This is a genomic window from Halosolutus gelatinilyticus (genome assembly GCF_023028105.1).
GTDB classification, from domain to species: Archaea; Halobacteriota; Halobacteria; order Halobacteriales; family Natrialbaceae; genus Halosolutus; species Halosolutus gelatinilyticus.
The window spans coordinates 57,672-173,014 of sequence record NZ_CP095492.1 but is presented as its reverse complement, the minus strand read 5'-3'; the positions used below and the strand labels follow the sequence as shown (position 1 = coordinate 173,014).

Genomic DNA, 115,343 nt, shown 5'->3' with positions numbered 1-115,343 from the left:
CAGATCGGCGAACACGGCTGTTCGCAGCGAGAACCCGTCGTCGTCTGTTTCGTCGAGATCTGTCGACGCGACGGTGGTCACGAACTCCTGATCGAAGCTCATCTCGGACAGAACCTCCCCTACGTCGAACGTGAGGTTGCCCTCCTCGTCGGTATCGAGCCACGCGACTTGTCGCTGCTAGTCGTCGTATTAGAGGGTGTAGGTCTCGCCACCGACCAGTTCGAAGATGTCGTCCATCGTGCCGATTTCGATCCAGCCGTCGTCGCTCTCGACGTAGAGGACGACGTCCCGAACGTCCGTCTCGTACCGTTTCACATTCCGATATCCAACCACGAGGACTTAATCCCATCGGCGAGAGACCCGCGAGGACGCCGCCGCGTTCGTCGGCCGTCTCGCCGGACGCTCCGCCGCCGGTCGGTGCCGACGGGCGATAGTACAGTACAGGCTTACTCGCCGAGGTAGTCGGTCGCCGAATTGTGGTGTGGGACGAAGCCCTCGGCGAACTCGACGCCGGTGCGTTTGCCGAACACGCGCGTCTCCGAGCGGACGCCCTTGATCAGGTTGTCGAACTCGGCGTCGATGCCGCCATGGTCCTCCAGAAACTCGAGTTGGGACTCGTGGTGGTTGATCGCCCGCTCCTTCCGATCCTGATAGCCGGAGATGTCGACGAAGACGCTGGGGTTGAACGACGACGTCGGCTTCCCGAAGAAGTAGACGTTCTCCGGGTCGTGGGCCTCGTGGTCCGTCTCGACCAGCGGGAGCGAGGCCATGTAGTATGCGTTCGAGACGAGCCGCGACGTCGCGCGGTGGTCGGGATGCATGTCGTCTTCGCAGTGCGTGAGGATGGCGTCGGGTCGGTGTTCCCTGATGACGTCGACGATCGTCAGCCGATCTTCGAGGGACTGCTCGATCCGGCCGTCCTCGAAGTCGAGGAACTCGCACTCGCACCCCAGTTCCGCGGCGGACCGCCGGGCTTCCTCGCGGCGGATCGCCGCGATTTCTTCCTCGGTCGTGTCGACGCCGCCGTACTCGCCGCTCGTCATGTGAATAATCCGGACGTCGTCGCCCCGGTCCGCGTGCTTCGCGAGCGTTCCGCCGCAGAAGATATCTGCGTCGTCGGGATGGGCGACGATTGCAAGTACTCTCATACCGTTAGCCGTATCGTCAGTCTGCGAAATAAGTGTCGTGGTTCCGCCGATCCGCTCACGACTGCACGACAGCTATACGCGGTACCGAAACGGTTTTTATCCGTGGTCGAGAGTTGTCGGACGTACTATGGAAGAGGTTTCGACGGACGAGGCGCCAGCGAGCATCGGCCCGTACTCCCAGGCGATCGATGACGGTCGGAAGGTCTACGTCTCCGGACAGGGTCCGGTCGACCCCGAGAGCGGCGAGATCATCGGTGGGGACATTGAAGACGAGACCCGTCAGACGCTGGAGAATATCGGCGCAATCCTGGAGGCGGCCGGCACGTCACTCGACAACGTCGTCAAGAGCACGGTGTTCGTCCAGGACATGGACAACTACGACGCCATCAACGGCGTGTATCAGGAGTACATGAGTGAGCCCTATCCAGCCCGCAGCGCGGTCCAGGTCGAGGACCTCCCGGTCGACATCGGCGTCGAGATCGAGGTCGTCGCGCTGAAGGACTGAGAGCCGCCTCCGGCGTGGGCACCCGTTTCTCCGCGGGCGTGTGATCGAGCGTCGATACAAGAGCGCTCGGCGTGGCGGTGGCGCCCGCAGTCGCCCGGTTCGGCCGCTAGTCCTCCGCGAATACTACCTCGCGGCCGGTCTCGGCGCTCTCGTACATCGCCTCGACGACGCGCTGGACCACGAGCCCCTCTTCGAGCGTGTTTCGGACGTGTTCGCGCTCACCGCGGACGATGTCGGTGACGTACCGCCACTGCGCCTCGAACATTTCGGACTCCCGGACCGTGAGTTCGGTTTCCGTTAGGGCCTCTCGATCCGTCGAGTACATCGTCGGGACGAAGGCCCCACTCTCGTGTGCGGCCGTCACTCCCGCCTCGTTGCCCTGCACCCGGATCTGCTGTCTCGGGTCGGTGTTGCTCGCCCACGCGCTGTGGACGTGGATCGTGGCTCCGTCCGTCGTTCTGATCAGCCCGCGCGCGTAGTCTTCGGTGTCGAACGTCGCGCCGTCGATCGGATCGCCGCCCCACATGGAGATGTACGTGTAGTCGTCCTTGTTTCCGAAGTGCGCGCCGGTCGATGCGCTTACCGACTCGACGTCGGGGAAGCCCAGCAACGACAGCGCCAGGTGGATGAAGTGGACCCCCGCGTCGATCAGGACGCCGCCGCCGGACTGGTCCTTCCGGGTGAACCAGCTTCCTAGCTGAGGAATCCCCCGTCGCCGGACGTACTCGACGTCGACGTCGTAAATCTCGCCGAACTCGCCGTCGGTCGCCCGGGCGTCGAGATCCCGGAACCACTCCGAGAACCCCCTGACGAATCCGACGACGACCCGTCCGTCGCTGTCGGCCGCCGCGTCGGCGATCCGGCGTGCCGCATCGAGGTCGTCCGCGAGCGGCTTCTCGACGAACACGTCCGTGTCGTCCTCGAGTGCCGCGATCGCGCAGCCGGCGTGCAGGAAGTTCGGTACCGCGACGACGACGAGGTCGAGCGACAGGTCCGCGATCATCGTCTCGTAGCGCTCGTACGTCTCCGGGACGTCGTACGCGGCCGCGAAGTCGCTCCGGGCATCCGGGTTGATATCGGCGACGCCGGCGATGTCTTCTCCGAGTTCGGTCAGCCGATCCGCGTGACGCCTGGCGATCGTTCCGCACCCGATGATACCGACATTGAGCGGTCGCATACCTCGGCACTCGGAGAGAACGATGATAAATGATACGGTCGGTCAGAAACGCCCGCGCCGTCGGCACGTTCTCGGAACCGAAGCGGCGCTACTCGACGCAGGACCGCAAGTACGCGAGGTCGCGCTCGATCGCGCGCTCATAGGCGTACTCTTCCGTCACGAATTCGACGTTCACGTACCCCTCGAAGCCGTTCGCCGCGAACGTCGAGAGCAGTTCATCGACATCGAAGAACGCCTCTTCGAGGAGACAGCGTTCCTCGCCGTTCCGCACGGGCACCGCCTGCACGTGCACGTTATTCGAGAGCGGCGCGAGTTCTTCGGCCTCCTCGGCGATCTCGTCAGCGGCGAGCGAGAACATCGGCTGGTAGTTCAATCCGAGGTTCTCCCGATCGACGGCCTCGACGAGTCGCCTGGCCCCCTCCGCGCAGTTCGTGAGCGTTCCGCCGTGTTTCTCGACGGTGACGCCGAGGCCCCGGCCGCTCGCCTCGTCGACCAGCGTCGTGAGATCCGCGACCGTGTCGTCCCAGTGGTCGTCCTCGTGCTCGCCGTACTCTTGCTCGCCGGCCCACACGCGGACGAGGTCCGCGCCGAGCGCCTCGGCGGCGGCCAGTTCCGTTCCGAGCGCCGCCTCGAAGTCGTCCGCGCCCGGCCGGACGTACGATCCGTACGCTGCGACCTCGAGCGACGCCTCGCGCGCCGCGTTGGCGATGCCCTCGCACTCTACTCGCGTCTTGTCGCCGACGTGCGGTTCCGTTCCCCAGATTTCGACGCCATCGTAGCCGGTCGCCGCAGCGGCGTCGAGGACGGTCGCGGCCTGCGCCTCACCGTTCGAGATCGTACATAGCCCGAAGTTCATCGGTTACGGGAGAGACTTCGACCGGCGGGAAAAACGTTGCGACGCGGCGGCCGTTCAGGCGGTTAGTTCGCCCGGGGACACCGGGACGCCGCGCTTCACGGACTCCCGCGCGGCCAGCGAAATCCGCATCGCCTCGATCGCATCGTCGACCGTTATCATCGGCTCGGAGCCGTCGCGGATGCAAGACAGGAAGTGCTCCAGTTCGAGCCGGTACGGATCCTTGTCCAAGACCATGTCAACGGGATCCCGTGACGGCGGTTCGTCGACGCTGGTGTGGATCTCGATCGGGTTCTCATCCTCGCTGCGGTACTCGATCAGCCCCTCGTCGCCCGCCAGCTCGAACTCGGTCACGAACGGGATCGAGTCGTCGGTCGGCCACCGGGCGTCGACCTTGCCGACGGCCCCGTTCTCGAACTTGAGCGTCGCGGTCGCGTACCGGTCGTCGCCCGCCTCAACGCGACGCGCGAAGACGGACTCGACGTCGCCGATCGCCCACCGCAGGAAGTCGAAGTCGTGGATCGCGAGGTCGTGGAGGACGCCGCCGCTCATCTTCCCGTCGTGGAACCAGGTGTCCGTGTCCGGCAACGGCGACTGCCGCAGGCAGGTGACCGTCCCAGGCGTGCCGATCTCGCCCGCGTCGACCCGCTCTTTCGCGGACCTGTACTGGGGGAAAAAGCGGAGCACGTGACCGGTCATGAGCGTGACTCCGGCGTCGGACACCGCATCGGCGATCGCCGCGCCCTCCTCCAGCGTTCGCTCGAGCGGCTTCTCGCAGAGCACGTCCAGTCCTCGGTCCGCTGCCGCTTCGACCAGTTTGCGGTGCGTCGGCGTCGGCGTACAGACGTCGACGGCGTCCACGTCAGTCTCGTCGAACAGCTCCGTCGCGTCGTCGAAGACGGTGGCGTCGGGCGCAAACTCTCGCGCGAACTCTTCCGGGTAGCTCGGCGAGGCCACCGCGGTAACCTCCGCGCCGTCTATGTTGTCGAATCGCGATGCGTGCACTCGCGACATGAACCCGCTGCCGATGAGACCAACCTCGATCATGTGTTGTCGACTGTTTTTCGCTAGCTATCATAAGGATTGCGCCAGATCGATTCCGTAGCCGATTAGCCCCTCTGCGGGAGCGCCGACGACACAGCGCCGACACTCCTCGTCAGGTGCGCCGAGCCAGAGTGAACGCGAGCGCAACATTGCGTTTTCTCAGGGAAAACGGTTTACGCGGATTTCGCTACGATCGTGTTCGGGCCGGCGGCGATCTTCTTGCGACAGATGCCCACATACCGCGTCGCAACTCCCATACGTTACAACTGTACTGGTGTAAATCAATTGGCCGGCTGACCCGGTGTAACTATCGAAGGCTCCCGGGTAGAGCGTTCCCACAGAGCAAATGCCTCGAGAACACCCGGTATCAGCGGGTTTAGACGGCAGTAATCGGGGTTACCGGCTCGAAATCTTCTCCGCATTCCTCGAATAGACGGAGCGCGCGGCCGCACCATCGTCAAAGGCGTTTTCCGTAAGAAAACAGAAGCGGCAAAGGCACCATCGCCTCCTCGCTCGAACGCCTCGTCGTCGGTGACGATCTGGTCGCCGGTCCACTCGCCGATCCGTGCCTCTCCGTCCGAATCGCGAAATCGTACCGTTCGCATCTCTTCCGCGTTCTCGTACCGGGAGAATAAACCAGCGGCTGGCACCCGCTGTCGAGGATCGATCTTCAGGCAGTGTCTGACGCCGTCGGCTCGACTGCTATCAGCGATCCGCCCCTCACAAAACTATAAGTGCGTGACCCCGAGTAGTTTCTACCGATGGACAGCGATAGTGTCACACACTCTCGACAAGCGACGAGTGGACCGAACGATGGGCGGCCGTGGCCGGAGGTGTCTCGAACGTGACCGTCGAGACGGACCACGCCGAGTGGCGACGGAACCTCGACGTGATCGACATGCACACCCACGTCGATGCCAAACGCGTCGACGAGGCCGTCGAGATCATGGACCGGATCGGCTTGGAGAAGGTGGTCGACATAACGCCCAGCACCGGCGAGCGCTTCGACCGGAAGATGGAGGCCTACGAGAAGTATCCCGATCGCTTCGACATGTTCGGCGGGATCGACTTCGACGGGTTCGGCGAGGACGGCTGGCTCGACCGCGAACTCGATCGTCTGGAACGCACCGCGGGGCGAGGTGCCGTCGGGATCAAGATCTACAAGGCGCTGGGGTTGCAGTACGAGGATCCCTCCGGAAACCAGGTTCCCGTCGACGACGAACGGATCGCACCGCTACTCGAGAAGGCCGCGGATCTCGACCTCGTGGTCGCGTTCCACATCGCTGACCCGAAGGCGTTCTTCGAACCGCTGGAGCCCGAGAACGAGCGGTGGGAGGAGCTCTCCGAGAACCCCGACTGGTGGTGGGGCGACCGCAAGGAACACTCCTACGACTGGTGGCAGCTCATCCGACAGTTAGAGAACGTGATCGAGCGCCACTCCGAGACGACGATCCTGGGCGTCCACTGGGGCTGTGCGGCCGAGGAAGTCGGCTACGTCGCCGACGTCATGCGCGACAACCCGAACTACATCGTCGACATCTCGGCGCGGGTGCCCGAGATCGGACGCCACAGGCCCGATCTGGTCCACGACGTCTTCGTCGAGTTCCAGGACCGCATCATGTTTGGAACGGACCTCGGCGTGCGCGATCCGCTGATGCTGGGCTCCCCGCAGGATTTCGACCCCGACCTCGACGACACCGAGGAGTTCTACGACGCCCACTGGCGCTACTTCGAGACCGACGAGGAGGGGATCGACCACCCGACGCCGATCCAGGGCGACTGGACCGTTGACGCGATCGACCTCCCCCGCGAAGTTCTCCGGAAGTTCTACGTCGAGAACGCTCGACGCCACCTGGGCGTGTAAGTCTCGGCGCCGCGGACCCCGATCGCATCGGGGGATAAGGTTAATTATCTGGGTGCGAAACGGTAACGCGGTCAGTAACTATGACAACAGGCGTTGCTGTCTATGACGAGGATCACAGTTACGGCGGCTACACACTGTTCGCTGAGACGTACGAGGATCCGAGTAAGGCGCCCGACGGGAAAGGGAAGATCTACCTGGTCGACATGGAGGGGGAGCCGGTCCACCGGTGGGAGGTTGAGACCGCGGTCCAGTCTCACTGCCGACTCCTCCCAGACGGGAACCTCATCTACCCGACGCGAGATCGCTCGAAGATCGAGGCGGCGGGCGTCAGGGAGCTCGACGCCGAGAGCGACGTCGTCTGGTCGTACCACTGCCGGATCGATCACGACTTCCAGGTGACCGACGACGGCCGGCTGTTCCTTCACGCGATCGAGGACACGATGGTCCCCGAGATCGGGCCCGAACTCAAGCGTAACCCCTACATCGTCGAGATCGACCGCGACAAGAACGTTCGCTGGGAGTGGCGCGGTGAAGAGCACTTGGACGAACTTGAAGAGCACCTCTCGAACGACGAATGGGAGTACGTCCGTCAGCGCATCGATTCGGAGTACTCCTTCGACTGGGCACACAACAACACCCTGCAGCGCATCCAGCCGAACGAGACCTACGAGCGCGAACGCGAGGGGGACGGGCCGGTACGATTCGAGCCCGGCAACATCGTCTTCTCGTACCGGAGCATCGACGTCATCGGCGTGATCGACTACCCGAGCGGGGAGATCGTCTGGGCGTGGGGACCGGACGAACTCGACGGGCAGCACCTGCCGTACGTGCTCGAGAACGGGAACGTGCTCATCTTCGACAACGGCACCGAACGCGGCTGGTCTCGGGTGATCGAACTCGATCCGTTGACCGAAGAGATCGTCTGGGAGTACACCGGGACGCCGAAGTCCGACTTCTACGCGCCGTTCATCTCGGGGGCACGCCGACTGCCGAACGGCAACACGCTGATCTGTGAGGGGACCGAGGCGCACCTGTTCGAGGTGACGTCCGATGGCGAAGTCGTCTGGGACTTCGTCAGTCCGTTCGGCGAGGAGGGATCCCTCGGGAACGTCTACCGGTGCCAGCGGTACACCGAAGAGTACGTCGCACCGCTGCTCGAGGATCGCTGACAGGCGGGCGATTCGAGATCCGCGGTAGGCGCCCGGTGCGTCTGACGCAGGTATTTACAGGCAGAGAGACAGTCAGCTGACACTAGATGAGCGACGACAGGGAGAACTCCGAGTTGAGTCCGCTGCAGTCGATCTCTCGCGGCGCCTCGCTGTTCATCGGCGGGCGGGTGCTTCGGGACGCGCTAGAATTCGGGTTCAACGCGATTCTTACAAGGGGGTGGGATCGAATCTGTACGGCGTCTACGCCTGCGCGAATACGCTCGTGGCCATCGCCGCCTCATTCTACGGCGTCATGGCGGCACTGGTCGTCGCTGGAGGGGGTGTTTGCGGTCACCGTCGCGCTGTTCCTTGCGCACGTCTCGCTCCGCCCGTCGCTGCGGCTCTCGGGGCCTCCTCGCGGCACTTCTCGATGACGAGCGGGCAGCGAGGGTTGTACGAACGCCCTACGGGGTATTGACCGGGTCGGGGCTCTTGCCTTCGATCGCCCGCACCGAATCGACGTCGATCGACAGGTTGGGTGTCGAGGATCGAGATAGCGGGCCGAGCAGCGCGGTACGAGCCGGAGATACGGAGGCCACGCCCGCCGTTTTCCAGCATCGAACGGTCGTGGGACCGAATGGCACGGGCAATCGACGGTTAGACGAAGGCACACCAGTTATCGGAAGGGGCCAACGCGAGTGAACGTTTCACAAGGCACTACAGACACCAGTTACGCAAATGTTCCCAGTCGGCCGCCGCTTGCTATCGTTTTTCGCGTGTGAACAAGAGTCATTTATCAACGAACGTTATGAATTCGACCGAACGATCCGGTAGACTCAGCAGTCGAGTCCTGTGCCCCTCGAAAGGAGTAGAGCAACGTTCTGCGTTACACCAGTACGAGAGTAAAGCAACGCCGCCCTGCGTTTTGCACGACAAAACGAACTGAAGGGTATCGAGCCGCCACCTTCGGACAGCGTACGGATGCAGTGATGTCTCTCGCTGGTGAGATCGGGAGAATCAGCAGGCTCGTCCGACGACGGCCGGATGCCGCGAGCGCCTGAACGCTCAGTAGTATGGACTGTACGCCGCGAGAAACTCCGAACCGTGGACCTCGAAATCTGAGAGGGTCTGACACCAGGGCGTGATGGTTTCATCCGTTTCGAGGGCGGCCTGCGCGCCCAGCAGTAGCGTCGCGGCGTCGATGAGCCGGTCGGCGTCAGAGCGCCCCTCCTCGACGCACTCCAGGAACGCGTCGATGAACGACCGGTACATGCAGTACAGCTCGTCCTGATCGCTCTTTACGGCCACTGTGTCCGTCCGCCGGTCGTCCGTGACCAGGAACCCGAACGTGTGGGCGTCGTCGGCCCCGTCGAACTGGAACGACGCGTAGGAACCGTCGTCGAACGTCACGTTAACGCTCGCGCCCGGAGCGCCGTTGGCGTCGATCTTCGTCCACCGGCCGTCGATCATCGTCTCGACGGCGTCGACGACGTGGGCCCCGTAGTAGAACGGGTGGTCGTAGCCGACGCCGAACACCGTCCGAGGCGAGTCGGTGGCGTCCAGTTCGGCGATTCGGGGGTGGAACGCCACCGCCGAACCGCCGAACAGCGGCGCATCGTTCGAGCGCGCGACGTTCTCAATGGCTTCGATCTCCGCTAGACTTCCCGCAACCGGCTTGTCGATCAGCGTCGGAATCCCCTCGTGGAGGAACGGAACGGCGAGGTCGGTGTGCGTCCCCCAGTCGACCGTAGAGACGATCACGCCGTCGACCTCGTCGATCATGTCCTCGGATCGGTCGCAGACGGTCGCGCCGTACTCCTCGGAGAACTGTTCGAGGTGCGACTCATCGTGGACGTCGCCGCCGTCCCAGACGGCGGTTACGCTCGCCCGGTCGCTGTCGTCGAGAATCCCAGCGAACTCGCCGGGGTGACTAGTGTCTAGTCCCAGGATACCGATATCGATCATCTAGTGAGTTCCGGTATTGGCGCCGATCGACATAAATGTAGGACATCTTCGGTGTGGTCGTCCCCCGCGGTGTCCCACTGCTGTACGCCGGTCGAGTGTCGCTCGTCGATCACTGCCGCGATACCACCGGGTAGGGGCCGATCAACGCCCAACCACCGGCAGCTATTTGTGGTTGCTGACGCTACAGCTGATCGAATGGAGGAGCTTGCAATCAACGGTGGCCCCAGAGCCGCCGAACCGCTCGAAGTACCGGAGTGGCCGCAGTTGAACGACGCGAGCAAGCGCTACGTCGAGGAGTCGCTCGAGAGCGGCGACTGGTGTCGCAACAGCGGCGGCGAGTTCTGCGACCGGCTGGAAGAGGAGTTCGCAGTGTACCACGACGCTGCCCACGCGATCGCCGTCGCCAACGGGACGGTCGCGATCGAACTCGCACTGCGGGCTTGTGGCGTCCAGCCGGGTGACGAAGTCATCGTCCCCTCGTACTCGTTCATAGCGAGCGCGAGCGCGGTTCCCGCTGTCGGCGGGGTTCCGCGGTTCGTCGACATCGACGTCGAGACGTATAACATCGACCTCGATCATCTGGAAGAGGTGATCACAGACCGGACGGTCGGCATCGTCGGCGTCCATTTCGGCGGCTACCCGATGGACATGGACCGGCTGACCGATATCGTAGAGGACAACGATCTCTTCCTGATAGAAGACGCCGCCCACGCGCAAGGGTCCGAATGGCGCGGCGAGAAAGTGGGGACGTTCGGCGACTTCGGGACGTTCTCGTTCCAGGAATCGAAGTCACTGCCCAGCGGCGAGGGCGGCATCGTCGTCACGGACGACGACGTGCTCGCCGACCGAGCGCGCCTCATGCACAACATCGGTCGCAGGCAGGGCGCGACGGGGTACTACCACTACCACCTTGCGTCGAACCGGCGCCTCTCGGAGCTGCAAGCCGCGCTCGCGCTCGGCCAACTGGAAAAGCTCGACGCGGAGAACGAGGCCCGCGAGCGCAACGAGCGCGTGCTCCTCGACGAACTCGAGTCGATCGACGGCATACACACCAAGCCGCGCGACAACCGAGTGACGGCCCGGGGCTACTGCGTGGAAAACTTCAGGTACGACGCTGAGGCGTTCGACGGGTTGTCCCGCGAGCAGTTCATCCAGGCGCTCAACGCCGAAGGCGTCCCCGTCGGTGAGGGCTACGAGATGCCGCTGTACCGCCAGCCGGCGTTCTACCGCAACGAAGTCGCACGGTTCCTGCCCGCAGACGCCGAGATCCCGGATTACCCGAACCTGCATCTACCGGGCGTCGAGGAGATCTGCCGGACGAACGTTGCCTACAGCCACCGGATGCTCCTCGCCGACGAAGCGGGCATCCGGTCCGTCGCTGACGCCATCCGCAAGGTTCAGGCGAAAGCAAGCGAACTGCTGTCCGACTGATCCGCGCTCTTGACGCCGACGGCACCGGTAGCTACTCGTTGCACCGATCGCATATCTCGGCCATGGTTGACACCGACGGGGAGTACTGTCTCAGCACGGATTCGGCAGGCCGCGGCGCCATCTCCGAGCGACACGGACCGTAGGCGATCTACAGCGAGCGGGCGCACGCGACGTTCGTCGCCTACCGCGGGCCCGAAGCGGACCCCTACGCGACGCGGTTCGACGACGCCTGGGCGTTCTCGGAACCGACGCTCATCGGGACCAACTCGCTCCCCGTCGAGGACAACCACGGGCTGCCGTCGATCTGCGACAACAACGCCGGGCGCGTGCCGCGTTCTACGGATCGCACGGTCGCCACCACCGAGTGGCACGCACCGCGGAGCCGTACGACGTCTCCTCGTGGGACGACCTCGGCGCGATGGACGGCGTTCCGAAGGGCACCTACCCGCACCCGTTCGCCCACGGCGTCGTCTACGTCTTCTACCGCGCGGCGCCTGGTTAGGACGACGAGACCTACCCGTCGGCACAGTACGGGACCGCCTAGATGTCGAAGCTCGAGTGAACGTCGCCGCCGGCTACCCGGTGTCGGCCCTCGCGTTCGTCGCCCTCGGCATCGCGATGACCGGGCTCGGGACGACCGAAGTCGTATAGTCGGCGGCCGCGCTCGCGCTGGTCAGCGGCTACTACGTGCTCCAGTCGCTGCTGGTCGACACGGTGGGAGAAGCAGCATCGGCAACCTGAGGGCGAGCGCGGAACGATCTGTTCTCGAACGGGAGAGACGGCCGCCGCCTCAGTCGTCGCCGGTGCGCTCTCGGAGCGAGGCGCCGACGAGTTCTCCTTCGAGGTACGACTCGACGTCGCCCGACTCGATCGCGTCGTCGAGGACGCCGAGGCACTCGCGGTACGTGTGCAGGATCTCGTCGACGTCGTCCTCAGTGTGGCTGTAGGTCGGGATGTGAGGGCCGGTGAACAGGACGCCGCGCTTGTGGGCCTCCTGCATGAAGAGCGTCTCGAGAACCCTGCCGACGTGGACCTCGTCTTCGGACGGTCCCGCGACGCGATCGCCCGAAAAGCCGATCGAGAACCGCGGCGGATACCCGTTCGCCTCGGTCACGTCGTCGAGGCCGAGCTCGGCCGCGAGGTCGTTGTACCCGTCGCGCAACTGCTCGCCGATCTCGAAGATGTGTTCGTGGACGTTTTCCTCGCGCTGGACGGTGAGTGTCGCCTTCGCCGCAGCCAGCGTCGCCGCGTCTCCTGCGTAGGTCATCGAGTAGAAGAAGTCGTCGCGGGCAATCACGTCCATGACGTCGCGCTTGCCCGCGAGCGCCGAGATCGAGTACCCGTTCGCCATCGCCTTCGCGAAGCACGCGAGGTCGGGCGTCACGCCGAAGTATTCCTGGGCGCCGCCGGGGGCGAACCGGAAGCCGGTCAGCACTTCGTCGAACACCAGTACGGCGCCCTCGCGGTCCGCTATCTCGCGAAGTCGCTGGAGGAACTCGTCCTCCGGAGGGTCGAGGTTGACGGGCGTCGTCACGATGGCGGCGACGTCGTCCGGGTGCTCCTCGAAGATGCGCTCGATGCTCTCGATGTCGTTGTACTCGAAGGACTCGGTGTACTCGCCGATCACATCCGGGATGCCAGCGTCGAGGTTCTCATTGTCGCTGAACCAGACGTCCGGCCACCCGTGGTAGCCTTGCGTGGCGATGACGTCGCGGTCGGTGTACGCGCGTGCGACCTTGGCCGCGAGCGTGGTGACATCGTTACCGCTCTTCGCGAACGTCACCTTCTCCGCGCAAGGGACCATGTCGGAGATCAGCTCCGCGACCTCGACGTGAAGCGGATGCTCCATCGTGTACATCGTCCCGTCCTGGATCTGGTCGGCGACGACCTCGGTGACGTCCGGATAGCTGTGGCCCAGCAGGACCGGGCCAAGCGCCGCGTTGCAGTCGACGTACTCGTTGTCGTCGACGTCCCAGAGTCGACTTCCCTCGGCGCGCTGGATGTGCGTCGGCGAGACGCCCTGGACGAACTGTTTCGGGCTCTTGCTCCCGGTGTGGGACGCGCCCGGAACGAGTTTGCGCGCTCGCTCGGCGAGTTCGAGAGACCGTTGAACGGACCGACCGCTCGACTTCGATTGCTGACCGTCGGACATTGTCGGAGGATTTCGTTCGTACTGTGATAAGAGCTTCGCCGACGCCGTTCTCGTCAGGGACGTCGGGAGTTTTCGAATCGTTCACCGGCCAAGGAAACCGCGGTCACGCCGCCTTCGCACTCGTCCAAACGCCGTTATACGGCCGGGCAATTCGCGGTTGCTCTCGCGGGTCCGTGCTCCGAAGCGCTCTTCGTGACCCATTATTGTTCGCGCATCGGTACTCGGAAACAGCCGCCCTCGAGTGAATCGCCATCAGCAGTAGGAATGTAATCGGGCGGCTTCAGTGCAATACAGACGAATATCCCGTATGTAGGACAATGTTTATTATAGGAGGGGTTGGTGAGTGTTATGCAATGGCAAGAGATGCAAGATCACAGGATACAGGGGAGAGTACGACCGACGGGAGCCGAGACAAAGGCGTTTCGCGCCGGCGCTACCTGAAGACGAGCGCGGGCGTAGCCGCCGTCCCCACGATGGCGGCGCTGTCCAGCGTGGGTGCGGCGAATCCCGTGAACGAGGAGAACCAGCGATCGGGTGACGACGACTGGCTCCCGACGGCACCGGGCGGATACCGGCCCACGGGCACGCACTTCGACGACGTGAACCACCACGTGGAGGGGTATCCCTCGCAGCCGAGCGTCGTCCCGGGCGAGAGCCTGGACTTCCACGTGAGCACCGATCCAGCGGCGACCTACCGGATAGACGTCTACCGGCTCGGCTGGTACGACGGGGCGGGCGGACGCCACGTCACCTCGCTTCCCGAGAAGCAGGGGGAGAACCGCCCGATCCCGGACTGGGACTCGGAAACGGGGCTCATCGAGTGCGACTGGCCGGTCACCGATACCCTAGACGTGCCCAAGCAGTGGACGTCAGGCGCGTACCTCGCTCAATTCGTGGCGACGAGCGGCGAGTACGAGGGTGAGTCGACGGGGTACCTCTTCGCGGTCCGCGAACGCGACGATCGCGGGCGCAGTTCGAAGGTGCTGGCTCAGCTCCCGCTGGCCACCGAGCAGGCGTACAATGGCTGGGGCGGCAAGAGCCTCTACTCGCACACGAGCGCGAAGAGTCCCGAGAAGGAGGAAACAGGCGGGACAGCCGCAAACAAGGTCTCCTACAATCGGCCGATCGGAGGGGCCCCCGGCCCCCACATGCGGTACGCGCTCCACGCCGTGCGGTTCCTCGAACGAGAGGGGTACGACGTCTCGTACGCGACCGACGTCGACGTCCACCGGAACCCCGAGATGCTGCAGGACCGCGAGCTGGCCCTCAGCCTCGGACACGACGAGTACTGGAGCGGAACCCAGCGCGACGCCTTCGATGACGCGCGAGACTCGGGGACGAACATCGCGTTCCTCGCGGCGAACACGGCCCTCTGGCAGGTTCGCTTCGAGGACGACGAGCGTACCCTGGTCTGCTACAAGGAGACCGTCGAGGACGACCCACAGTACGGCGAGCAGAGCGAGACGGATAGCTTCCGTAACCTCCCGGATCCCCGTCCCGAGTGCGAACTGCTCGGCGTGATGGGGACGGGTGCCGGTCTCAACAAGGGCCCCAACCTGACCGTAGTCGAGGACGCGCTCGATCACCCGTGGTTCGATGATACTGGGTTCGCCCCCGGCGACGAGGTCGTCGGCGTCCTCGCCCACGAGTGGGACTACACGCGCGAGGACTGCGATGTCCCCGGCGAGTTGACGAAGTTCTTCCACTACGAGGGCGGCACCAGCGACTACGACTGGATCATCTCAGACACCGACGCGGACTCGGTCGCGTACCAGGCGCCGTCGGGAGCGCGGGTGTTCAGCTGCGGATCGCTCGGCTTTACGTGGGCGCTCGACCCGGACCCGTCGTGGGACCAGGGCTGGCCGATCCGACCGATCGCGGAGGGCGCCGCCGGGCCGGCCAAACCGGAGGTTATGGAACCGGACCGCCGTCTCCAACAGTTCACTCGCAACGTGCTCGACGACCTGCAGAAGCCGATCCCGCCCGCTGACGGCGACGATGCGTCCGATAACGAATCGTAGGCGAATCCGTCGGTAGCCACGGATAGTGACGACGTGCGTGCAGCACCGTTCGAGAAACCGACTGTGCACGCCGGGAACGGCTGTACGGTCGACTCATTCCCCGCAGAGCGATCAGAAGCGTTTTCTCTCGTCATCGGCGTTGCGTACGGTCATCTGTGACGGCTTTCGATCGTAGCCGGATCTGAACGCGAGCGATGTGGTGGATGTCCGGAGGAAACTAACTACCCCGGTGCGACGAGTGCGCCGGCGCCACTCACTCGTCGGGAACGATTTTGTGGAGTGGCTTTATGCTAGTAGTTGTCTGTGATTCAGGAGATAGTACGAACGAGTTTGAATGTAGAATGAGCGTCCCGTAGGCGATCGACACGCCCGTTGAGCAGCCGTCGCCTACCGGTAGATTAATGCGACGGAGAACCGACTCCGAAGTGAGAGGCGATTTAGATGCGACAGATCGTTACGAACGGCGACGGAGAGATTTGGGAGGAATCGCGCGACCGTCCGACACCCGACGCCGGCGAGGCGCTTGTGAAGATTCGCGCCGTGGGGATCTGCGGTAGTGACATCGGACTGATCGAGGGTGAGGGCCCACCCTGGGCGAACTTCCCGATCACACCCGGCCACGAAGTCTGCGCGGAGGTCGTGGAACTCGGCGAGGGCGTCGGGTCGGTATCGATCGGTGACCGGGTCGCCCTCCATCAGTTCATCTACTGTGGCACCTGCGCGGCCTGTCGCGAGGGCCGGTACTACCAGTGCGACGACATCAGCGAGATCGGGTTCTCTCAGGCGGGCGGGTACCGCGAGTACGCCGCCTTCCCCGAACACACGCTCACGCCGATCTCGGACGACGTGTCCGACGTCGAGGCGTGTCAGGTCGACTCCGCGGGCTGCACGCTGCACGCGATGAAGCGCCTCGACATAGACTTCTCCGACACCGCCGTAGTGCTCGGCCCGGGGGCGCTCGGCCTGTTCGGCGTCCAGCTCCTGCGGGAGAAGGGCATCGATGACGTGATCCTCACGGGAACCCGCGAGGCGCGGCTCGACGTCGGGGAGGACCTCGGCGCGACCCGGACGGTCAACGTGTACGACGAGGACCCGGTCGAGGCGATCATGGAGCACACGGACGGCCGCGGCGCGGACGTCCTCGTCGAGGCGGCCGGCTCCGGCGACGTGGTGGACACGAGCCTCAAGGCCGCCGCGAAGCGGGGCCAGATCGCGCTGACCGGCGTCTTCGGCGGCCCGAAGGAGCTCGACCCGAACGAGATCGTCCACAAGGAGCTGTCAGTCGTGGGCGGTGTCACGGCGGCGAACGCCACCGACGAAGTGATCGAGCTGTTCGAGCGCGGCGACCTCACTGTCGACGGTATCGTCACCCACGAGTTCCCGCTCGCGGAGTTCGAGGAGGCGATCGACACCGTCCAGGAGCGCCGCGACGGCGTCGTCAAGGCCGTCCTCCGGCCCTGAGCGTCTCGCCAGCGACTTGACCGCGGGGTCGAACTTCGCGCGCGTCGGGCGGCCGATCCCGGCGCCGTCTGAGATACTATTTTAACACTGCAGACGAATCTCGGACGCATGTCGGACCGACCGAACATCCTGTTTGTCATGACCGATCAGCACCGGGGCGACTGCGTCGGTGCGGACCCCGAATCGCCGACCGATCCGGACGGGCACCCCCTGATACACACGCCGAACATCGACAACTTCGTCTCGGACGGCGCGCTGTTCTCGCGGGCGTACACGCCCTCACCGTCGTGTATCCCTGCGCGGCGGAGCCTGCTCACTGGTCAGACGCCGTCGACGAACGGCGCTCCCGGCTGGGTGACGACGCCCTGGGACTTCGAGCACACGCTGCCCGAAGCGCTTCGGGACGCGGGCTACCAGACCAAACTAACCGGGAAGATCCACTCGATCCCGCCGGGGAATCATGTCGGGTTCGAGAGCATGGACCAGCACGAGGCGCTGTACGGCGGCCCCGCCGACGACTACGAGCAGTGGCTCGAGCGAGAGAGCGGCGGCGAGTTCGACGAAACGTCCCACGGCCTGGGCAGGAACTCCTGGGACCCGCGACCGTGGCACCTGGAGGAGTACCAGCACCCCACGAACTGGACGACGCGGAAGGCGCTGGAGTTCCTCGACGAGCGCGACGAGACGCGCCCGTTCTTCCTTAACCTCTCGTACGTCAGACCCCACACGCCGTTCGACCCGCCGCAAGCCTACTGGGATATGTATGTCGACCGCGACATCCCGACGCCGTACGTGGGCGACTGGACCGACGAGACGTACGGCGACAAGATCCCGGAGTATCCCGCCGCGGACGCGTGGGTCGCGGACCTCTCGCCGACGATCGCCCACCGCACGCGGGCTGCCTACTACGGGCTCGTCACGCACATCGACCACCAGATCAAGCGGGTTATCGACAGGCTCAGGGTGATGGGCGAACTCGAGAACACGTTCGTCGTGTTCCTCTCCGATCACGGCGAGATGCTCGGCGACCACTACCTCTGGCGGAAGACCTACGGCTACGAGGGATCCGCCCGCGTGCCGCTGATCCTGCAGTTCCCCGGGGCGATGGAACTGCCACGACAGCAGATCGTCGACCAGCCGGTCGGCCTGGAGGACGTGATGCCGACGCTGCTCTCGGTCGCGGACGCGCCCGTCCCCGACACGGTCGAGGGACGGAATCTGCTGGACCTCGTCCGCGACCCCGACAGGGACGACTGGCGCGACTGGTACCACGGCGAGCACGCGGCCGGGAGCTACGACCCCGAGAACGGGACCCAGTACGTCATCGCCGAACGCATCAAGTACGTCTGGAACCCGGTCACCGGCGAGGAGCTACTGTTCGACCTGGAGCGCGACCCCGGCGAGGAGAACGACCTCTCGGACGACCCCGACCACGCAGACGACCTCGAACGCGCCCGGAACGCCCTGATCGACCGGCTCGAAGATCGGCCCGAAGGTTTCGTCGAGGACGGATCGCTGGTCACGACGGACACCGGACCCGAGAGCCTCGGCGACCCGGACGACGCGAGTTCGGGCAACTAGACGCGACGCCGCTCTCGAACGGGGCCGCTCACTCCCATGACGCCAACAGCGGCGCTTCTGCCGCCTCTTCGAGCACCCGTTCGCGCGTCCGCGCTTCGTAGGCGGGCATCGGCTCGAGGTCGAACGTCGGACTCCCGAAACGAGAGGACCCATGCGCGGGTTTCGCGAATGGGTCCCTATACGGGGTAACCGCTTGATGCGTTCGGCCCGTATTGATCGTCGGGCTCGAGAGGAACTACCCGTTCGCGACGGCGGGCGTCCCGCTGGCCGATTGCAAAAGCTCTTTGTCGCCCGTCGACCCGTATCGGCTATGGTACAGACAGCCGTACAGCTGTTTACGCTGCGAGACGTCGACGAACCGCTGTGGGAACTCGTCGAACGAGTTGGAGAGACGTCGTTCGACGGCGTCGAACTGTACGACGCGCACCTCGACGCGCTGGAGGACGAGGACACGCGGCGGCGAACGCACGAGGCCCTCGGCGAGGCCGGCCTCGAGGTTCCGTCCGTCCACGTCGGCGTCGAGCGACTCGAGTCGTCGCTCGACGAGGTCGTGGATGCGTGCGGCGCGGTCGGCTGCTCGACGCTGGTCATCCCGACCTACGACGCCGGCGCGTTCTCGACGCGCGCCGGCGTCGGGTCGGCCGCCGACCGGATCGCCGGGCTGGCAGCCGACCTCGAAGAGCATGGCTGCGAGGTGCTATACCACAATCATACGTTCGAGTTCGACGAGGTCAACGGCGAGGTCGCGTTCGAGACGTTCGTGGACGCCGCCGACGGCAGGTTCGGCTTCCAGCCCGACGTCGGGCTCGCGACCCATTCCGGCTACGACGCGCTCGACTTGCTGGAGTTCGTCGGCGACCGGGCGCCGATCGTCCACCTCACCGACACGGTGCCGGGCGACGACGATCTGCTCCACGCCGACGTCGGCGAGGGCGCCGTCGACGTCGGCGCCTGCGCAGACACCGCGGCGGAGAACAGCGCCGAGTGGTTCGTCTGCGAGAACGGCCGGACGACGGACGCCCTGGGATCGCTCGAACACGGTAGCGAGGTGTTCGACGACCTGCGAGAGCGTGCCGACGGATAGATCGCTTGTCGGCGGTGAGAGGCGAGGTCTGGTCTCGCGACCGCGTTCGGACCGCGATCCGAGTTTTCGTCGAGGAAACGCTTACGTCCCAGCACCGTCCACATCGATCCAGACGGTTCCAATATCCGACGCAGACGGCCCCACGACCGGTATCCTCGAAGAGATGACGATCGACGAGGTAGAAACGCTCGACCCGAAGTCGTCGCCTTCGGCCTCGGGTCGACCGAACCGCACGGTCCTGACGTGCCCGAGAGCGCCGGCGGGGAGACGCGCACCAGTTCCGCCGAGAGGGGTGAGACGATCGTCGACGGCGCCGCTGACAGGATCGCGGACCTGCTCGTGGCGCTCGACGAGGCAGACCATCACGAACGAATCAGGTCGTCGCGGCCGACGGCGACGTGCTAACTGCTCTTCTCGCGGCCGTCGAGGACGCGACCGGCGGCCAAGACGTCATCCTCGACGCCCTTGGCGGTTCCGAAGCGAAGGCGGTACTGCGAGACGTCGGGCTGGAGCGACAGCGTCGTCTCGCGCGGATGACCTACCGCGAACCGATCGGACGCTGACGGGCGAGAACGTGGCGGCGGCCGCCAGCTTCGAACTCGGATGAGACGGCGATCCGCGGCCGTTCGCCGCCGTGCGGGCGTCGCGGGGCGGACGGCGGTCGGCGCGACGCCGGTTCGCCCCGTCTCCGATCGTTTTCTCGTTCGAAACAGCTGTTGTCCGGCCTCCGGCTGTATTTTACAATTATACATCTGTAAAAGCCCGAGAAGCACGGCAGCTTCCGAACGCCCGTTAGACGGGTGTAGCGGGCGTAATGTAGCAACTATCACCGCACGTCACAGACGAACGAATGGCGATCCGACTCGCGTTTACTCTCTCAAAACGAATTCCGACTTCGGCCGGTCGAGTCGACGACCGCTGCCGGAGACCGTGACCGGGCGTCAGCGACCGTCGATGCGGTGTACGCTGCCCGAAATGGTTTCGAGGAGGCGCTCTTCGGTGTCGCGGTCGGGGCCGTGCTGGGTCCCGTCGGAGTCGGTTTCGAGGGAGGCCTCGACCGCCCCGGCCCACCCTTCTTCGTACGGCGTCGACGTCCACCCGAGGTCGGCGAGTTTCGCCGTCGAAACGAACGAGGGGTACGACCGACAGAGGCTGAAGTCTTCGGGCGAGAGCCCTACCGCCGCGAGATCACGCCGACTCGCGTGTGCGACGGTAACGGACGTGTTCAGAGCGTTCGCGACGTGTTCGATCAGATCGACGAGCCGACACTGGTCGCGGGATGCGACGTTGTACGCCTCCCCGGGTTCGCCTCGCTCGGCGACGATCCGGATCGCTCGCGCGACGTCTTCGACGTAGCCCAGGTGGATCGGCATCCAGTACTCGTCGCCCGGCACGGCGATCCGGTCGAAGCGGTTCACCCGATCGATCCAGTAGTCCTGGCGCTCGGTGTAATCGTGGGGACCGTAGATCGCCGTCGGGCGCACGCTCATCGCGTCGACGCCCCGGTCGGCCGCCTCGAAGAGGGCGCGGTCGCCCTCGGCCTTGCGGCGGCCGTAGGTCTCGTGGGAGTCGTCCCGCGCCTGCTCGGGAGCACAGGACATCAGGGGGGTATCGTCCTCGCGGAGCGGGATCGACGACCACTCGTACGCGCTCGTGCTCGACACGTAGACGTACGCGTCGACGTCGTCAAACACCGTCGTCGCGGTCCGGACGTCCGCCGGCTGGTACGCGGCGAAGTCGACGACGACATCCGGGCCGACCGCAGCCGCGGCCTCGCGCAGGTCGTCTTCGTCCTTCCGGTCGCCGCGGACGCGATCGACGCGGTCGCCGAACGGGTCGTCGGTCTTCCCTCTGGAGAACAGCGTCACCTCGTCCCCGCGGTGGAGGAACTCACGGACCGTGAATCGCCCGATGAACCGCGCGCCGCCGATTGTCAGAACCGTCGCCATAGAAGACCGATAGCGAGCCATCGCATATGGATCTGGCTGTCGACGGTCGCCGCGCTTCGGTCGCCGGACCAGTTTTCCGTAGGCGATAGGTCTTTGCCCGGGGCGGACGACGCTCCGGCGAGGTCGAGAGATCGACGTGATACCGTGAAACAGGTTTCGCCGAGAGAGGCAGTGAGCCGCAAGTTCCCCGAATCGGTCGTGTTCATCGTCGCCCCGGACGCCGACGGCGCGCCGAACGTGATGCCGGCGGGCTGGAGCATGTTCTCGTCCAACGATCCGCTGATGATGGCCGTGAGCGTCGGCCTCGAGCGGTACACCCACGACTGTCTCCGGGACGCCGACGACTACGTGATCGCGTTTCCGAGCGCCGCACAGACGGAAGACATCGTGTACTGCGGTTCCAACTCCGGCGCGGACCTCGACAAGATATCGGAGTCGGGCCTCGAACCCGCCGCTTCCGCGGAGATCGAAACGCCGATCCTCGAAGACGCCGCCGCGTGTTTTGAGTGTCGTCCCGGCGGATCGTTCCGGACGGGCGACCACCGCATCTTCGCCGGCGAAATCGTCGCCGCCCACGTCTCGGAAACCTACGAGGAGACGGTGAACAACCTCGGGCGGGCGTGGGGTGACGGGCCCGAGCGATTCAAGACGCTCTCTGAACTGCTCGGTGCCGAGCACACCCCGCCGTAAGGCGACCGGAACGGAGATCGATACTGAACGCTCAGTTGGCGGCAGACTCGTCGCCGGCTCTACGATCGATAGGCCGGATCGAAGCGTTGAATTCTAGTACGCGGATCCGATTGCTCGAGGTGGTTACCGAGAACCGTATTTACTTATGCTATGATATTAATCGTGAATGTGGGTATGGTTAGAATTTCACATGGACAGTCAGATAGGGCTACGAAGAAGAGCCGGAACAATGACGATTCCGGCGGGGTCGCGGATCGGCGATCGTTTCTGAGTGCAGCAGCTGGAACCGCTGTGGCAGCGGCGGGCTTGAGCGCCGTCGGGACGACCGCAGCGGCCGGGGACTACACGACCGTCGTCAACATCGTTGATGACTGTGGCGCAGATAACACCGGCACGGAACCGATCAATGACGCCCTCAACGAGGCGGTCGCCGACGACACGAAAGTCGTCTTCCCGGACGGCACCTACTGGATCGCCGGCGATGGATTCACCCGCTGGCGATTCGGTGAAGGTGACGAGGGCCGGGAACTTTCGAACGTCGCTCTCGTCGGACGCGGCGACGTGACGCTTCGGCCGACGGCGGACACGAATCCGTACATCATCACTCTCTGGGGCGATGCGATCCGAATCGAAAACTTCCGGGTCGATCAGACCGCCCACCACACATCGACCGGTATTTCTGCGGTCGCCGCCGACGAGTTGGTGCTCCGGGATCTTACGTTCGTGGGCGCTGGCGACGGTCCCGGCGGACCAACCGACGACTACGGCGACGGCGGCGAGCGCACCGGTCCCTTCAACCTGATTCCGGGCATCAGCGATCCGGACGGGTCCGGCCTGATCCGAAACGTGCACTCGCCCGACGGTACCGTCCCCTACTACCGAAAGGGCGGCTGCTGGGTGAATTTTCTGTTACACAGGGGCCACCTCCAGATTGAGCGGTGTTCGTTCGAGAACTTTTCGGACAACGCCATCTACGCGTCAGGGCCCGGGCGGCCGTCCGGCGGCGGCGGGTCGGTCGGCGTGGAGAACTGCTTTTTTCGCAACAACAACGTCTCCTCGATTCGACTTGGGACGGCGGGCAGTTACGCGAAGAACTGCACGGTCGTCTTCGACGGCGAAGGGCCACCGCCGCTCCCGTGGGGCGGGCTCACCGGCCGAACGGCGTGGCTCTGGTACGAGTTCGACGGCTACCTCGAAAACATCGACGTCGTCAGCGACCACGAGGCGGGCCACGGGGTGTACGATCGCAACGGCACGGCATACGAGCAGCCGAACTCGATCGACCTCCAGAACTGCCGGTTCGAGCTGAACGCCGACGGGACGGACGCGGTCCGCGTGCTCTCCGGCGGCGACGCCGTGACGGCGCGGAACGTCAGCGTCACCGGCGATGCGGGCGACGGGGCGGCGCTCACGATACAGGATCGCGAGCTCGACGTCGACAACCTCTGCGTGCACCAGAGCGGCGCCGATCGAGACGGGCTCGACCTCGCCGGCGTCACGGGCTCGATCACCAACGCGGCGATCGACGTCACGGGCGAGCAGATCGTGACCGACGAGGAAAGCGACGTCACGGTTCGGAACCTCCGCGAGAAGGGCGGCTGCCCGCCGGCCCAGCGCCAGCACTCGGCGGAACAGTAAGCGGCGTCGCGGGGTAGAGGAGTTCGCGCTGCGACCGCCCGGAGGTAGCACGACCGCAGGCAGTCGGTCTACCACGCGGCCCTTCGGGACCGCTTTTTCGTCCCGCAGCCGAGACCTCCGATAGGTCGCCGGAACGCAAACTATAATCTCCGGGAGGATGCCGCTAGTACAACGAATGATCGACTGCCACTTCCACATCTGGACGCAGGACGAATCGACTCCCGAAAAGCGAGCCGAACGAGCCGAGCAGTTCCGGCGGGAAGCCGACGCTCTGGGGATCGACCGGACAACCCTCATTGGCGAGATCGGCGATACCGTCGAGGAGTGCCGGGAACACAACCGCATGGTCGCGAAGTACGTCGACGAGCATCCGGATCTGTTCTACGGGTGGGCGCGGGTCCACCCATCGCTGGGCGAGAAAGGCGTCGAAGAGTTCCGGCGAGCGGTCGAGGAGGACGGACTGGTCGGTCTCAAACACCACTTCGTCGGCACGGAAATCAACATCACGGACCCGGAGTTCCGTCCGCTTGCGGAGGCGGCCGTCGACATGGACGTTCCGATCATCTCCCACGTGATGCAAAACGAGGAGCCCTACCCCTCCGAGCGGCCGAGCGAGGCGCGCTCCGAGGACGTCGCCGAGCTGGCTACCCAGTACCCCGATCTCAAGCTGATCTCGGCGCACCTCAGCGCCGGCGGTAACTGGGAGCACCGCATCAGGAACATCGCGTCCCACGATAACGTGTATCTCGATCTCAGCGGGAGCAACTGCGAGGCCGGGCAGATCGAGATGGCCGCCGAGCACCTCGGGGTCGACCGGTTGCTGTTCGGGACCGACACGTGGCTCTCGGTGTGCGCCGGCAAACTGGACGCCGCTGACCTGCCGCCGGCGGACAGGGCACAGGTCGCGTACAACTTCGAGCACCTGCTCCACGACGGCATCGAGAACAGACTCTCCGAAGACGAGCGGGAGGCGCGGATCGAACGAGCGACCGAGCGCTTTGCCGACCTCGACGAGCCCTACGAGGAGGAGATCGTCGACGCGAACGCCTACGTCGGCGACTGGCCGTTCTATCCCTTCGACGCGTCAGCCGAGGACCTGATCGAGCGGATGGACGAGAACGGCGTCGACAGGGCCGTCGTCTCGTCGCTCGCGGCGGCGTTCTACCGCGATCCCCAGCACGGGAATCGCGAACTCCTAGAGGGGATCGAGGGCTACGAGGGCCGCCTGATTCCCTTCGCCACGATCGATCCCACGTTTCCGGGGTGGGAAGACGACCTCCGTCACTGTATCGAGGACCTCGGCATGCGGGGCGTGCGGATGCTGCCCGCCTACCACGACTACGACATCGACGCCCCCGAGACCGAGGAACTGCTCGAGGTCTGCGCGGAACTCGACGTGCCAGCGATGCTCGTACCTGCCCTAGAGGACCAGCGCGGTCGTCACCCGCGGGTCGAACTCCGCCACTTCGAGGGAATGGGCCAGGCCAAGCACTGGCGAAACGACGCGATCGACGACGTGATCGACCTCCTGATGGCCGTCCCGGACGCAGATGTCGTCGTCGCCGGCGCCTGGTCGGCCGGCGCACGCATCGTCAGGGAGACCACGACCGTGGACCGACAGGACGTCCGGCTACACAACGCGGTCCGATCGGGAGAGACGCTGCTCGTGATCGACGACCTGTTCAACTATTGGACGCAGACCCAGGGACGGGACATCGCCGAGCAGATCGGCACCGATCACCTCGTTATGGGGCCGAGGCTCCCGCTGAAGTACTTCGATGCCTTCTACACCTACACGAAGAACCTGCCGGTCAGCGAGGCGGAGAAAGACAGGGTACGGAGCGGCAACATCTTGGACCTGCTCGACGAGTAAGTCGGGTCGGGAATCGAACGGGCCGGACCGATCTCCGGGTTACGACGCCGTCGGAGAAGCACAGCGACGCCCGAAACGGGCTACTCGCCGCCGACGTCGGTTCCCTCGACCGCGCCGTCGGGGTCGACGTCCGAGACGCTCTCTAGGCCGCCGTAAGTCATCGCCGAGAACTTGGCCGTGACGGTCTCGCCGGGCTCGAGTTCTTTCATCGTGCCGTTCTCGCGCTGGGCCCGAGGGACGTTCCCGCCGGGATAGGCCGTAGTCGGTTCGAGGCCGACGTTGTAGTTGCGATTGAACCACGGCGCCTCGTGGTAGCCGCCGAACGGTTGCCAGTACCAGAGGCACTCGAACGGTTCGAGCGGGAACGTGAGCGCGAAGCCCAGATCGAGGTCCGGGTTGGTGAGCGCGTACCAGCCGTCGTCCATGTCGACGGCGAACGACTGGTCGTGGATCGTCGCGTCCTCCGGAGGAATCTCTCGGAGGTCGACCTCGCCGCCGTCCTTACCGGGGGAGTGGGGCCACTCGAACTTCGCGTCGCCCTTCAGCCGGGCGTTCGGGAAGGCGTCACCGTAGTCAGCGTTGATGCCGGTGGCGGGGGGAAGGTCGAGCCGCGCCGAGGGCGACAGCAGCGGCGGGCCGAGCGTGACGTGCTGCTGCCAGACGTACTCCAGCGATCGGTCACCGAGGTTGGTTACCGACTCCTCGATCTCGAGTCTGGACTCCCTGGCGGGAAGCGTCAGTTCGCGCTCGATCTCGAAGGGGTAGCGGACGAGTTCGACGGTCAAGCGGAGCGTCACTGCCTCGTCGTCGTCGCACACGACCTCGGCGTCCCAGGGGAGCAAGGCGCTCTCGCCGTGGATCCCATAGGCGTTGCCATCGATCTCCCAGCCGCCGCCAGCGACGGGCAGATTCACCTGCCAGCCGCCGGGATAGTGGTCGTTCCACGTGGTTTCGGCCGCAGTCGGGACGTACCGGTCCTCCGGCGGCGTCCAGTTGTGCGGCGTCCGCCAGAGGACGTCCACGTCGGTCCGCTTGTCGCGGAACTCGACGATATCCCCGCCCTTCCCGGGGAGCACTAGCACGCGCAGCGCCTTGTTCTCGAGGAACGCGGCGTCGATGCCGCGGTACGAGAAGTCGGTCGCGATCCGGGGACCGGTCGCGCCGCGGACGCCGGACGCGTCGTCACTCACGCGTCCCTCCGTCGGGCGCCGACCCGCTCGGCCAGCGCGGTCGACAGCGACAGGATTCTGTCCTCCGTCGAGGGCGCGTACCGACCGTCCTCGAACGACTGCCAGGCCTCGTAGCCCCCCTCCGCGAGGACACGCTCCGTGGGCAGGTAGCCGGTGTTGTTCGCGTACGCTGCGACCCATAGCGGCGCGTCGAACTCCGCCTTCAGCTGGCGCGAGTACTCCGCGACGACCTCGCCCGAGAGCGAGAGGATCGCGAGGTCGGTCCCGAAGCCGATCGCCTGGATCGGGTACGGCCGATGGTCGACCACCTCCGACCCGATCTCGTTGTGAGCCCCTTCCTCGGGGGCGACGACGTCGAGTCGCACCTCGTCGGCGGCCAGTTTCAGCGGTCCACGGATCGGCGTCGGCTCCGTGACCAGCGCGCGCTCGACGGCGGTCACAGCCGTCCGTGCGTGCTGGTGGACGAGGTCGCGGCTTCCCTGGGGATACGCTTTCTGGTCGCCGGCGCAGCCGATGACGAACGCGGCCGTCGCCTCGGGGTATCGCTCCTCGAGTTCCTCCATCGCGTAGCCGGGCCAGTCGCCGTTGACTTCGTTGCAGTGGGCCATTCCAACCGTCGGGTGACAGGCATACCCGAACAGGATCGCCTTCGTGGCGCCGTCGGCCGTCTCGGCGGTCAGGACGGGGAAGTCGTGATCCACCGGGCCGTCGGGATGGGGGTCGAACCCGATTCCGTCTTCGGTCGGGCGGCGGCGGTTCATCGCGATGCCGCACTTGGCGCGGTAGTACGACAGCGACGCGCCCTCGACGTCCTCAAGCGCGGCGCTGACGACGTCGACGAGCGTCTTGTCGACGAACTCGCGGTACGAGGCGACCAGATCCTCGTCGCGGTCGTAGTCCGGTTCGAGGCCCTCGGCGTGGGCGTCGTAGTCCGGACCGTAGTGCGTGTGGCTCGGGACGACGAACAGCGACTCCGGCTCAAGGTCCCACCGTTCCGCGCACTCTCGTTCGAGGAGTTCGCGCTGGGACTCTAACAGGAACAGGAGTTCGAACGACAAGACGACCAGCCGCCGTCCCGCGCGATCCTCGAGCGCGATCGCGCGCGCCCGGATGTCGTTCTCGACGCTGTCCATCGGTCCCTCGCGGGCGCCGAATCCGATGAGGTGGTGCGGATCGTCGGGATCGGGCGTGAGCGGCGCCGTTGCCGTGCCGACCCGCCACTCCGGTCGGTCGACTGGCCGCTGACTCGCTTCGTGGTTTGGCATTCTCGTAGGAGCGTCGTCGAGCGCCCGTATTAAATGTACGCTCCATCGGACGGCATCGCTCCGCTCTCGTCGGGCGGCATCAACTTTCCGGACCCAAACAACAGAGAGGGATAAGACTTCGTGCAACGGTGACTTGACCGGGTGCCGAGACAGAAATATAGACGAGATAACGATGCTATCACGAAATGGTCGTCATCGTACTGGGTCAGCAACTCCGATCGGCGTCGCACCTGATCTTCAGCGGCGGAAATTCCAACCCGATCGTCTCGATCCCGGAGTGCGAAGCGATGCGGGAGTATGCCACAGACCGCGGCGTTGATCCGACGCGGATCCGCCTCGAAGCCCGTGCGGAGGACACAATCGGCAATGGGTACTTCACGCGCCGCCTGGTCGACGAGATGCGCCAGGATGTGGATACGATCTTCGTCGTGAGTTCGTGTTATCACATGACGTCCGCGGAGTACGTGTTCCGCCAGTGCTTCGGCGATACGTGCGTGATCGACGGGAGCCGCTGCCATGACGTCCCGAACCCCGGCAGTCTTACCTCGCACGACTACGAAAAGCTCGTTCAGTTGCGGGGTTCTTCGCACCGATCACTCCAGGGGACATGACGTCAATTCGACAGAGACTTGCCGCGGAACACGACTACTATTCGGAGCTTGAGGCGCCCACTACGTCGCTGTAGCCGTCCATCAATTTCCTGAACACAGTCGATGTCGAACTACGGAAAGTCATCGTTGATAGTCGACCTCGGCCCGGAGTCTTCGCTGGTTCGCTCGGGGGCGGCAGCCCACGAGTTCGAGAGGCGAACGCCTCTGCTGCGCAGTCGATCACTTCGCACGCTTCCTCGCGGCCGAGGGGCCGCCAATGCGGGTCTTGGTGCCGGTCGCATTGACCAGAGACGGTACGTACAAATCGCCGCGTCTCGTCACACCGTCATCGCGATGTTACGTGGTTCTTGAGTACACCGACCCCTTCGAACTCGACTTCGACGGTGTCGCCCTCAGCCAACTCGTCGGGACCGAACGGCGTTCCGGTCGCAATGACGTCGCCTGGCTCGAGCGTGATCAGTTCCGACACGTCCGCGACGAGTTCCTCGACGGAGAAAATCATGTGCTCCCGAGTCGTTTCCTGTTTGACTTCGCCGTTGTGACGGAGGGTGAGTGTCGCGTCATCCGGTACTTCGTCGGGCGTGGCGACGACTGGTCCCATCGGGAGCGAGCTGTCGAAGGCCTTGCCGCGGACCCAGTTGCGCTCCTTTTCCTGATCGTCACGGTTTGAGATGTCGTTGACGCAAGTATAGCCTGCGACGACATCGATAGCGTCTTCTTCGGGAACTGCTCGGCACTGCTCGCCGATGACGATACCGAACTCGGCTTCGAACTCGACGCTGTCTCTCCCTGGCGGTAATTCGATAGCGTTGCCGTGAGCGACGATGCAGTTGGGCGTCTTCAGGAATAGCTCGGGCCGATCGGGTCGATCCTCGAAGCCGGACTCCTTCCGGTGGTCCATGTATCCACCGGCCTGACAGACGATCTTCGTCGGTTCTGTCGGCGGGAGGATATCCACTTCGTCGAGATCGTACGTCTTCCCGTCCGCGTGGATGACGTCGCCGGTCCACTCGCCGTGTCTTGCGTATCCCGTCGGATCCGTAAATCTAACAGTTCGCATTGCCATCTGGGTATCCTCGTGGAGATACTAACATTCTTTCGGTCACGAGACCCTGCACAGTCGTCGAGTAATCATACCCACTGAATCCAAATCGACGTCCGGATCCAGTACTTTTATGACACTACCGACATTCACATCTATCGAAGTGAGACCGTCTCCGTTTTTGCGTTTCTTGAAACCCGTCATTGCTCAAAGGTCTCTGCTCACCGATCGCGCACGCGTCTCCGGCGGTGCTTCCGACGGACGTCCGCGCTGAACCCCGTACAGTCGAGTGATACTCTGTACATATCGGCCATTCAAACTCTGTCAAAATTCACCTCGACGTAGACCGGCGCATCGGTTCGACCGTCGAGGCGGAAATCAGTTCGGCCGTGGCCGGGGAATTCGACGCGAAGGACGAAGCGATTCGGGCAGTCGACGATTCGCCCGGTAACGAGTTTGTTGTCGAACACGAACAGAATTCTATACTGATGTTGACAACACTATTCGTTTCGGCCGATACGAATGCATTCACGCGTCGTGCGGGACGCTGATGATTGACTGTGACCCGAATCGTACAGTCGCTACTATTGAACGAATCGATGTTCGTGATCGCCGTGGACCGCCACGAGGAATGCTGCTGCCTGGTATCTCTTCTGGCGTAGAAACCCTCACTACGAATATATTACTGTTCGTCGACAGGAATACGAACTTGAACTACGAGAGTTGAAGTCCATGAGCGAGACGACCGAATTTTCCGTCATCTTCAGTCGAGAATAACAGCTGTAATAGCTAGAACATTCTCAATAGATAAAATAGGTGCAATAGGTGCAATATTTATAATAGGGACTCGGGCACAGCAGGAACAAATTCGAGATCGCTGAGGAGCGACGAATTGCGTCGCTTCTGAATTATCGATCGATAGTCCCGGTGCTCGGCGAGAAAACGTTCAGGGTTCGCGTCGCGCTTCGAGCACCAGTTCCGCTACCCGCTCCGGCTCTGCGTTCGCGAGTCGAAGGACCGCGTCGTGAATCTCTCGCGTTTCCTCGTCGACGACGTCCGCCTCGGCGAGCGTGGGCGCGATCGTCGTCCGAAGGTTCTTTTCGAATTCCGTCCACGTCTCGTCGCGGGCGTAGAGCGGTTTCTGGCGGACCTCGCCGTACTCGAACGCCGGTCCCGACTCGGCGGCGTTTACTTCGTCACTCGTCTGCTCCTCTTCGATCGGCCGCTCCCTCGACTCTCGAATGGCCGTCGCAGTCGGTGACGTATCAGCATCGTCCGCCGGTGAGGTATCTGCGTCGCCGTCCGTCGACATCTCTTCGGCGGTGTCGTCCGACTCCATCTCGGCGGCGTCCGATTCGGTTTCGGCGGTTTCGAGGTCGTCGAACGGATTCGTCATCGATCGATCCCTCCGTTCGCGACGATCCCCGCGAGTTCCTCGTAGCACGCGATCTGGTCATTCTCGGGATCGTAGTCCTGCAACGGCTGGTTGTGCTGGAGGGATCGAGAGAGGGCCGATCGGTGGCGAATGCCGGGTTTCGGCGCGGGAATCTCGCCGGCGTCGATCTGCTCGAACTCGTCGGCGGTGATGCGGGCAAACTCCGGCACCGCTTCCTGTAGCGGTTGCCCGGGGTTCACCTCGTAACTCGCGGTGTTCAGGTTCTCGAGGAGTTCGCGATCCTCGGTCTGCTGGTCGATTCGATCGCCGAGTTTGTTCGGGACGACCGCGAGCACGTCGACGTCGATGTACTCGCGCGCGGGTTCGATGAGTCGCTCCATCGTCCGCTTGTAGCCGCCGATCGCGCTCGAGCCGGGTTCGATCGGAATCACGACGTTTCCCGTCGCGACGAGGGCGTTGTTGTTCAGCATCCCGGGATACGCCGGGCAGTCGAACACGACGTAGTCGTATCGCTCGCCCAGTAACGGATCTACGATCTTCGATTTGACTCGCGCCGATCCCTGCATCGCCCCCGCGAGGTCTTTTTCGACGTCTTCGAGCGTGTTCGACGAGGGTAACAGATCGAAGCTATGCTCGGTCGATCGGATGATATCGGCCGGCGTCGCGGCGCCGTCGAGTATCACGTCGCCGAGGTTCACGTCGCTCTGATAGGCGTCTCGGTATCCGAGGCCGTTCGTCGCGTGACCGTTCGGGTCCAAGTCCGCGAACAGCGTCCTCCCTCGCTCGGCGAGCTGCCGCGCGAGGTTCATCGAGGTCGTTGATTTGCCGACACCACCTTTCAGGATGACCACGCTGACGGCGCGTGGATCGGTCGTTGTCTCGCCCATTATTGTCTTGTACCCGGTTTCAACAGAGCGATAGGTATCTATTGTACCGAAATCGCCTGTTTCAGTGGATAGTGAATGTATTCAATTCCTGCGTAATAATTCTACCTACTGTAGATTCAATAGGTGCAGTAGCTGCAATAGGTGACCTAGACCAGATAGAAGAGGTACCTATTGTGGCGATAGGCGGGAGAGCCTAACGAAGAAGGTGCGTCTAGCGCTTCCTTCCGATCCCCGTGCGCCGCAGGTCAAATACTGTAGCAGGTACAATAGGTAGTTGTGGTAAGATAGGTGAGCCACCTACTCCAGACACCTATTGTATCACTAGCTCCGATTTCAGCCGTTAATACACCCCTTCGTTTCGAAGGAAAGCTCCCTGGTAAAGGTGAAGTATATACGATAAGTGCAATAGCTATAATAGGTGAAGTAGGGAAGGTGCCTATTGTAGGGAAGGTAGTTAAAACACCGCCTCAACCTGGCTTCCCTGTTCGGTTGTCGATCGAGCAAGTTCAACCGATCTCTGCGGCCATCGGTTTGCTACGTTTCCTGGTTGCGACGCAGCAACCTCAAGTAGTACCTACTGGACATACCTCACGTGGCCCACCTTCCAAACATACTGTGCGAACCGCACCTATTACATCTATTACACCTATTGGACCTGTCACACTGAACTCGCCCCTTGAACCGACTTCCCCTATCCGAGCGAATATACCGTCAACCAGCCCAATAGATCGGTCTTCACCGATACGGGGATGCAGTCGATACTCGAAAACTCCCGACGATCCCGAGTCGATCGTGCTCGCAGTCGACAGGTGGAGTAGGTACCTACTGAAACTATTCCTCCCACGGATCTCAGTTCTCACACGGGAGAACCAGCCAGATCCTCGCCAAGTGTAAGGAGGCCCGTCATCGGCAGGGAGAACTGATGCGCGCGATCGGGGGAATCTACGAGGCGCTGCGACTAGACGTGATCGCCACATCTGGAATTTGGTCAGTTGATCGTAAATCGGTTGGAGACCCGAATGACGTAGTCGCCCGGAAGTGAGAGCCGAATCGCCTGGCCCGCTCTCGATTCGCGCGTTCGGCCGGTGGAGTGCGACGTGTGAACTATGCCTATCGATACGATCTCGACGTTCCCAGTGAGTGAAGAAACAAATAGGTGTTTATTTTCCCTGTTTTTCCATAGCCGTCAAATATGGTGTTTTCAGAGAGTAGTCCACGTGTAGATATATCTAGTATAGATCGGAGCCGTCCAAGGCTGAATACCAGTGTACCACCGATCGGCACTCAATCACATCGTGCTACTGACACGGATAATTCGACGATAAGAGCCACCTATACTCGCCTTTGTCCGATCTAAATTCGTCACAGAATCGCGTTACGATCGTCACGGTTTTGATTTCGACGTGAGCGATAGAGAGAGATCTGCACCAAATATGTCCTTAGAGGATTCAGTAATAGAATATTAGTATTTGGAGCTTTTTAATAGCACGTGAGAGAATAAACTACTTAGTAGTTTCAGGGGGTCGGCTTCAGCAGAGCTGGATAGTGGAAGACCACTTGTAAAAGGGAAGACTTGTCCGTGTTTCCTGAGGAGACCGTGGTCGTGTGGGACGGTCGGCAACGCCCTGACGGGCGTTTACCTCGGGAGAAGCAGGCGATTTGCGCGGATTGCTTCCACCACTAGCGAGTCTGCGATCAGATGAACGGCGGAGAGTAGCTTACTTGGTTCATACGCGGCGAGCGCAGCAGCCACTCGACGAGCAGACGGCCGCCGAGGGCAAACAAGACCGCGCTATCCTTTCTGCCCGCTACTGGAACCGTTCGGTCAACGCCGGCCGACGCCGGAGAGGTCACCGACGAGCGCGCAGTCGGCGACGTCCATCGCGGGGCCGTCAGCTCGGTGCCGATCGCACGATCGTCTTCGACCCCGTTATGTCGGCAACGCGCTGGGCGGCGCCGGAGATGCCGATCCCGAACTCAAGCCTTCGAAGGCAACTTAGCGGGTTGATCTGAACAGACATCACCTATTGATTCCACAGATGACTTACTGCCATTTTCACTTCGCACACGGGGCCCGGACGCGAACGGGATCCAGTGGCATCCCGTCAAAACCAATCGATGCGAGCGGAAAGCCGAGTTACAGCCGACAGATGGAAACGGCCGGATCGCGCGAGTTATAGCGATTCGACTCGGTTCGACGCTTGTGACCGTCTTCGCATACTGCCGGAATCGGCTGACAGTGACAGAGATGGACAAACGTTTTGACCGTTCCATCACAGAGGACCAGTATGACGGACGACCGACCGAATATCGTCTTCATCAATACTGACCAGCAGCGATACGACACGGTCCGAGCGCTCGGTGCAGAGCATATGGACACGCCGAACCTGGACCGACTCGTCGAGAATGGGGTGTCGTTTACTGACTGCCACATTACGGCGCCGTCGTGTGCACCCTCTCGGGCGAGCCTGTTCACCGGCTACTACCCCCACACGACCGGGATCTACCGGAACGGCGATCGATGGACCCACTCGTGGGTGGAGGACCTCTCGGACAGCGGGTACTACACGGTAAATATCGGGAAAATGCATACGGCTCCCTACGAGACGTCGATGGGATTCGACGAGCGCTACCCCGTTGAGAACAAAGACCGGTACCTCGGGGACGTTCCCGCGGGCGAACCGCCGCTACCTGGCGAGAAGTACTTCCTCGACGAGTGGGATCGAGCGCTGGGGGCGCGGGGCCTCCTGAAACAGCAGCGGGAGTTCTACCGCCAGTGGGACGACTACGAGGAGCGGCTGGGCGCCTTTGAATGGGAGCTCCCGGAGGATACTCACCCGGATGTGTTCGTCGGGGACTTCGTAACGCGGTGGCTCGACCACATGCCAAAGCTCGACCAGCCGCTGTTCATGGAGGTGGGATTCCCCGGCCCGCACCCGCCGTACGATCCGACGCCGGAGTACGCGGAGGAGTACCTCGACCGCGACCTCCCGTCGCCCAAACTCGACGGTGACGACCTCGACGGTCAGCCGGCCCCGATGAAGGCCCTCCGCGAGCACCACCGGGAAATCGACCACGACTCGGTCGTGCACGACGTTGATGCGACAGCGGAGCAACTCCGCCGACAGCGGGCCTACTACTACGCCAACGTGGCGATGATCGACGAACAGGTTGGAAAAATCATGAACGCGCTCGAAGCTAACGGGTACGAGGACACGGTCGTCGTGTTTACGTCGGACCACGGAGAGATGCTGACCGACCACGGCCACATCCAAAAGTGGACGATGTACGACGAGGTCACCCGCGTTCCAACGATGGTGTGGTCGCCAGGGCGCTTCGAGCCCGACACGATCGACGATCTCGTCTCGCTGTTCGATCTCGGACCGACCGTGCTCGATATCGCCGACGCGCCGATTGACGAATCGATGGAGGCCAGATCCCTGCTCGGCGCGCTTGAAAGCGATTCCGAGTGGACGGGACGCGATGTCGTGTTTGCCGAACACGCCAGAAGCGGCATCCTGGAGGAGACGGAGTTCATGACGATGGTCCGGACCGACGACTGGAAACTCGTCCACTTCGTTGACCACGACGAGGGACAGTTGTTCGATCTGAACGCCGACCCCGAGGAGACCGAGAATCTGTGGGGCGACCCGGACGCCCGGGGCGCCAAACGTGCTTTGCTCGACACCCTGCTGGAGTGGCGCATTCGGAGCGACGTCAACACGGCCGACTGGGCGGAGAACTTCCGGTAGGCCCTTCCCCCGGAACCCACGGCCAGCGTTATCGGCCCTCAGATAGATCGACCGATGTTCCCCACCGAACGTCGCTGTCATCGCAGTGGTCGGTTCGACGAACTTCATCGTAAGAATTTACTCGGTGCTCGGGATACGTCGTGACGTGACGGACGACGATCCTGCGTGCTGTGCCGCGTCACGGGACCGACAGCATCCGTCGAGAGACGGGACCGCCGATAACCGATCGACAGACGTGCCGTCAGCAACCGAACCGGTTGCTGAGGACGACGACAGGACGAAGGCAATGGTCCGCCTCGATGGCGGGTCGTTCACCATGGGGACGGACTCCGACGCCGGTTTTCCCCAGGACGGGGAGGGTCCAACGCGCGAGGTTACTGTCGAGCCGTTCTACGTCGACAAGTTTGCGGTCACCAACGCACAGTTCCTCGAGTTCGTCCGCGAGACCGGCTACACGACCGACGCGGAGCGGTTCGGCTGGTCGTTCGTCTTCGAGAATTTCGTGAAGGATGCGGACCGCGACCGGATCGTACAGAACGCGAGCGCGGCCCCCTGGTGGGCCGCCGTCGAAGGCGCCGACTGGCTCCATCCCAACGGGCCCGGCGAGAGCCTCCTCGATGACCGCTCACTCTTGAAACACCCCGTGACCCACGTTTCCTGGCGCGACGCCGCTGCGTACGCCGACTGGGCAGGCAAGCGTCTCCCGACTGAGGCCGAGTGGGAGTACGCCGCCCGCGGTCGCCTCCACCAGCGGAAGTTCCCATGGGGAGACGAGTTGCGACCCGACGGCGAACACCGGTGCAATATCTGGCAGGGGGACTTTCCAGAGCACAACACCGGCGACGACGGCTACGTCCAGACCGCACCCGTCAACGAGTACGAGCCCAACGGCCACGGGCTATACAACGTCTCCGGCAACGTCTGGGAGTGGTGTGCCGACTGGTTTGACGCCGACTACCACACCACCGACGCCTACTCGTACGACAACCCTACCGGGCCGGAAACTGGCAGGGAACGGGTAATGCGCGGAGGATCATACCTCTGTCACCGCTCGTGGTGCAACCGCTACCGCGTCGCCGCCCGCTCCAAGAACACCCCCGACAGCTCCACCGGCAACATCGGCTTCCGCTGTGTCGTCGCCGCCACTTGAGACAGTCGACGCGGCTCTCGTCCGGCGCAGATTACCCGTTTTTGCTCGCGTTTTCCGGGCGATTACTGTACCAGCGCCACCCGAAAGGAAACCGAGCGGCAGCGAGGATTGCCGATCGAGATCGCCTTCCAGGATCGCTCCTCGGCTGAGAGACGCGGTTTGTCCGATGATAATCTCGACGCCGAGCGGTGACGGCGGGTGGGAAAGGGAGATCATCCGCGTTCGGACAGATAGATGGGGCGGGCGTGCCTAGCGACGCTGTCAGACCCCGTTCCGTTCGAGGTAGCCAGCCTCGGCGAGCGCGTCGGCCAGCGACCCACGGGCGATCCGCGACGCACCGTCGATCGGTCGCAGCGTCCCCCACTCGGGGACCGGCTCTCCGCAGTCAGGACATTTCCTGACGACCCTATCGCGTTTCGGCTGGACGTCCCAGTCGGTGATATCCGCATCGAGACCGCTCCAACTGCAGCGACACTGAAGCTGTACGTTCGGGTGATCTAAACTCCTCGCGACGCTCGGTTCCGACATACATCTCCCTCGGCCTCCGACCAACATAAAAGTAATTACGTCAGGCGGGCGAAATCCTCTTGCGCGTACTTCGACTCTGGGTAGCGCTTCGAAGACGCTATCGAAGCGGCGTGTCGGCGATGCGGGTTCGGGGTATTCCGCGGGATAGCGGCGACGCCAACCCGCGACGGTAACACGGCGGCGGGAGGTCGACGGTCGGCGCCCGCCAGGCTCCTCAGGACGGCGACGGACGGCTGCGGGTAGCTGCTCGCGACCGTCCATCGCGTCGCCCTCGCGTTCAGTCGGCACTCGACGCGGCGTCGCCTCGCACGGACTTCGCCGTCGAGAGAACGAGTCCCGCGACGTCCTCGCTAAGCCGCTTGTCGACGATGTCGTCAGGCCCGGAGGCGGCGACGGCACCGATCGGGCGCTCGTCCTCGTCGAGCACGGGCGCGGCGACGGACCGCCACTCGTTGCCCGCCCCTCGATCGAATACGATCCGTCGGTCTCTCACGTGCCGGAATTCGCTCTCGAGGTCCGCGCGCCGATCGTCGTCGAATCCGGAGAGGGCGGCGTCGCGCCGGTCGTCGGGGAGGTGCGCGAGGATGGTTCGGCCTGCCGCCGTCGTCGGGAGGAAGAACCGGTCACCCTGTCGGAATCGGGGCGTGCCGGACGCCGATGACGCGTATAGAACGACGCCGTCGTCGCCGTCGGGAACGGCGAGAAACGCCGTCATCCGCGCGTTCTGGGCGAGCGTATCGATACCGGTTCGCACGTCGCCGAACGCGACGAGCTGTTGTTGCATCGTGTAGGCTCCGAGCGAGAGGAACCGGATCCCCAGACGGTACTCGGTGCCGTCCTTGGCGACGTAGCCGAGCATCAAGAGCGTCTGCAAGTGCTTGTGCACCGCGCTTTTCGACAGGTCGAGTGCCCTGGCGAGTTCGGTCACGCCGGCACCGTCCCGCTCGCGCAACACGTCGACGATGTCGAATGCTGTCTTCGTCGACTGCACCCACGCCGACTCGCCCTGCTGAATACTATCGTTGCTCACGGCGGGGCTTTCGAGCGGAGACATATAGAATTATATGCTCCGGTCGACCGCGGAGGAAAACAGGCGAGCGTAGCTACAGTTTCGACCGGAAGGAGATCGTTCACTGTTGGAGAACAGTGTGCGAAAGACAATGTCGTTCACTGAGAGGAAACATTCGGAGTTCCCGTGGAGTGACCGAGGTTTGTTGGCGCCTGATAACCATTTCAAGGCTGCATATGTTTACAACCGTATTTTTGTAACGGAGGGGGTGTGTTTACAACCGTATTTTTGTAATAAAGTTCGACTCGCACGCCGCGTGTTCACCATTAGATAACAACCGTCGTGTCAGAGCAGCGTTACTCACCGACGAACAGGTGTGCAGGGACGCGTAGAAAATATTCGTTTCCCAAGGTGAAACGCGGAGGACTACTCGCGAAACGCGCCCCGGCCACAACCGCTTTTTATCTCGGGGCACTCCTCCGAAGCATGGACGTCGATCTCGACAGTCGGACGGCACTAGTCACCGGCGCGGGGAGAGGAAACGGGAAGGCGACGGCGAAACTACTCGCCTCGAACGGTGCGAACGTCGTCGCGAACGACCTCGACCAGGCGCCGGCCGAAGCGGTCGTAGCGGACATCCGCGAGGAGGACGGCGACGCCATCGCGGTGGCGGCGGACGTCTCTGACCGCGCGGAGGTCGAGGCGATGTTCGACGTCGCCGAAGAGACGTTCGGGACGGTCGACGTGCTCGTGAACAACGCCGGATTCGGGAAGGGCGATCGGTTCGTCAACGAACCGTCCAACGACCTCTGGCGCGAGACGCTGGAGACGCACCTGTTCGGAACGATCAACTGCACCCGGCGCGCAGTCACCAGAATGCGCGAGCGGGGGTACGGGAAGATCGTCAACGTGACCTCGATTCACACGAAAAACGGCGTCGGAATGTCACCCCAGTACGACGTCGCGAAATTCTCCATCCTCGGGCTCACCAAGTCGCTGGCCCTGGAGCTCGGCCGCGAGGGGATCCGCGTCAACGCCGTCGCACCCGGATGGGTTGACACCCGCCTCACCGACGGATTCGACGACCGGACCCGCGAGAAGATCGTCGATCTGAACCCCCTCGGCCGATTCGCCGAACCCGAGGAGGTCGCCCAGACGATCGCCTTCCTCTGTTCGCCGGCCAGCGACTACGTCAACGGCCACGAACTGCGCGTCGACGGCGGCCAGGTGCCCATCGACAACTGGACGTTCCGGTACGAGGGGTAGCGGGGAGGAAAGAAACGAACCGGGTCGTTACGGACGGTAGTCGGGGAGCGTGTCGTCCTGCATGACGGACGTGCGCCCGCCGTCGACGAGCAACTGGGCGCCGGTGACGAACGCCGCGTCGTCGCTCGCGAGGAACGCGGCGACGCCGGCGACGTCCTCGGGCGTCCCGAGGCGACCGAGCGGGTGGATCGACTCGACGTGCTCGCGCTCGTCCTCGGGCAGCTCCTCGGCGGTGCGTTCGATCAGGATCCAGCCGGGGTTGATCGTGTTCGCGCGGATCTCCGGTCCGAGATCGACCGCCATTGCGCGAGTCATCCCGTTGATCCCCGCCTTGATCGCGTTGTAGGGGAACAGTCCGGGCATCGTCAGGAACGCGTGGTTCGAGGAGACGTTGATGATCGACCCCTCGTCCATGTGCTCGGCGGCGTGCTTCGCACAGAGCCAGTACGATCGGAAGTCCGTCTCGACGACGAACTCCCAGTCCTCGATTGTCGCCTCGGTCACGCTCGTCTCCGTCTGGACGCCGGCGTTGTTGACCAGCACGTCGAGACCGCCGAACGCTTCGACGGTCGCCTCGACGAGCGCGGCGATGTCGTCCGGCTCGCGCATGTCGGCGCGAACGAAGACGGCGTCGCCGCCGTTCTCGCGGATCGACTCGGCGACGGCCTCGCCGTCGTCAGTTGACCGACCGGTCACGACGACGGAAGCGCCCTCCGCAGCAAACCGCCTCGCAATTCCCTCGCCGATGCCTCGGGTTGAGCCAGTCACGATTGCGACATCGCCATCGAGCCGTCCTGAACAGGGTATTTGGGCCATCACCACTCCGCGATGCTGCCGTCGTCGTGTTTCCAGATCGGGTTGTGCCAGTTCACGTCTCGCTTGGCCTGCTCGCGCACGAACTCCTCGTCGATCTCGATGCCCAAGCCGGGGGCCTCAGGCAGTTCGACGTAGCCGTCGTCGTAGGTGAACACCCCGGGGTCTTCGAGGTAGTCGAGCACGTCATTGGTCCGGTTGTAGTGGATGTCCAGGCTTTGTTCCTGGATCAGCGTGTTCGGCGTGCAGGCGTCGACCTGAATGCACGCCGACAGCGCGATGGGACCGAGCGGGCAGTGGGGAGCCAGCGCCACGTCGTAGGATTCGGCCATCGCGGCGATCTTCTTGACCTCGGAGATGCCGCCTGCGTGAGACAGGTCCGGTTGAATCAGGTCCACCGTACCCTGCTCGAAGATCTCCTTGAAGTCCCACCGCGAGTACATCCGCTCGCCGGTCGCGATGGGGATCGTCGTCGACTGAGAGATCCCCGGCAGCGCGTCGTTGTGCTCCGAGAGAACCGGCTCCTCGATGAACATCGGGTCATACGGTTCGAGCGCCTTCGCGAGGCGCTTGGCCATCGACTTCGACGCTCGACCGTGGAAGTCGACGCCGATGTCGACGTCAGGGCCGACGGTGTCCCGCACCTCTGCGATGCGATCGCAGGCCTCCTGTACGGCCGCGGGCGTGTCGATGCTGCGGAGTTCCGACGTGACGTTCATCTTCAGCGCGGTGAACCCCTGGGCGACCTTCTCTCGGGCGGCATCGCCAACGTCGGACGGTCGATCACCGCCGATCCACTGGTAAACGCGGATTCGGTCGCACGTTCGGCCGCCGAGTAGGTCGTAGACCGGCACGTCGAAGCGCTTGCCCTTGATGTCCCACAACGCCTGGTCGATCCCGGCGATCGCGCTCATCAAGATCGGTCCGCCGCGATAGAACCCGCCGCGGTACATCCGCTGCCAGTGGTGTTCGATCCGGAGAGGATCCTTGCCCAGCAGATAGTTGTCCATCAGTTCCTCGACGGCGCTCTGGACGGTTTTCGCGCGCCCCTCGACGATGGGTTCGCCCCAGCCGACCGTTCCGTCGCTCGTCGAGACCTTCAACATCAGCCACCGAGGAGGAACCTCAAACAGCTCGTAGTCAGTGATCTTCATGACGTGAGTCCGCATGAGACGATACCCTTCTAGTAGTTAAATCCTATTGCTACGGTCGCCACGATCGGAAATTCTTGCCGGCATCGAGCGATCGCTGAGTGTCCGTCACTGATCGCATGAAGCGACGCTGACAGCCCCGTCTGCGTCAACCGATACCGTTCGACGGGCGTAAGTGAACGTGACTGACGCCGTCATGGACGGGTCGATCACCGCATCGAGGGCATCCGGCTCGACAGCGCCGTAGAGTGGCGGTGGCGACGCGGCCTCGGTCTCCTCGAGTTCCGCGACTCGCCGGGCGACCCTCGTCGACACTGAGACGTTGGTCGGAACGCTCTTCGTCATCGGTTATCGAATACGGATTCCACAGAGCGTCTGAAATAGCTTTCCGAACGTGGGCCGCCCTATCGCTTGTCCGTAGGCGCCGTCGGGAACTGGGCGAGGCTCCGCTCGATCTGCTTGATCTGCTCGTCCGACCGGTTCAGGTCCTGGTAGAGGTCGACGAGGTCGTCTGGATCGACGTAGAGGTACGGCCCGTACGAGGCCATCTTCGCAAGGGGATCTCTCCCCCGCGCCTCGACGGGCCGTTGTTCGGTCCACCCGTCGGACGTGTTCTCGACGAGCCAGCGGTCGAGCGCGCTCCGGAGTTCCGCGGCGACGTCGGGGCGTTCGCCGATCACGTTCTCGGTCTGGTGGGGATCCTCGCTCAGATCGTGGAGCAGTTCCAGCCCGTCGTTCGGGAGATCAGGGTCGTTGAATAACCCGGGATGGTGGAACACGCCGGGGTGGAGCAGCCGCACGTACAGCCAGTCGTCGCGGTACACGGCGCGGCCGAACGTGTAGATGCCGTGGCCGGAGACGACGAAGTCGCGGCCCTCGAACGCCTCGCCGCGGAGCGCGGGCGTGAACGCCTCGGCGTCCCATTTGGCGGGCTGGGGCACGTCCAGCAGTTCGCAGATCGTCGGCATCAGGTCGAACTGGTAGACGTGCTCGTCGACGGTCGATCCGGCGGCGTCATCCGTGACGCCGGGCCAGGAGACGATCAGCGGGACGCGCTGGCAGGCCGGGTGGGGAAGCGAGTGCTCCGCGTAGATGCCGTGCTCGCCCAACGCCTCGCCGTGATCGCCGGTGACGATCACCGCCGTCTCCTCCCGGATCCTCGCGTCTTCGAGCTCCGCGAGCAGTCGCTTAACCTCGTGGTCGACCTTGCGGATCGCGGCGTCGTACCCGTCCACGATCTGTACGGCGTCCTCGCGCCCCTTGATACGCTCGGGCATCGGGGACTCGCCGTACTTCTCCTCGTACCAGTCCGCGCCGTACTCTTCCGGATTGGGCCAGAGGTCCGCCGTGCGCGTGCCCGTCATCCCGCGTTGGTTCTCGATCGCCTCGTCGTCCGGCCACGGCGCCGGGTCACCCGACTCGCGAACCTCGTCTTTGTACTCGTCGACGCCGACATACGGGTGATGGACGTCCCAGTAGTTGACGTGGAGCAGCCAGTCGTCCTCCCGGGCGTGGGCGTCGAGCCAGGTGATTGCAGCGTCGGTGACGTCCGCGCCGTCCTCGACTGCCAGCAGGCCGGTCTCGGCGGTCGGCTGGATCGATTCCTGGAACGCGCCGCTGAAGTGGTAGGCCATATGTCGCTCGGCGAAGCTGCTCACCGACGTCGTTCGGACCCCCTCGTGGGCGAGCTGGTAGAAACTCATCGCTCGATCGGGGTCGACATCGTGGCCGCTACCGGGATTGTCGTACCATTGCCCCTCGCCGAAGTGCGTGACGACGCCGGTCTTGACGCCGAACCGGCACGTCGCGAGCGCGGTCCGACTCGGGAGGCACGGCGAGTCCGAGACGAAGCAGCGGTCGAACCGCACCCCCTCATCGGCGATCCCGTCGATCGTCGGCGATGTAGCGCGGTCGTAGCCGTACGCGCTCAGGTGATCCGGGCGGAGCGAGTCAATATCGATGAGCAGGATTCGCATGTGGCAGTCGAAATCACGATCGATAATAAAAGAAGCGGAAGGAAGCGCACCGGCGTGGATCGAGTCCCGCCAGTTCTACGTGGTCCAGCCGTCAGTTCGAAGGGATCGTCAGCTTCGTCAGCGCGTACGACGGGAGCTCGAGTTCGACCGTTCCGTTCTCGACGGACGTGGACGAGGGCTCGGGGACGATGCGCTTGGGATCGTCGCGGGTGTTCTCGTCGTACATCGTCTCTCCACTGAGCGTCTCGACGGCCGCCTCGCCGGCCGCGTCGAACGCGTCGACCTCCAGCGTCACCGAGATCGGCTCGTCGGCGCTGCGGCGGTTGGCCAGCACGACGACGAGCTCGCCGTCCTCGTGGACCGACGCGAACGCGTCGACGGCGGGGACGCCATCGAACGGGGCGATCTCGCGGAACGCGTTCTCCGTCGAGATGGTGTCGCACTCGAGTTCGACGCGGGCGGGCTCGCCGCCGGCCAGGCCGGCGGTCATCGACCGGCCGTAGTGACACGGGTTCGCCCAGACGCGCTCGCCATCCTTCCAGAGACCGCCGCCGTGGTTAACGGTCGCGGAGTGGGTCAGCAGTTCGACGAACTCGCCCATCCGGAGGAACTCGTGGCGGATCGTCGCATCGTACACCGCCTCGCTGATCGTCGCCGGCGTCGGCATCGTCTCCGGGGAAAGCGTACCGTCGTCGCTCTTGCCCTCACTCTCGCCGGCTTCCGAGCGGCCCAGTTCCTCGGCCTCGCCGGCGTCCTCGTCCTCCTGGAAGTGCGCGAACAGCTGGAGTTCGGTGACGTCCAGCTTGGGGTCCTCGATACCAGCCGCTTCCATCCGATCGCGGAGATCACGGAGCTGCTCACCCAGCTGGCCGGAGTAGCCCATGAACGCGTGGTACAGCTCGTCGGGATCCGTCGTGGAGTCGACGGTGCCGCCGGCGAGCAGATGCTCGGAGATCGCCCGGACGTCCTCGCCGCACTCCTCCAGGAGGACGTCGTTCCAGTCGGTGTCGGCGTTGGTCTCCTGGCCCGTCGCGGTCACCTCGATCGAGGGGTCGGCCTCGAGCATGGCCTCGCGGAAGCGCTCGTAGCGGTCGGCGTTGCCCGCGGGCGTCGTCCAGCGAACCTGCCACGGCCCGTAGAGTTCATTGCCGATCTCCCAATAGGTGATGTCATACGGTTCGGGATGGCCGTGCTCGGCGCGCAGGGCGCCCATCTCGGTTTTCTCGGGGTCGCCGTTGCAGTACTCGACCCACTTCGCGGCCTCCTCGGGCGTCCCGTCGCCCGCGTTCACGCAGATCGACGGCTCACAGCCGACGGCCGCGCAAAACTGGATGAACTCGTCGGTGCCGAATAGATTGTACTCCAGACCGTGCCACGCCGGGTTGATGCGGGTCGGACGCTCGTCGACGGGGCCGACGCCGTCGGTCCAGTCGTAGCCAGAGACGAAGTTACCGCCGGGCCAGCGCAGCAGCGGTAAATCCGACTCACGGAGCATCTCGACGATGTCGGGATCGGCATAGTTGACGTGATCGCCGGGGTATAGCAGGACGCGCTCGACGACGAGGTTGGCGGGATCGGCCGTTGTCAGCGCGACTTCGAAGATTCCGTCCTCGTCGATTTCCTCGTCAGAGAGGTCGATGCGGCCCTCGACTATCTGCCAGTCCTCGTCGACATCGATCGACGCCGCGGAGAGCGGGTCGCCGCCAGTAGGGGCGATCGAGAGCGAGGCGGTCGTCGGATCGGCGGCCCGCACCTTGCAGCGGAATTCGAACTCGCGTACGCGGTGGGCGGGGAGGTGCGTGCGCTGGTAGACGCCCTCACCGGCGCGTCCGATCTCGATTCGCTGGGCGCGGTTTCCCGAGGGGCCGGTGTCCGGGCTGAACCGCAACGCGTCGGCGTCGGTGGGCAGCCAGCCGAACGCGAGGCCATCGTGGTACGCTTCGAGGAGCGCGTCCGGATCTGTCGACTCGGGGTACGCGAGCGAGCGGACGTGTTCTCGGACGTACCGTTCGATCTTGTCGTGATTGTTTTCGCTGACGAACCCGCCGCTGGGGCGGCGTTCACCGGCGCGGAAGTTCCACTCGCCGAAGACCGGGTTGAAGAGGATCTGGGCCTCCATCCCGTGGTAGATGTTGAGGCCGAGGTGTTCGCAGAACTTCCCCCAGATGTATGGATTTACCTCGTTCTGTTCGCGCGCGTCGGTGTCGATCCGTACTGTCGCCACATCAGAGTCGGTCGACTCGGAGTGGGCGAGCAAATTACGCTCTTGCATGCGACATCTCCCCACTTCTCACGGGGGGACTATCAGCGTTTCTCTCGAACGGCCCGCGACACCGCGATCGCGCTCGGAAACACGTAAAAACGCGGTCCCGTATGAACGTCTGTGATATATTACGAAACCTTAAAATAGTGGTAGACTTACCCACGTATCATGGCAGACCATGCCAATCACGTATCCGACGGGAACAGCTGCATCTCCCGCCGAGACCTCCTGCAGGCGAGCGGGGCAGCCGGCGTCGTCGCGCTCGCCGGTTGTTTCGGAAGCGGCGGCGGAAACGCAGCCGGAACATTCGTGGCGCCGATCAACTCCTCTCCGGACGAAGTGCATTATAACCCCTACAACACAGGCCAGTACGTAGGCGGCCTCTCGAACCTGATCTGGGACTACCTGTTCCAGTACAACTACAAGACGGGCGAGTGGCACAACCGCATCGGCACCGACCTCCAGATCGACGGGACGACCGCGACCCTATCGCTGAGTTCCGACTACGCCTGGATGGACGGCGATCCGGTCACCGCCGAGGACGTTGTCACCCAACTCGAACTCGAACGACACATCGACTATCCGATCTGGAACTACATCGACGGCGCCGAGGCGGTCGACGACGCCACGATCGAGCTGTCGCTCCAAGAAGAGATAAACCCAGACATCTTCATCCAGATCCTGAACCGGGAGATCCACGTCAAGCGCGACGGCGAGTTCGCCGACTGGGTCGAACAGTTCGAGAACGCCAGCTCGGACCAAGAACGCGAGGAGATTTCGAACGAGTTCCTCCAGTTCCGGTACGCGGAAGACGACGACGATCCGATGGCGAACGGTCCGTACAAGGTCAAAGACGAGCAGGAGGGCCAGTGGATGCTCGAGCGGAACGAAAACTATCCGATCGAGACCAACATTACGACATACAAGAAGCTCTCGGTCGGCGGCGACCAGGACATCTGGCAGATGATGATCTCCGACCGTATCGACGGGCGCGTCACCCAGGCCGTCCAGGCCGACGTCGCGAAACAACTCCCGGACACGCTACACAAGATCGACATTCCCGCCTTCGGGGGGCTGGCGCCGATGTTCAACTTCCGCAACGAGGTGTTCGCGACCCGCGAGTTCCGCCAGGCGATGGCGTTTCTGATCGACCGCAACACGGTCGAACAGAACGTCAACCCGCGCCATCAAGCGTCCCAATACATCTCCGGGATGACCGACCAGATGGCCGAGAACTGGCTCGGGACCGACTTCCTAGAGAACACGCTGACGAGCTACGGGCCCGGGTCCAAACCCGACAGGGCGGCCGAGAAGATGCGCGAGGCCGGACTAGAGCGGTCCGACGGGCAGTGGTACGACACCAACGGCGAGCCGATCGCGATTGAGTGGATGAGTCCGCCGTGGCCCGGCCCGATCGGCGTCAGCGAGACGCTCAAGCAGTCCTTGCCTGACTTCGGCATCGAGTTCTCGTCGACGACGGTCGAGCCGGGACAGTTCTTTACCGCGCGCGGGAACGGCGACTTCCAACTCGGATTCAACGCGCTGCTGGGCGGCCCGCATCCGTACTTCTTCGCACAGGACGTGTTAGAGGCGCCGAAGACGTCCCACTCGGCCCACCCCACGGACGAGGTCGAACTGCCGCCGATCGGCCAGCCCGACGGGAGCCAGGAGACGGTCAACCTCAGCGAGATGATCCAGGCGCTGGCTGCCAACCAATCGGATGATCAGGTCACCGAAGCCGTTAAACAGTACGCGTGGTGGTTCAACCAGGATCTGCCGTACTTCAAGCTGACTGATGCTACCTTCCCGTCGTACCTCTCGAGCGATGGCTTCGACATCCCGGATCTCGACGACGACGTGATGTACGTTCACGGGCCGGCCCAACAGCTGTTCAAGGAGTCCAAAGAGGGCAGCAATCAAGCGCTGATCCAGACGACGGAGGAATAATCCGAGCGGAGCGCGGTTCGACCGCAGCGTCTTCTTTCGAGGATCAGTCGGCCCGGTCAAGTTTCTTTTCCTGTATCTGGTTGCACCTGTACACCAGCGCGCCGCCGCCGAGCAGCGTCGCGACGATGAGGCCGAGGCTTAGCAGCGCGACGTAGTACGTCGACGTCCCAGGCTCTACGTACAGGAACGACCAGAGCAAGAGCAAGAGCAATATGGCATCGATGATGAGCAATTCCACTCCGATCCACCGTATCTCACAGATCCGTTCGAGGATTCGTTCGGACATATCCCCAGACAGCGCACCCGGCGGGAAAAACGCATCTATCGCCGCTGAGGCGAGTACATCGCTCGTGCACGCGTGGGGCGGTCACCGTAGGGCTCGACGGTGCGACGACTCCCGCTGTCGGACGCCGATTTCGAGGAAAGTGACGTTGCGAACAGGTAAACCATCTGCCGGTCCATCCGACAGATATAAGTCATCACCGATTCACGAACAATTGTGACAGTATCTCTCATGAAGGAGGAGAGTGATGAATACAGATATTCGTGATCACATGGTAGGCAACGATGGAGGTGGACGATGACCGTTCGGAGTTGTAACCAGTCGACGTACCGACGGAGGCGCGAGCGATGAACTGGTACCTGAAACGGACGCTGCAGGCGCTGCTGACGATTTACGCTGTCGTCTCCTTCACGTTCGTGATGATCAGACAGCTCCCTGGCGGACCACAGGACTACATCCGGGCACGGCTCATCCAACAGAAAGGCGGGTCGTTAACCACCCAGGAGATGGAGCAGCTCAACGCACTCGTCGAATCGTACGTGAACATCCAGCCGGACAAGCCGCTCTGGCAGCAGTACATCGACTACGTGGTCGCCGTCTTCCAGGGCGACCTCGGACGATCGATCTGGCATCAGGAGGCGGTAGCGTCGGTCATCGCCGAACGCCTGCCCTGGACGATATTCCTGATGGCGATGGCGATCACGCTGACGTTCACGCTCGGCATCACGCTCGGTGCGCTGATGGCCTACGCCGAGGGGACCAAATTCGACGTCGCGTTCAGTTCGCTCTCAACGTTTCTGACGTCGGTCCCCTACTACGTGGTCGCCATCCTGCTCGTATACATCTTGGGCTACCAGATGCAGCTGTTCCCGATCGGCGGCCGGATGACGCCGGGGACGGTACCGGGGCTGAACTACGCATTCTTCGCCGGCGTACTGGTCCACGCGGCGCTCCCGATCGCGTCGATGGTCGTGACGGGAATCGGCGGCCGCGCGCTCGGGATGCGCGGGAACAGCGTCCGCGTGATGGGCGAAGACTACATCCGCGTCGCGCAGTTGCGCGGACTCCGATCGCGGCGCATCGCGCTCCACTACGTCGCCCGGAACGCGCTGTTGCCGCTATACACGAGCCTGATGATCTCCATCGGGTTCATGTTCGGTGGCGCGGTCATCTTGGAGAAAGTGTTCAATTATAGAGGGGCCGGCCTTCTGCTGTTCCAGTCGATCAAAACCCGGGACTACACGCTCATGATGGGCTGTTTCCTGGTGATCACTGTCGCCGTCGTGATCGGCATTTATATCGCCGATCTGACGTACGGCAAACTCGACCCGCGGCTCGAATCGGGTGAGCGACATGAGTCATTCTGACGAGCGATCGAATCCCTTCGAAACCGTCTCCGACGTCGAGATCTCCCGCAAGGAGTACTACCGCACGGTCCTAGACACGAACGTCCTCGCGCCGCTCCGGATCCTGTTGAATGACCCGCGCGGGCTGTTCGGCTTCTCGACGATCGTGTTCTTCATCCTCGTCGGGACCGTCGGCGTCTGGCTCACCAACCCGCCGGACGGCACCGGCGGCGTGCTCCTATCGCCGTTCCAGAACATGGAGTACCCGCTCGGGACCGATCGGTACGGCAACGACCTGATGCTGGGGCTGATCCACGCGACCCCGTTCATGTTGCTGATGATCGCGGGCGGCGCGCTGTACAACATCTCGGTGGCGACGATCGTCGGGACCTTCGCCGGCTACAAGGGCGGGCGAATCGACGAGATCCTGATGATGATCTGCGACGCGATCATCGCGGTCCCGGGACTGCCGCTGGTGATCGTCATCGCGGTCATCTTCGAGCCGACGAATCCCTTCGTGGTCGGGATCGTCATCACCCTACCGCGGTGGGCGGGGCTCGCACGGGCGCTCCGATCGGAGGTGCTCAGCGTCCGCCAGGAGTCCTACATCGAGGCCTCGCGCACGATGGGCATCCCGACCCGGACGATCCTCCGCCACGAGATCGTCCCGAACCTGATGCCCTACATCATGATCAACCTTGTCAACGCGGCGCGGGGCGTCATCTTCGCCTCCGTCGGCCTGTACTTCCTAGGGATCCTCTCGGTCAGCACGCAGAACTGGGGTGTCATGATGAACCTGGCCTACACCGCTGCCGGATCGCTGTACACCTGGCAATCGGCGCACTGGCTGATCTTGCCGATGATCTGCGTCGTCTGGCTGTCGTTCGGCCTCATCATGTTCGGACAGGCAGCCGACAAGGTGTTCAACCCGCGACTCAGGGCCCGCCACGCCGAGACCGTCGACGAGGAAGCACGATGACCGGGGCGCCGACAGCCGGCTGGCAGCAAACGCCGCCTCGGCACGAGGAACCGACACACAGAACGAAGTCGATGGACACTGCAACACATGAGTAAGAACGTACGGCTAGAATCGACTCGGACGTCCGACGACGTGATCTTCGAGTTGCGCGACGTCAGCGTTACCTTCGACATGGATCGAGGCACCTCTCGGGTCCTGGACAACGTGGAGTTCGACGTCGAGCGCGGCGAGATCCTCGGCGTCGTCGGCGAATCCGGCTCCGGAAAGTCGATGTTCGCGTCCGCGATGCTGGACGCCGTCGTCGACCCGGGCGTACTCAGCGGTGACGTCGTCTACCACCCCGAGAACGGTGAACCGATCGACGTGCTGGGACTGAGCGACGAGGAGCTGCGGCAGTTCCGCTGGGAGGAGGTGTCGATGGTGTTCCAGGGGGCGATGAACTCGTTCAACCCGACGAAGAAGATTCGCAACCACTTTGTCGAGACGCTCAAGGCCCACGGCTACGACGTCGAAGAGGGTATCGAGCACGCCCGCGATCTCATCGCCGACCTGTTCATGGAGCCCGACAACGTGATGGACTCGTATCCACACGAGCTCTCCGGCGGGATGAAACAGCGGGCGCTCATCGCGCTGAGCATGGTGTTAGACCCCGAGGTGCTCGTCATGGACGAGCCGACCGCCGCACTGGACCTGCTGATGCAGCGGTCGATCATCCGGCTGATGGAGAAGATTCAGCGCAAGTACGACATCACGATCGTCTTCATTACCCACGACCTCCCGCTGGTCGCCGAGCTGGCCGACCGGCTGGCGGTGATGTACGCCTTCGAGTTCGTCGAGTCCGGGCCGACCCAGGAGATCCTGACGAACCCGGCCCACCCCTACACTCGATCGCTGCTCAACGCAACGCCGAACATCAAGGCGCCCGTCGACGAGATGAAGCCGATCGAGGGGTCGGCGCCGGACCCGGTCAACGTGCCCGAGGGGTGCTCGTACCACCCACGGTGCCCGATGGCCGACGAGACGTGCGTCAGCGTCGATCCGGGGTACTACGGCATCGACGCCGACCACCGGGCGAAGTGCCACCACTGGGAGCAGTCGGCCGAGGCGGTCCCCCTCCAGGGAATCCGAGAGCGGATCGAGGACGCCGACGAGAGCACCTACGACGTGATCGCGGCCGACGAGGACAGCACGCCGGTCGTCACGTTAGACGATGTCGAGGTCCACTTCGAGGACGCCGACGGCGGCATCATCGCCGACCTGTTCGGCGACCCCGACATCGTCCGCGCGGTCGACGGCATCTCGCTGGACATCTACGAGAACGAGGTTGTCGCGCTCGTCGGCGAGTCCGGCTGCGGCAAGACGACGCTGGGCAAGACCGCGATCGGTCTCCAGCGGCCAACGGGCGGTTCAGTGAAGTATCGCGGGCAGGACGTCTGGGACGCCAAGGACCGAAGAGGGGATGTCGACGTCCCGCACGGCGAGATCCGGAAAGCCCTGCAGATCATCCACCAGGACCCCGGAAGCGCGCTGAACCCGAACCGGACGATCATGCACAGCCTGACGATGCCGCTCAAGCAGTGGAATCCGGACCTCGACATGGCGGACCGGCAGGCCCGCATCCTCGGGATGCTAGAGCGGGTCGGCATGTCCCCGCCGGAAGACTACGCACAGCGGTACCCCCACCAGCTCTCGGGCGGCGAGAAACAGCGGGTCGCGCTGATCCGCGCGCTCCTGATGGAGCCCGACCTCATTCTCGGCGACGAGGCCATCAGCGCGCTCGACGTCTCCCTGCGCGTCGAGATGATGGACCTCATGCTCGAGCTGCAGGAGATATTCGACACCGCGTTTCTCTTCATCTCCCACGACTTCTCGAACGCCCGCTACATCACCGAGAAGGCCGGCGGGCGGATCGGCGTGATGTACCTCGGGGAGATCGTCGAGATGGGGCCCGTCGACCAGATCGTCAACGACCCGAAACACCCCTACACGAAGAGCCTCGTCTGGGCGACGCCCGACCTGGAGACCGACAAGGGCGACGAGGAGATGCCGATCCGTGATATCGACATCCCGAACCCGAAGAATCCGCCGTCGGGCTGTCGGTTCCACACGCGCTGTCCCGAGGCCCGCGAGGTCTGTTCGCGCGAGACGCCCGAGCCGACGTCCTCGGACGGCGACGAAATCCACCAGGCGGCCTGCTTCCGCGAGTACGACAACCACGAGTACTGGTCGAGTCCTGCTATCACCGGCGACGATGGATCGACCGCCGGCGAGGCCGGTGCCGGAGCGCACGCGACCGGGCAGTCCGACGACTGACTGGTCCCCCGCGCCGCTGTAGCCAGTTTTATTACGTTCGGTGGAAAGTCCCTGCTGTGGCAGTGAAGTCAGAGTCGACGCTGGACGACGAGCAGCTATCGGAGGCGCTCGAGTCGGTAACCCACGGGGCCGTCGCGACGATCAGCGGGACGGTGCTCCAGAAGGTCATCATGTTCGGGACCAACCTCCTGCTCACCCATAGCCTCGGCGTCGGCGTGTACGGGGTGTACGCCCTGGCGCTCCGCATCTTCCAGATGGTAACCCAGTTCGCCCACCTGGGATCGAACCCGGCGCTGGTGCGGTACGTCCCGGCCTACGAGAACGACCGGGATCGCCAGCGGCGAATCCTCGGGCTGGCCTACTGCACCGCGCTGGCCGCGAGCCTGCTGTTCGCGGCGGGGCTGATCGTCGCCGCTCCGACGATCAACGGCTGGACGATCGGCCATCCGGCGTTCCCGCCGGTGCTGCGGATCTTCGCGATCCTGATCCCGCTCAACGTCTTCATCAACCTCGTTAGTGACCTGTTCCGGACGCTCGAGCTGATCGAGTACCAGGTGCTGGTGCTGCGGATCCTGCGACCAGGGGCGCGATTGCTCTCGGTCGCGGTCGCGTTTCGGGCCGGCTACTCCGTCCTCGGGACGGTCGCGGCCGTCGGCACCGCGACGTTCGGGGTCTTCCTAGTCGCGGTCTCGCTCTCGCTGGTCCGGATCGACCTCCGACCGTCGCTGCGCGGGGCCGGCGCCGAGGCGCGCGCGTTCTTCAACTACGCGCTGCCGAACTCGTTGGCCAGCCTCGGCGGCCTCCTCCGGAACCGCGTCGACGTCCTGTTGATCGGGTTCGTGCTGTCGTCGTCCGCGGCGGGGATCTACAACATCGCGCTGTTCCTGACGAGCTTCATCGCGCTACCGCTGCTGGCGTTCAACCAGCTGTTCCCCCCGATCGCGTCGCGGCTCTACGCGAACGGGGGCACGGAGGAGCTGCAGGCCGCCTACAGCGCCATCACCCGGTGGATCTTCAGCGGCGCCTTGCTCGTGGGCTCGATCGAACTCGTATTCCGCGCCGAACTGCTGGGACTGTTCGGCACCGACTACGTCCGGGGCGAACTCGTGTTGGTCCTGTTCGTGTTCGGCCAGCTGCTCAACGCCGCCGTCGGGTCGGCCGGCTGGCTGCTGTTGATGACTGACCACCAGTACCTCACTGCGCTCAACAGCTGGCTACTCGGCGTCCTCAACCTCGGGCTGAGCTACTACTTCATTCTCCAGTTCGGCCTCGTGGGCGCCGCGCTGGGGACTGCCGGCGCGCTGGGCGTGATCAATCTCTGTCGGGTCGTCGAGCTGTGGTACCTGGAGGGACTTCACCCCTACACCCGGCTGTTCGCGAAGCCGATCGCGGCCGGGCTGGGATCTGTCGGCGCCATGTACGCCGCGAGTCTGCTGATGTCCGGCGGCGCCGCCCTCGCTGTCGGCGTTCCGATCGGCGTCGCGGCGTACGCCGGGCAGCTCGTGCTCTACGGCGTCGAGCCCGACGACAAGCAGTTGTTCGGAGCGCTGTTCGCGGGCTACGCGGACGCGTTCAAGGTGAAGCTCTGACCGGCGGCCGGCGAGCCCCTGATCGGTGTCGGCTGATCGGGACGGAACCGCACGATTCATGTAGGACGACGGTCCTTTTCCCGAGAGATCGAATGTTCGACGCAGTCGCCACGATAGCGACGTTCGGAGCCGCCGGTGTCGCCAGCCTGTTTATGGCCTGGACGATCGGTGCGGGATCGAGCGGGTCAACGCCGTTCGCACCGGCGGTCGGCGCGAATGCCATCTCCGTGATGCGGGCCGCGTTCGTCGTTGGCCTGCTCGGCCTCGCCGGTGCGGTGTTACAGGGCGCGAACGTGACAGCGGCGGTCGGGACAGAACTCGTCCGCGGCGTCGCGTTCACGCCGCTCTCGGCAACGCTTGGGCTACTCGTCGCCGCGACGCTCGTCGCCGTCGGCGTATTCGCCGGCTACCCGATCGCAACCGCGTTCACTGTGACAGGTGCGATGGTCGGCGTGGGCCTTGCGACCGGTGGCACGCCCGCATGGGGGAAGTACATCCAAATTGGCCTGCTGTGGACGCTTACGCCGTTCGTCGGCGGGGCGACGGCGTACGCGACTGCCCGCCTGTTGCAGTCCGAAGCGGCCGCCGACGATCGAGTGCTGCCGGGGCTGGCCGTGGTCATCGGCGCCATCGTCGCCAACGTCGGCTTCGTAGTCTTCGGGCCACCCGGAGGGACCGCGTCGCTCGCGACGGCCGCCGGGCGGGCGCTCTCGCTCCCCGAGACGCCCGCGAACGTGGCTGCAACCGCGTCGCTTGCGGGGGCATTCGCCCTCCTCGTGTGGCGCGCGGCCGCTCGTGATCCGGTCGCGTGCAAGTACCGCATGCTGCTCGGGCTCGGCGGCCTCGTCGCGTTCTCCGCCGGCGGAAGCCAAGTCGGCCTTGCGCTCGGGCCGATCGTCCCGCTGCTCGACGCCGTCGACGTGTCCGTCTCGGCCGCGCTCGTCGGCGGCGGGGTGGGCCTGCTGGTCGGCTCCTGGACCGGCGCGCCGCGCATGATCAAGGCGCTCTCGCGGGACTACTCCTCGCTGTCCGCCGAGCGGTCGATCGCGGCGCTGTTTCCGGCGTTCATCATCGCGCAGACGGCCGTGTTCTTCGGCATCCCGGTATCGTTCAACGAGATCATCGTCAGCACTATCGTCGGCGCCGGGTACGCCGGCCGGTCGGGCGGGACGAGCGCGTCCAAGATGGGCCGGACGGTCGTCGCCTGGGCCCTGTCGCTCGCCCTCGCGCTGTTGTGCGGCTACGGACTCGCGTCGCTCGCCTCGGCGATCGCGTGAGGTGGGCCGCGCCCCGCGGATGTCGATCTGGTGCCCGCGCGGTTCAAGGCGATCCCGTACTATGCACGGACCCGCCGAGAGCCCGGCGAAATGCGGGTGTGGATCCGGTCGCAGCACGCCGGCGGAGAGCGCGAATAGCCGACCCCAGCCGTCGGCGTCAGAAGGGTGCTTCCCGCTCGGGCAGCGGGTCGATCGTCCAGGCCATATGGTCGGTGAGCCGCGAGAGCAACTCGGCCTTGCGGTCGGCGTACTCGGGATCGTCCCACAGGTTGTCCGTCTCCGAGGGATCCGCTTCGAGATCGTAGAGCTCCCCGGTGTCCTCGCCGTGTACCTTGGTGAGCTTGTACCGGTCGGTTCGAACCATCGTCACGTACTGGCGCGTCTCGTCCCAGATCGCGCCCGGCGAGTTGTAGCACTCGGCGTAAACGGCGTCGCGGTGCTCGTCGACGTCCGATTCGCCTGCGAGCAGGGGCCAGAGCGACCGGCCCTGCATCCCCGGCTCACGATCGACGCCAGCGGCGTCCAGCAGCGTCGGCGCGAGGTCGACGAGTTCGACCAGCGCGTCGCTGACGACGCCCTCGCGGATCTCGCCGGGCCACGAGACGATCAGGGGCACGCGGACGGACTGCTCGTAGAAGAACGGCCCCTTGAGGTAGGCGCCGTTGTCGCCGAGCAGCTCGCCGTGGTCGGACATGAAGATCACGAGCGTGTTCTCGCGCTGACCGGATCGCTCCAGGGCGTCGAGCAGGCGTCCGACCTGGTCGTCGATCAGGTCGACCATCGCCCAGTAGGCTGCCCGGAGCAACCGGTGGTCCGTCTCGTCCATCTCGGCGAACGGGAACAGGTTCGGGTTGCGGTACGCGCCCTCGTGGTAGTCCCGATGGAAGTCGGGCTTGTCGTCGAGTTCCCCTTCCTCGTACTCGGGGAGCGGGATTTCCTCCAAGATCTCCTCGTAGCGTTCGAGGTACTCCTCGGGCGCGACGAAGGGGTGGTGCGGATCGAAGAAGTTCACCGAGTAGAGCCACGGCTGCTCGAAGTCCGCGGCCTCCTCGACGAAGTTGATCGCCTTCTGGGCGCACCAGGCGGTCTGCGTGTTCTCGGGGGCGACGCCCATCTCGACGTACTCCGAGTCCGGATGAGGCGTCGGGTCGTATTCCTCGCCGCGCTCCCGGAGCCACTGGCGGTACTCGTTGGTCGGCCACGTCCGGTTGGGATCGTGGGACCAGCGGAACTCGGAGTAGCCGTCGTCGATCCGCGTCTCCATCATGGGCCGGCACTCCGCGCGGGGGTTACACGGGCTGATGTGGAGCTTGCCGGCGAGGCCGCAGGTGTACCCGTCGTCGGCCAGCGATTTCGTGACGAGCGTCTCGGTCTCGGGGATCTGCTGGCCGTTCTGCCGAACGCCGGTCGTCCGCGGGTAGCGGCCGGTGAGGAAGCTCGCCCGACTCGGCGCGCAGACGGGGTTCTGACAGACCGCCTGGTCGAACCGGACGCCGCGATCGGCCAGGCGGTCGATGTTCGGCGTATCGACGTACTCGTTGCCGTAACAGCCCAGCGAGTCGAAGCGCTGCTGGTCGGTGCAGATCCAGAGGACGTTCGGTCGAGTCATGGCGAAACGTGTCTCACTCCGTTTCCGTGACTGATGGAGTCGGACTTAAGTGTGCCGCAAGGCGGCGCATCTCCCGGCGTCCGGCTGGCGAGGGACGTCCGATAGTTACACGGCCCCGCGGACCCCGACAAACTGAACGACCTCGCGGACGAGTGCCCCGAGAACGTCACGCCGATCACCTCGATGGTCAGGATCGAGGGCGGCGCTGCCGCGTTCACCGCCCCGCCGTACTCGCTGACCCGGATCACTGGCCCGATCGAGTCGGCGTAGGTCGACTGCTGCGATCCGGATCTCCGTTTCCGAACCGCAGCTTCGTTCGCAGGAAGATTTATTATATTTATCCATGAATTACATTCCGGACGGCGTGAGAGTACAGCGTACAACCGTCTATCGGCGACTCCAACGGCCGGTCGTGCAATCAGGCCCACGCAGGGCGGGGGCACATCGTCCGTGGAGGGCGCCGACTGCGAGAGATCCACCATGAGCGACAACTCGACAGACGACGCGAGAGACGAACCGAACCAGAACAACCGAACAGACGACGCGACAGTCGGCAGGCTAGAGCGGCGCGGCTTCCTGAAGGGGCTGGCCGCGACCGGAGCCCTCGGCGGCGTCGGGATCAAGCCAAGCGCGGCGGCCAAGCCCGTGGAGTCCGGCTGGGAACCGAAACCCGTCCCCTTCGGGATGGAGACGCCCTGGACGAGCGATGTGGGCCCGGAGAACGCCCGGCCGGAGTATCCGCGGCCGCAGATGGTGCGCGAGGAGTGGCGGAACTTAAACGGCGTCTGGCAGTTCGCCGGCGCCGCCGAGGGCGAGTCGCCGCCGATCGGGGAGGCGCTCGGCGAGCGGATCCTCGTGCCGTATCCCGTCGAGTCGCCGTTATCGGGGATCGCCCGCCACGAGACGTGGATGTGGTACCGACGGCGGTTCGAGGTCCCCGACGAGTGGATCGTGCCGGAGGCGGATCCCGAGGACGGCGAGAACAACCCGAACGCTCAGCGGCTCCTGGTGCACTTCGAGCGAGTGGACTGGGAGGCGACCGTCTACGTCAACGGCGAGGAGGTCGCCCGACACAAGGGCGGGTACGATCATTTCGTGGCGGACGTGACGGACGCGCTCGTCGAGGGCGGCCCGCAGGAACTAGTCGTCGGCGTCTACGACCCGACCGGAAACAACACCGAACCGATCGGCACGCAGCCGAAGGGGCGCCAGGGCGTCGGCACCGGCTACGGCGGCGAAGGAACGCTCTGGATGACGCCGACCTCGGGCATCTGGGATACGGTGTGGATGGAACCGGTCGCCGAAGCGCACGTCGAGAATCTCGAGTTGACGCCGGATCTCGACGAGGAGGTGCTCCGGCTCACCGCCGAAGCGCCCACCGACGACGCGACGGTGGTCGCGACGGCCTACGACGAGGACGGCGAAAAAGTGGGTCGCGTTATCGGATCCGCGAACGAGGAACTGGAACTCCCGGTCCCGGACCCGCGCCTCTGGAGCCCGGACGACCCGTTCCTTTACGATCTGGACGTGAAGCTCCGCCGCAAGGACGGCGCCGGCCGGGCCACCGAAGCGGGCGGCGGGAAGCTCCTGGACCGCGTCGAGAGCTACTTCGGCATGCGTTCGCTGGGAATGCAGGAAGTCGGCGGGACGGCGCGGCCGACGCTCAACGGCGAGATGGTCTACCAGATCGGATCGCTGGAGAGCGGCACGTGGCCCGACGGCCTTCAGACCGCGCCGACCGACGAGGCCCAGCGGTACAATCTCGAACTCCAGAAGGAACTCGGGTACAATACGGTGCGCAAGCACGCCACCGTGGAGACGCGGCGGTGGTTTTACCACGCCGATCGGCTGGGACTGCTCGTCTGGCAGGATATCCCCAACATGCACGAATCCCTGCCCAACATGGACGACTTGGAACTTATACGGAACGGCGACACTCGCGCCCACTTCAAGAGGGAAGTCCGGGCGATCGTTTCCGAGCACGACACGCACCCGTCGATGGCCGTCTGGACGCCGTTCAACGAGGGCTGGGGGATCTACAACGACAACCTCGACTTCGTCAGGGAGGTCACCGAGATGATCGCGGAACTCGATCCCGAGCGACTCGTCGACGCCAACAGCGGCTACGACGTCGGGTCCAACAGCGACTCGGGTGCCGGCCACATCAAAGATGTCCACCAGTACCCCGGTCCGAAAGCCCCGGAGCCGGAACCGGATCGCATCTCCGCGCTCGGCGAGTTCACGACGCCGTCAGTCGCCGTCGAGGGCCACGTCTGGGGCGAGCCGAACACCGACGTCCCGCCCGAGCAATTCGTCGACGAGTACGTCGAGGGCGTCGACAAGCTCCGGACCCTCATGGTCGGCCAGCAATTGAGCGCGTCGGTGTACACGGCAACGACGGACCTCGAGAACGTCACGAACGGACATGTCACCTACGACCGTGAGGTCTTCAAACCGACGCTAGCGGAGAACGGCCTCGAGCGAATCCGCGAGGCGCACGAAACAATCATCGAGGAGTCGAAACTCGTGATGGGGAACGCGGTTATCGACGTCGAGGTGCCCAGCTCGTACGACTCGGGCGGCGTCCTTGGTTCGCCGAACCCGTTCGAAATCGCCGCCACGTTCGCCAACCCGGAGAGTGGGGAAGCGGTGGGCGCTACCGTGGAAAACGTCGCTATGTCCGTCTCGGGACTGCCGGACAACTGGTCGATCGCGCCCGACGGAGAGACTGAGATCGACGCGGTCGACGAGGGGGAGTCGGTGACCGTCGCCTGGGAGATCACCCCCGATGAGGCCGCCGGCAACGTCACGCTCGAAGTGGCGGTCGACTACACGATCGGCAGCGAACGCCTCTCCCACGTCGACGAGCGCGAACTGACCCCGTCCCTGCTCGCCTACTGGCAGTTCGAGGACAGTCCCGCGGATAGCTCGAACTTGGACAATCCGGTTTCGCTGCAAAACGGCGCCGGCTTCGACGATCAGATCGCGGTCGAAGGCGAGTACTCACTGACCCTCGACGGCGAGGACGACTACGCGCTGATCTCCGACTTCAACGAGGGAATCCTGCACGACGCCTTCACGGAGCGGACGGTGTCGACGTGGATCAGGCCGGACTCGACGAGCGGCCTTCAGTGCATCTACAACGAGGGCGGCCACTTCAATGGGTTCGCGATCCGTCTCAACGACGGCACCCTGGAAGCGTGTGCGGCGAACAGCGGCACCACCGTGACTGTCGGGGGGTCGTTTGAGCGGACGGAGTGGACCCACGTCGCCGCCGTCTTCGACGAGGGGATGCTCCGACTCTACGTCAACGGCGAGGAGGTCGCTGCGAACGAAGACGTCGGCTTCGAGACCGTTCCGGATCACGTCGCTGGAAGCGCCGTCGGAGGCTCCGTGACGACGACTCCGTGGAACGACGGGCAGGAGAACTTCTTCGGCGGGCACGTCGACGCGACGGCAGTCTACTCCGCCGCGCTCTCCGAGGACCGGCTAACGGAGCTGTTCGAGAGCGTATGACCGACTGATCGGCGCGGGCGGACAGGCGCGGTCCCGCCGGGGCGGTGAACGAACGGACAACCCGTCCCGTCGATTCGAGGTGACAGTTGCGCGAACTTGCACCGCTCGGACGAACGAACTGCTGCCGGCCGTCGGACCAGCCGCCGCCGCTTTTGGCGCGTAGAAATGGTAGTTTCGGGAGACTTCGTCGTTGGTCGTTTAAACGCGACGGACCATTGTGTCCGGACCTTCGAGTTCTTCACCGGGCAAGAGGACGACTGCAGCACGGAACCGTTTCTTTCTGGGATACGGTTTTCCTCGAACGTTCTGGAATTCGACATATATTTACAGGTGTATGCATGTAAATTCTATAATCGTTCATAATATTTCGAAGTGTATTTCGCCAGTCGAGTCCGGAAAATCGGTTTGCGTTCCTTGTCGGTGAACGAATTCGCCCTCGCAACTGCCTCAGTACCGCTGCCGATGAGAGCAGAAAGTACGAATGGTTCGTGACCGCGACTGGTTCTTCGATCCGCACCGGTTTCGATCGATACACGTTTCCTACTGTGAAATTCATCGATCGACACTACGCGCGTAGTGCCGATCCCTGTCGGCGATCTGACCCACGGACGAAATAGATCGACTCATCACCGCGATCACAGGAAATGATATTTGTAAGAAGGGTACCGCAGGTCGCTTCGAACCGGGCAGTAATCCCGTTCGATGTGAAAGGTATCGCAGCCTATGCAGTTCTCGTTGGCGTCGCGCTACTGGTGCTCGGCATCATGAGTGTGCCTGGTATCTGTCGCTCGGAGTCGCCGCACTGGCCGCCGGATACGGGCTCTGGACCCGCCGGCATTGGGGATTATTACTCGCAGGAGCTGTATTCGCCGTCGAGGAACACTCGAATCGGTCGTCGGTGACGAGCTAGTATCGGTACTACTTCGACGAGTGGGAGAAGGCGCTCGAGGCCCGAGAGATGGTCAAGCAACAGCAGCGTACCTGGAGAACTCCGCGGTGATCTTCATTCGGACCATGGCGACGCGCGGAAGCTCGCGTTCGAGGGCGAGCGTATCGAACTTCGGTTTCTTACATACTTTTATTACATTGTTCACCGATAGATAGGGTGCATGTCAAGAGAGACGGCTGCCGACAAGGTATCGGATAGTCACGGCGATAGCGAACGCGCCACCGAGGTCGAGCGTTTCGGCGACCCCGACCGCAGGATGTACCTGAAGACGGTGGGCGCGGTCGGAGCGGCGACGGCCGGGTCGGGCCTGCTGACGGCCGCCGCGAGCGCGGCGGCCTATCCGGACGCCCTCACCGGGATCCGCGGCGCACAGTACTTCCAGTACGGCTCCTGGAACAACTACCAGATCTGGTCGAACTACGCGAACGCCGAGATCGAGCGGGACCTCGACTACGCGCGGTCGCTGGGCCTGAACTCGCTGCGCGTGTTGGCGTCATACGAGTACTGGCAGGAGGACGGACCGTCGTTCTTCGCGCACGTCGAACACTTCCTCACGGAGTGCGACGCGCGCGGCATCCGACCGATCCTGGTGCTCTTCGAGGCGCCGCCCGAGGACGAACCGACCGAGGCCAACCGGACGGACACCGACCCCGAGACGGCGTTCGGCGTTCACTCGCCATCCCGCGAGAACGTCATCCAGCCGCGGGACTGGTCGGGATGGGCACGGTCGCCGCTGCACTTCACGCGCCGGTGGGCCGAGGAGTTCGGCGAGGACTCGCGGCTGCTCGCTACCGAGATCATGAACGAACCCGGCGACGTGCAACCGCGACAGGACTTCGTGAAGGACATGCTCGCCGAATTCGTCGCGAACGCGCCGAACGGGACGGTGACGATGGGCTGCAAGGATTTCCAGTACAACGACGTGTACGACGAGAACGACGACCTCGACATCCACCAATTTCACATGAACCTGCCGGTCGACGAGCAGGCGGCGAGGGATTACCTCGCGCAGGCCGAGCAGCACCGCGCCAACACGGGGAAACCGCTGTGGTGCACCGAGTGGCAGCGCACCCGCGAGGAACCGCCGAACAGATTCCTGCCCAACTACGAGTCGCTCGCCCCGATCGTCGACGACGCGCACGCGAACGGGCAGATCGACGGCGACTTCTTCTGGCAGTTGATGCTGAAGCCGGCGTACCTGCAGACGCCGCGCCAGAACGGGCGCGTCAACGGGTTGTTCCACGAGGATGGGACGCCGTTCGACGCCTCCGACCGCGACGCCCTCGCCGGCGTAGAACGGTACTACCCCGACGGGTGGCAGAACCACTCGTTCCCGTATCCCGATCCGGAGTACTTCAACTGAGGATCGACACGCAGCCGCCGACGATCCACGGAGTACACTACGCTCGGTTCGACGGGCCTGCACGTCTCGAAGCTCTACGTCGGAACGTGGCGGTTCGGAATAGACTTCGACGACACGACCGAGACGACTCGCGAGGAGGCCCACGAACTGCTCGATACTGCACAGGAGACGGCGTCAACTTCGTCGACACGGCCGACGTCTACGGCGACCCGCCGGACATCAGGGAACGTTGGATCGGCGAGCGGCTCGAAGACCGCGACCGCGAAGACCTCTCGAAAGTGTTCTTCCCGGTCGGCGACCGCCCGAGCGACCGGGGCTCGGACGCAAGCACGTCCGAGCGCAGATCGAGGGGGCCCTCGACAACTCGGGACAGACTACCTCAACGTGTACTACGTCCACCGCTGGGACGGAGACGCTCCGGACGCTCGACGACCTCGTGTGCGAATGGAAAAAGAGTCCGTCTCGATCGGAACCATTCCCGGGAGTTCGCATCGGCCGCCGAGGTGGCCGGTCAGGGCGGAGCCGATCAGTCCGCTGACGCCGGTGATCAGGACCGTCGTCGTGTGGGCACAGCGACGAACGGTAGAAATCGCGTCGCCGCCGACGTCTGCCTCCTCCTGCCAGACGTCGTCGAAAAAGAAAGCGCTGGAGACGGCCTCAGACCGCGTTCGCCAGCGCCGCGATCCGGTCGGCCGAGAGCGCCTCGCGGTAGATCGCCGACTCGTCGACGTGGCCGGCGAAGTTGCCCGTCCAGTAGGCCACCTCCGCGCCGCCGAGTTCGCCGCCCCAGTACCCGCCGCTGGTCGAGGCGAACCCGACGTCCTCGTTCGCGGCGACCTCGGTCCCGTCGACGTAGAGGCGGAACGCCCCCCGGTCGAAGACGACCGCGACGTGGGTCCACTCCGTCCGGTCGAACGGCGCCTCGATCGCGACTGCGGTCCCGCTGTTTATCGTCGCGGCCTCGAGAGCGCCGTCGTTAATGCGCACGACGAGCCCCTTGGCCGCGGCGCCCTCGTTGTACAGCACCTGGCTCCCCGCGGTCGTCTCGGGTCTGACCCACGTCGTCACCGTCCGCTCCGTGAACGACTGCGAGAGGAAGTCGTCGCCGCCTTCGGCCAGGTCGACGAAATCGTCGTCGCCGTCCAGCGCCACCGAGTAGCCCCCCCGGACGGCCACCTGATCGTCGAACGCCGCGCCGTTCTCGAGGCTGGCGTCGTGACCGCTGCCCGTCGCGTCCTCGGTCGTGCCGTCGAGGGGCCAGTGGGCGATCCGGACAGGTGAGAGGACCGCGCCGCCGGTGACCCGGCGCCGCTCTCCGCCGAGGTCGTAGACGGCGTCGACGGTAACGTCGGCCTCGCCGCGGGTCGACGTCTCCGGGGTGATCTCCCAGGTGGCGGTTACGGCCTCGCCGTTGGGGACAGCGTCGAACTCGGTCGGCGTGACCGCCTCCGCCGTCCAGCCGTCCGGCAGGTCGACGACGGTCAACGAGACGTTCTCGAGGGCCGAGCCCGTCCCGTCGTCGGTCCGGAGGTCCGAGAGCGACGCGTCGAGCGCGAACGATTCCGGCGGAACGCCCTCTCCGCCGGCGTCGTACGACGCTGGCGCGTCGACGGAGAAGGTGAGCGAGCCGAGCGTCTCGATCGCGTCCTCCGAGAGCGCGTCGGCGAAGATCGCCGTCGCGTCGACGTGCCCGCCGAAGAAGTTCACCTCGCTGCCCCACGGGGTCGTCGTCGTGGAGCTGCCGATCTCAGCGCCGCCGACGTGACCAGGCACCGTGTCGAAGCCGACGTCCTCGTTCGCAGCGACCTCCTCGCCGTTGACGTAGAGTCGGAGCATCCCCTCGTCGAAGATCGCGACGACGTGGGTCCACTCCGTTCGGTCGAACGGCGCGCTGGTGGTGACGAGCGCGCCGTTGTTCGAGACGCCGGCAACGAGCGAGCCGTCCTCGATGCGGAGTCCGAACCCGTTGTAGATTCCGCCCTCGTTGTAGATGCACTGGACGCCATCGGTCGACTCGGGGCGAATCCACGTCGAGACGGACCGCCGCGCGAACGCGTCCGACAGGAAGTGATCGCCCTGCTCGGCGAGCAGCACGTAGTCGTCCTCACCGTCCAGCACCATGGCCGACTGTCCCTCGATCGCGACGTCGTCGGTGCTGGCGCCGCCGACCGGCACGCCGGCGTTGCTGTAGGTCGAGCTGTCGCGAAAGTTCCCCTCGAAGCGGTAGTACGCCAGCAGGCTCGCGCTCATGGAGCGCTCGTCGGCGAACCGGAAACGCTCGCCGGCGACGCCGTAGTCGATCCCGATCTCGACGGTAGCGTCGCCGGCGGTCGTCGCGTCGGGGACGACCTCCCAGATCGCGGTCGCCGACTCGCCGTTCTCGACCGCGTCGACCTCGGTCCCCGAAGCGTCCGCGACCGTCCAGCCGTCGGGCAGACCGAGGTCGAACGCGACGTCCTCGACTGGCTCCGCCACGGACGGGGCGCTCTCCGGGTTCTCCAGCGTGGCGGTGAGCTCCAGCGCGCCGGACGAGCCGAGCAGGCCGCCCGAGGGATACGTGTCGGGAACCGATATATCGATCGAGACGTTCGCCATCAGGTCCGCGGCCGCACCCGTAAGCCGGTCGTGGGCCTCGCGGACCTGCCGGACGCCGTCGGGGGCGCGGTCGGGCTTTACGACCTCGCGGTCGTAGGTGATCAGGCCGTTCCCGACGTTCTCGAGGTCGGTCGTCGCGGTGTACACGGAGGCGCTGAGCCCCTCCGAAACGACGAGTTCCCGGAGTTCGCGGACGCCCTCGACGTACTCCTCGACGAACCGGTCGGCCGTAGAGCCGGTGTTGATGTCGCCCCAGACGTGGCCCTCGACGCCGTACGACGGCGTCGTGAACTCGCCGAGCGCGGAGATGCGATCCGGTTCCGGCTCCGGCGCGATCGGGCCGGGGTATTCGTGGACGTCGTTGACGTCGCCACAGCCGCACTCGCGGTTCGGGCCGCCGATCTGCTTGTTGTAGCCGCTCATCGGGTTGACGAGACGCTCGGGGTCCCACTCGGCGACCTTGTCGGCGATCTCCGACACGTACTCGACGTCGCCGGCCGGGATCCCCCAGCCCTCGTTGAACGGGATCCAGACGGACATCGAGGGGTGGCCATCGAGTTCGTCGACGACCGCGCGGAGCTCGGTCTCGAACTGGTCGCGGTCGAACTCTTCCCACGGGACATCGAGGCCCTCGAACGCGGGCTCCTCCATGTTGGGCATGTCCTGCCAGACGAGCAGTCCCAGCCGGTCCGCGTGGGAGAACCACCGCCGCGTCTCGACCTTGCCGTGCTTGCGCACCATGTTGTAGCCCAGTTCCTTCTGGGCCCGCAGCTCCCAGACCAGCGCCTCGTCGGTCGGCGCCGCGTAGAGGCCGTCCGGCCACTGGCCGCTGTCGAGCGTGCCGATGGGATAGAACAGCTCGCCGTTGAGCGTCGGCCGGGCGACGCCGCCGATCTCGCGCATCCCGAACGAACGCATGCCGAAGTAGCTCTCGACGCGGTCCAGGAGCTTCCCGCCGCCAGCCTCCGCGACCCGACCCGGCCCGTCCTTGCGGCGGAGTTCCACCTCGAGGTCGTAGAGGAACGGATCGTCGGGCGACCACGGGCGCGGGTCCGGTACCGGGAGTTCCAGTTCCTCGTTGACTGGTCCGGTGACGCGCCCGACCTTCTCGTCGTCCTCGTCGTAGGCCGTCGCGACCACCGTCGCGTCGTCGGTGGGCGCTTCGGCGGTGAGCCGGAGCACCTCCTCGCCGAGGTCCGGTGTCAGTTGCAGTTCCTCGATGTGCGCTTCGGCGACCGGTTCCATCCACACCGTATCCCAGATGCCCGAGGTCGGTGTCATCCAGAGTGTTCCTTCGCCGCCGTAGCCGGTGCCGACGCCCTGGCGCCCCTTCGGCTGCGTGCCGATCGGTTCGGTGTTGTTTCCGGTCGGGTCGTAGACGCCGACGACCAGTTCCTGCGGGCCGTCCTCGACGAGCGCGTCGGTGACGTCCGCCACGAAATGATCGTACCCGCCCTTGTGTCGGGCGACCTCCTCGCCGTTGACGTAGACGGTCGCCTCCCAGTCCACTCGCTCGAAGTGCACCAAGAGCCGCTGAGCATTCGGGTTGTTCTCGACGTTGCCCGAATGGGCAGTCGGTACGATCCACTCGTCGGGGACCTCGAACCGCCGTCGGTACCACATCCACGTCTCGTGGCGGGCGATCCCCGATAACGGCGACTCGACGGGATACGGAACGAGGATTCGCTCGCCGAGCGCCTCCCCGATCGGCGGCGACTCGCTCTCGGCGGCGCCGGCGAACTGCCAGACGCCGTTTAAGTTCCGCCACTCCTCGCGCACCATCTGCGGCCGCGGATACTCCGGCCGGGCGTTCTCCGGGCCCACATCGCTCGTCCAGGGCGTCTCCATCCCGAAGGGAACTTCAGCGGGTTCCCAGCCTGTTTCGCCGGTGGCCGTCGATTCGGCCGCGACGCCGTCAGCCAGGCCGTCCGAACTGGCCGCGCCGAGCGCGCCTGCGGCCGCCAAGCCGGTCAGGAATGTCCGTCGCGGGACGTCCGTCTCGTCGATCGATGGTCTGTGCTCTCTCCGCCGGTCGTCTGGCGTATCTCCGTCTGTCATAGTTCTGGCGTAGTCGCTCGCGTCACGTCTCACTCGCGGAGCGGACGGTCGGAGCGTCCCGGGTACTGATACCTGCGTGTGTGGTACCGTACGACAGCCTGTAGCTCATCTTCATACTATTAAAACATTGTGGAAGCGTGGATATTCCTCGAAAGGTGCGCACACCACGTTCTCGAGGATGCTCACGAACGCACCGGTGTCGGCAGAGAGACCGGGTCAGTCGAGCGTCGCGTCGGCGCGAGCGACGCCCGCCGGCGGCAGATCGACGACGACGCGTCCGCGGGCGTCCGCCTCGATCCGACGCTCCTCGAGTTCGTAGCACACGGTGCCGTCCCACTCGCAGGTGTCGTCGAGCGGATCGTCGGCGCGCTGGACAGTGACTGCGACCTGGTCGCCGGGGGCCAGCTCCCCCAGGTCGACGACGGCCGCGCGGACCTCGCGGAGGTCGCGGTTCACGAGGAACACGGCGACGTCATCGCCCGAGCAGACGGCCGCCGCGTCGACGTACGGCGTGTCCTCCTGCGCCCTGATCCGCTCGCCGTGGCGGTCGATATCCCCACCCGGGCCGTCGACGGCGGCTGGGATGTGATGCCAGTCGCCCTCGCGAAGCCGTTCGGTGTACAGGCGCATCGCGGCGTTGTTCGCCGTTTCGAACGGCCGCAGGTCGCTCGGGAACGGGCGGTGCTTGAACGAGTTGTCGCGTTGGTGGCCGAACCGAACGGCGTCGCCCTGGCGGAGGAAGGCGTTGTACATCCCCGCGCAGAAGGCGGCGTGGGCCATCGTACCATACTTCGCGCGGGGACCGTCGGGGAGGCCGCCCGCGCCCATGTTCCACTCGCCGACCGTCACGTCCGGATCGGCGTCGTACTCGGCGGCCGTCTCGCGCAACCGCTCGACGTTCTCCTCGAACTGCGTCGGGAAGAGGACGAGCTGCTGGTTGAACGCGATCGGGTCGACGTCGGCGTCCCCGTCGGCTTCGCCGTGGACGTACCGGTGGATGTCGATACCGTCCGCGACGCGTCCGCCAGCCTCGAAGAACCGCTCGTTCCAGCCGGGGCCGCCCCAGGTGTGCATTCCGGGATCCAGCGCCGTCGCCGCGACGTCGATGCCCGGGTCGACGCCCGTGATCGCGTCGTAGTACTCGCGGAATCGTCGGCCGTACTCGTCGGGCTCCGTGTGACCGATCTGGAAGGTACCCCACACCTCGTTGCCCACCTGAAAGACGTCGACGCCCCAGGGCTCCTCGTAACCGTGCTCCGCACGGAGTGAGCCCATCTTCGTCTCCCCGGGGTCTCCGTTGACGTATTCGACCCAGTCGGCGGCCTCCACGGGCGAGATGTGCTCGCTGAAGCCAACGTTGAGGTAGGGATGGACGTCCGCCAGCTCGCAAAATTCGAGGAACTCGTTGGTCCCGAGGTAGTTCGGTTCGAGGCCGCCCCAGTGCAGCTCGGTTCGTACCGGGCGCTCCTCGAGCGGGCCGACGCCGTCGCGCCAGTGGTACTGACTCGTGAAGTTCCCTCCCGGCCACCGAATCGAGGGGACGCCGTACTCGCGGATGTTCTCGATCGCCGTCGGGTTGAACTTCTCGTTCACGGCGTCGCCGGCTCGGAGCTTCGCCCAGTCGAGGTCGGTGTGCCCTCGCCCTTCGACGGAGAGCACCAGCGAGTGGACGCCGAACGCGGAGTTCTCGTATCTATCGTCGCTCTCCGCGTCGAGTTCGAGCGTGACTTCGTGGCGCCGCCACTCGTCGCTCACCGGCACCAGCTCCCGAGCGAGTACCGTTCCGTCGGCGCCTTCCATTTCGATTTCGACCTCGTCGTGGCCGTCGCCGCGGACGCTGAGTTCGAGCACGTACTCCAGGGTCCGATCGTCGGGGAGCGCGAGGCGCTGGACGACGCCGCCTTCGCCCTCCCAGACGGTGATCCGCTGGTAGCGGGCGGGCGGCTCGCGGTGCTCTCTGCCGAGCGTGTCGGTCCTCGGCGGGACAGTGGCGTCCCTGCCGTGGACGCCGCCGACAAGGTGTTCGAAGGTGACGCGTCCGTCCCGACGGGACTCCCACGGATAGGCCACGTTCGGTTCCCGGTCGACGTCCCGGTGGACGACCTCGGTGCGGCACCACCAGTCCGGAGCGTCCTCGCGCGGCCGCTTGGGCCAGGTGTACCACTCCTCGAACGAGCCGTTCGCCAGGTGCTCCGAGTAGATTCCCGGGTACGCCTCGCGGCCGTTCATCTCCGTGAACTTCCCGAACACGCGCGGGTCGACGCTCCAGTCGCTCTGTTCGGCGGTGTCAATACTAACCGTCGCTCGGCCGCTCGTCTCGTCTGACACGCGCATGGTTAAGAAGAGTCACTCAATAAGCGTTTGGCAACCAGTTGAATATCTCTCATTTCTGCTCGGAGGTGGCGTCGTGAGTTCCCGGCTCGGAGTTAGCACCGAACCTGTAGCAGGTTTTCACCCTCGCCGTCAAGATGACAATCAGACCGACAAATTCGATCGAGAACATCAGGTTCCGCCGGGTCACCAACGCGCAGGTACTCCTACGCACAGTTTCCGAGAGGTAAGCAGCCTCGGAGTGTCTATCGGGTGGCGAGTTCGACCTCGATTGTCTTCGCGGTGCTGATAAGGAGGCCAGGAATGTCCTCCTCCAGGTGTTTACCTGCCATGTTCGTCGGTGAACCGTAAACCATGATCGCGCCAATGGCGTAGTCGTCCCCGTCGTAGATTGGAGTGGCGACCGCATTACAGTCAGACTCGTCAGGTGAGCGCTCGATGAGCACCTGCCGCTCGTGGATCGATCCAAGCTCCGAGCATAGCTCGGAGTATGCCTGTTGACCATCCTGGTGCTGGCGATCTAGGAGTTGGATAGCTTCGGACGTGGACCGACCAGAGAGGATGGCCTTTCCGGCCGTGATCGAGTCCGGCGGCACACGCTCTGACTCCCTGATCGTCCTGATTCCCTCGGGGCGAGAGCTGGCCTGGTAGAGACAGACGGCATCACCGTGCTCTTCGACGATCAGGGATACCGTCTCGCCGGTCGTCTGGGCGAGATTATCGAGAGGGGCGCTCGCGGCCTTGTACAGTCGATTGGCTTCGCGGATGCCGTAACCGAGGCGGAAAAACGCTAGTCCGAGCTTGTAGCGCCCGTCCTGCTTCGTCACATAACCCAGTTCCAACAGTGAATTCAAGTGTTTATACACAGAACTCTTCGACTTGTCGAGGTACTGTGCGAGTTCGGTGATGCCGGCCTCCCCGAGCTCGTTCAGCCCTTCGATTATCTCGAACGACGTTCCAACGGTCCCGATCGAGGGCTGACTGTCTGTCATTCGTAAGACCGCTTGTCATGAATGCGTAAAACGTTTACTGTCGGGAAACATATGTACAGATACCGGTCTCCGCTTAGACTGCAACCGAAAATAATGATACTGTTTTATCAGCGGCGTAAGTAACGTGTTCTGCGGACTTCCTGAACCACAACACCCGGGCAACCCGAAGATCGTAACGACACCTTGACGCTACGGTCATCAAAGGAGCGTCGTAGTTACGATTGCTGAAAACGGCAGTGTGGGCAACTTTGATGGGAATAGGAGCACTGATTGAGATGTTCCTCAGGGACCTCCGTGAGAACCATTGCGTTGGAGATGGATCTTTCTCGTTGATGGAGTGCCACAGCTGCAGGCGACCCGCCAGCGATGCTGGTCCCGATTTCAGTACGGAACCCATGAATCGAAACGTCGATAAACATGACAGTAATGAATTAAGATCGGAAGCTAACTAGTTTTCTGACTATTTCTATCTCGTCCATATCCGGCGGTGAGTAGACAAGCTCAAGAACAATTATGGCAGCTATCTTTAGAGAGGCAACCTCCTTGGAAGAGCAAACGTACCGGTGAAACCCCGCTACTAGCGATATCCGAGAAGCCGATCACAGTGATACCGAGAAACATCTGATAGCGGACCAAGTTCACGAGCATAGTAGAACAAGTAACAACCATAACGAGCATCATACGAAAGTTTGGAGGCGGCCGAATCGGCTCAGTTACCGATCGAAGTGTTGTCTGGGATTTATAGGACGTAGGCGTGGTTCACACGATTCAGAGGAGATAGGTACCTATTGCAGGGAGTTTAACTATTACTCCTATTTCGCCTGTATATCGACTGATTGCTCTTTCGTCGGCCGTCATCCGGTGGTAAAGACGAGAAGCACAATCTGCTAACGCGCCAGGGACCTGGAAACCGTTCTGTTGGTTACGAGAAATGGCGCAGTAGCGCTTTAGTGACTTCCTCACGCTCATGGTGTACCCAATGTGATGTCTCAGGGAACATTCGTAGCTGCCCATTTTGACAGTAGTCGACGCTCTTTTTAGCCATCGAGGGGACGAGTGCTATGTCATCTTCTCCCCAACAAATCAGCGTCGGCTGGACAACGGTGTCGCGTGGCGGGCGTTCCGAACGACGAAACCCGCGATACCAGTGTATCCGTGGACCAACGCCGGTGTGTTGCCAGGCCGACCGATAGCGATGGATCGTTTCTTCGTCGAACGTTCCAGGATTTGAAGTTACTTCAAGAGAAGCAACCATATTGGCCATATCGTTCCGACGAAACATCCACTCGGGTAGTTTCGGTAACTGATAAAACCACACGTACCAGCTCCGGACGATCTGTTGGGGGCTAGCTCGTAAGACGTTTCGATAGACCGTTGGATGTGGAACATTTAAGATCCCGAGACGATCGATGATTGACGGGTCACGGAGTGCTACATTCCAGGCGACGAATCCACCGAAGTCGTGTCCAACTACGTGGGCCGATTCCCGGCCCTCGCTCCGGATCAATTCGCATACGTCGGCAGACAGTTCTGATTGCCGATAGGCATCGATCTCGTCGGGGGCCTCACTCAGATTGGAGCCCCGCTGGTCCGGGACGATCACACGAAAGCCGGCTTCGACGAGCGAAATGATCTGGTCGCGCCAGCCGTACCAGAAATCGGGATGCCCATGCAGTAGGACGACCAGTGGGGCATCGGGTTCACCCGCGGCTACGACATGTAATTGGACGTCATTTACGTCGCGATAGGTAGATTCAACATCGTGATCAGCAAGTAACGATGCATCGGTGGTCGGGTGCGTTTCTGTGTTCGTCATCAGTAGTGAGAATAAACTACGTAGCTGAATATGGTTGCTGCCGCAGTCATAGGGCTATTTTTAACTCCACAATTCGATCTGAATCACTCCCTACCCGAAAAGCGCCGAGAAGACGCGGGATTCGATCTTTCGAAGGTGTTCGCTGGCGGTTGACGGAGCGATACCTACGGCGTCGACGACATCCTCGAGGCTCGTTTCTCGGGGCGACCTGTAGTATCCGGTCTCGACAGCCACCTCTATGACTTTCCGCTGGCGCGTCGTCAGCGAGCTGACCAGCGACGCCCTCTCTGGTTCGTAGTCGCCGATCTCGACGACCTCGAATCGGAACGGCACGTCTTCCAGCTGGTTCGCCTCCTCGAACAGCCGCCGGAACCCGGTATCGCTCCCTAGGTAGGTGATCCGCATCGACCCGTCGCCGGTGAACCGGATGGGCATATCCGCGATTACGCCGGCATCGTGTTGGTGCTCCAGAGCTCGGCGTATGGCGTGTGTCGGTTCGCATCAGTTCACCGACATCCACCGCTCTTCGCCGGCGACGAGGAAGTCGTCAACGTGCGATGAGGCTGCCATAATCTCCTCGTACCGGTGGCGGTTACCGCTTGCCTCGGCTAGAAGGACGACGGTGCCGTCGTCAAGGTGTTCTGCGTGGTGAATGGCTTCGCGGCGTACCGACGGCTCTTCCCTGAGTTCGCTGCCCAGGGGGTGGAAGACGCCTTCCTCACTCGGGATGAGGCGAGCTGTGAGATAGCGCATACTCACGATTGATTTCACTCGACAGTTAATCTATCCGACACTGTGGTGCGATTCAAGTCCGAACGCCTGATGACCAGTGCAGCGGCTCTATTGCTGTGCGGTGGTTCGATTTCGGTGCGACGGCTCATCATCTCTTTGCGGTAGATCGCTATCTCCGTCTCGGCAGATAGCTCTAGGTAGACACACGCTCTATCATATAGGAGCTGAGTCGGTGCAGACCGCGTTGAAAGAAAGGCACGTGTCAGTTGATTCTCGAGGAGCATCTCGCCCGCTGCTCCTCGCAAGATTTGTTCATTCGGTCGTGTTTAGTTAGGCCCGTTGAACCAGCGAGCGAACGTTTGGAGCCAGTTTTCAGCGGTTTCAGGGAAAACGTGGCTAAAGCAGTTCGAGAACGAAGACGTTCGGCGTTTCAATTCGCGGAAGATGCGCTCGATGCTGTTCCGATTTCCATGTCGTTCAGGATGAAATCGAAGCCCAGCTCGGGAAAGCGCAGTTTGGAGATGCTGAGCGCCATCGACCAGAAACACGGCAGAATCGACGGAGTGTTTCTCGCGTAATTCAGCGAGGAACATCTGGGTTGCTGCGGTCGTCGTAGTCGGAAAGAGTCGAACGTGAAACAGATTGGTTGTTTCGGGGTTACAGGCAGCGTACAGCCAGTATTGCTGGGAATTGATCCGAATCACCGTCTCGTCCAGCACGACGTGATTCTGGCTTCGGCCCTCGGTAGGCTGTAGACCGGCTTTCCGCACCCAATCATGAACCGCGTTCCGAGAGCGCTCGACACCCAGGTCGGCGAGAAACGAGACGGTATTCGACAGCGAGAGACCCGCTAGATGGAATTGAATACCGAGTTTCATCGCTGGTTCGGGTGTCCGTTCCCGCTCCACAACCTCCATGTCGATCCAGTCACTACACCCGACGAGGCGGCTGATTTCTGCCATAGACCAGCAAGAAATCACACCGTCTCACTTTTCACGCTTGACTAAACACGACCGTCACGGGCCACCACAACGGTTATGAGTCGCCCCCTCATCTCCCGGCTTCATGAGCAATCTCACTGACCGTTTCGGCGACGAGTCGCCCCGGAGCGGCGAGTACGAGTACAAAGTCGTCCCCGCGCCCTCCAGCCTCCTCTGGTTCCGGATCAAGCATGATGAGACCGAGCAGCTATTGAACGAACTCGCTCACGACGGGTGGGACCTCGACGAGGCCGTCGTCAACTGGTGGGGCGGTGCGGACCTGATCCTCCGCCGGGAACGCTGACCCGGGCGTCGCACGACGACGCTCGAACCGCACGATGGGTGTAAGCGCGACGCCGTGTCGCCCTCCGAAACGACGCGAAACGGTTACCGCTGGATGTCCTTCCCGCAACTGGAACATTCCGCGCTCGCTCCCTCTCCGAGCAACTCAGATGCCGTTCCCGTCCAGCCGCAGTCAGGGCAGAGAACCGTGTCCGAGTGAGACATTCCCGTGGAACGGACGGGACTTGACGGAAAAGTCCTGTGGCGGAGCGGAGGGCGGTGTTTAGTTAAGCGACTCACCGGACAAAGACTGACGACAATCGGAAGCCTGCAGTCCCCGAACGCCTTTAGTCAGATCTATCACGGCTCACAACAGATGAGTGGTATGACGAAATTCGGTTTTCAACTGTACAGTTTGCACGGCGTCGACGAACCGCTGCCGGACGTGATCGAGCGCGTCGGCGACACGACGTTCGACGGAGTCGAGTTCGCGGGCCTGGGTGACGCGACCGTCGAGGAACTGACCGAAACGCTGGACCGGACGGAGCTCTCAGTAGCGGGCGCCCACATCGGATTGACCGATATCGAAGACGATCCGGAGTCGGTCGGCGAAACCTATCGATCGCTCGGCTGCAGCGACGTCGCCGTCGCCTGGATCGACCCCGAACACTTCGAATCGCGCTCGGCCGTCGAGACGATCGGACATCGGCTCGGCGAGGCGGCCGACGCGCTGGCACCGTACGACATCAACCTTCACTACCACAATCACGACCAGGAGTTCACCCAACTGAATGGGGACCCCGCGATCGCGTACCTCCTAGACGCGGCCGACAACGTCGGCTTCGAGGTTGATCTCGGATGGGCCGGCGTGGCCGGATACGATCCGCTGCAGGTGCTGCGCGACTTCGACGATCGCATCGACCTCGTCCACCTGAAAGATTACGACGCGGCCGCCGGCGAGACGAGCGTCGTCGGCGAGGGCGATCTGGATCTCGAAGAAGCCTTCGCCGCCGTTCGCGAACAGGACGTCGACTGGATCATCTACGAAGCGGAGGAACGCCCGGATTCGTACGACACGCTCGACGGTGCCGCTGCGGTCGTGAACGAGCACTGGTAAGAGGTGCTCGATTCTACTACGTAGTGTCGTGGGAGTTGATCCCGTGCGGCGAGATCTGATCCCCTCCCCCCGTGTGCGAAATGAATTCGCAGCGAGTGCGACTCGGTTAGCCAGTTGCTGAGAGACGTTCAGATTCAAAATCAACGAATAGAGAGTGAGTAGCGGAGGAAATCGGCAGTCCCGGAAATTCGAAAGTCTCCAGTGGAATATCTGGCCGACGGTTGATAACGATTTGTTCCCCGACTCTTTTACAACTCTTACGGCCTACCCTTGGGTCTAGTACGGTTACTGTTTCTAGCCTATAGTAATAAAACTTTCCCTAACAAAAGAGTTGTTTGCTAGATCGATCATAGAGGATTTCTATCTTACGTATCTCTTCGAACTGTCGCCGTTCGTTGCTTGGTCAACGGATTTGTCTCCCACCCGTCCCCCTTCGGTCGGCCTCAAATTCATCTCGCACACGGGGGGAGGGGGTTCGGATCCCACACCATTGGTTATTTCTCTATCTGGCGCTCTGTTAAATTTCATTTCGCACACGGGGTGTCCCCTCGATCGCGCGTAAGAAGTGATGATTCCGAATCCCAAGCTGGCTTTGCCTGCGGTGAATTGACTTTGCCCGCGGTAGCGTGTGTAATTCACAGTATCCCGTAGAATCGGCTTATATCGCGTGAAAAACCCATATTTGATCTTGCACACGGTTCCCTGTATCTATTTATGGAATGCGCGATATACCCATACTATGGGTGATGGCGACGAACAACGGTCTCTTTCACAATCTATTAAAGGCCGTCTGCAGGAAGGCGCTCAGAACTCCGTTTTCCGAAACAAGACGCTGCTGGATCCCGACGCCGTCATCGACGAAGATCGAATCGTCGGTCGGGATCAACAGCTAGACGACATCATCACGTACCTCCGACCGATTCTGCAGGGGAACCGTCCACCCAACATGCTCCTCTATGGACCGTCCGGAACCGGGAAGTCGCTCATCATCAACGCGGTGTGTGAGCAGGTTTCCGATCTGGCGACCGCCCAGGACATTCAGTTCGGCGTCGTCCAGATCAACTGCCAGACGATCAAATCACACGATCGTGCCGTCTATCGACTCGTCGAAAACGCGGCCACGGAAGCCAGTATCGAAGCCGGCGTTCCCGAAACCGGTATCTCCACCGACCAGAAACTCCGACGGTTCTACGAAATCTTGAGCGAGTGCTTCGACTCGGTCATCATCATCCTCGACGAAGTGGATCTCCTCGTCGGCCGCCAACGCGATCCCAACGACGAGCCGGCGTACTCGAAGCTTCTCTACCAGCTCTCGCGCGCTTCGCAACTCGGCCGTATCGACGGCGACATATCGGTCGCGGCGCTGACGAACGATCCCCGATTCATGGAAAATCTCGACGGACGAGCGGAGAGTTCGTTCAATCCGCAAGACGTCGTCTTCCCCGATTACGACGCGAACCAGTTGCAATCGATTCTCGATCGGCGCCGGGACGCGTACCGGGACGGCGTCCTCGAAGACGGTATCATCCCGCTCAGCGCAGCGTTCGCTGCGCAAGATCACGGCGATGCGCGCAAAGCGATCGATCTCTTCCGAAAAGCAGGCGAACTCGCCGACCGGCGGGGCGAAGAGACGGTTCGCGAAGAACACGTTCGCGATGCCCAAGAGGAAGCGGAACGCGATCGAACGCTCACGCAGATGCAGGGGCTCTCGACGCAAAAGAAGCTCTCACTGTACGCAACCGCGATCGTGCCCGTGTACGCCCAGCGAAACCTGAACGCCGTCCCCAGCACCGTGGCGTATCGAGTCTATCAGTACCTCGCAGACCTCCTCGATGCGGACAAGAAATCGCGCGACTCGTACCTTCGCTACATGACCGAGGCGGAAACGTACAACTTCGTGACGTCCGAGAAACGGGGTCGTGGATACGGAAGCGGCGTCCACAAGGAATACACGTTCGTCGACGATCCTGAAGTCGTCGCAGAAACGCTCGAGGCCGACATCCGACTCGAGGAGATCGAAAACAACGAAGACCTCATCGCATCCGTCGTCAACGCTCAGATCGATGACTTCTTCGAAGAGAAATAGCTGTCGGTACGCCCCTCTATGCAACCGATTAGCTGATATATTTCACTTTGCACACGGGGTGTACTGCCGATATAGCGCATAATTCATCTCGCACACGGGGGGTGTGTTCGAACACGTCTCGAATTCATCTCGCACACGGGGCCCGCGGGTAGTGCTAGGTTTGAGATTCATATTGCACACGGGGTCTGTTTTTGAGAGTCGTTGAAATTCATATTGCACATGGGGTCTGTACTCGAGCACATTTCAAAAATCACTTCGTACACGGGGGCTCGACGCGATCCAGGCTCCAAATATCATTTCGCACACGGGGTGTATTGAGATTCTGCCCGGATGACAGTAGCTGAAAACAGCCACCGAACGCCCGAACTGTATATTAAGACAGTAATAAGGTAAACTGGTACTATTCGTAATTGAACATAAACTTAATTCACAGCTGAGCTAGTCCGCCGTATGCGTACAGTTCATAATTGGTATCTCTTCGATCGTGGTCTTTGGCTTCTCTCCAATCGTGGCTCCATCGATCATTCTTCGCTCTCCGTTCCGTTCTTCTCTCTGCTGACCAGCAACTATTCTTGGCAGCAATTGTCCTTGAAATTCTCGCGTATAGGCCGGACTGTATACTGTGATAATAATATGCTATTCGGTAGTGATCCGTGTAATACTATATGTTTCTCAAACGATGATTCCTGAAATTCCATCTAGTGATGATGATTTTCGATCACGTTCATTGATTCGATCGACGATCCGGATCGTCGAAGCGGACGAAAAGTTCTACTTCCGCCGCTGTGAGGTCTGGTTCGTGATTACGGAATCTCCGGATAAGGGAGACGTGACGATCGTTCGGGGCAAATCGATCGCGGACGTGTACGTCGATCCGAACGATCACGCTGTGACGCACATCGCAGCGACGGATCTCTGTACGGACGTCGAACGGGTGACCGGGACCGAACCGCAGTTGGTGAACACGCTAGATGCTGCCGGCGAGATCGCCGTCGTCGTCGGAACCATCGACAACTCCGTCGGCGTGGACGCCTGCCTCCCCGCGAGCGATATCGACGCGGCGGAACTCCGAGGGCGACGGGAAAGTTACGTCATCGCGACGGTTCGAAATCCGGCGCCGGATCTCGACGCCTGCGTTCTCGTCGTCGGGAGCGATCCGCGAGGAACTGCCTACGGATCATACGACCTCTCGAAGACGATCGGCGTATCGCCGTGGTACTGGTGGGCGGACGTCGCGCCCACGCGACGCGACGTCGTCGCCGTCGAGGCCGGCTGCTACGCGGACGGCCCGCCGTCGGTGACCTACCGCGGGATCTTCCTCAACGACGAGGACTTCGGTCTCCGTCCGTGGGCGACGGACGCCCACGCGCCGGACGATTCGGATCGGCCGGGTATCGGCCCGACGACCTACGAACGGCTCTTCGAGTTGCTCCTCCGGCTGAAGGCCAACACCGTCTGGCCCGCGATGCACCCCGATACGAAAGCGTTCTACCGGTACCCCGAACACGCCGACCTGGCCGACACGTACGCCATCATCGTGGGCACCTCTCACTGCGAGCCGATGCACCGGAACAACGTCGACGAGTGGGAGGCACCGCACGAGGAGTGGAACTACGAGACCAACCGCGAGACGATCCTGTCGTACTGGCGCGAGCGCGTCGAGGACGTCGCCGACTACGAGAACGTCTTCACCCTCGGAATGCGAGGGATCCACGATTCCGAGATGCCCGGCGGCGACACCCGCGAAGAGCGGACCGCAACCTTGCAGCGAGTGATCGAGGACCAACGGACGCTGCTCGATGAGGCCCACGATCGTTCGGTCGATCGCGTTCCACAGGCGTTTTGTCCGTACAAGGAGGTACTCGAGCTCTACCGCGGCGGACTCGACGTGCCCGAGGACGTGTGCGTCATGTGGCCCGACGATAACTACGGTCACATCCGAGCGCTCCCGACCGAACCGAAGCGCGAGCGGGCCGGCGGGCACGGCGTCTACTACCACCTCTCCTATTGGGGACGACCCCACGACTACCTCTGGCTCTCGAGCGTCCCGCCGGGGCTCGTCAGGCGGGAGATGACGAAGGCCTACGACGCCGGCGCGCGGGAGTATTGGTTCGTCAATGTCGGGGACGTCAAACCGACTGAGAAGGAGATGGAGTACTTCCTCGATCTCGCGTGGGACGTCGAGAGCGTTCGCGAGACGCCGATCGCGGCGTGGCTCGAAGCGTGGGCCGACCGCGAGTTCGGCGAACGGTACGCCGGCGAGATCGCCGATCTCCTGCGGGAGTACTACCGACTCTCGCAGTCCCGAAAACCGGAGCACATGGGCAGGTCGACGGTGTATCCGAATACGAAGCCCGACGACCCGGCGTTTAGCGTCACGCACGGTGGCGACGAGGCCCGGCGCCGCGTCGCGGCCTTCGAGCGGATCGCGGACCGCGCGACCGAGATCTGCGATACGCTTCCCGAGTCTCGGCGGCCGAGCTTCTACGAACTCGTCGGCTATCCGATCCGGTGTGCGGCCGCGATGACGGCGAAACACATTCACGCGTATCGCAGTCGACGGTACGCCGGGCAGGGCCGCGCGACCGCCGAAGCGTACGGCGATCGCGCCGAGGCGGCACACCGGCGCATCGCCGAGGAGACGCGCTATTACAACGAGACGCTGCTCGACGGGAAGTGGGCGAAGATGATGTCCGATCGCCCTCGAGAGCTGCCGGTATTCGACGAACCCGATACTGCTAGCACTACTCCGCACGAGGGACCGTCCCTCGGCGTCGTTCCGGAAGGGTGCCGCGAACCGGTGCGCGAGAGCGACGTTCACCCGCCCGCGTTGCCGACCGTCCATCCCGGGATGGACCGCGAGCGCTTCCTCGATCTGTTCGCGCGCGGAGCCGAGCCGACCGAGTGGACTGCGACGCCGAGCGACGATTGGATTCGCCTGTCGGCTCGCGAGGGGACGGTTACGGACGAAACGCGTCTGTGGGTCGGCGTCGATCGGACGCTCGTTCCCGAGACCGGTGCCGCGGGGACGATAACTGTCGAGGGCTACGGCACCCGGAAGCGGGTCCGCGTCGTCGCGTCGCCCCGCCGAGAGACGGCGGCGGACTTCGCCGTGATCGATGGCGTCGCGGCGATGGAGGCCGAGCACGCCAGCCGTCGTCGTGACGGCGACCGTGCCCGCTGGACCGACGACGACATCCCCGGCCGCCTCTCGGGGACGACGGTCGCGCTCGAGCCGTCGGTATTCGAGAGTTACGACCCTGATGAGGACGGTACCCCGCGACTGGAGTTCGACCTCGAGATACCGAGCGCGGAGACCGTCACGGTCGACGCGTACTGCGTTCCGACGCAGGCGCTCACCGAGGCGCGCGACCTCCGGTACGCCGTAGACCTCGGCGAGGACCGCGAAATCGCATCGATAGATCCCGCGGGTGGCGAGCACGATCCCGAGTGGCAGCAGAACGTGCTCCGCGGTGGCGCCGTTGGGACGACCACCCACGAGATCCCGACGACGGGGCTGCACACGCTCGCCGTCGAGGGACTCGATCCCGGCCTGATCGTCGATCGGATCGTCGTCCGAACCGACGCTCGGGCAGAGACGTATCTCGGGCCTCGCGAGACCCGACTCGAGTGAGACGATACGAAATCGCGCTCGTCGACTCGCGGTCGTGAAATATACGACGGTTTCGAGTACGGTGTGTTTCCGTATCGGTGGAATATTTGGTCTCGGTGTTATAACGCACTCTATGGCCGACCAACAGAAAGCCGATATTCGCGTGGGTGTCCGCACTCGCTCGCTCGATACCGATCGCTTGCGGTACATCCGTCAACTCGGAGCCACGGACGTCTTTCTCGATCACGCCGACACCCACGAGGAGCCCGACGAGTTCAACGACCGCGATGCGAAGACGACGGTCGCCATCGGACCGGACGCGATTCCGTCAGCTCAGGAGTTAGTGTCCGCTCGAGAGCGTGTCGAGGGTGCGGGACTCAGATTGACCGGTATCCAGTCGCTCCCTCATTCGCTATACGGCGATATCATGTTCGGTCGCAAGGACCGCAACCGAGCGCTCGAGCAGATTACGACCCTCGTGCGGAACCTCGGCGAGGCCGACGTTCCGATCCTCGGGTACCAGTGGAACCCGCGGGGAGTCGTCCCGATGCGCACGTCTCCGGTCGAACTTCGAGGCGGCGCGACGGGGACCGGCTTCGACCTGGACGAGATCGAGGCACCCGACGATCTCGCTCCGGGTCTCGATCGGGCCTACGACGAAGACGAATTCTGGGATAATTACGAGTGGTTCCTCGAGCGCGTCCTCCCGGTCGCGGAAGAGGCGGGCGTCGACCTCGCGCTTCATCCCGCCGATCCGCCGGTGCTGGAGTCGCTGGGAGGTATCCCTCGGCTGTTCCGAAACGCCGAGAACTTCGAACGGGCGATGGACCTCGTCCCCAGCGATAACCACGGACTGAAACTCTGTCTGGGCTGCTTTTCGGAGATGGGGACCGACGTTCACGAGGTGTTGCGGCGCTTCGGCGAGCGAGACGAGATACTCTTCGTCCACTTCCGTGACGTCGTCGGCGAAGTGCCGCGTTTCCACGAGACGTTCGTCGACGAGGGGAATTTCGACACTACCGAGGTCGTTCGGACGCTCTCCGAGGTCGGCTTCGATGGCGTCATCATTCCGGATCACGTCCCCCGAATGGCCGGCGACGATGACTGGCGCCACCGTGCGCGTGGATTTACCGTCGGCTATCTTCGGGGCGTCGTCGATTCGGTTACGGAACCACGCGGCGAGAAAGAGTACGATAGACGATAAGACGGTCCGGCGAGCGCGCAACTCGTGATCTCTTGTGCCTGATAGCTAAAACGGTATTTCAGAGCAGCCGTTACCGTAGCGCCCGCGTTGGGACGGAACGGGAACTTGCATCCGGCCTGACCGAACTCCTACTGATAGACCTCAACTGAGACTTTCGACATCTGACGCTCTCTGCCGTCAGTAGACGGATGCTCCTCATCAAACCACACAACGCCGTTCTGCCGTGAATCGCGTCGGTTTATATTTATGTCCGGCCACACCGGACGGCGAATCGAGATACGTATTGTACTCGGCAGTTGATGTCGGGTTGCGATATCACGCAAATACCGTTGTGAGGTCGAGATATGAATTACGACCGTACCTGTGTAAATACTTGGTCGCGATACCCTGAACAGCCGCTCGTTCCGGACACTGGAACCGTCCGGCACCACCGGATACTTGGATGCGTGTCGTGCGGAATCGATTCGCGAGTTGAGCAACGACAGCTGAGAACGCGACGAGGCTACCGGTCCGCGTTTCGCTCGCACAAGAGGGATCGAGGCGGCGTCAGCGCTGTTAATAAATCGCGTAGCCGCCGTCGACGTACAGCATGTGCCCGGTGATGTACGAGGCGTCGTCGCCGGCCAAAAAGCAGTACGCGCCGGCTATCTCTTCGGGGGCGGCTCGACGGTCCATCGGGTTTTCCTTTCGGACGGCGGCGATCCGATCGTCGGTCCCTCGATCGACTCCCGAGGTGATCGCGGTTTGGACGGCCCCAGGTGCGACGGCGTTGACCCGAATATCGTGCCAGGCGAGTTCGAGCGCCGCGACGCGCGTGAGCATCATGACGGCGCCTTTCGACGCGTCGTAGGCGGCGTGGCCGGTCTGTGCGAGTTCGGAGCTGATAGAGGCGGTGTTGATGATCGCACCGCCGCCTTCTCGGTCGAGCATGTCGGCGGCGGCGGCGCGGCAGCCGACGAACACGCTGCGAACGTTCGTCCCGTAGACGGCGTCGAACTCGTCGACGTCCGTCTCGAGTATCGATCCGCCGCGAAAAATTCCCGCGTTGTTCACCATCACGTCGACGCCGCCGAACTCCCGAGCGGCGTCGACGACCGACTCGACCTGGCCGGACTCGGAAACGTCGGTCGCCACGAATTCGGCGGTCCCGCCACCGTCCCGAATCGTCTCGTGGGTTGGCGGCTCATCGCTCCCCTTCGGTGCCTCGCGAATATCCGCGACGATAACCGTCGCACCCGCATCGCCGAACCGCTCGGCGACGGCGCGCCCGATTCCGGAACTGCCGCCGGTGACGATCACCGTCTCGTCCGAAAAGTCGCACTCGAAAGAACCCATACGGTCCGTACGGCGATCGGTTACTTAGCGTTACTGTCCGAAGCGCGTTCACCAGTACCGCGACCAGTGCGTCGTGGCGCGAACGAGTCCCTCGACGTAGAAGTAATCGCCCCAGATGCAACACTCGTCGTAGTCGCCGTTCGAAACGTCGTAAGCGCCGTCCGTAAGGAGCCCGTTCGAATCCAATCCCTCGGTCGAGTACGTTTCTGCGAGGCTTCCAAGCGTCGCGAGGGAGGCGTTACGATAGCCGCGGACGCGCTCGTCGGCCAGCGGGAGTTGTCGGGCGAGTTCGTCGAGGCCGCAGGCCGCGATCGCGGCGGCCGAGGTATCGCGAACGTCCCGATCGGCCGGCGCGTCGAAGTCCCACAGGGGGACGCAGTCGTCCTCGACGCGCGAGAGGTAGTAGTTGGCGAGTTTCGCCGAGAGCTGCGCGTACGCTCCCTCGTCGGCGTAGTCGGCGGCGATCGCGTACCCGTAGATCGCCCAGGTCTGCCCGCGCGACCAGCACGACTCGTCGTCGTATCCCTGGACCGTTTCGCCGCCGATCGACGCGCCGCTCTCGACGTCGCACTGGAACGAGTGGTAGGTCGATCCGTCCGATCGGACGATGTGCTCCGCGGTCGTCCGGGCGTGGGTCTCCGCGATCGCGGCGTACCGCGGATCGCCCGTCTCGTCGCTCGCCCAGAATAACAGGGGGAGGTTCATCATCGTGTCGACGATCGTGCGACCGCGCTCCCAGGAGTCGCCGTCCGGTTCGAGTTCGCCCCACGCTTGAATCAGCCCAGGGTGCTCCCAGAACCGATCGGCGAGGCGATCCGCCGCCGTAAGCGCCAGCGAGCGGTACCGTTCGTTCCCGGTGAGACGGTATCCGGCGCCCGCGGACAGCGTGTAGAGAAAGCCGATATCGTGGGTGTCAACGTCCCCCTCATCCAACCGCCGCTCGAACGTCGCTACCTGCGCCTCAGCGCCGTCCCGAAACCGGCGGTCGCCGGTGACCTCGTACGCGAGCCAGCACAGGCCCGTCCAGAAAGACGCGGTCCACCCGTCTACGTTGTCCGTCGGACGATAGACCAGATCATCGCTCGATGGTTCCGGAAACCGATCATAGAACTCGTCGAGCGAGGCGTCGATCCGATCGACGGCGACCGACAGCGCGTCGGCTACGTCCGCTCGATCGACCGACGGCTCGTCGGCGTAGCGATTCGGAAGCCCTCGGTCCGCGGTCGATTCGAGCAGTGCGTCGGGTTCGCGCGGCATATCGACCCATAGTGGGGCGTCTCGACTGATAAACCCATCGTGCCGCCGTCCCCTGTTCGCCGACGGTCCCCGTCCTCGCGGGCGTTCGCGCGGCTCCCCGTGCGTGACCGACCGGCGATCGGGACAATCGTTTTAGGAGTGTGATAACATACGTCGGGTATGAATCCGGTCGCCGAAAACCCTCTCCGGACACGGACCGATTTCGAACGCGCCGTCGAACAGCTCGTCGACCCGTTGCTCGATCACGCCAGTCCCGGCGGCGCGCGGGTGCGGCCGACGGCCACCGGCGCCTGGTTTCCCGACGTCGACGCCGATCTGGAGGGATTCGCGAGACCGCTGTGGGGAATCGTCCCGTTGAGCGTCCACTCGACGTTCGATCGGTGGCCGCGGATTCGACGCGGACTCGTCAACGGCACTGACCCGGCACACGACGAATACTGGGGTGACGCCGGCGACGGGTCCCAGAAACATGTCGAAATGGCCGCGATCGGCCTCGGACTCGTCCTCACGCCCGAACGGATGTGGGATCCGCTCTCCGAATCCGAACGCGAGCAACTCGTCCGGTGGTTGAATGGGATCAACGACGCCGAACTCCACGACTGCAACTGGCTGTTCTTCCGCGTGATGGTGAACACGGGGCTCCGATCGGTCGGCGCGACCCACGACTGGGAGTTCGCGCAGTCGTCGCTGGACCGACTCGAGTCGTTCTACCGCGGCGACGGCTGGTACGCCGACGGACCCGAGGGGAGCGCGATCGACTACTACGTGCCATGGGCGATGCACTACTACGGGCTCGCGTACGCGTCCGTCTGCGCCGACGAGGATCCGGACAGGGCGCGCCGCTTTCGGGAGCGAGCCGCCGAATTCGCAACCGACTACGTCGACTGGTTCGACGGCGACGGCCGGGCGCTCCCCTACGGCCGAAGCCTCACCTACCGCTTCGCCCAGGCCGCGTTCTGGGGTGCGCTCGCGTACGCCGACGTCCATCCGCTCCCGTGGGGTGTGATTAGGGGACTCTGGGCGCGCAATATCCGCTGGTGGCTGAACCAGCCGATATTCACCGACGGGGGGCTGCTGTCGGTGGGGTACCGCTATCCGACGCTGAAGATGTCGGAGCCGTACAATTCGCCGAACTCCCCGTACTGGGCGCTGAAGGCGTTCCTTCCGCTCGCGCTCGAGCCGACGCACCCGTTCTGGCGGGCCGACGAGGAACCGCTGCCCGATCGACTTACTACAACCACGCAGCCCGAAGCGGGCAAGGTCATCTGCCGGGACGACGGCCACCTGTTCGCGCTCTCGCTACCCCGGGACAGTCCGTACGGGCCGGAGAAATACGCGAAGTTCGCGTACTCGGCGACGTTTGGATTCTCCGTCGCCGGACGGAACGCGGGCCCCGGACGGGCAGGACACGATAGCTCGCTCGCGCTCAGTGTGGACGGAGACCGGTACACGGTCCCCGAGTCGGTCGCCGCGACCGAGGTCGACGGGACGACCCTCAAATCGCTGTGGACCCCGTGGGACGACGTGACCGTCGAAACCTGGGTCGCGCCGGCGCTCCCGTGGCACGTCCGCGTCCATCGCCTCGAGACGTCGCGCCCGATTCACGTCGAGGAGGGCGGATTCCCGCTCGATCGAACCGGCGACGACGACGCGACGCGGTTCACCCACGAAACGGAGGGCGCGACCGCCCGCGCGACGTATCCGAACGGGACGAGCGCGATCGCCGATCTCCGGGCCGATCGGCGACCGACGATCGTCTCGGAGGAGCCGAACGCGAACCTCATGCACCCGCGCACCGTCGTCCCGACCCTTCGGAAGCGATACGACGCCGGCGACCACTGGCTGGCCGCGGCGGTTCGCGCGGCGCCCGACGGATCGGCCGACGCGGTCTCGACCCCGGAACTCGTCGCGACCGGCGATCGCGACCGCGTGACGATCGAGACGGCCGCCGGCGATCGACTTCTCGAGTGTCGCGCCGGCGAGATCGGGAGCGCGGCCGAGGGGCGGTCGGAGTAGTCGGCCGATCACGGCCGCCCTCGACGGCAGGTATCTTTTTGAGGTGCGGCTACCTCTCTCGAGCCAGATGGGAGACGAGTTACGACAGGGGCCGAACGCCGGCCGAACGCTACCCGCGGAGCGCGAGCGGTACGACGATCCGGAGACGGGCGCGCGCGTCACGCGGGTGACGAACGATCCGGACGCCGACAGCCGCCACCTCTACTTCACCGAGCCGGGATGGTACGACGACGGCCGACGGCTGCTGATCCGCTCGGACCGCGACGGCACGCGCCAGCTCTACTCGATCGCACTCGAGTCGGGCGAGATAACGCAGTTAACCGACCTTCCGGCGGCGATCAGCGGCGTTACCCGCATCGCGACCGAACCGACGGCGCTGTTCTGGTGCGACGATCGCCTCGTCGCGCTCGACCTCGAGACGCTCGCGGTGACGCCGCTGTACGAGCTTCCGGACGGCTACGCGGGAAGTATCGCCGCGGGGACGGCCGACGGAACGCGGGCCGTCACGGCGATCTCGGAGGAACTCGACATCGAGCGAGATCCCGACGACCGCGAGCAGTGGATCGCCGACCGGATGACCGCCGGTCCCCGATCGACGGTGCTCTCGGTACCGCTCGAGGGCGGCGACCCGACCGTCCACGTCGAGGAGCACCGGTGGCTCAACCACGTCAACGCGTCGCCGACTCGCCCGGAACTCATCACGTACTGCGAAGAGGGGCTGTGGGAGGAGGTCGATCGGATCAGAGCGGTGAACCTCGAGACGGACGAGACGTGGGTCGTCCGACCGACCGATGAGGAGGAGGCCGTCGGCCACGAGTACTGGCTCGCCGACGGCGAGACGATCGGCTACCACGGATGGCGGGGGAGCCGCGACGATCCCGAGGCGTTCTTCGGCCACGTTCGATACGACGGCACGGAACGACACGAGTGGCCGGCGCCGGATCTCTACACGCACTTCCACAGCAACTCGCGCGAGCTGGTCGTCGGGGACGGCACGTACCGCGGCGCGCCGTTCGATCTGCTCTGGGAGCGGGACGACGAGGCCGACGAGTACCGAACGCCCCGCAAGCTGGCCGCACACGGCTGGAGCGGCGACGACGACGTTCACCCTCACTCGCGGCTGAGTCCCGACGGGGACAGCGTTGTCTTCGATAGCTCTCGCGGCGGGACCAGCAGCGATGTTTACCTCGTCGAGATTCCCGACGACCTCGGCGAACTCCCCGAGTTCGACGGAATACCGGTACCGCGGAACGCGTAACTGCCATCGCAGCGAGCGTGCCGGCACCCTTTTCACGATCTGTGCAGTCTCGTCACACGGAATCGAGGATGGAAACGCGACAGCCCGTAGATTTGCGAACGAGCCGTTCGTCGAACCCGATCGGGATCGACGAACCGAATCCGGTCTTCCGCTGGAGAGTCGAGTCCGACCGCCGCGGCGCTCGCCAGACGGCGTTCAGGGTCGTCGTCGCGTCGACGCCGGAGCGACTCGCCGCGGGTGAGGGTGACGTTTGGGACACCGGAAAGCGATCGTCCGACCGACCGGCGGTCGCGTACGACGGGCCGCCGCTCGAGTCCGGGACGACCTACCGCTGGGCGGTCCGCGTCTGGGACGAGTCCGACGAGCCCGGCCCGTGGAGCGACCCGGCGCGATGGGAGACCGGGCTGCTCGAGCCCTCCGACTGGAAGGCGGCCTGGATCCGTCGCCCCGCGGACGGCGCGTTCGAGCGCGGCCGATTCACCTACCTGCGCCGCGAGTTCACCCTCGACGGAACGGTAACACGGGCCCGGGCGTACGTCTCCGCCAGCCACCGGTACGAACTCTCGGTCAACGGCCGCGTCGTCGACGAGGGTCCGGCGCCGTCGTATCCGGATCACCAGTACTACAGGACGGTCGATCTCGCTGCCGACCTGACGGCGGGCGAGAACGCGATCGGCGCGCTGTGCAACTGGAACGGCGCCGGACAGGGACGGCCCGCCGCCGAGCCCGGGTTCGTTTGCCAGCTCGACGTGACCTTCGCCGACGGGCGCGAGCGCACGATCGCGACGGACGGGTCGTGGCGCGTCCGCGAGGCCGAGTGGCGGGCGGACGCGCCGCTTCGAAACGACGAAATTGCGGAACCGGTCGAGATCATCGACGCTCGCCGGGCGCCGGACGGGTGGGCCGAACCCGGATTCGACGCGTCCGCGTGGGCATCCGCAGCCGTCGTCGGCACCCACCCGACGGAGCCGTGGGAGCGACTCCTCGCACAACGCACCGACACCGTGCGGTCGCCGGTCGAATCCGAGTCGATCGAGCGGCTCGAATCCGGCGCGTACGTTATCGACTTCGGGCGCGTGTACGCCGGCGTCCCCCGGGTGCGCTTCGAAAACGGGACCGACGGACACCGGGTCGCATTCAGAGCGGGGTATCGACTCGAAGACGACGGCTCGGTCGCGGAGACGGCGGGCACGCAGTGGACGGACATGCGATACGAGTACGTCCAGCGCGACGGTTCGGGGACGTTCCGCGCGTTCAACTACCTCGGATTCCGATACCTGCAGATCGACGATCCCGGCGAGTCCATCGACGCCGAGCAGGTGCGGCTGCTGGCGCGGCGTCACGACGTTCCCGACGAGCGAGCGGCAACGTTCGCGTCCGCGAACGAGACGATCGACGCGGTCTTCGAACTTGCGCGCCACTCGGCGCTGTACGGCAGCCAGGAGCAGTTCGTCGACACGCCGACTCGGGAGAAAGGCCAGTTCCTGCTGGACGCGTTCAATATCTCGGAAACGACGACGCATGCTTTCGCGGAACGGACGCTGAGCCGGCGGACGATCGCGGCGTTCGTCCGCTCACAGGACCGGTACTGGGCCGATGAGGGACGGCTGAACGCCGTCTACCCGAACGGCGACGGCAAGCGCGATATTCCGGATTTCACGGTTTCCTTCCCCGAGTGGGTCTGGCGGTACTACCGAACTGCCGGCGACCGGGCGATCCTCCAGCGCGCGTATCCGGTCGTGCGGGCGATCGCGGCGTACGTCGAGCGCCACGTCGACGCCGAAACCGGGCTCGTCACGGCCCTCTCGGGCGGCGAGGGTGGTCCCTACGAGGAGGGAATCGTCGACTGGCCGCCCGAGATGCGCTACGGCTACGATCGGGAGTGGCCCGCCAGAACCACGGTCAACGTCCTCTGTGCGAGCGCGCTCGGCCGAGCGGCCGACGTTGCGGCCGAACTCGACCGGCCGGCCCGCGAGCGGTCGCGCTACCGCGAGCGTCAGCGCGTGCTCGAGGCGGCGATCGACGACCAATTGCGGCGGGGCGACCGCTACGTCGACGGTTGCGACGCGACCGACGCGAGCGATTCTTCGTCCCAGCACGCCAACGCCCTGCCGCTCGCGTTCGGGCTCGTTCCCGAGGAGCGAACCGACGCGGTCGCCGATCGGGTGATCGAACAAGGGATGGCGATGGGGCCGATGATGGTTCCGTGGCTGCTCGAGGCCCTCGAGGTCGCGGACCGTCCCGAGGCGATCGTCGATCTGGTGACGGACCCCGAGGCGGACGGCTGGGCGAATATCCTCGCGCAAGGCGGTACCTTCACCTGGGAGAGCTGGCACTGCCGGGATCGATCGCTGCCGGACGACCACCGGCGCAATCGTAGCGAGTCCCACGCCATGGGCGCGACGGTGCTGGTGACCATCTTACGGGCGCTGCTCGGCGTCCGCCTCGACGAGACCGGGATCGCAGGCGAGCGCGTCGAGATCCGGCCGCCCGAGTCGGGACTCGAGTCGGCGTCGGGGCGGGTGCCGACCGAACGGGGCACCGTCGCGGTCTCGTGGACGCGGAGCGACAGCGCGGGCGGCGAGGCGGGCGACGGCGGCGAACCACTTCGGCTCGAGGCGACCATCCCGTGGAACACCGCGGCGACGATCGCGCTCCCGACGGACGATCGCGACGCCGTCGCGACCGTCGACGGCGAACCGGTTCGTGCGGGCGAGAACGCGCGGACGTTCCCCGACGGCGTCTCGGCCGCTCGGCGCGGAGAGCGACTCGAGATCGACGTCGAATCGGGGATGTACCGGTTCGCGCTCGAGTAACGACGCGCTCGGCGCGGCGCGTCGGATGGCGGGATCGGTGTGTTATTGGCACTCGAGGTGCGACCGTCTCGCGTGAAACAGTACACGATCACCCGCGTACGAGGCGACGTTCCGCTCGGCGACGCCGTCGACGGAACGCCGTGGGAGGCGACGCCGGAGTTTCGCATCGACGAGTTCTCGTGGCACGAAAGCGGTCCGAAGCCGCTGACGATCGGCCGCGCCTGCTACGACGACGAGGCGATCTACCTGCAGTTCTTCGTCGAGGACGACGACATCACCGCGTCGGTGACCGAACTCAACGGCCCGACCTTCGAGGATAGTTCCGTCGAGTTCTTCGCCGATCCGACACCCGCAGAGGACTCGCTGTACGTCAACTTCGAGCCGAACTGCTGTGGCCAGTTCAAACTGGCCTGGCAGGAGGCCGGCTGGCAGGAGCGAGGGCTCGATCGCGACCTGATCTCGCCCGAACTCGCCGATCGGATTTCGGTCCGGACCTCGGTTCCCGGCTCGACGGCCGACGGCGATTTCGACGTCGACGGCTGGTGGCTCGCTGCCGCGATCCCCTTCGACGTCCTCTCGGAACTAACCGGCCGAGAGATCGCGCCGACCGCGGGGACGGAGTGGCGGGGCAACTTCTACCGCAGCGGCGTCGCCTCCGACTCCCAGAAGGCGACCTGGAACCCCATCGAGAAGCCCGAACCCGTCTTCCACTCGCCGGAGTACTTCGGTCGACTTCGGTTCGCGTGAGCCGCTGACGATTCGTCAGCGTCGAACTCGGCCGTCGGAATCGAACGGCGCATCGGTGTCCGGGCCCGCCGTCCCGTCGTGCGGCGCGAGCGGCGGACGTCGCTCTCAGATCGACTCGAACGTCCAGCGCTGGTGGTCCCCGCCGTTGTCCGACCACTGAACGACGTTCGCGCCGTCGTCGGTCGACGCCTCGGCCGTCGTCGATGGGACGTTCTCCGCTCTTACGATGTCTCGTGCCATGGTGGCGATAGGAAGTAACGGCGAGTGAGAGGTTAAATTTCCACTATGAGTCTGATCGAATTGATCCGGCGGCGATCACCGAGTACCGCGATACGGTCGCGAACGCGGGTCTCCGGGCGCGACGACGTCAGTCCTGGAGAACGGCCGCGTCGTCGAGGTCGTAGGCCTCGAAGTAGTCGTGCTCGAGTTCGACGAGTTCGGCGAACAGTTCCTGCGCTTCGTCGCGTCGAACCGTGACGAGCGGATCATTGAGAAACGCCTGAAAGGCGAGATCGAGGTCGCCCTCGAAGCCGGCCTCGACGAGCGTCTCCTGATTGTTCACGGCCGTCATTACCATCGATCTGATCTCGCGGGGGAGTTCGCCGGCGACGATCGGATCGACCCCACCGCCGGTGATAACGGCGTTCGTCTCGACGACGGCTCCCGTCGGCAGGTCGGGCGTCTGTCCGCGATTCGGATAGTTGACGTGGGTCTTGACCGGCTCGAGACCGACGAGCGCGCGGACGATGTCGACGGCCTCTTCATTGGACTCGGTGAACTCGAACTCCTCGTCGCCGTCCAGATAGCGGTTCATCTTGGCCGGCCCCTCGTTGCCGCCGACGCGGGCGGAACTCGGCGTCAGGCGGATTCCCCACCGCTGGATCTCCGCCGGTTCGTCGAGCGCGAGGTACCAGGGGACGAACTCCGCGAGGTGGCGGTCGCCGGCCGCGCCGAACAGGCCGAACCGATCGTAGAGGTCGAACGCGACCCGGCGGTGGTTCGTCCAGTAGGAGTCGTCGTCCAGGTCGCCGGGTTCGAACCCCGGAAGCGGCTGTCGTTTCTCGAGTTCGCGATCGAGATACTGGAAGATATCGTGATCGCGCCAGTACGCCTCGTCGATCCACGTGAAGTGGTTGACTCCTTTTACCGTCACGTTGATCTCGTCCGGATCGACGTCGGCGGCGCCGTCGACGTAGGTCTCGGCGATCTCCGAGAGGAATCGCTGCACTTCGAGCACCTCGTGACAGAGGCCGATGGCGTTGATGTCGGGGAACTCCTCGTAGAGCGTCCGGGTACAGACCGTCATCGGGTTCGTGTAGTTGATCACCCACGCGTCGGGACACTGTTCGCGAACCGTCGCCGCGATCTCGCGGTACTGCGGGATCGCGCGGAGCGCGCGAATCGTCCCGCCGGGGCCGACCGTATCGGCGACCGTCTGGTAGATGCCGTACTCCTGCGGGGCGTCGATATCGTGGACGAACGTCTCCTCGGGCGGATCCTGAATCGAACAGATCACGCAGTCCGCGTCCGCAAGGGCGTCATCGAGAGCGCGGCGCGCCTCGAACGTCCAGTCGCCGGAGACGTCGGATCGATCCGCCAGGCGGTTGCCTAACTTCGCGTTCTTCGCGGCCGATTCGTAGTCGACGTCGTAGAGCGAGACGCTCCCGGCGATATCCGTACACTGCAGGAGGTCGTTGATGAGCGTGTGCGCCCACCCCTGACTCCCGCCGCCGACGTAGCCGATCTTCACCGATGGTCGTGACTGTACTCGAGAGTTTCCGCCGAGTCGGTGCATACGGCCAGTACGAAGATCAAATACAAATAGTTGTTCCGGATGGACCGTCCGACTCTCCCGGACGCTATCGTCACCTCCCGGAGCAGCTGCACGAGGGACTGTCTACGGCCCCTCGTTCGTCGTGTGGCCTTCCGCCGTACGGCGGAAGAAAGCGAGAACGCATTGTACGCGATCGGCGGCGTATCGATCGCCTCCCGTTAGCGCCAACTTAGCACGGTGTCGACCGCTTCGTCGGCGCCACCGATCGGCGAGAACTCGCAGCCGACGTACCCGTCGTACGCCGTCTCGTCGATCGCCCTGATGATCGCTTCGTAGTCGAGTTCGCCCGTCCCGGGTTCGTGGCGGCCGGGTACGTCGGCGATGTGGAAGTGGCCGATGCGATCGACGTTGTCGGTGATCGTCCGAATGAGATTTCCTTCGGTCACCTGCTGGTGGTAGACGTCGTACAGCAGTTTCACGTTCGGCGATCCGACCTCGTCGACGATTTCGAACCCTTCTTCGGACGTTTCGAGGTAGTAGTTCGGATGATCGACGGCCCTGTTCAACGGCTCCAGCACGAGCGTCACGTCCGCCGCTTCGGCGTCGGGCGCGACTCGCGAGAGGACGTCGACGATGCTGTCGTGTTGGGTCGTCCGATCGAGGCCGTCCTGATCCGGTCCGGTCGTCACGATGAGCGTGGGGATCCCGAGACCGGACGCCATCTCGATCGACTCGCGGATCGTCTCGACGGCGTCGTCGGCCGCGTCGGGATCCGTCAGCGTTCCGCCCGCGACGCAGCTGACGATGGGAATGTCGGCCGCATCGGCGGTTTCCGCGATCGTCTCGAGGTCCTTCTCGCGCCAGTCCCAGAACTCGACGGCGTCGGCACCCGCCTCGGCGGCCCGCGAGATGCGATCGGCGAACGGCTCGTCGTCGTAGACCATCTCGACGCAGATCGAAATCCGGGCCATCTACGCGTCCTCCGTCTCCATCGGTTCGGGAGACAGTTCGCCGGATTCGATCATCGATTCGAGCGGATTGTCGTCGATCTCGAGCGGGAGGTCGACCCGACCGCGCTGGCGCGCGGACTCCCATGCGCCGAAGATCTGTTCGGTCGCGTTCAGCGCGTTTTGCGCGCCGAGTTCCGGTTCCTCGCCCTCTCGCAGGCACCGGACGGTTTCGGCGATCGCACGGTCGACGAACTCCCAGCTGTGGAGGCCGTCTTCGGTTTCGACCGTCTCCCACCGCTCGTCGCCGGCGCGTCGGATCCGCAGCGTCGGTAGATCCTCGCTCTCGTCGCCGACCGGGCCGACCTCGATCGTGCCTTCGGCACCGATCAACCGGTTGTGACACGCGACCGCGCTCGCCGGCCCGCGATCGTCGGCGCTGTCGCTCGTCCCGAGTCCGTGGACGCCGTTTTCGTACTCCCAGAGGACGACGGCCTGGTTCTCGTTGTGCGAGCCGAACAGCACGTTTTCCTCGCGGTAGTCGATCTGGCCGAACACCCAGTCGGCAGGCACCTCGTCATTGAAGTAGTTACAGAGGTCGAAGGAGTGGCTCCCGTAGTCGAAGATGCCGACCGGCGCCGAAAACTCGACGCGTTCGAGTTCGCCGATCTCGCCGGCGTCGAGCAGTTCCTTCGCCGTCCGCACCGCATCGCTGAACCGTCGCTGGTGGTTGAACGTCAACTGCACGCCGTGGCGGGCCGCCTCCAGGGCCATCGTTCGCGCGCCGCCGTACGTGTCGGCCATCGGTTTCTCGCAGTGGATCGCCTCGACGACGCCCGATCGAATGCAGTCGATCGCGATCGGCGCGTGGATACTCGGGGGCACGCACAGCGAGACGGTGTCGGGTTCGACGGCCTCGAGCATCTCCTCGTAGTCCGCGAAGACGCCGTCCTCGTCGATATCGTACTCGCCGGCGAACGCCCGCGCGTTCTCCGAGACGATGTCCGCGCACGCCACGAGGTCGCACTCGTCGACCTGGGTGTATCCTTCCGCGTGGTGATACGCCATCGCGTAGCCGTCTCGGCCGGGATTTTCGGGTTCCGAACCGGTGCCTATCACTGCGACTCGGTATGTCATGCCACCCTGTTTTAGCGTATCAATCATAATCGTTACTACTTCGCGGGCGAATTCGCCGTCGAAGGCGGATCCGGGGCGCCCCCGAAGTCAGCCGTCGTCGGCCTCGTCGCCGAGCACATAGTCCGAGAAGGAGTCGAACTCCTCGCAATCTCCTCGATCCCTCTGTGCGATCGGCGTCCTCGATCGTCGGCGTCTCGCGCGACGCGAGAGCCGCAAGGTCAGGGACGAACTACCGTGGTCGGGGTCATCGGATCGAGATCGCGGCGACCGTCGACGGCGGCAGCTCTGCCTCGATCGAGTCGCCGTCGGTAGAGACGGCGAGGTCCGCGGCGGTGAACTCGTCGGCGTTGTCGGCCGTCACCTCGCGTGCGGGGTCCTGATCGGCGAACAGGATCTCGGCGCGGACGTCACCCTCGTCGAGACGCGTCCCCTCGAGGGAGAGTTCGACGGCGTGGTCCTCGCGGCAGTCGAGGTTCGTGACCGTCACGTACGTCTCGTCGTCGCCGACCGACGCCGACGCGCCCACGAGCGGAAGTTTTCGGTCGTCTGCGAGTTCGCGACTCGGCGTCTCGACGGTCGTTCGAACGGCTTCGTTGCCCTTGTGCGGTGCGTAGAGGTCGAACACGCGGTAGGTCGGCCGCGCCCACGCGTCGGTCTCGTCGGTTTCGACGAGACACTGGAGGACGTTGACCGTCTGGGCGATGTTCGTCATCGTCACGACGTCGCTGTAGTCGTTGAAGATGTCGAGGACGGCCGCCGCCGAGAGCGCGTCGAGTACGTTCCCCGGCTGTTCGAGGCCGTTATCGGCCGTCGCTTCGGTGTGCCAGGCGCCCCACTCGTCGATGATCACGCCGATGTCGCGGGTCGTTGCCACCGCGTTGATCGCCCCGGCCATGCGCTCGATGTGGCGTTCCATCTCGAGGGCGTCCGCGAGGAACCGATCGTACTGGTCCTCGTCGGCTTCGGCGACGGATATCGTCCGTCCGTAGTAGTGGTGCAGCGTGAGGTGGTCGAGCGGGAAATCCACGCCCCAGGGCGATTCGTTGACCTTCTCCAGGAAGCGGCGGTTCCACTCGTGTTGCTCGAACCCGCAGGCGATGAGCTCGAGGTCGTGATCGAGCATCAGGTTGTCCATGGTGCCGACGTATGTCGCGAACCGGCGGTACTCGTCGGCGTACTGTTCGGGGGTCATCTGGCCGCCACAGCCCCAGTTCTCGTTGCCGAGTCCCCAGTATTTCACGCCGTAGGGTTCCTCGCGGCCGTTCTCGCGGCGTCGGTCCGCGAGTTCGGTGTCGCCGTCGTAGTTGCAGTACTCGACCCAGTTCGCCGCCTCCTGGGGGTCGCCGGACCCGACGTTGGCTGCGAGGTAGGGCTCGGTTCCGATCCGCTCGCAGAACTCGAGGAACTCGTCGGTGCCGAAGGCGTTCGACTCTTCGGGGATCTCCTCGGGACCCTGTGCCCAGAAGAGGTTTCGGCGGCGCGGTCGGTCCGCCTGCGGCCCGATGCCGTCCTCCCAGTGGTAGTCGTCGGCGAAACAGCCGCCCGGCCACCGCAACACGGGGAGATCGAGATCGGCCAGCAGCGAGACGGTATCTTCCCGGAATCCGCCCTCGTCGGCGCTGTCCGCGTGCCAGATGCCTCCATAGATACACCGACCGAGGTGCTCGGAGAAGTGCCCGTGGACTTCGGGCGCGATCCGATCGATACTCGCCTCAGTATGGACTGTTATACGTGCGTCAGTCATGCACTAACTCGATGTTTGCACATATCTATATTAATACTTCGGGTTAGCTCGTTTCGAAAGAACCGCGGGACTCGGCGCGCGTTCGACGCTCGATCCTCGCGTCTCGCCTACCGCACCGATGTCGGTCATGAAAACGTTCATAGCGGCGCACGGGTTCGGCTGACGTATGGACGACTATACGCACACGCCAGTGACCGTTGCGGACGAACGCGCCGTCGTGATCGGCGGCACGAGCGGGCTCGGCCAGGCCATCGCGCTGGGATTCGCGGCCGACGGGGCGGACGTCGTCGCGACGAGTCGATCCGAGGACAAGGTCGACGCGACGGCCGATCTGCTCGAGGACCGCGGCGCGAACACGGCTCGGGTCACCTGCGACGTGACCGACCGGGAGTCGCTCGAGAACGTCCGCGAGACCGCGGAAGAGGCCTTGGGCGGGATCGACGTCGTGGTCGCCTCGCAAGGAGCGATTTCGCGCGATACCGTCCTCGAGATCAGCGACGACGAGTGGGATTTCGTCACCGCCATCCAACTCGACGGCGTGCGACGCGTCACGCAGACGTTCGCGCCCGCGATGGACGAGGGCGGAAGTATCGTGAACATTTCCTCGCTTGCGGCGCGGCTCTCGATGGCGAACCTCCCCGCATACTCCGCGGCGAAAGGCGGCGTCGAGGCCTTCACCCGTGCGTCCGCGAAGGAACTCGCGCCCGAGATCCGGGTCAACGCGGTCGCGCCGGGCTTTTTCATCACGCCGCAAAACGCCGACACCTACGCCGAGGGGACGAAGAAGCGCGATCGGATCGACGAGCGGACACCGCTCGGACGCGTCGGCGAACGCGACGAGGTCGTCGGCGCGGCGATCTACCTCGCGAGCGACGCGGCCTCGTTCGTCACTGGCGAGGTGCTGACCGTCGACGGCGGATTCGCAGATAGCGCGTTCTGATCGGCTCGGCGTCGATTCGCTCGCTCGATAGGCGTCGGTTTCGATTGCCGGTTGCGCTGCGATTTCCGCACCAGAACTATGCGAATCAATACCGCAGCAATCGTCCGTGAGATACCTGTCGATTTTCGTTCCGATTCTCCGTTTAGAAGGGGTGAACTCTAGTGCTACTGACCGGAAAATACATATGATGTGTTTAATCATATTGAGGTATGCCAACGGGCAACAGCAATAGGGGTGAAACCATACTCCGTCCGCCTGACCGCGGCCAGTCGCGGCGAGTAAGTCGTCGACGATTCCTGCAGGCGACCGGTGTCGCCGGAGTCAGCGCCATCGCCGGCTGTACGGGTTATACGGGTTACATCGGTAGTTCGCGCGACGGCGTCGAGTACTGGACGCTCTTCGGCGGCGGCGACGGAACCGTCATGGAAGCGATGGTCGACGAAATAAACGAGAGCGACGAGTACGACGGGTTACGAATCAACCGCCAGCGGGTCCCGTGGGACGAACACTACGGTCGTCTCTACACGTCGATGGTCGGCGGCAATCCGCCGGACGTCGCGGTGATGCACTCGCGCATGATGCGGGACTACGAGGACAGCATCGTCTCCGTCACCGACGAGATCGGAACCGATCCGTACCTGGAGGAGGTGGCTCAAGGCGGCGTCGTCGACGGCGAACAGCTCGCGGTCCCGCTCGACACGCACCCGTTTGGGCTCTACTACAACAAGGAAATCTTCGAGGAGGCTGGTCTCGATCCGGAGAAGCCGCCGAACACGCCGGACCGGTTTTACGAGGCTGCCAACGCGATCCTCGAGAACACGGACCACTACGCCTTCGACTACTTCGACGGCCAGTTCCACGCCGAAGTCATGCGAATGTTACTTCACGGCCGAGGCGGCCAAATCCTGACCGAGGACTACGAACCCGCCTTCGACACCGACGACGGCCACGCGGTCGTCCAGGAGATGCACGACTGGGTCCACGAACACGAGTGGGCGCCCGTCGACCCCGGAACCGGCTGGGACGCGTGGAATCGCGGCGAGGTCGGGATGAAGATCGAGGGCACCTGGCACATCAGCGTCGTCCGCGAAGCGGGCTTCGACTTCGGGATGACCGAGCCGTTCATCATGCCGGATGCGGACGATCCGGTGACGGTCGGGGACAGTCACATGCTGATTATTCCCCAGAGCGACGAACGAGACCAGGCGCGACTCGAGGACGCAATCGAGACCGTCCGCTTGCTTTCACAGGAGTTCAACGCCCGGTGGGGATCCGAGGCCGGTCACCTCCCTGCCAGCGAGGCGGCGATCGAGAGCGACGGCCTTCGGGAGTCGGACACCTGGAGCCAGACCCTCGAGACGTTCTTCAACATGGTGGAGAACGATCAGTTCATCCGCCCGCCCGCGACGCCGAACGTCGAAGAGTACACGGAGCAGATCTACCAGCCGCTCGACGACATGCGCGCCGGAAACATGGCGCCGGAGGAAGTGATCGAAACCGCGACCGAGGGCGTCAGACAAACGTTTAACAGGAGATAATCATGGCACAAGCAACCCAACAAACCGACGCGAACGCGGACGAATCGGGACTCGTCGACCTCTCGCAGTCGTGGGTCCGCGAGCTGATTGCAGGGGGTACCTTCGCGCTCCCCTATCTCCTGATCGCCGGGACCTTCCTCTTCGGACCGCTGCTGCTGGCGCTGTACATGAGCTTACACGACTGGAACGCGCTCGATCCCGCCCAGTCGCAGTTCATCGGCTTCGAGAACTACCAGGTCCTGCTTTCGGATCCGGACTTCTGGAACGCGTTGCGAAACACCGTCTACTTCGTCGTCCTGACGGTGCCGCCGATCGTCGTCGGCTCGCTGTTCCTGGCGCTCGGCGTCAACCGCGACGTGAAGGGACAGTGGCTGTTACGGACGATTTTCTTCAGCCCGTACGTGCTGACCGTCGCGGTCGTCGGTCTCCTCTGGACGGAGATCTTCAGCGCCTCGGGACTCGTCCCGTACTACGTCGGCGGCGGCAACTGGTTGACTTCCCACAGTCTCGCGATGCCCGCCATCGCTATCGCGACGATCTGGTGGCAGCTGGCGTTTAACTTCATCATCCTGCTGGCCGCGCGCCAGAACGTTTCGGATCGTCTCTACGAGGCGGCGAAACTGGACGGCGCGAGCACGTGGCGGATGATGCGCGACATCACGATTCCGCAGATGCAGAATCCGTTGATCTTCGTCGTCATCGTGACGTTCGTCGGCTCGTTCCAGGTGTTCGGACAGCCGTTCATCATGACCAACGGCGGTCCGTCGTTCTCGACGACGACGATCGTCCTCTACCTCTACGATACGGCGTTTACCGGCCGACAGTTCGGGTACGCCGCCGCGGTCGGCTACGTCCTGTTCATGATTCTGATCGCCGTGTCAGCGACCAGCTACTACTTCCTCGGAGGTGATAACCGATGAGCGTCGAATCGCGCGGGCTCTTCGACGACCTCTCGCTGACGAACGATCGGCTTCGGACGATCGCCCTCTACGCCGGTCTGTACGGGATGGCGTTCCTCTTTCTTATCCCGTACTGGTACATGTTCGCGACGTCGTTCATGACTCGCGATCTGGTCTACTCCGAGGTGCCGTACCTGATCCCGTGGGAGATGACCCTGTACTGGTACGACTATCTGCTTACGAACTCGCTGATCGTCCAGTGGACCGTCAATACGCTCATTCTGGCCGGGGTAACGACCGTCGTCGTGGTTCTGATCGACGCGATGATCGCGTACTCGCTGACCCGGCTCGACTGGCCCGGCCGCCGCGCCATCTTCGCGGTCATCGTGGCGAGTTTCATGGTGCCCGGCATCGTCAACCTCGTGCCGGTCTACATCATCGTGAGCGAACTCGGCCTCGTCAACTCCGTCTGGGGCGTCGTCCTCCCGAGCGCCGCCAACCCGCTCGGCGTGTTCATGCTCGTCCAGTTCTTCAAGGACATCCCCGAAGAGCTGGAGGAGGCGGCCCGCCTCGACGGGTTCTCGAGACTCCGGATCTTCACCCACATCGTGTTGCCGCTCATGCGGTCGGCGCTGGCGGCGCTCGGGCTGTTCATCTTCATCTGGACGTGGAACGCCTTCGTCTGGCCGCTGTTGATCTTCCAGAACGACGCGATGTACACGCTCCCGATCGGCCTGGTGACCCTGCAGGACAACCTCGGCGTGACCGAACCCGGCGTCATCATGACCTCGGCGGTCGTCGCCTCCGTCCCGCTCTTGCTGGTCTTCTTGGTGATGCAGAAACACCTCGTCAGGGCCGTCGAAATGCAGGGGACGACCAAATGAACACGACCATGACGCGAACGCACTCGTCCGACCTCGACCCGATGTACGCCTCGCTCGAGCGAACCGCGCGGTTCGTCTGGGCGAACCTCGTGTCGGTGATCGGGATCAGCGTCGCCTGGTTCCTCGCCGCCGTGCCGCTCGTGACGCTCGGGCCGGCGACGGTCGGCGCCTACCGCGCCGTCCTCTCGCTTCGCGAGGACGGCGACGGCATCGATCGAGCGGCGGTGCTCGAAACCGTCCGTGAGCAGTTCGTCCACGCGACGCTGCTGGCGCTGGTTCCGCTCGTGCTCGTCACGGTCGCGGTGAACTACGCGCTCGCGTACCTCGCGAGCGGGACGGTCCCAGCGGGGCTGCTCGCACTCGGCTGTACGTACGCAGGCCTCTACGCGGGGCTGGTCTCCATCCCGACCTTGCTGGGATTGGCGGAGGGAAAGTCCGCGTTCGCGGCGTTCGCGGACGGCTACCGTTGGACCGCACGCCACGCCGTCGGCGCGGTGGCGCTCGGCGTCGTGACGGTCGTGCTCTTCGCCGTCACCTCGGTGCTGACCGTCGCCGTGGCGCTGCTGTTCGCGGGCGTTGCGTTCGCGCTCCACGTCGACTTCGTGACGAGCCTCTCCGAGACGGATCGGATCGCCGCGGAGGTGTCCGATCCGTGATCGGCGCCGCCGCTCGACCGCGAACGCGTACGAATTCCCCGTCTTCGTTCCCGTCGGCGGGCGAACCAGCGGTAGCACCGGCACAAACGCCGGCGCTACCGCCTACGATCGACGCGATCACCAACGACGCGAAACACACGGAGCTACGACAATGAGCGAGACTCACGACAACACCGTCGACACGGTATCGACAACGGAATCAGCATCGGCAGCGGACTCGGACTCGGCATCGGTCACGTTCGACGACGTGCGAAAGGTCTACCTCGACGACTTCGTCGCCATCGAGGAGTTCAACGCCCACATCGAGGACGGCGAGTTCATCACCATCGTCGGCCCCTCGGGATCGGGTAAATCGACCCTGCTGCGGATGATCGCCGGCCTCGAGGAGATCACCGCTGGCGACATCAAGATCCGCGACGAGAGCATCAAGGGCGTCGAACCGCAGAACCGCGGCATCGCGATGGTATTCCAGAACTACGCGCTGTACCCGCACATGACCGTCCGGAAGAACATGTCGTACGGGCTGAAGCTGACGACGGATCTATCCGACGACGAGATCGACCGCCGCGTCGAGGAGACCGCCGAGATGATGGGAATCGGCGACCAGCTCAATAGCAAACCGAGCGAACTTTCGGGCGGCCAGCAACAGCGCGTCGCGACCGGCCGCGCCATCGTCCGCGACCCGAAAATCTTCCTGATGGACGAGCCGCTGTCGAACCTGGACGCGAAGCTCAAGGTCCACATGCGGACCGAACTCCAGCGCCTGCAGGAGGAGCTGGGAACGACGACGATCTACGTCACGCACGACCAGCACGAAGCGCTGACGATGAGCGACCGGATCATCGTCCTCAAGGGCGGCGAACTCCAGCAATTCGCGACGCCGGAGGAGGTGTACAACAACCCCGCCAACCGATTCGTCGCCGACTTCATCGGTAGCCCGGCGATGAACTTCTTCGACGTCGCGCTAACCGACTCGACGCTCGTCGCCGAGGGATTCGAGTACGACCTCCCCGCGTCGATCGTCGACGAGGTCCGCGACGCGACGACCGGCGACGACCTCGAGCTGGGGATCCGTCCCGAAGACATCGAATACGGCGTGGGCGGAGCCAACGCGATCACGGCGACCGTGGAAGTCGTCGAGGTCGCGGGCAGCGACAACTTCGTCTACCTGGACATCGAGGGCGCCGAGTGTCGCGTTCGCGTGCCGGGAGACGTGAAACCCGACGTCGGCGACCGGGTCGAACTCGCGTTCGATCCCACGGACATTCACCTTTTCGACGGCCGGACCGGCGAGAACCTGCTCGCAGACATGCGAACGAGACGCACCGCTTCCGCGACTGAGACCGAACCCGAAGAGGCCGCCTGAGGCGGCCGCCCGCGCTTTCGGTTAGCGATTACCACTGATACCGAGACGGATATGAACCTACATCTCAATGACGACCACTCAAGCTGACGGCTATCGGCGGCGCATCGAACTGAACGGATCGTGGCAGTTCGTCACGGATCCGGACGAGAGCGGTCGGGACGGCAACTGGTACGACGGCGGCGAGTCGTGGCCCGATCGAGCGGAGCCGGTCGAAGTCCCACACGCCTGGCAGGAGCGTGAGGCCTACCGCGAGTACACCGGAACCGCGTGGTATCGACGGACGGTCGACCTCAAGGGGACGATCGACGAAACGGATCGAATGGCCCGGGCGCTGGTGCGTTTCGGCGCCGTCGATTACGAGGCGACCGTCTGGGTCAACGGCACCGAGGTCGGTTCGAACCGCGGCGGATACCTCCCCTTCGCGGTCGACGCGACCGACGCGCTGGTCGACGGCGAAAACGAGATCGTCGTCGAAGCGACCGACCCGGCGGACATCAGCGAGATCCCTCACGGGAAGCAGGGCGAGCCGTGGTACCAGCGCGTCAGCGGGATCTGGCAGGACGTTACCCTCGAATTCGTCCCCGCCAGCCGCGTCGAAACGGTCCGCGCGACGCCGGATCTCGAGGACGATAGCGTCAACCTCGAGATCGATACGACCGTAGGGGAAGCCGCGGGCGCGGATCTTCCAGTCGACGACGTCACTGCGACGGTAACGGTCGCCCGCGAGGAGTCGGGCGCCGAAGCCGCCACCGCCGCGACGACCCTCGACGCCGACGGATCGGCTTCGATTGCGGTCTCGCTCGACGACCCCGATTACTGGACGCCCGAGACGCCCGCGCTCTACGACGTCCGCGTCGAACTCGAGCGCGACGGAACGGTCCGCGATCGGTACGAGGAGTACTTCGGGATGCGCAGCGTCGAGGCCCGCGACGGACGGGTGTACCTGAACGGCGAGCCGTACCCCATTCGCGGCGCGCTCGAGCAGGGCTATTACCCGAAGACGCTGTACCGTCCGTTCGGCGACGACTGCTTCGAAGACGAGGTCCGAACGGCCAAGGAACTCGGCTTCAACCTGCTTCGAAAGCACATCAAACCGGCCCATCCGGACTTCCTCGAGCAGGCGGACCGACTCGGCCTCCTCGTCTGGGAGGAGCCGGCGAACCCGACGGTCCACTCCGAGCGGTCGAAACGCGAGGTGCGCGAGCAACTCGAGGGACTGATCGAGCGCGATTACAACCGACCGAGCGTCGTCGTCTGGAGCATCTACAACGAGGAGTGGGGGATCGGCAATCCGCAGGGCCTCGACGTCGAAACTTCCCTGTGGGTGGACGAGGAGAAACAGGAGTACCTCGCCGCGCTGTACGAGGAGACGAAAGCGGCCGATCCGACGCGGCTCGTCTGCGACAACTCCGGGTGGGCCCACGTCGCCACCGACCTCAACGATTACCACCGCTACTTCGTCAGTCCCGACCGCGCCGACGCGTGGGCGGACGACCTCGACCGGATCGTCGAGGACCCGGCGGACAACTACGCGGCCGCCGAGACCGATCCCCGCGACGCGCCGGCCATCATCTCCGAGTTCGGGACGTGGGGGCTGTGCGATGCGTCCGCGATCGAGGAGTACTACGGCGAACGGCCGCCGTGGTTCGACTACGAGTTCCTCGAGGAGGGGTTGAAACGGCCCGACGGCTACCGCGACCGCTTCGACGAGACCGCGCTCAGCGAGGCGTTCAACGACTTCCGGGAACTGATGGAGGCCTGGCAGCGCCGACAGTTGCGGTCGAACGCGGACGTCATCGAACAGATGCGCGCCCACGAGGGCATCGCCGGCTACGTCATCACGGAATTCTCCGACATCGAGTGGGAGTTCAACGGGATCCTCGACTACCGGCGCGAGTCGAAGGCGTTCGCCGAGGAGTTCGCCCGCGTCAACGCGCCGGTCGCGGTGCAACTCGAGTTCGAGTCCCGAACCGTCCGGGAGGACGAACCGATCGCGGCGGACGCGGTCGTCGTCAACGACACGACCGACCGGCTCGAGGCGGAGCTATCGTGGACCGCCGCCGGCGAATCGGGACGACGAACGGTCGCCGTCAACGCCGCGTCGGCGGTTCGCGCCGAGGACCTCGTTACCGTCGATGCGCCGGCCGTTGACGGCACGATCGAGACGGTGACGGTTACCGTCGAGTTCGGCGACGCGCGAACCGACGAGCCGGTGACGGTCGTTTCCCGTTCCGAGTTCCCCGAATCGGTCGGCGGCTCAGTCTACGTCGAAAACGAGTCGCTCCGGAACGAACTCGATCGACGCGGCGCGACAGTCACGGATCGCCTCGACGACTCCGTCGCCGTCGCCGTCGTCGGGGAGACTACGGACGCGGTCCTCGAGTACGCCCGCAGCGGCGGCGACGTCCTGTTGGTGGCGGGTCGGGACGATTCCGTGACCGACTCGTCGGTCTTCGAATACGGCGACCTGCCCGAAGACGAGAGCTGGAACCTCGTCGCGTCGCTGCTGTACACCGTTGACGACCGACTCGAGCGACTGCTCGGGCCGGTTCCCGGCTGGGAACTGGACGGGCTGTATCCGTACGCGGTCGCGGCCGTGACCGAGGACGACGACGTTGGCGTCGGCTACGTCGAGGGGTGGCTGGCGAATCCGTCGGCGGCGATCGCGACCCGCGACTACGGCGAGGGCACCGTTCGGGTGTGTACGTTCCGCGTCGCCGACGCCTACGGCGATCATCCGACCGCGACCGCGCTCCTCGACGAACTGCTCGCCGGTCGACTCGAGTCGTCCGCCGGGCGGTAGCCGACCGGTCCTACCCCTGTTCTCGTCGACTCGATCGCCGATTCACAACCCACGGATACGCCCTTTCGTATAATCGTTGGAAACTAATATGTCACTGGAGAATGTTGATGAGCGTATGCGAAGGGATAGCAACGAATCCGAGTCGCATAGCTCGATGCTTCGAAGACGGTATCTCGGCGTCCAGGCCGCAACGGCGACGGGGCTGATAGCCGGGTGTGCCGAGCTCGTCTCCGATGGCGGCGAGGAGCGAACCGACGGGACGGGCGACGAGAACGGTGATCCGGACGGGCCGTTCGAGACGACGGTGACGGTGGATCCGGACGAGCGAAGCGACCGCGAGGTTCCGGAAACGCTGTTCGGTCGCTTCGCCGAACACTACGGTGCACACGAGATCTATCCCGGGATCTACGCGGAGCACGTCACGAACACCTCGTTCGTCGCCTGGGGACAGGTCCAACCGGATCACGTCTCGCACGTCTACGGCTTCGACGAGGTCGGCGAGTACGACGGGATCCCGTTCCCCTGGGAGCCGGTGGGCGACGACGCCGAGTTCGAGCGCCCCGCCGAGGGCGGCGTGCGCGGGCTCGGCACGTGGGAGTCCGACGGCGGCTGGCCGGCGGTCGACCGGGAATTGCGCAACGCCCACCAGCGAGTCGTCCTCGAGGACGCCGCGGGCGGCGTTCGACAGCGGATTCCGCTGCCCGACTGGCGAACGCTCACCTACGAGTTCGCGCTGTCGGCTCGCGGCGACGGGATCGACGCACTCGAGGTTCGCCTCGCGGCACCCGACGGCGACGTCCTCGCCGGCGCGGACGTCGAGGGCCTCACCGACGAGTGGCGACGCTACGAGGGGATCGAACTGACGCTCGCGGAGCGAAGCGGGAACGAACTCGAGGGCGGCGCGCTGGACGATTTCGCCTCCCCGTACGGCGAGTACGTTCTCGAGATCGTCGCCGAGGGGACCGGATACGTTGATCTCGACTGGATCTCCCTGCTTCCCGACGACGCGGTCGCGGGGAAGTTCAATCCGACGACGATCGATCTCATGGCGGATCGCAACGTCTCGCTGCTGAAGTGGCCCGGCGGAAACGTCACGAGCACGTACAAGTGGGAAGACGGGATCGGTCCGGTCGAGAAACGGCCGATCAGGCCGAACGTCGTGTGGAACGGCCTCGATCCGAACCTCATGGGAACCGCGGAGTACGTCGAGTTTTGCGACCGTACCGACGTCGAACCGACGATCACCGTCGGCGTCACGGTCGAGGACACCGACAGGGAGTTCCAACCGCCGGAACCGATCACGCCCGAGGACGCCGCCAACTGGGTCGAGTACTGTAACGGCTCGACGGACACCGAGTACGGCGCGCTTCGGGCCGACCACGGCTACGAAGACCCCTTCGACGTCGAGGTCTGGGAGATCGGAAACGAGGTCTGGGGCGGCTGGCAGGCCGGCGGCACCGACGACCCCCAGCAGTTCGCCGAGCGCGCCCTCGAATTCATCGAGGCGATGACCGCCGTCGACGACTCGATCACGGTCATCCCCGACGGAATGGATCCCAAGTACGACGACGAGAACCTCGTCCCCGATCCCAACGATTGGAACGAAACGCTGTTCGAGACCGTCGGCGACGAGATGGACGGAATCGGCATGCACCGCTACAACTGGGGCATTCGGGCGGAGGATCCCGGCAGCGTCGAGGAGTGGAAGGACGCGAACGACGCCGACGCGCTCGACTACAACGAAGTCCTGATCGCGTTCCCGACGCAGTTCGGCCAGCTTCTCGCCGAGACCGCCGAGACGGCGGCCTCGTACGGCCTCGAGGACCTCGAGTTCATCGTCGGCGAGTGGGGCCTGTACCCGACGGTCGCCGAGGGCGATCCGTGGCCCGGCATGCCGACGATGGCCGGCGCCTCCTACGTCGCGGGGATGTACAACGCCTTCATTAGGCGGAGCGAGCAGTTGCGGCGAGCCAGCCACACGCACCTTCCCGTACGCATGTTCCCGCCCGAGCACGTCGAGCATCCGGCGAACCCCAACCCGCTGCTACCGGTCGGCTACACGCTCTCCCTGTACGCGAACGTTTTCGACGGCGACCGGACGTGGAACGTGATCGACGCGTCCGTCGACGGAGAAACGCGAGACATTCCCGAAACCGGCGCCCGAATCCGAGCGATGGACGACGTGCCGTACGTCGACGCAACGTCGATGACGACATCGATGGACGACGAACTCTGTACGTTCCTCACGAACCGGAACCTACGGAGCGCGGCCGACGTGACGCTCGAGGTACCCGAAGCGTTTGACGGCGCGGACGCGACCGTGATCGTCCAGCGCCCGACGGACGATCCGCACGACTTACAGGAGGGCCTCGGCGACTACCCCGAATCGTGGTACGAGTGGACCGGCCTCGAGGTCTACGAGATCGACGAACGCGAGGTGACGCTCGAGGACGAAGCGCTGACGCTGACGCTCGAGTCGTCGTCGGTCGCTCGCGTTCTGGTCGGTTGATCGGCCGATCGACCGGTGGCGATACCGCGGTGAAAGCGCCCGCGAACCGCAAGAACCGAAGTCGATATCCCGTTTCGCGAACGGTCGCTCTCTCGGCCCGTGGCCGTCTATTCCTCCGCTCTTCCGCCGTTTCGATCGTTCTTGCGGCGATCGCGAATCGCGGGACGGCGCTACTCCTCGATCGCGAGCGGATCGTGAAACGATACTGAGACGTCGAATCCGACGGCGTCGTACGCGCTCGTCGGCCACTCGCCGGTCGACGTGACCACGTCGATGCCGTCGCGGTCGACGAGGATCGTATCCTCGCACTTCGCACCCCGAATCGTCGGATTCCACGCGTACGGCATGGGTGCGAGGGCGGCGGTCGTCGAGTCAGGACCCGCGGTCCACTCGCGGCTCTCGTACCCGATCGCACCGCCCTGGTGGTGGCGTCGCCACTCGTCCGGATAGCCGGCGTCGGCGTACGCTCTTCGAATCGCTTCGAAGATAGCTTTTGCAGGTGCGTCTGCGCGCACAGCCTCGAGCGTCGCGGCTGCGGCCGTCGCGGCGACGCGACACGCCCCCTCGTGTCGCTCGCGGAGCCACGCCGGCGGATCGAACGCGACCGTTCGCGTGACCGCGACGTTGTGCCCGCCGCGCTCGGCGACGACCGTCAGGTGACCGAACCGATCCAGGGGCGCGTTCGTGGGAGTGAAGTGTCGCTGTTCAACTGCGCGCTCCGAGCCGCCGACGAGAACGACCGGCGCGGCGAACCCGCGCCGCGCGAGTTCGCTCCGAAGCGCCGCCGCCGCCTCTCGTTCGGTCGTCTCGGGAGTCAGGTCGGCCCCGACCGCCTCCACGGCCCGCGTCGTTTCGCGGCTCGCTCGTCGATAGCGATCGAGTTCGCTCTCCGGCAGCGGCGTCCTGAGCGAGGACGGATCGACCGTCGTCAGCCCGTCGATCGGCACGTCAGCACCCGCGGGCGATCGACGCCGATCGACGACGGCTGTCGGAAGTGCCGACTCGTGCCACTCGTACCGTTCGGCCTCGACGTCGATCCCGGCCGCCTCGAGCGACGGCAGTTCCTCCTCGCGGACGCGATCGATCTCGTTGTTCGGCGCCAGGAGCCGAACGGGTCCGTCGTCGGCGGGAACGCCGACCGCGGCGACGCCGACGTCGCTCGCCGCGTCGACCACGACGTTACCGCCCGTAAACCAGGCGACGTTCTCGGGGCGGAGGAGCCAGAGCTCCTCCAGCGATCGACTCGTTAGCTCGTCGACGATCCGCTCGCGCTTGACTGTCGCTGACCGTGCCATATCGATGCACACTGATCGACGCCAGTATAAGCGTTTCCCGGCGTTCGCGTTTCGGGGTCACCGCCGCACGGCCGAGTCGACGCAGCGTCGCCGCCGATTCGACGGCGATGAGATAGTGATAGCGCTCTCGAGCGAGCGTTCCCGAGCGGAGGCTCCTCCAGCGCGCGGTGACGGATTCGGTCGATCCGAACCGGGCCGAACCGGCACTACGCGTAGTTGTACTCGAGTTCGATCACGTTCGCCGCGCCCAGGAGCGCGTTCACACAGTCGTCGTAAAGTCGATCGTCGTCGACCCTGTGAACCGGACAGGAGATGCCGATCGACGCGATGCTTCGGTCGTTGTCGTCGGTGACGGGTGCCGCGATAGATCGCAGCCCGGCCCACTGTTCCTCGTGGCTCACCGCGTATCCCCGTTCGCGGATCGCGTCCAGTTCCGCGTGGAGGTCCTCCCTCGTCGTGATCGTGTTCGACGTAACCGCCGGCAAGCCGTGTTCCGAGACGATGTCGTCGACTTCGCACCGAGGACGGAACGCGAGAATGGCCTTGCCAGGCGCCGTACTGTGGAGCGACACGGGTTCTCCTTCGTGCGTGTCCAGTTCGATCCCGTTCGTCCCGCTTGCACGGTATAGGTACACTCCGAGTCCGTTCTTCTCGACGAACAGCGTCACGAGTTCCCCCGTCTCGTCGGCGAGTCGATCGACCTGCGGCTGCGCGGTGTCGTAGACGGGGACTCGGTTTCTCGCGTACGAACCGAGGCCGAAAAACGGCAGGCCGATGTGGTACTCCTCGCCGTCTTTGTCGACGTACTCCTCGTCCTCGAGCGTCGCCAGGTAGTTGTACACCGCGCTTCGTCCGATGTCGACCCGCTCCGTGATCTCCGTGATGGTCGCCCCGTCGAGTTCCTGAATGACCTCCAAGATCCTGAGCGTCCGGCTGACGGACCGGATAGAAGACGCTGATTTTGCCATATTTGCAATTACAGTTACCGTCACATATAGATTGTCCCGGAAACGGAACTCATCGCCGTCCTCACCGCGGATTAGACGTGTACCCGGCGATGAACGGGCGACATCGCGTTTCCGGACGAGCCGGCCTAGTCCGTTCGGGCGAGATACTCGACGAGTCCGAACAACAACCCGGTAACGACCGGATGCGATCCAGCGGTCGTTTGGACGCGGAACGTACACGCGACGACCCGGCCGCCATCGACGGACCGCTCGAGGAGCGGACTCCCCCGGTCGGCCAGCCACCCGCGGACGTAGCCGACGTGGACGGTGTCCCGGTCCGGCGCTACGTCCGCGACGATCTCGTACGGATAGGCGTCTTCGAACTCCCACCCGAGGTGGCGGTTCGAACAGAACTCGTCTACGAGCGGCGAGTCCTGATAGAAAAACGACGCCGTGTTGTTCCAACTGTCCGTCCGGGGGAGCGTCCGGAACTCGAAGAATTCGGTGCCCTGCATCTCTCCCTGCCGGTCCGGCACGTGTACGGCGGTGCCCCCGTTCGAGACGAACTCGACGACCTCTGCGGTCGTGTCCGTCACGAACGCGACGTCGACATCGGGAGTGAGTCGGTGCGTAACGTCGAGTCCCGCCGAAGCGAGCCGCGAAGCGAGCGCTCCCGTGGCGAACACCAACGCCTCCGGCGGCGCGCGCGGCGGCGACGGGACGACGACGATCGGCTCTGCGAGCGACAGATCCGTCTCGGAGAGTCCGCGAACCGTCACGTTTTCCGTTCGAACCGACTCGACCTGCGGGGTCGAAATCCGGACCGGGTCCAGTTCCACCACGGAGTGCGGGGGTGCGCTCAACTGTCGGGTTTCGCTCCGCCCGTCGAACTCCCACTCGATCTCTTCGACGACGCGGTCGGCGGTATCGTTGACGAGCGCGATCTCGAGTTCTCGAACCGCTCCGGCCCACGCGACGTGCGAATCGACCGTCGCGACGAGCGTCACGTCGGCGTTAATCGCCGCGAAGTCGTCGTAGAAGGACTTCTCGTTTCGGCAGTAATCGAGCAGGCCGGTGACCTCCCACTCGGTGTCGTACAGTTGCGTCAGCACGAACCCGGCGATTTCGTCGCGCGTTCGAAACTCGCCGAGGATGTGCTCGAGCGAGACGATCGCACGGTGTTGCCAGGACTCGGCGAGGTCCTCGAGCGTTTCGAAGACGCCGTCGAGACCGGTCTCGACGAACCGATCCTGGACGCCGCTCGGCCGCTTGACGGGATCCGAGAGGAACTCGTGGGAGAACCACGCCGGCTCTCGACCGTAGTGGTCGACGAGCGCGGGCAGCGGCGGAAACGAGAGGACGCCGAACTCCGAGACCACGACCGGCGCGTCGCCGTCGGACCAGCGCTGCGTGGCGTAGTTGTCCCCTCTGTGGTGAAGCGCGTGTTCCAGATTCTCGATCCACTCGGTCGCCCGATCGGGACTGATGCAGTACCAGTGGTAATCGTTGAGGTCGGTGGCGACGTGGGCCCACCCGGAGTTGTCGCAGACGAGCCGCGTCGGGTCCCACTCTCGAACCGTTTCGACCAGCGACGCGAGGTGCGTCCGTTTCGTCTCGTCGGTCCAGAGCGTCTCCTCTGACTCGGCGTGTCCGATCCCCCACTCCTCGTGGTAGAGACTCCAGATGACGACGCTCGGTCGGTTGTAATCCCGTTCGACGAGCCGTCGGAGTTCGTTTTTCACCTCGTTCTTCGACCGATCCGTGTACCGCGCCGGATTCGCCGGTTCCTCCCAGACGAGGATCCCCTTCCGATCGGCGGCCGCGAGGAAATCCGGGTGTGCCGGTTTGAGGTGCTTCCGAACCAGGTTGAAGCCGAGCTCCGAGACGCGCTCGAGTTCGCGTTCGAAGACGCCGTCGTCCGGCGGTCGGTACAGCGTCTTCGGGTAGTATCCCTGGTCGAGCACCCCGCGAAGTCGAATCGGCTCGCCGTTGAGACGGTATCCGTCGCCGTCGCGCTCGATCGTGCGGAGGCCGAAGTAATCCTCGTAGCGGTCGAGTACCTCGCCGTTCGCTTCGAGCACGATCTCGAGGTCGTACAGCGCCGGCGAGTCGGGCGACCAGTACGCCGGGTCGTCGAACTCGAGAACCGCTTCGTTCCCCTCGCCGATCGGCTGCACCGCAATCGTCTCGGTCGTTCCGTTCCGAGACGCTCGAACCACCGCGTCGATCGCCGCTGGATCGGTCTCGCCCGGGTCGACGTCCAGCGCGACGACTGCGGTATCCGTCTCGGGGGCAGGAGTTACGGCTGCCGTGGAAACGTAGGCGTCCGGGCGGAACGCGAGCGTCACCGACTGCCAGATCCCGCTTACGCGCGTAAACCACGGATCGCCCTGCTTTCCGTGGGGGATCTCCGAAAGGTCCTCGGGATCGTGGACGGCGACGGTGAGCGCGTTCTCTCCGGCCGTAATCGCGTCCGTGATTTCGAACTCGAACGGAAGGTAGCCGCCGCGGTTTTCGCCGACTCGCTCCCCGTTGACCCAGACCGTCGCCCAGTAGTCTACCGCGCCGAATTCGACGAACACGCGCTTCGACTCGAGTTCCGTCGGGTCGATCCGAAACGTTCGGTTGTACCACGCGGTGCCCGCGTATCCCCGTAGTCCGTCGTCCTCCTGCCAGATGTGGGGGACGTCGACGGGATTCGCTTCGGTGAGCCACATCGCGAGTTCCGTCTGCCACCCCTCGGTCATTCCGATACCGTCCGGATCGACTTCGAACAGCCACTCCCCGTCGAGAGAGCGGGAGTGGCGAAGGGAGGGTACGTCGTTCATACCGGCTTGTCCGGCTGATAGCGGTTAAATCTTCAGTATACCACCGCGGACCGCGTACGGAGTCGCCCGCCTCGAATCGCTACCACCCCGTCTCCGCTGGTCTCCGAACCGACGGCGCGAACAAGCGATGACGCGGGACTCGTTTCGGAACCGTTCGATCCAACGAACGATCGCCGTCGGGCCGTCGTATCGCGTTTCGAAATAAGAAACAACGGGATTTGGAACCGTATCTGTTTACACGTGTACTCCTGTAATGTGTTGGTAGTTATCACGGGCCAGTCCGCGGCAAATCACGATCTGTGAGGGGATCTATTCTATTTCTTATTGAGAAACGAGGGCGGAAGGGCGCCGGAAAACGCGATTACGCTACATCGTCGCGATCGAATCGAAGGGGAGTCGTCGCGCGAGGAAACCGCGCTGAGAGATCGTCATCGGGGGCCGAGACGCATTACGAGGTCAACGGTATCCCCGTTCGCTTCCTCCAGTAACGGTTGAGAGTGTCCATTTCGCCGCCGGGTTACGGCGATCGAGCTGCTGTTTTCGAGGGTTGATCTCGACCGATCTATCCCAGAAGGTGCTACCGAATCGGAACCGATGGCGGTGAATCCATACGAATAAGGTCGTCGAAGTACGAAGAGTCCATCCGATGACGAACGCACGCACGGGCCGCCCCGGTCGACGACGCCTGCGCTACGGACTGGTTTTTTTCCGACGTTCCCGACCGACGCGCGGGACCGGACCGCATCACGCGACGGTGCGATCGGGAGCGAAACGAACGGGATCGCAC

The 115,343-nt window shown here is 64.1% G+C and carries 83 protein-coding genes and 2 pseudogenes (1 of these 85 only partly in view); 44 read left to right on the top strand and 41 right to left on the bottom strand.

Annotated features, from left to right (window positions below):
* From MUH00_RS19900 to MUH00_RS19895, 3 genes are all read right to left on the bottom strand, one after another.
* Nucleotides 1-102, bottom strand: the 5' portion of a protein-coding gene (locus MUH00_RS19900; protein ID WP_247004564.1) for a hypothetical protein. Its footprint begins 48 nt before the window's first position; only the first 102 of its 150 coding nucleotides appear in the window; it begins with the start codon at nucleotides 100-102; its stop codon lies beyond the left edge, outside the window.
* Between the two features lie 87 nt (nucleotides 103-189).
* Entirely contained in the window at nucleotides 190-315 is a 126-nt protein-coding gene (locus MUH00_RS22920; RefSeq protein WP_256464815.1) for a hypothetical protein, read from the bottom strand.
* 131 nt (nucleotides 316-446) lie between these two features.
* Nucleotides 447-1,148: a PIG-L deacetylase family protein gene (locus MUH00_RS19895; protein ID WP_247004562.1), complete on the bottom strand. Its 702-nt coding sequence runs from the start codon at nucleotides 1,146-1,148 to the stop codon at nucleotides 447-449.
* A gap of 127 nt (nucleotides 1,149-1,275) precedes the next feature.
* Here MUH00_RS19895 and MUH00_RS19890 point away from each other — a divergent pair, with 127 nt between their 5' ends.
* Nucleotides 1,276-1,653 carry a RidA family protein gene (locus MUH00_RS19890; RefSeq protein WP_247004560.1) on the top strand — a complete coding sequence of 126 codons (378 nt, stop codon included), beginning with the start codon at nucleotides 1,276-1,278 and terminating at the stop codon, nucleotides 1,651-1,653.
* A 106-nt stretch (nucleotides 1,654-1,759) separates the two neighbouring features.
* On the opposite strand, the gene MUH00_RS19885 is transcribed toward MUH00_RS19890, so the two are convergent.
* The 3 genes from MUH00_RS19885 to MUH00_RS19875 all read right to left on the bottom strand — a co-directional run bounded on the left by MUH00_RS19885 (nucleotide 1,760) and on the right by MUH00_RS19875 (nucleotide 4,730).
* Nucleotides 1,760-2,830, bottom strand: a complete 1,071-nt coding sequence (locus MUH00_RS19885) for a Gfo/Idh/MocA family protein (protein ID WP_247004557.1) — start codon at nucleotides 2,828-2,830, stop codon at nucleotides 1,760-1,762.
* 88 nt (nucleotides 2,831-2,918) lie between these two features.
* The gene (locus MUH00_RS19880; RefSeq protein WP_247004555.1) at nucleotides 2,919-3,686 is read right to left on the bottom strand and encodes a sugar phosphate isomerase/epimerase family protein; all 768 of its coding nucleotides are present in this window, start codon (nucleotides 3,684-3,686) and stop codon (nucleotides 2,919-2,921) included.
* 54 nt (nucleotides 3,687-3,740) lie between these two features.
* Nucleotides 3,741-4,730, bottom strand: coding sequence for a Gfo/Idh/MocA family protein (locus MUH00_RS19875; protein WP_247004553.1), 990 nt, complete (start codon nucleotides 4,728-4,730; stop codon nucleotides 3,741-3,743).
* 841 nt (nucleotides 4,731-5,571) lie between these two features.
* Here MUH00_RS19875 and MUH00_RS19870 point away from each other — a divergent pair.
* Nucleotides 5,572-6,591 (top strand): amidohydrolase family protein, encoded by a 1,020-nt coding sequence (locus tag MUH00_RS19870; RefSeq protein WP_247004551.1) that lies wholly within the window; start codon nucleotides 5,572-5,574, stop codon nucleotides 6,589-6,591.
* 80 nt (nucleotides 6,592-6,671) lie between these two features.
* Nucleotides 6,672-7,760, top strand: a complete 1,089-nt coding sequence (locus tag MUH00_RS19865; protein ID WP_247004549.1) for an aryl-sulfate sulfotransferase — start codon at nucleotides 6,672-6,674, stop codon at nucleotides 7,758-7,760.
* Between the two features lie 1,044 nt (nucleotides 7,761-8,804).
* On the opposite strand, the gene MUH00_RS19860 is transcribed toward MUH00_RS19865, so the two are convergent.
* A complete protein-coding gene (locus MUH00_RS19860) occupies nucleotides 8,805-9,704 on the bottom strand; it encodes a Gfo/Idh/MocA family protein (protein WP_247004548.1) in 900 nt (299 codons plus the stop codon).
* 195 nt (nucleotides 9,705-9,899) lie between these two features.
* On the opposite strand from MUH00_RS19860, the gene MUH00_RS19855 reads away from it, so the two are divergent.
* Nucleotides 9,900-11,135 (top strand): DegT/DnrJ/EryC1/StrS family aminotransferase, encoded by a 1,236-nt coding sequence (locus MUH00_RS19855; protein ID WP_247004546.1) that lies wholly within the window; start codon nucleotides 9,900-9,902, stop codon nucleotides 11,133-11,135.
* A gap of 364 nt (nucleotides 11,136-11,499) precedes the next feature.
* Complete coding sequence (locus MUH00_RS19850; RefSeq protein ID WP_247004544.1) at nucleotides 11,500-11,637, top strand: hypothetical protein; 138 nt, start codon at nucleotides 11,500-11,502, stop codon at nucleotides 11,635-11,637.
* Between the two features lie 288 nt (nucleotides 11,638-11,925).
* Here MUH00_RS19850 and MUH00_RS19845 read toward each other — a convergent pair whose 3' ends face one another.
* The gene (locus MUH00_RS19845) at nucleotides 11,926-13,287 is read right to left on the bottom strand and encodes an aminotransferase class III-fold pyridoxal phosphate-dependent enzyme (protein WP_247004543.1); all 1,362 of its coding nucleotides are present in this window, start codon (nucleotides 13,285-13,287) and stop codon (nucleotides 11,926-11,928) included.
* A gap of 353 nt (nucleotides 13,288-13,640) precedes the next feature.
* Here MUH00_RS19845 and MUH00_RS19840 point away from each other — a divergent pair, with 353 nt between their 5' ends.
* The 4 genes from MUH00_RS19840 to MUH00_RS19825 all read left to right on the top strand — a co-directional run bounded on the left by MUH00_RS19840 (nucleotide 13,641) and on the right by MUH00_RS19825 (nucleotide 19,434).
* Nucleotides 13,641-15,308, top strand: a complete 1,668-nt coding sequence (locus MUH00_RS19840) for a N,N-dimethylformamidase beta subunit family domain-containing protein (protein ID WP_247004542.1) — start codon at nucleotides 13,641-13,643, stop codon at nucleotides 15,306-15,308.
* 441 nt (nucleotides 15,309-15,749) lie between these two features.
* Nucleotides 15,750-16,769: a zinc-dependent alcohol dehydrogenase gene (locus MUH00_RS19835; RefSeq protein ID WP_247004541.1), complete on the top strand. Its 1,020-nt coding sequence runs from the start codon at nucleotides 15,750-15,752 to the stop codon at nucleotides 16,767-16,769.
* Between the two features lie 108 nt (nucleotides 16,770-16,877).
* Entirely contained in the window at nucleotides 16,878-18,350 is a 1,473-nt protein-coding gene (locus tag MUH00_RS19830; protein ID WP_247004540.1) for an arylsulfatase, read from the top strand.
* Between the two features lie 310 nt (nucleotides 18,351-18,660).
* Nucleotides 18,661-19,434, top strand: coding sequence for a sugar phosphate isomerase/epimerase family protein (locus tag MUH00_RS19825; RefSeq protein ID WP_247004539.1), 774 nt, complete (start codon nucleotides 18,661-18,663; stop codon nucleotides 19,432-19,434).
* 81 nt (nucleotides 19,435-19,515) lie between these two features.
* Here the strand turns inward: MUH00_RS19825 and MUH00_RS19820 are convergent, their stop codons facing one another.
* Entirely contained in the window at nucleotides 19,516-19,797 is a 282-nt protein-coding gene (locus MUH00_RS19820) for a hypothetical protein (protein WP_247004538.1), read from the bottom strand.
* A gap of 35 nt (nucleotides 19,798-19,832) precedes the next feature.
* Between MUH00_RS19820 and MUH00_RS19815 the strand changes: the two genes are divergently transcribed.
* Entirely contained in the window at nucleotides 19,833-19,997 is a 165-nt protein-coding gene (locus tag MUH00_RS19815; protein ID WP_247004536.1) for a hypothetical protein, read from the top strand.
* Nucleotides 19,998-20,375: 378 nt separating this feature from the next.
* Here MUH00_RS19815 and MUH00_RS19810 read toward each other — a convergent pair whose 3' ends face one another.
* Nucleotides 20,376-21,383, bottom strand: a complete 1,008-nt coding sequence (locus MUH00_RS19810) for an NAD-dependent epimerase/dehydratase family protein (RefSeq protein ID WP_247004534.1) — start codon at nucleotides 21,381-21,383, stop codon at nucleotides 20,376-20,378.
* Nucleotides 21,384-21,554: 171 nt separating this feature from the next.
* Here MUH00_RS19810 and MUH00_RS19805 point away from each other — a divergent pair, with 171 nt between their 5' ends.
* From MUH00_RS19805 to MUH00_RS19795, 3 genes are all read left to right on the top strand, one after another.
* Nucleotides 21,555-22,073 (top strand): flavin reductase family protein, encoded by a 519-nt coding sequence (locus MUH00_RS19805; RefSeq protein ID WP_247004533.1) that lies wholly within the window; start codon nucleotides 21,555-21,557, stop codon nucleotides 22,071-22,073.
* Nucleotides 22,074-22,364: 291 nt separating this feature from the next.
* Nucleotides 22,365-23,711 carry a hypothetical protein gene (locus MUH00_RS19800; protein ID WP_247004532.1) on the top strand — a complete coding sequence of 449 codons (1,347 nt, stop codon included), beginning with the start codon at nucleotides 22,365-22,367 and terminating at the stop codon, nucleotides 23,709-23,711.
* 175 nt (nucleotides 23,712-23,886) lie between these two features.
* Complete coding sequence (locus MUH00_RS19795; RefSeq protein ID WP_247004531.1) at nucleotides 23,887-25,584, top strand: amidohydrolase family protein; 1,698 nt, start codon at nucleotides 23,887-23,889, stop codon at nucleotides 25,582-25,584.
* Nucleotides 25,585-25,664: 80 nt separating this feature from the next.
* Here the strand turns inward: MUH00_RS19795 and MUH00_RS19790 are convergent, their stop codons facing one another.
* Both MUH00_RS19790 and MUH00_RS19785 read right to left on the bottom strand, forming a co-directional pair.
* Nucleotides 25,665-26,774 (bottom strand): aldose 1-epimerase, encoded by a 1,110-nt coding sequence (locus MUH00_RS19790; RefSeq protein ID WP_247004530.1) that lies wholly within the window; start codon nucleotides 26,772-26,774, stop codon nucleotides 25,665-25,667.
* Nucleotides 26,771-28,039 carry a hypothetical protein gene (locus MUH00_RS19785; protein WP_247004529.1) on the bottom strand — a complete coding sequence of 423 codons (1,269 nt, stop codon included), beginning with the start codon at nucleotides 28,037-28,039 and terminating at the stop codon, nucleotides 26,771-26,773. The genes MUH00_RS19790 and MUH00_RS19785 overlap by 4 nt, the downstream gene beginning before the upstream one ends.
* A 185-nt stretch (nucleotides 28,040-28,224) precedes the next feature.
* Between MUH00_RS19785 and MUH00_RS19780 the strand changes: the two genes are divergently transcribed.
* Nucleotides 28,225-28,650: a YdcF family protein gene (locus tag MUH00_RS19780; RefSeq protein ID WP_247004528.1), complete on the top strand. Its 426-nt coding sequence runs from the start codon at nucleotides 28,225-28,227 to the stop codon at nucleotides 28,648-28,650.
* Nucleotides 28,651-28,975: 325 nt separating this feature from the next.
* Here the strand turns inward: MUH00_RS19780 and MUH00_RS19775 are convergent, their stop codons facing one another.
* From MUH00_RS19775 to MUH00_RS19765, 3 genes are all read right to left on the bottom strand, one after another.
* Nucleotides 28,976-29,710 carry a fumarylacetoacetate hydrolase family protein gene (locus MUH00_RS19775; protein ID WP_247004717.1) on the bottom strand — a complete coding sequence of 245 codons (735 nt, stop codon included), beginning with the start codon at nucleotides 29,708-29,710 and terminating at the stop codon, nucleotides 28,976-28,978.
* A 928-nt stretch (nucleotides 29,711-30,638) separates the two neighbouring features.
* Nucleotides 30,639-31,088 (bottom strand): DUF7970 domain-containing protein, encoded by a 450-nt coding sequence (locus MUH00_RS19770; protein ID WP_247004527.1) that lies wholly within the window; start codon nucleotides 31,086-31,088, stop codon nucleotides 30,639-30,641.
* Entirely contained in the window at nucleotides 31,085-31,975 is an 891-nt protein-coding gene (locus MUH00_RS19765; protein WP_247004526.1) for a ParA family protein, read from the bottom strand. Before MUH00_RS19765 ends, MUH00_RS19770 begins: the two co-directional genes overlap by 4 nt.
* A gap of 2,288 nt (nucleotides 31,976-34,263) precedes the next feature.
* Between MUH00_RS19765 and MUH00_RS19760 the strand changes: the two genes are divergently transcribed.
* Both MUH00_RS19760 and MUH00_RS19755 read left to right on the top strand, forming a co-directional pair.
* Nucleotides 34,264-35,727 carry a sulfatase family protein gene (locus MUH00_RS19760; protein ID WP_247004524.1) on the top strand — a complete coding sequence of 488 codons (1,464 nt, stop codon included), beginning with the start codon at nucleotides 34,264-34,266 and terminating at the stop codon, nucleotides 35,725-35,727.
* Between the two features lie 145 nt (nucleotides 35,728-35,872).
* The gene (locus MUH00_RS19755; RefSeq protein ID WP_486606288.1) at nucleotides 35,873-36,877 is read left to right on the top strand and encodes a formylglycine-generating enzyme family protein; all 1,005 of its coding nucleotides are present in this window, start codon (nucleotides 35,873-35,875) and stop codon (nucleotides 36,875-36,877) included.
* A gap of 261 nt (nucleotides 36,878-37,138) precedes the next feature.
* Here the strand turns inward: MUH00_RS19755 and MUH00_RS19750 are convergent, their stop codons facing one another.
* Together MUH00_RS19750 and MUH00_RS19745 are read right to left on the bottom strand one after the other, a co-directional pair.
* On the bottom strand, nucleotides 37,139-37,405 hold the full coding sequence (locus tag MUH00_RS19750) for a hypothetical protein (protein ID WP_247004522.1): 267 nt from the start codon (nucleotides 37,403-37,405) through the stop codon (nucleotides 37,139-37,141).
* Between the two features lie 277 nt (nucleotides 37,406-37,682).
* Nucleotides 37,683-38,435: an IclR family transcriptional regulator gene (locus MUH00_RS19745; protein ID WP_247004520.1), complete on the bottom strand. Its 753-nt coding sequence runs from the start codon at nucleotides 38,433-38,435 to the stop codon at nucleotides 37,683-37,685.
* A gap of 465 nt (nucleotides 38,436-38,900) precedes the next feature.
* Between MUH00_RS19745 and MUH00_RS19740 the strand changes: the two genes are divergently transcribed.
* Nucleotides 38,901-39,680: an SDR family NAD(P)-dependent oxidoreductase gene (locus tag MUH00_RS19740; protein WP_247004518.1), complete on the top strand. Its 780-nt coding sequence runs from the start codon at nucleotides 38,901-38,903 to the stop codon at nucleotides 39,678-39,680.
* A 27-nt stretch (nucleotides 39,681-39,707) separates the two neighbouring features.
* On the opposite strand, the gene MUH00_RS19735 is transcribed toward MUH00_RS19740, so the two are convergent.
* From MUH00_RS19735 to MUH00_RS19720, 5 genes are all read right to left on the bottom strand, one after another.
* Nucleotides 39,708-40,496, bottom strand: coding sequence for an SDR family NAD(P)-dependent oxidoreductase (locus tag MUH00_RS19735; protein ID WP_247004516.1), 789 nt, complete (start codon nucleotides 40,494-40,496; stop codon nucleotides 39,708-39,710).
* Complete coding sequence (gene dgoD, locus MUH00_RS19730) at nucleotides 40,496-41,647, bottom strand: galactonate dehydratase (protein WP_247004514.1); 1,152 nt, start codon at nucleotides 41,645-41,647, stop codon at nucleotides 40,496-40,498. Before dgoD ends, MUH00_RS19735 begins: the two co-directional genes overlap by 1 nt.
* A 105-nt stretch (nucleotides 41,648-41,752) precedes the next feature.
* Nucleotides 41,753-41,989: a HalOD1 output domain-containing protein gene (locus MUH00_RS23260; RefSeq protein ID WP_425603069.1), complete on the bottom strand. Its 237-nt coding sequence runs from the start codon at nucleotides 41,987-41,989 to the stop codon at nucleotides 41,753-41,755.
* Between the two features lie 59 nt (nucleotides 41,990-42,048).
* On the bottom strand, nucleotides 42,049-43,620 hold the full coding sequence (locus MUH00_RS19725; protein WP_247004512.1) for a sulfatase family protein: 1,572 nt from the start codon (nucleotides 43,618-43,620) through the stop codon (nucleotides 42,049-42,051).
* A gap of 91 nt (nucleotides 43,621-43,711) precedes the next feature.
* Entirely contained in the window at nucleotides 43,712-45,892 is a 2,181-nt protein-coding gene (locus tag MUH00_RS19720) for an alpha-L-arabinofuranosidase C-terminal domain-containing protein (RefSeq protein ID WP_247004510.1), read from the bottom strand.
* Between the two features lie 159 nt (nucleotides 45,893-46,051).
* Between MUH00_RS19720 and MUH00_RS19715 the strand changes: the two genes are divergently transcribed.
* Nucleotides 46,052-47,830 (top strand): ABC transporter substrate-binding protein, encoded by a 1,779-nt coding sequence (locus tag MUH00_RS19715; protein ID WP_247004508.1) that lies wholly within the window; start codon nucleotides 46,052-46,054, stop codon nucleotides 47,828-47,830.
* A gap of 43 nt (nucleotides 47,831-47,873) precedes the next feature.
* Here the strand turns inward: MUH00_RS19715 and MUH00_RS19710 are convergent, their stop codons facing one another.
* Nucleotides 47,874-48,116, bottom strand: a complete 243-nt coding sequence (locus tag MUH00_RS19710) for a hypothetical protein (RefSeq protein ID WP_247004506.1) — start codon at nucleotides 48,114-48,116, stop codon at nucleotides 47,874-47,876.
* 344 nt (nucleotides 48,117-48,460) lie between these two features.
* Between MUH00_RS19710 and MUH00_RS19705 the strand changes: the two genes are divergently transcribed.
* From MUH00_RS19705 to MUH00_RS23255, 6 genes are all read left to right on the top strand, one after another.
* Complete coding sequence (locus tag MUH00_RS19705; protein WP_247004504.1) at nucleotides 48,461-49,480, top strand: ABC transporter permease; 1,020 nt, start codon at nucleotides 48,461-48,463, stop codon at nucleotides 49,478-49,480.
* On the top strand, nucleotides 49,467-50,438 hold the full coding sequence (locus MUH00_RS19700; protein ID WP_247004503.1) for an ABC transporter permease: 972 nt from the start codon (nucleotides 49,467-49,469) through the stop codon (nucleotides 50,436-50,438). Before MUH00_RS19705 ends, MUH00_RS19700 begins: the two co-directional genes overlap by 14 nt.
* A gap of 87 nt (nucleotides 50,439-50,525) precedes the next feature.
* Nucleotides 50,526-52,751 (top strand): ABC transporter ATP-binding protein, encoded by a 2,226-nt coding sequence (locus MUH00_RS19695; protein ID WP_247004501.1) that lies wholly within the window; start codon nucleotides 50,526-50,528, stop codon nucleotides 52,749-52,751.
* A gap of 56 nt (nucleotides 52,752-52,807) precedes the next feature.
* Complete coding sequence (locus MUH00_RS19690; protein WP_247004499.1) at nucleotides 52,808-54,340, top strand: oligosaccharide flippase family protein; 1,533 nt, start codon at nucleotides 52,808-52,810, stop codon at nucleotides 54,338-54,340.
* Nucleotides 54,341-54,432: 92 nt separating this feature from the next.
* On the top strand, nucleotides 54,433-55,617 hold the full coding sequence (locus MUH00_RS19685) for an inorganic phosphate transporter (protein ID WP_247004498.1): 1,185 nt from the start codon (nucleotides 54,433-54,435) through the stop codon (nucleotides 55,615-55,617).
* A gap of 30 nt (nucleotides 55,618-55,647) precedes the next feature.
* The gene (locus MUH00_RS23255; protein WP_425603068.1) at nucleotides 55,648-55,755 is read left to right on the top strand and encodes a hypothetical protein; all 108 of its coding nucleotides are present in this window, start codon (nucleotides 55,648-55,650) and stop codon (nucleotides 55,753-55,755) included.
* A 19-nt stretch (nucleotides 55,756-55,774) separates the two neighbouring features.
* Here the strand turns inward: MUH00_RS23255 and MUH00_RS19680 are convergent, their stop codons facing one another.
* Nucleotides 55,775-57,226, bottom strand: a complete 1,452-nt coding sequence (locus MUH00_RS19680) for a sulfatase family protein (protein WP_247004496.1) — start codon at nucleotides 57,224-57,226, stop codon at nucleotides 55,775-55,777.
* Between the two features lie 480 nt (nucleotides 57,227-57,706).
* Between MUH00_RS19680 and MUH00_RS19675 the strand changes: the two genes are divergently transcribed.
* From MUH00_RS19675 to MUH00_RS19665, 3 genes and pseudogenes are all read left to right on the top strand, one after another.
* Nucleotides 57,707-60,742: a LamG-like jellyroll fold domain-containing protein gene (locus MUH00_RS19675; RefSeq protein WP_247004494.1), complete on the top strand. Its 3,036-nt coding sequence runs from the start codon at nucleotides 57,707-57,709 to the stop codon at nucleotides 60,740-60,742.
* Between the two features lie 1,109 nt (nucleotides 60,743-61,851).
* Nucleotides 61,852-63,054: a cellulase family glycosylhydrolase gene (locus MUH00_RS19670; RefSeq protein ID WP_247004492.1), complete on the top strand. Its 1,203-nt coding sequence runs from the start codon at nucleotides 61,852-61,854 to the stop codon at nucleotides 63,052-63,054.
* Nucleotides 63,055-63,111: 57 nt separating this feature from the next.
* A pseudogene (locus tag MUH00_RS19665) lies at nucleotides 63,112-63,474 on the top strand (aldo/keto reductase); the annotation flags it as partial.
* Nucleotides 63,475-63,711: 237 nt separating this feature from the next.
* Here the strand turns inward: MUH00_RS19665 and MUH00_RS19660 are convergent.
* The 7 genes and pseudogenes from MUH00_RS19660 to MUH00_RS19635 form a co-directional block, all read right to left on the bottom strand.
* On the bottom strand, nucleotides 63,712-67,707 hold the full coding sequence (locus MUH00_RS19660; RefSeq protein ID WP_247004490.1) for a LamG-like jellyroll fold domain-containing protein: 3,996 nt from the start codon (nucleotides 67,705-67,707) through the stop codon (nucleotides 63,712-63,714).
* Between the two features lie 216 nt (nucleotides 67,708-67,923).
* A complete protein-coding gene (locus MUH00_RS19655) occupies nucleotides 67,924-70,035 on the bottom strand; it encodes a hypothetical protein (protein ID WP_247004488.1) in 2,112 nt (703 codons plus the stop codon).
* A gap of 248 nt (nucleotides 70,036-70,283) precedes the next feature.
* Nucleotides 70,284-71,030 carry an IclR family transcriptional regulator gene (locus MUH00_RS19650; RefSeq protein WP_247004486.1) on the bottom strand — a complete coding sequence of 249 codons (747 nt, stop codon included), beginning with the start codon at nucleotides 71,028-71,030 and terminating at the stop codon, nucleotides 70,284-70,286.
* A 922-nt stretch (nucleotides 71,031-71,952) separates the two neighbouring features.
* Entirely contained in the window at nucleotides 71,953-72,846 is an 894-nt protein-coding gene (locus tag MUH00_RS19645) for an alpha/beta fold hydrolase (RefSeq protein ID WP_247004484.1), read from the bottom strand.
* A gap of 90 nt (nucleotides 72,847-72,936) precedes the next feature.
* On the bottom strand, nucleotides 72,937-73,080 hold the full coding sequence (locus MUH00_RS23250; protein ID WP_425603073.1) for a helix-turn-helix domain-containing protein: 144 nt from the start codon (nucleotides 73,078-73,080) through the stop codon (nucleotides 72,937-72,939).
* Between the two features lie 120 nt (nucleotides 73,081-73,200).
* Nucleotides 73,201-73,599 (bottom strand): annotated as a pseudogene (locus tag MUH00_RS23245) (helix-turn-helix domain-containing protein); the annotation flags it as partial.
* Between the two features lie 305 nt (nucleotides 73,600-73,904).
* Complete coding sequence (locus tag MUH00_RS19635; protein ID WP_247004482.1) at nucleotides 73,905-74,540, bottom strand: IS6 family transposase; 636 nt, start codon at nucleotides 74,538-74,540, stop codon at nucleotides 73,905-73,907.
* A gap of 103 nt (nucleotides 74,541-74,643) precedes the next feature.
* Here MUH00_RS19635 and MUH00_RS19630 point away from each other — a divergent pair, with 103 nt between their 5' ends.
* From MUH00_RS19630 to MUH00_RS19610, 5 genes are all read left to right on the top strand, one after another.
* Nucleotides 74,644-74,862, top strand: a complete 219-nt coding sequence (locus MUH00_RS19630; protein ID WP_247004480.1) for a DUF4177 domain-containing protein — start codon at nucleotides 74,644-74,646, stop codon at nucleotides 74,860-74,862.
* Between the two features lie 363 nt (nucleotides 74,863-75,225).
* Nucleotides 75,226-75,957 (top strand): sugar phosphate isomerase/epimerase family protein, encoded by a 732-nt coding sequence (locus MUH00_RS19625; protein WP_247004478.1) that lies wholly within the window; start codon nucleotides 75,226-75,228, stop codon nucleotides 75,955-75,957.
* A 739-nt stretch (nucleotides 75,958-76,696) separates the two neighbouring features.
* Nucleotides 76,697-78,043 carry an orc1/cdc6 family replication initiation protein gene (locus tag MUH00_RS19620; RefSeq protein ID WP_247004477.1) on the top strand — a complete coding sequence of 449 codons (1,347 nt, stop codon included), beginning with the start codon at nucleotides 76,697-76,699 and terminating at the stop codon, nucleotides 78,041-78,043.
* Between the two features lie 799 nt (nucleotides 78,044-78,842).
* The gene (locus MUH00_RS19615) at nucleotides 78,843-81,677 is read left to right on the top strand and encodes a glycosyl hydrolase 115 family protein (protein ID WP_247004475.1); all 2,835 of its coding nucleotides are present in this window, start codon (nucleotides 78,843-78,845) and stop codon (nucleotides 81,675-81,677) included.
* Nucleotides 81,678-81,789: 112 nt separating this feature from the next.
* Nucleotides 81,790-82,860, top strand: a complete 1,071-nt coding sequence (locus MUH00_RS19610) for a mannonate dehydratase (RefSeq protein ID WP_247004472.1) — start codon at nucleotides 81,790-81,792, stop codon at nucleotides 82,858-82,860.
* A 555-nt stretch (nucleotides 82,861-83,415) separates the two neighbouring features.
* Here MUH00_RS19610 and MUH00_RS19605 read toward each other — a convergent pair.
* On the bottom strand, nucleotides 83,416-84,195 hold the full coding sequence (locus MUH00_RS19605; protein ID WP_247004470.1) for an SDR family NAD(P)-dependent oxidoreductase: 780 nt from the start codon (nucleotides 84,193-84,195) through the stop codon (nucleotides 83,416-83,418).
* Nucleotides 84,196-84,243: 48 nt separating this feature from the next.
* On the bottom strand, nucleotides 84,244-85,452 hold the full coding sequence (locus MUH00_RS19600) for a glycoside hydrolase family 88 protein (protein ID WP_247004468.1): 1,209 nt from the start codon (nucleotides 85,450-85,452) through the stop codon (nucleotides 84,244-84,246).
* Between the two features lie 159 nt (nucleotides 85,453-85,611).
* On the opposite strand from MUH00_RS19600, the gene MUH00_RS19595 reads away from it, so the two are divergent.
* From MUH00_RS19595 to MUH00_RS19580, 4 genes are all read left to right on the top strand, one after another.
* Nucleotides 85,612-87,468: a DUF2264 domain-containing protein gene (locus MUH00_RS19595; RefSeq protein WP_247004466.1), complete on the top strand. Its 1,857-nt coding sequence runs from the start codon at nucleotides 85,612-85,614 to the stop codon at nucleotides 87,466-87,468.
* Between the two features lie 67 nt (nucleotides 87,469-87,535).
* A complete protein-coding gene (locus MUH00_RS19590) occupies nucleotides 87,536-88,726 on the top strand; it encodes an oligogalacturonate lyase family protein (protein ID WP_247004465.1) in 1,191 nt (396 codons plus the stop codon).
* A 68-nt stretch (nucleotides 88,727-88,794) separates the two neighbouring features.
* On the top strand, nucleotides 88,795-91,542 hold the full coding sequence (locus MUH00_RS19585) for a family 78 glycoside hydrolase catalytic domain (protein ID WP_247004463.1): 2,748 nt from the start codon (nucleotides 88,795-88,797) through the stop codon (nucleotides 91,540-91,542).
* Nucleotides 91,543-91,614: 72 nt separating this feature from the next.
* Nucleotides 91,615-92,289 carry a carbohydrate-binding family 9-like protein gene (locus tag MUH00_RS19580; RefSeq protein ID WP_247004461.1) on the top strand — a complete coding sequence of 225 codons (675 nt, stop codon included), beginning with the start codon at nucleotides 91,615-91,617 and terminating at the stop codon, nucleotides 92,287-92,289.
* A 105-nt stretch (nucleotides 92,290-92,394) separates the two neighbouring features.
* Here MUH00_RS19580 and MUH00_RS19575 read toward each other — a convergent pair whose 3' ends face one another.
* From MUH00_RS19575 to MUH00_RS19555, 5 genes are all read right to left on the bottom strand, one after another.
* On the bottom strand, nucleotides 92,395-92,529 hold the full coding sequence (locus tag MUH00_RS19575; protein WP_247004459.1) for an RICIN domain-containing protein: 135 nt from the start codon (nucleotides 92,527-92,529) through the stop codon (nucleotides 92,395-92,397).
* Between the two features lie 127 nt (nucleotides 92,530-92,656).
* Entirely contained in the window at nucleotides 92,657-94,084 is a 1,428-nt protein-coding gene (locus MUH00_RS19570; RefSeq protein WP_247004457.1) for a family 4 glycosyl hydrolase, read from the bottom strand.
* Between the two features lie 197 nt (nucleotides 94,085-94,281).
* Nucleotides 94,282-95,034, bottom strand: coding sequence for a hydroxypyruvate isomerase family protein (locus MUH00_RS19565; RefSeq protein ID WP_247004455.1), 753 nt, complete (start codon nucleotides 95,032-95,034; stop codon nucleotides 94,282-94,284).
* The gene (locus MUH00_RS19560) at nucleotides 95,035-96,147 is read right to left on the bottom strand and encodes a Gfo/Idh/MocA family protein (RefSeq protein WP_247004453.1); all 1,113 of its coding nucleotides are present in this window, start codon (nucleotides 96,145-96,147) and stop codon (nucleotides 95,035-95,037) included. It abuts the gene before it with no gap.
* A 244-nt stretch (nucleotides 96,148-96,391) separates the two neighbouring features.
* Nucleotides 96,392-97,891, bottom strand: a complete 1,500-nt coding sequence (locus MUH00_RS19555; protein ID WP_247004451.1) for an alpha-N-arabinofuranosidase — start codon at nucleotides 97,889-97,891, stop codon at nucleotides 96,392-96,394.
* 166 nt (nucleotides 97,892-98,057) lie between these two features.
* On the opposite strand from MUH00_RS19555, the gene MUH00_RS19550 reads away from it, so the two are divergent.
* From MUH00_RS19550 to MUH00_RS19515, 8 genes are all read left to right on the top strand, one after another.
* Complete coding sequence (locus MUH00_RS19550) at nucleotides 98,058-98,831, top strand: SDR family NAD(P)-dependent oxidoreductase (protein ID WP_247004449.1); 774 nt, start codon at nucleotides 98,058-98,060, stop codon at nucleotides 98,829-98,831.
* Nucleotides 98,832-99,040: 209 nt separating this feature from the next.
* The gene (locus MUH00_RS19545) at nucleotides 99,041-100,369 is read left to right on the top strand and encodes an extracellular solute-binding protein (RefSeq protein ID WP_247004447.1); all 1,329 of its coding nucleotides are present in this window, start codon (nucleotides 99,041-99,043) and stop codon (nucleotides 100,367-100,369) included.
* 2 nt (nucleotides 100,370-100,371) lie between these two features.
* Nucleotides 100,372-101,289, top strand: a complete 918-nt coding sequence (locus tag MUH00_RS19540) for a carbohydrate ABC transporter permease (RefSeq protein WP_247004445.1) — start codon at nucleotides 100,372-100,374, stop codon at nucleotides 101,287-101,289.
* Entirely contained in the window at nucleotides 101,286-102,152 is an 867-nt protein-coding gene (locus MUH00_RS19535; RefSeq protein WP_247004443.1) for a carbohydrate ABC transporter permease, read from the top strand. Before MUH00_RS19540 ends, MUH00_RS19535 begins: the two co-directional genes overlap by 4 nt.
* A complete protein-coding gene (locus MUH00_RS19530) occupies nucleotides 102,149-102,808 on the top strand; it encodes a hypothetical protein (RefSeq protein WP_247004440.1) in 660 nt (219 codons plus the stop codon). The genes MUH00_RS19535 and MUH00_RS19530 overlap by 4 nt, the downstream gene beginning before the upstream one ends.
* A 151-nt stretch (nucleotides 102,809-102,959) precedes the next feature.
* Nucleotides 102,960-104,174, top strand: coding sequence for an ABC transporter ATP-binding protein (locus MUH00_RS19525; RefSeq protein WP_247004438.1), 1,215 nt, complete (start codon nucleotides 102,960-102,962; stop codon nucleotides 104,172-104,174).
* Between the two features lie 67 nt (nucleotides 104,175-104,241).
* A complete protein-coding gene (locus MUH00_RS19520) occupies nucleotides 104,242-106,977 on the top strand; it encodes a sugar-binding domain-containing protein (protein ID WP_247004436.1) in 2,736 nt (911 codons plus the stop codon).
* A 115-nt stretch (nucleotides 106,978-107,092) separates the two neighbouring features.
* Nucleotides 107,093-109,486, top strand: a complete 2,394-nt coding sequence (locus MUH00_RS19515; RefSeq protein ID WP_247004434.1) for an alpha-L-arabinofuranosidase — start codon at nucleotides 107,093-107,095, stop codon at nucleotides 109,484-109,486.
* Nucleotides 109,487-109,656: 170 nt separating this feature from the next.
* Here MUH00_RS19515 and MUH00_RS19510 read toward each other — a convergent pair whose 3' ends face one another.
* The 3 genes from MUH00_RS19510 to MUH00_RS19500 all read right to left on the bottom strand — a co-directional run bounded on the left by MUH00_RS19510 (nucleotide 109,657) and on the right by MUH00_RS19500 (nucleotide 114,556).
* On the bottom strand, nucleotides 109,657-110,781 hold the full coding sequence (locus MUH00_RS19510; RefSeq protein ID WP_247004433.1) for a M24 family metallopeptidase: 1,125 nt from the start codon (nucleotides 110,779-110,781) through the stop codon (nucleotides 109,657-109,659).
* A gap of 206 nt (nucleotides 110,782-110,987) precedes the next feature.
* The gene (locus tag MUH00_RS19505) at nucleotides 110,988-111,749 is read right to left on the bottom strand and encodes an IclR family transcriptional regulator (RefSeq protein WP_247004431.1); all 762 of its coding nucleotides are present in this window, start codon (nucleotides 111,747-111,749) and stop codon (nucleotides 110,988-110,990) included.
* Between the two features lie 125 nt (nucleotides 111,750-111,874).
* Entirely contained in the window at nucleotides 111,875-114,556 is a 2,682-nt protein-coding gene (locus tag MUH00_RS19500; protein ID WP_247004429.1) for a glycoside hydrolase family 2 protein, read from the bottom strand.
* Between the last annotated feature and the right edge of the window lie 787 nt (nucleotides 114,557-115,343).

Bases quoted from the DNA above. Each gene is read 5' to 3' on its own strand.
- MUH00_RS19895 (WP_247004562.1), bottom strand. From the start codon at position 1,148: ATGAGAGTACTTGCAATCGTCGCCCATCCCGACGACGCAGATATCTTC.
- MUH00_RS19890 (WP_247004560.1), top strand. From the start codon at position 1,276: ATGGAAGAGGTTTCGACGGACGAGGCGCCAGCGAGCATCGGCCCGTAC.
- MUH00_RS19885 (WP_247004557.1), bottom strand. From the start codon at position 2,830: ATGCGACCGCTCAATGTCGGTATCATCGGGTGCGGAACGATCGCCAGG.
- MUH00_RS19880 (WP_247004555.1), bottom strand. From the start codon at position 3,686: ATGAACTTCGGGCTATGTACGATCTCGAACGGTGAGGCGCAGGCCGCG.
- MUH00_RS19875 (WP_247004553.1), bottom strand. From the start codon at position 4,730: ATGATCGAGGTTGGTCTCATCGGCAGCGGGTTCATGTCGCGAGTGCAC.
- MUH00_RS19865 (WP_247004549.1), top strand. From the start codon at position 6,672: ATGACAACAGGCGTTGCTGTCTATGACGAGGATCACAGTTACGGCGGC.
- MUH00_RS19860 (WP_247004548.1), bottom strand. From the start codon at position 9,704: ATGATCGATATCGGTATCCTGGGACTAGACACTAGTCACCCCGGCGAG.
- MUH00_RS19855 (WP_247004546.1), top strand. From the start codon at position 9,900: ATGGAGGAGCTTGCAATCAACGGTGGCCCCAGAGCCGCCGAACCGCTC.
- MUH00_RS19845 (WP_247004543.1), bottom strand. From the start codon at position 13,287: ATGTCCGACGGTCAGCAATCGAAGTCGAGCGGTCGGTCCGTTCAACGG.
- MUH00_RS19840 (WP_247004542.1), top strand. From the start codon at position 13,641: ATGGCAAGAGATGCAAGATCACAGGATACAGGGGAGAGTACGACCGAC.
- MUH00_RS19835 (WP_247004541.1), top strand. From the start codon at position 15,750: ATGCGACAGATCGTTACGAACGGCGACGGAGAGATTTGGGAGGAATCG.
- MUH00_RS19830 (WP_247004540.1), top strand. From the start codon at position 16,878: ATGTCGGACCGACCGAACATCCTGTTTGTCATGACCGATCAGCACCGG.
- MUH00_RS19825 (WP_247004539.1), top strand. From the start codon at position 18,661: ATGGTACAGACAGCCGTACAGCTGTTTACGCTGCGAGACGTCGACGAA.
- MUH00_RS19820 (WP_247004538.1), bottom strand. From the start codon at position 19,797: ATGGTCTGCCTCGTCGAGCGCCACGAGCAGGTCCGCGATCCTGTCAGC.
- MUH00_RS19810 (WP_247004534.1), bottom strand. From the start codon at position 21,383: ATGGCGACGGTTCTGACAATCGGCGGCGCGCGGTTCATCGGGCGATTC.
- MUH00_RS19795 (WP_247004531.1), top strand. From the start codon at position 23,887: ATGATCGACTGCCACTTCCACATCTGGACGCAGGACGAATCGACTCCC.
- MUH00_RS19785 (WP_247004529.1), bottom strand. From the start codon at position 28,039: ATGCCAAACCACGAAGCGAGTCAGCGGCCAGTCGACCGACCGGAGTGG.
- MUH00_RS19780 (WP_247004528.1), top strand. From the start codon at position 28,225: ATGGTCGTCATCGTACTGGGTCAGCAACTCCGATCGGCGTCGCACCTG.
- MUH00_RS19775 (WP_247004717.1), bottom strand. From the start codon at position 29,710: ATGCGAACTGTTAGATTTACGGATCCGACGGGATACGCAAGACACGGC.
- MUH00_RS19770 (WP_247004527.1), bottom strand. From the start codon at position 31,088: ATGACGAATCCGTTCGACGACCTCGAAACCGCCGAAACCGAATCGGAC.
- MUH00_RS19765 (WP_247004526.1), bottom strand. From the start codon at position 31,975: ATGGGCGAGACAACGACCGATCCACGCGCCGTCAGCGTGGTCATCCTG.
- MUH00_RS19760 (WP_247004524.1), top strand. From the start codon at position 34,264: ATGACGGACGACCGACCGAATATCGTCTTCATCAATACTGACCAGCAG.
- MUH00_RS19750 (WP_247004522.1), bottom strand. From the start codon at position 37,405: ATGTCGGAACCGAGCGTCGCGAGGAGTTTAGATCACCCGAACGTACAG.
- MUH00_RS19740 (WP_247004518.1), top strand. From the start codon at position 38,901: ATGGACGTCGATCTCGACAGTCGGACGGCACTAGTCACCGGCGCGGGG.
- MUH00_RS19735 (WP_247004516.1), bottom strand. From the start codon at position 40,496: ATGGCCCAAATACCCTGTTCAGGACGGCTCGATGGCGATGTCGCAATC.
- dgoD (WP_247004514.1), bottom strand. From the start codon at position 41,647: ATGAAGATCACTGACTACGAGCTGTTTGAGGTTCCTCCTCGGTGGCTG.
- MUH00_RS23260 (WP_425603069.1), bottom strand. From the start codon at position 41,989: ATGACGAAGAGCGTTCCGACCAACGTCTCAGTGTCGACGAGGGTCGCC.
- MUH00_RS19725 (WP_247004512.1), bottom strand. From the start codon at position 43,620: ATGCGAATCCTGCTCATCGATATTGACTCGCTCCGCCCGGATCACCTG.
- MUH00_RS19720 (WP_247004510.1), bottom strand. From the start codon at position 45,892: ATGCAAGAGCGTAATTTGCTCGCCCACTCCGAGTCGACCGACTCTGAT.
- MUH00_RS19715 (WP_247004508.1), top strand. From the start codon at position 46,052: ATGGCAGACCATGCCAATCACGTATCCGACGGGAACAGCTGCATCTCC.
- MUH00_RS19710 (WP_247004506.1), bottom strand. From the start codon at position 48,116: ATGTCCGAACGAATCCTCGAACGGATCTGTGAGATACGGTGGATCGGA.
- MUH00_RS19705 (WP_247004504.1), top strand. From the start codon at position 48,461: ATGAACTGGTACCTGAAACGGACGCTGCAGGCGCTGCTGACGATTTAC.
- MUH00_RS19700 (WP_247004503.1), top strand. From the start codon at position 49,467: ATGAGTCATTCTGACGAGCGATCGAATCCCTTCGAAACCGTCTCCGAC.
- MUH00_RS19695 (WP_247004501.1), top strand. From the start codon at position 50,526: ATGAGTAAGAACGTACGGCTAGAATCGACTCGGACGTCCGACGACGTG.
- MUH00_RS19685 (WP_247004498.1), top strand. From the start codon at position 54,433: ATGTTCGACGCAGTCGCCACGATAGCGACGTTCGGAGCCGCCGGTGTC.
- MUH00_RS19680 (WP_247004496.1), bottom strand. From the start codon at position 57,226: ATGACTCGACCGAACGTCCTCTGGATCTGCACCGACCAGCAGCGCTTC.
- MUH00_RS19675 (WP_247004494.1), top strand. From the start codon at position 57,707: ATGAGCGACAACTCGACAGACGACGCGAGAGACGAACCGAACCAGAAC.
- MUH00_RS19670 (WP_247004492.1), top strand. From the start codon at position 61,852: ATGTCAAGAGAGACGGCTGCCGACAAGGTATCGGATAGTCACGGCGAT.
- MUH00_RS19660 (WP_247004490.1), bottom strand. From the start codon at position 67,707: ATGACAGACGGAGATACGCCAGACGACCGGCGGAGAGAGCACAGACCA.
- MUH00_RS19650 (WP_247004486.1), bottom strand. From the start codon at position 71,030: ATGACAGACAGTCAGCCCTCGATCGGGACCGTTGGAACGTCGTTCGAG.
- MUH00_RS19645 (WP_247004484.1), bottom strand. From the start codon at position 72,846: ATGACGAACACAGAAACGCACCCGACCACCGATGCATCGTTACTTGCT.
- MUH00_RS19635 (WP_247004482.1), bottom strand. From the start codon at position 74,540: ATGGCAGAAATCAGCCGCCTCGTCGGGTGTAGTGACTGGATCGACATG.
- MUH00_RS19630 (WP_247004480.1), top strand. From the start codon at position 74,644: ATGAGCAATCTCACTGACCGTTTCGGCGACGAGTCGCCCCGGAGCGGC.
- MUH00_RS19625 (WP_247004478.1), top strand. From the start codon at position 75,226: ATGACGAAATTCGGTTTTCAACTGTACAGTTTGCACGGCGTCGACGAA.
- MUH00_RS19620 (WP_247004477.1), top strand. From the start codon at position 76,697: ATGGGTGATGGCGACGAACAACGGTCTCTTTCACAATCTATTAAAGGC.
- MUH00_RS19610 (WP_247004472.1), top strand. From the start codon at position 81,790: ATGGCCGACCAACAGAAAGCCGATATTCGCGTGGGTGTCCGCACTCGC.
- MUH00_RS19605 (WP_247004470.1), bottom strand. From the start codon at position 84,195: ATGGGTTCTTTCGAGTGCGACTTTTCGGACGAGACGGTGATCGTCACC.
- MUH00_RS19600 (WP_247004468.1), bottom strand. From the start codon at position 85,452: ATGCCGCGCGAACCCGACGCACTGCTCGAATCGACCGCGGACCGAGGG.
- MUH00_RS19595 (WP_247004466.1), top strand. From the start codon at position 85,612: ATGAATCCGGTCGCCGAAAACCCTCTCCGGACACGGACCGATTTCGAA.
- MUH00_RS19590 (WP_247004465.1), top strand. From the start codon at position 87,536: ATGGGAGACGAGTTACGACAGGGGCCGAACGCCGGCCGAACGCTACCC.
- MUH00_RS19585 (WP_247004463.1), top strand. From the start codon at position 88,795: ATGGAAACGCGACAGCCCGTAGATTTGCGAACGAGCCGTTCGTCGAAC.
- MUH00_RS19575 (WP_247004459.1), bottom strand. From the start codon at position 92,529: ATGGCACGAGACATCGTAAGAGCGGAGAACGTCCCATCGACGACGGCC.
- MUH00_RS19570 (WP_247004457.1), bottom strand. From the start codon at position 94,084: ATGCACCGACTCGGCGGAAACTCTCGAGTACAGTCACGACCATCGGTG.
- MUH00_RS19565 (WP_247004455.1), bottom strand. From the start codon at position 95,034: ATGGCCCGGATTTCGATCTGCGTCGAGATGGTCTACGACGACGAGCCG.
- MUH00_RS19560 (WP_247004453.1), bottom strand. From the start codon at position 96,147: ATGACATACCGAGTCGCAGTGATAGGCACCGGTTCGGAACCCGAAAAT.
- MUH00_RS19555 (WP_247004451.1), bottom strand. From the start codon at position 97,891: ATGACTGACGCACGTATAACAGTCCATACTGAGGCGAGTATCGATCGG.
- MUH00_RS19550 (WP_247004449.1), top strand. From the start codon at position 98,058: ATGGACGACTATACGCACACGCCAGTGACCGTTGCGGACGAACGCGCC.
- MUH00_RS19545 (WP_247004447.1), top strand. From the start codon at position 99,041: ATGCCAACGGGCAACAGCAATAGGGGTGAAACCATACTCCGTCCGCCT.
- MUH00_RS19540 (WP_247004445.1), top strand. From the start codon at position 100,372: ATGGCACAAGCAACCCAACAAACCGACGCGAACGCGGACGAATCGGGA.
- MUH00_RS19535 (WP_247004443.1), top strand. From the start codon at position 101,286: ATGAGCGTCGAATCGCGCGGGCTCTTCGACGACCTCTCGCTGACGAAC.
- MUH00_RS19530 (WP_247004440.1), top strand. From the start codon at position 102,149: ATGAACACGACCATGACGCGAACGCACTCGTCCGACCTCGACCCGATG.
- MUH00_RS19525 (WP_247004438.1), top strand. From the start codon at position 102,960: ATGAGCGAGACTCACGACAACACCGTCGACACGGTATCGACAACGGAA.
- MUH00_RS19520 (WP_247004436.1), top strand. From the start codon at position 104,242: ATGACGACCACTCAAGCTGACGGCTATCGGCGGCGCATCGAACTGAAC.
- MUH00_RS19515 (WP_247004434.1), top strand. From the start codon at position 107,093: ATGCGAAGGGATAGCAACGAATCCGAGTCGCATAGCTCGATGCTTCGA.
- MUH00_RS19510 (WP_247004433.1), bottom strand. From the start codon at position 110,781: ATGGCACGGTCAGCGACAGTCAAGCGCGAGCGGATCGTCGACGAGCTA.
- MUH00_RS19505 (WP_247004431.1), bottom strand. From the start codon at position 111,749: ATGGCAAAATCAGCGTCTTCTATCCGGTCCGTCAGCCGGACGCTCAGG.
- MUH00_RS19500 (WP_247004429.1), bottom strand. From the start codon at position 114,556: ATGAACGACGTACCCTCCCTTCGCCACTCCCGCTCTCTCGACGGGGAG.